A 111,450-nucleotide genomic window follows, 5' to 3' on the forward strand; every position below is an offset into this window, starting at 1 on the left:
GGTTCGTCGCGCGCACTGTTCATGTCGGTGGCGTTCGCCCTGGAGACGACCCGGCAGATGCCTGGCTTGCTGCCGTTGCTGATCGGCTGCGCCATGGCCTATCTCGTCTCAAGCCTGTTGATGCGCCAGACCATCATGACCGAAAAGATCGCGCGTCGCGGTGTGCGGGTCCCGGATGCCTACCATGCCGACTATTTCGCCCAGGCTCGCGTGGCCGACTATGCCTGTCTCAAGCCCGTCGCACTGACGGCTGCGCAAACCCTCGGGCAGGTCAGGGCCTGGTTGGACACGGAACATCCGGACAGCCGGCATCAGGGCTACCCAGTGGTCGATGCCCATGGCAGCGTGCAAGGCGTCCTGACCCGCAAGGACCTGTTTGCCCACGATGCCGACCCCGCTGGCGAGATCGGGCACCTCGTCCGGCGCCCGGCTGTCACCATCCATGCCGACGCCACGCTGGCCGAGGCCATGCAGAAAATGGCGGTCTGGGCGATAGGCCGTCTGCCGGTGCTGGACGACGCCCAGGGCGGGGCCGAACTCGTCGGCATGCTCACGCGCAGCGATTTGCTGAAGGCTTACCGTGAGCATCTGCTCGACAAGCTTGAACATGGGCGCTGAGCGGCGCCCGCCGGCTCATGCTTGCATGCGCCCTGCCGGCGCGGCTTGCGCCAGGCATGGCGCCTGCACCAGATGTCCGTGCCAAAGGCCATGCAGACTGCGCACGATGACCACCAGCCAGATGCCGGCAACAGCAGAGGTCAGCAATGTGGCGAGTCTTGTGAAGGCGGTCACGCCCGTATCCGTGCCCAGGGCATAAGTGGCGGCAACGAAGACCCCCACCGGGAAGGTGAAACCCCACCATCCGAGGTTGAACGGCAGTCCGCGGCGCCATTGCACCACGGTGAGGACCGCCGCAGTCACCAGCCACCACAATCCCAGGCCCCATAGCACCAAGGCCCCGGCGACGCCCAGCGGTTGCGCGACTGCACCCAGGGGCGCCAGTACGCTGTGCGCGAGTGCTCTGGGAGCGGCCGCTCCCAGAGTCTGCAAGGCCAGTGCGCCGGTGCCCAGTGGGCCCAGCGTCAGCCAGGTGGAGACGGCCATCTCCCTCGGCGGCAGCTTATGCACGGCCAGACGCAAGTACAGTAGTGTCAGCAGGCCGAGAGCCAGTGGCACCGACATGCCCCACAGGGCATAGCCTGTCACCACGAGCGTGCGGGCCTGGTCCGGGGGAAGATGAGGCGCCAGCAGGCCCGCGCTGGAGGCGGCTACCTCGGCCGGTACGATGGGCAGCAGCCACACGCCGGTCATACGCTCGAGGCTGTGCTCCTGGGTGACGAACATCACGCTGGGCACCAGCCAGCCGATCGCCAGACTCAACAACACGTCCAGCCACCATAGTTGCACGGCGGCCCCAATGGCCCAGGGCCATTGCGGAAACAGCGTTGCCAAGCCATTGGCCAGGGGGATCAGCGCCATAGGCAAGGCGCCCAGGAACATGGACTGCACCGGGTGGCGCAGCAACGGCAGCGCGTATTGCCGGAACAGGAGCCAACGGGTGATGAACAGCCCGGTGAACAGCAGGAAGAATGCGGCATCCGTCCAGTACAGGCCATACACCAAGGCCATGCGACCGGGGAAGTCGAGCGGAAATTGCGCCAGAAGGACGAACACGATGCCGGTACCCATATTCAACGTGAACCAGTTGGGCGTGAACTGGCGGATGAGCTCGCGGGGATGCGCCAGGGCGCGCAGAGGGAGGACTTTGTGCATGGCTAGCGAATGCGGTGAAGGGAAGATGTTGGCTATGCTAAGCACAAATAACAATAAAAAATAATTCAATTTTTCCTTTTTATCGATAAAAGAAATTGGTTTGGCGCTTCCCAATCCCGTGTGGCCTCGAGGCGGCCTGCCGATTTCGATCGATCAGGAGACAATTCCATGCTTGAGGGCCCGATAACCAGGCTTGGCCAGTACCGCAGGCCGAGGGCGCTCGCCGCGCACACTGAACAACGTCCGCCCGCCATGCTGTCGCGCAAGTACCGCTATCTCATCGCCCTCGCGCAGGAGCGCCACTTCGGACGCGCCGCCGCCAGCTGCCATGTCTCGCCGTCGACCCTGTCCGCAGCCATCCGCGATTTGGAGGACGAGTTGGGCGTGGCCATCGTCGAGCGGAGCCAGACTTTCGCCGGCTTCACGGCCGAGGGCCAGTCCGTGCTGGACTACGCCCGTCGCATGGCCTCGGTCGAGGCCGATTTCCGGCTGCACCTGAGCAGGCAGGCCGGGGATCTGACCGGGAGGTTGCGTCTTGGCGTGATCCCCACCGCGCTGACGGTGGTGGCGACGTTGTCGGCCGCGTTGGCCAGGAGCCATCCGCACATCGCCATCGAAATTCTCTCGCTGAACACCGACGCCATCCTGCGCCGGGTGCATGCGTTCGAACTCGATGGCGGCATTGTCTACACCGAGTCGTGCGGAGGCGATGACCTGGACTTCGAGCCGATCTGGCAGGAGCAGCATGTGCTCATCGCCGGCTCGAAAACCGGAGTTGGCGCGATGGATGCCATCACGTGGGCGCAGGCGGCGCAACTGCCGCTATGCCTGCTCACGCCCGACATGCAGAACCGCAAGACCATCGACCGCGTATTCGATGGCCTCGGCCTGCATCCGTGCCCGAGCATAGAAACCAATTCCATCATCAGCATGCTGGTTCACGTGGCGGTCGGGTCTTGGTGCTGCATCCTGCCTCGTAGCGTGTTCGATGTTGTGGGCGCGCCACAGAATGTGCATATTCTGAAACTGGTCGAACCGGCAGTGGCCTGGCAGACCGGCCTGGTCACCCTGACGCGAAACCCGCGACCGGTCGGTGTCGAGGCCTTGATTCTCGCGGCACGACAACTCTCTGCGGATTGAACGGCTTCTCGCCCGTGGGTTTCCTGCGGAAAAAGCGAAGACCTGTTCACGAATTGTCGATTGTCAATCGATTGCGGCAGCGCAAGGATGCCAGTAGTTTTCATTTGCTTCAGCTATAAAGTGCGAAGCCGCAGCCAATGTCGTTGCGGCCCTGTTGTTCAAGCTCAACTCAGACCCTAGGGGAGAAACGATGTCTGAAGTCTTGACTACTCCATTGCCGGCCGCAGGCCTGCTGGACCGCGAGCGCACCGTTGCCGGACCGCGCTTCAACCGTTGGCTGGTGCCGCCCGCGGCCCTGGCCATTCATCTGTGCATCGGCATGGCCTACGGCTTTTCCGTGTTCTGGCTGCCCATGAGCAAACTGCTGGGCAATACCGACGCGGCCCTGTGCACCGGCATGAGCTTCTGGGGCCAGCTCACCACCACCAGCTGCAACTGGTCGGTGCCCTCGGTGACCCATATTTTCGAAATTTTCATCGCCTTTCTCGGGATTTCCGCGGCGATCTGGGGCGGCTGGCTCGAGCATGCCGGCCCGCGCAAGGCCGGCTTCATCGCCGCGCTGTGCTGGGGCGGCGGCCTCATCCTGGGCGGCCTGGGCGTGTCGATGCACCAGCTCTGGCTGGTGATTCTGGGCTGCGGCGTGCTGGGAGGGGTAGGCCTGGGGCTGGGCTATATCTCGCCCGTGTCCACCCTCATCAAGTGGTTCCCCGACCGGCGCGGCATGGCCACTGGCTTCGCCATCATGGGCTTCGGCGGCGGCGCCATGATCGGCGCGCCGTTGGCCGTGGCGCTGATGAAGCACTTCAGCGCCACCAGCCCCCAGGGCGTGGCCTCCACCCTCATGCTCATGGGCGCGCTCTACCTCGTCATCATGTCGGCCGGCGCCTTCGGCTTTCGCGTGCCTCCGCGTGACTGGAAGCCCAGTGGCTGGACCCCCAAGGAGGGCGGCAAGGCCATGATCACCGATCACGAGGTGCACCTGAACAAGGCCTGGAAAACACCGCAGTTCTGGCTGGTGTGGGGCGTGCTGTGCCTGAACGTGACCGCCGGCATCGGCGTGCTGTCGATGGCCAGCCCCATGCTGCAGGACGTATTCGGCGCGCGCCTCATCGGCGTGGACGCGACGGCAACGCTCAGCACCGCGCAAAAGGCCGCCATCGTGGCTGCCGCCGGTGGACTGGTCGGGCTCATCAGCCTGTTCAACGCCGTCGGCCGACTGTTCTGGGCCGCGCTGTCGGACCACATCGGGCGCAAGGCCACCTACTACATCTTCTTCCTTCTGGGCATCGCGCTGTACGCCAGCCTACCCACGCTGGGCCACATCGGCGCGGCCGGCCTGTTCGTGGTCGTGGTGTGCGTCATCATGACCATGTATGGCGGCGGCTTCTCCACCGTGCCGGCCTATCTGGCCGATCTGTTCGGCACGCAGATGGTGGGCGCCATCCACGGCCGCCTGCTTACCGCCTGGTCGGTGGCCGGTGTAGCCGGGCCCTTCCTCATCGCCGCCATCCGCCAGACCCAGATCAACGCCGGGGTGGCGCACAACCTGGTGTACGACCGCACCCTGTACATCCTGGCCGGGCTGCTGTTCGTGGGGTTCATCCTCAACCTGCTGGTGCGCCCGGTCGATCCGAAGTACCGCATGACGGCCGAGGAACTGGCCCAGGAGCGCGCCCTCAAGCACGAGGATCGCGTCGCCGGTGACGCGCTGCATGCCGCGCGCGGCGCCTTCGGCATCGTCGGCGTGCTGGCCTGGGCGGCCGTGGGCATCCCTTTCCTCATCGGTGTCTTTATCGCCCTGCAGAAAGCCGCGGTCTTGTTCTGATCTAAGGTTGGGTAGGCGGTTGCAGGGGCCGCCGCCCGGATCGTGTCGACAAGGCCGGCTTGATGCCGGCCTTGTCGTTTCAACAACGCCATTCACTGCCATGTCCATGCCCGCACCCACGCACGTACCGACAGCCGTCGAGTCGCAGCAAAGCGCCGCACGTGCGCAACCCTTGCGTTTTCTGCGCAGCACGCCTCGCGGCGGGCTGGTCAGCCCCGAGGCGCGCGAAGCCCTGCGGGAGGCCTGCGGCGACCTCGCGGCGCGGCCGGACTTGCTGATGGAGCATCTGCATCGTCTCAACGACCGCGAAGGCGGCCTGCGGCCTTCGCGCCTGGCCGCGCTGGCCGAATGGCTGCGGGTGTCCACCAGCGAGGTGTACGAGGTGGCCAGCTTCTACCACCACTTTCGCCTGCTGGGCGAGGACGAGGCGGCGCCCGCCGCCACCGTGCGCGTGTGCGCCAATCTGAGTTGCGCGCTCGCCGGGGCCGATGCCTTGCGCGCGGAACTGCGGGCGCGATGCGGCGCCGACGTCGACGTGCAGGAGGCATCCTGCATGGGTTTGTGCACCCAGGCCCCCGGGGTACTGGTGGGCCGGCACGCGCTGGGCCACGCCACGCCCGAAGCCGTCATGATGGCACTGTCGCAGGCGCGCGCCGCACCCCAGCCGCCGGCGCAGGCGGAGGACTACGCCGCGTATCGCGCAAGCGGGGGATATTGGCTGTTGAGCGAAGCCCGTACCGGGCGTATCACGCCGGAGGCGGTGATGGCCCAGTTGGAAGCCGCCGAACTGCGCGGACTGGGTGGCGCCGGTTTTCCCTCCGTGCGCAAGTGGCGCACGGTGGCGCAGCAGGCTGGCCCGCGCCTGGTCGTGATCAACGTCGACGAAGGCGAGGTTGGCACCTGCAAGGACGGCCACATCTTGCGCACCGAGCCGCACCGCGCGCTCGAGGGCATGCTGCTGGCGGCCTGGGCGGTGGCCGCAGGGCGCATCTGGATCTACCTGCGCGACGAATATGCCGCCGAGCAGGCGCTTCTCCACCGCGAACTGCTGGCGCTGCATGAAGCCGGCTTGATCCGCTACGGTGGCGTGGACATCGGCGGCGCGCATGACGACGAACCCGGCGACGATGCCCAGGTGCGCGCACGCCTGCCGCGCGTGGCGCTGCGTCGCGGCGCCGGGGCCTATATCTGCGGCGAGGAGTCCGCGTTGATCGAGTCGCTCGAAGGCAAGCGCGGCATGCCGCGGCTCAAACCGCCCATCGTGGCCATCAGCGGTCTGTTCGACCGGCCCACGCTGGAGCACAACATCGAAACCGTCTGGTGGGTGCGCGACATCGTGCAGCGCGGCGGCGAGACCTGGGCCGCGCAGGGCCGGCGGGGCCGCAAGGGGGTGCGCCGCTTCACCGTCTCGGGTCGGGTTGCGCGCCCCGGGGTCTACCTGGCGCCGGCGGGTATCACCGCGCGCGAGCTGATCGACGAATACGCCGGCGGCATGGCGCCGGGCTGGCAGCTCTATGGCGTGCTGCCGGGCGGCGCGTCGGGCGGCATCCTGAACGCCGCACAGGCCGACCTGCCGCTGGATTTCGGCACCCTCGATGCGCAGGGCTGTTTCATCGGCTCGATGGCCGTCATCGTCCTCGGTCGCAGCGCAGGGCACACCGACACCGCGCGTGAGGCCGCCGCCAACCTGATGCACTTTTTCGCGCACGAGAGCTGCGGCCAGTGCACACCCTGCCGCGAAGGCACGCACCACATGCTGGCGGCCATGTCGCCACAGGACTGGGACGCCGCGCACATCCACGCCCTGAGCCAGCTCATGCGCGACGCTTCCATTTGCGGCCTGGGCCAGGCCGCGCCCAATCCCACCGACAGCGTGCTCAGGCATTTCGCGCAAGAAATCGGCCTCGAGGGCTGAGCGGCAGACGGCATCGAGACAAGGAGACGCGATCATGGACATGACCCCACCCCCGGCCGACATCGCCTTCACTCTCGACGGCAGGCTCGTTCAAGCGCATGCCGGCGAAACCATCTGGGCCGCCGCGCAGCGCCACGGCGTCGAGATCCCGCATCTGTGCCACCACGACCCCTTGCGCCCGGTGGGCAACTGCCGCGCCTGCATGGTGGAGGTCGACGGCGAGCGTGTGCTGGCCGCCTCGTGCTGCCGCACCGTGGCGCCGGACATGAAGGTGCAGACGCATAGCGCGCGCGCCGTCGCCGCCCAACGCGGCGTGCTCGAGCTGCTGGTCGCGCGCAAGCCGCAGCGCGTGGATCGCATCGACGACGAGCTCGACCACTGGTGCGAACAGCTCGGCGCCGACCGCCGCCGCTACGCCGGCGCTTTCCAGGGCGCGCAGGCCGAGGCCGCGCAGTGGCCCGCCCCCGCTGCAGGGCCGTCCCAAAGCGGCGGCGCCCCCCCAGGGGGGCTGCAAGGGCAAGACCCGAGCACGGGGGCTTACACCCCGCCGGCGGCCGACATGAGTCACCCCGCTATCAGCGTCAACCTCGACGCCTGCATCCTGTGCACCCGCTGCCTGCGCGCCTGCCGCGAGGAGCAGGGCAACGACGTCATCGGCCTCGCCGGGCGCGGCGCCGGCGCGCGCATCGTGTTCGACCAGGCCGCCGCGATGGGCGACAGCACCTGCGTGGCTTGCGGCGAATGCGTGCAGGCCTGTCCCACCGGCGCGCTGGCGCCGGCCAACGGCGCCTGGGCCAAGCCCTCGGCGCGCACGGTGGACTCGGTCTGCCCCTATTGCGGCGTGGGCTGCGCGCTCACCTACCACATCCAGCCCGACGCGCAGGGCCGCGAGCACATCGCCCGCGTCGACGGCCGCGACGGCGTGGCCAACCACGAACGTCTGTGCGTCAAAGGTCGTTTCGGCTTCGACTACGTCGCCAACCCCGCGCGCCTGACCGTGCCGCTCATTCGCCGCGAGGGCGTGGCCAAGGATCCCGAGCAGGTCAAGCTGGCCGACTGGCGCGCCGTGTTCCGCGAAGCTACCTGGGACGAAGCGCTGGAACGCGCCGCTGGCGGCCTGCGCAACATTCGCGAGCAGCACGGCGGGCGGGCGTTGGCCGGGTTCGGCAGCGCCAAGGGCAGCAACGAAGAGGCCTACCTGTTCCAGAAACTGGTGCGGGCGGGTTTGCGCACCCATAACGTGGACCATTGCACCCGGCTATGCCACGCATCGAGCGTGGCCGCGCTGCTCGAAGGCATCGGCTCGGGCGCGGTGAGCAACCCCGTGATGGACGTGCTGCAGGCCGATGTGGTGCTGCTCATCGGCGCCAACCCCACGGTGAATCACCCGGTGGCGGCGAGCTGGATGAAGAACGCCATGGCGCGCGGCACCCGTTTCATCCTCGCCGATCCGCGCCGCACGGAATTGGCGCGCAAGGCCTGGATGACCCTGCAGTTCCGCGCCGATACCGACCTGGCCCTGCTCAACGCCATGCTGCACGTGGTGTTCGACGAAGACCTGCTCGACGCCGAAAGCGTGCGCGACCGCTGTCATCCGGACGAGGTCGAAGCCGTCCGCAAGCACGTGGCGGGCCTGTCGCCCGAGGCCATGGAACCCGTCTGCGGCGTGCCGGCCGCCGACATCCGCGCCGCCGCGCGCGCTTTCGCCACCAGCAAGGGGTCCATGATTCTCTGGGGCATGGGCATTTCCCAGCATGTGCATGGCACCGACAACGTGCGCGCGCTCATCGCCCTGTGCCTGCTCACCGGGCAGATCGGACGTCCGGGCACCGGGCTGCACCCGCTGCGCGGCCAGAACAACGTGCAGGGCGCCAGCGATGCCGGCCTGATCCCCATGATGTTCCCCGACTACGTGCGCACGCAGGCCGATGGCGCGATGGACAAAGCCGAGCATTACTGGAAGCTGCCGCCAGGGCAGCTCAGCCGCGAGCCGGGCTTGACGGTGGTGGAGATCATCCACGCCGCGCTGGAGGGCAAGATCCGCGGCATGTACATCGAGGGCGAGAACCCGGCCATGAGCGACCCCGACGTGCATCACGCGCGCCAGGCGCTGGCCGGGCTCGAGCATCTGGTGGTGCAGGACATCTTCCTCACCGAGACGGCGGCGCTGGCCGACGTGGTGCTGCCGGCCACGGCCTGGCCGGAGAAGACCGGCACCGTCACCAACACCGACCGCCTCGTGCAACTCGGCCGCCAGGCGCTCAAGCCGCCGGGGCAGGCCAGGGCCGACTTGTGGATCATCCAGGAGATGGGGCGGCGCCTGGGCGTGGCGCCCGTCGCCGAGGTCGACATGCACGGCGGCGAGGCCGGTGTGGGCGCGGTGTTCGAGGACATGCGCGGCATGATGCCTTCCATCGCCGGCATCTCCTGGGACCGCCTGCAGCGCGAAGGCGCCGTCACCTACCCCTGCGCGGAGGAAGACCAGCCCGGCCAGCGCGTGGTGTTCATCGACCGCTTCCCCACCGCCGACGGCCGTGCCAAGCTGCTGCCCGCGCCGCTGAGTTTCGCCGACGAACGCCCCGACAACGCCTACCCGCATGTGCTCATCACCGGACGCGAACTCGAACACTGGCATACCGGCGCCATGACGCGCCACGCCAGCGTGCTCGACGCGCTGGAGCCGCAGGCCACCGTCAGCGCCCACCCCAGCCTGCTGGCCAAGCTGGGCGTCGCCCCCGGAGAGGTGCTGCGGGTCGAGTCGCGTCGCGGTGCCATCCAGCTCGCCACCCGCGCCGACCCCGGCATGCCCGAAGACGCCGTGTTCATCCCCTTCGCCTATGCCGAGGCGGCGGCCAATCTGCTCACCAACGCCGCGCTCGATCCCTGGGGCAAGATCGCCGAGGTGAAGTACTGCGCGGTACGCCTGAGCAAGGCCGAAGCCGAGGCGGTCGCGGCGGCCTGAGCCGCGCGGCGCGGTTGAACGCGGCAGGTCGATCGCCGCGAACGGGCCGGGCTCTCGCCCGGGTCGAAACCGCGGCTAGCCCGGGCCGATTGCCCTCGCGGGCGCGTGGCGTTATGATTTCCGGCACATATCGCAGCGGGCGCGTCATCACGTCGCGGCCGCTGCGCATCGGCAAGCGCGAGGAGTCGCCATGAACGTGCAAGGCGCATCAACACCACAACCCAAGGTCAGGCTGGAAATCAAGCAGGGCACCGCCATCGGTCCCGGCAAGGCCAAATTGCTCGAAGCCCTGGCGCGTACCGGCTCCATCTCCGCCGCCGCGCGCGACATGGACATGAGCTATCGCCGCGCCTGGCTCCTGGCCAGCAGCCTGAACCGCGCTTTCAAGGGTCCGTTGGTCGAGGCCAGCAAGGGCGGCAGCGGAGGCGGCGGCGCGCTGCTCACCCCCCTGGGCTACGAGGTGCTGCGCCGCTACCGGCGCCTGGAGCAAAAGGCCATGCGCGCCATCGAGGCCGATATGCGCGCGTTCAACGCCTTGCTGCGCGAAGCTGGCGAGATGCCCGACGAACCGCTGGGCGCCGCCGACCCGGCGCCCGACCCCGAGCGGATCGGCTGAGTCGATCCAGACCGTCTCGGCTTGACGCAACCCGTCGGCAGACCTGTTTCTCGGCGGCTACGGCGACCTGCGCGAGGGCAGATCGGCGGAGTGTTCGGCCAACGCCGGCGTGATTGGCCTAGAAGATGGCCTGGAAGACGTCTGCCGATGCATGGCGCCGAAGCAGGACGGCCGATGACCTGGCGCAGCGCAGATTCGGCATTCAAGCGGCGTTTACATGTTGTCATGGCTTGGATGCAAGGCATTCGTTATATTTCTGAAAATATTTCGATGGTCTCGCATCCATGTCGCGCTGCAGACCTCTTTCATGTTCTCGTTCGGGAGATTGAATCCATGCTCAGGCGTACCTTTCTAACCCTCCCCATGGCCGCCGTCGCGGCTTGTTTCACGCTGCTGGCGCCGGCGGCGCAGGCGGCCGAGCCGGTGCTCAAAGTGGCGTATGCCGGATCGATGGGCGCGCTGATGGACAAGGCCCTCGGCCCGGCCATTCAGCAGCAGGCGCATGTGCAATACCAGGGCCAGGGCGCGGGCGCCTATGGCCTAGCCCGCCTGCTCGCGGCGAAGCAGATCTCGGCCGACGTGTTCGTCTCCATCACGCCGGGTCCGATGCAGGTGCTGCAGAAGGCCGGCCTGGTGGGCGTGGCGGTGCCGGTCGCCAGCACGCAGATGGTCATCGCCTACAGTCCCCAAAGCCGCTACGCGAAGGACTTCGAAGCCGCCGCGGCCGGCCGCACGCCGTGGTACGAGGTGTTGCAAAAGCCGGGCGTGAAGTTCGGCCGCACCGACCCCAAGACCGACCCGCAGGGGCGCAACATCGTGTTCGCCATGCTGCTGGCGCAGACCTATTACAAGCAGCCCGGGCTGGCCAAGGCCATCCTCGGGCCGGTGGTGAACCCGTCGCAAATCTTCGCCGAGCCTTCGCTGCTGTCGCGCCTGGAGTCGGGACAGATCGACGCGTCGTCCGGCTATCTGAGCGCGGTGATCTCGCACAAGCTGCCCTACATCAGGTTGCCGAACGAGATCAATCTCAGCGATCCGAATCTCGCCGCGACCTGGTACGACAAGGCGCATTTCGACATCACCCAACCCGACGGCAAGACCGAAACCCTGTCCACCCAGCCGCTGGTGTTCTACGCCGCGGTGCTGAAGAACGCGCCCAACCCGAAGGCGGGCGAGGCGTTCATCAAGCTCATGCGCAGCCCGCAGGGGCAGGCGATGTTCAAGCGCTACGGCTATAGCGAACCCAAGGGCGGCGACCTGCGGTGAGCGTTGCGCCGCGCCAAGCGCGCGCCAGCGGCGACAATGTCGCGCATGCCCGTCACGCCGCTCGATAGCGCCACCACCGCAGACATCGCCAGTCACCCGCCCGCCGATGGCGCGGCGCGGCGCGCCTGGGTCGTGGCCGCGTTCGGCCTGGCCGGGCTCGCCTTTCTGGCGCTGCCCTTCCTCGGTCTGGTCATCAGCACGCCCTGGGGTCAGCTGCAGTTGCAGCAGGGAGACCTCGGCGCCCTGCGCGTCTCGGTGGGCTACACGGTACTGGCCGTAACCCTGGTCATGGGGTTCGGCACGCCCGTGGCCTGGTGGCTGGCGCGCAGCAGCTTTCGCGGCAAATGGGTGGTGGAACTGCTGGTGCTGCTGCCCCTGCTGACGCCGCCGCTGGCCATGGGCCTGCTGCTCACCATGAGCTACGGGCCCTACAGCTGGCTGGGCCAGCCGCTGGGGAAGCTGGGCCTGAGCCTGACCAACACCCCGGCGGCCTTCCTGCTGGCGCAGATCTACGGCAGCGCGCCGTATTACATCGTGGCCGCGCGCTCGGCCTTCGAGGGCGTGCCGCGCGACTTGGAGCAGATCTCCCTCACGCTGGGCTCGTCGCCCTGGCGCACGTTCTGGCGCATCACCTTGCCGCTGTCCAGCCTGGGTCTGGGCGCCGGCGTGGCGCTGGCCTGGGTGCGGGCGCTGGGTGAGTTCGGCATCGTGCTCATCATTGCCTACTACCCGCAGGGCCTGCCGGTGAAGCTGTGGGTGAATCTGCAGGACACCGGGCTGTCCGCTGTCTATCCGTTGCTGTGGCTGTTCTTTCTCATCGGCCTGCCGCTGCCCCTGCTCATGGGCGCGCTGTCACGCCGCCCGCACACGCGCGCCTGAGCCATGCACATTCGCGCCGATATCCAGCAACCCATCGTCCTGCAGGCCGAGTTCGAGGTGCATGGCTTTACCGTGCTGCTGGGTGCCAGCGGCGAAGGCAAGAGCACCCTGCTCAAGGCCATCGCCGGGCTCGTGCCGGCGCAGACCGAGCCTTTCGACGGCCTGCCGCCGCAGCGCCGCCCGGTCGGCTATCTGCCCCAGGGCCACGCCCTGTTTCCCCACCTGCGCGCCTGGGAGAACGTGGCCTACGCGCTGGGCGGCAGCCTGCGTGCGCAGCAGGCACCGGCGCGCGAACTGCTGGCGGCGGTGGGGCTGGTGCGCCAGGCCGATTTGCGCCCGGCGCAGCTTTCTGGCGGACAGCAGCAGCGCGTGGCCTTGGCGCGCGCTCTGGCGCGCAGGCCGCAAATCCTGCTGCTGGACGAGCCCACCTCCGCGCTCGACGCCAGCACGCGCGACGAGGTCATGGCCGAACTGGTGTCGCGCATGCACAAGCTCTCCATCCCCGCGCTGGCCGCCACGCACGACGCCCATCTCGCCGCCATGGCCGACTGGATGGTGCTGCTCGACGGCCGCCGCGTCGTGCAGCAAGGCCGCCCGCGCGATGTTTTTGCCGGCCCGGCCACCATTCAGGCCGCGGCCCTGCTCGGCTACCGCAACCGCTTCACCGCCACCGTGCTCAAGCACGAGCCGCAGTGCAACTGCACGGTGCTGCGCTGGGACGCCGCCGCGATCAGTCTGCGCGTGCCCATGCAGCCCCAACTCGCGCCCGGCGGCGTGATCGACTGGGTGGTTCCGGCCGACGATGTGCGCCTGCCGCCCATCAAGGAGCAGGAGCTGCGTCCCAGCGAGAACCCCGTGCTCGGCCGCGTCGAGCACCTCATGGTGCGCGGCGCCAACACCACCGCCGCTATGCGCTGCGGCGATGCGCTGCTGTGGATGCACGCCCCTTATCGCCTGGCCGACCACCATGGCCTCGCTCTCGGCCAGGAACTGACGGTCGACATCCGCGCCGGCCATGTGCAGTGCTGGGGGCGCGAAGGCTGAACGAACCCAAGGCTTGTTTGGCTTGGGCCGGCCAAGGGGGTGCATCCCGTTCCGGCCCGTTTTTTCGCGGGGGTCAACCGGCCAGTGCGGCGAGCGCCCGGATCAGCCGGTCCACATCGTCCAGGCTGTGCGCGGCCGACAAGCTCACGCGCAGGCGGGCGGTGCCCTCGGGCACGGTGGGGGGGCGGATGGCGGGCACCCACAGGCCTTGCTGCCAGAGCGCGGCCATGGCGGCCAGGGTGGTGGCGTTGTCGCCGATGACGATGGGCTGGATGGGGGTGGACGACGGCACCAGGCGCCAGCCCGCGGGCAGGGCTCGGGCGCAGCCCTCGCGCAGCCGGGCGACGAGGGCTTGCAGATGCTCGCGCCGCCATGACTCCTCGGCGATGACCTTCACGCTGGCGCGCAGGGCCTCGGCGATGAGGGCGGGCGCGGCGGTGGCGAAGATGTAGCTGCGCGCGCGCTGCATGATCCACTCCACGGTGGACGCTTCGCCGGCGACGAAGGCGCCGGCCACCCCGGCGGCCTTGCCCAGCGTGGCCATGTAGACCAGGTGCGGGCTGCGCAGGCCGAGCATAGCGGCGGTGCCGCGCCCCTCGGGGCCGAGCACGCCGAAGCCGTGGGCGTCGTCGATGAGCAGCAGGGCGTCGTGTTCCTCGCACAGCTCGAGCATCTCGCGCAGCGGTGCGATGGCGCCGTCCATGCTGAACACGGCATCGGTGATGACCAGCTTGCGCCGCGCCGGGCTGGCGGCCAGCAGGCGGCCGAGCGCGGCGACGTCGGCATGCGCGTACACGCCCAGTTCGGCGCGCGACAGTCGGGCGCCGTCGATGAGGCAGGCGTGGTTGAGCGCGTCGGAGAACACCGCGTCGCCGCGGCCCACCAGCGCGGGCACGATGCCCACGTTGGCCGGAAAGCCGGCGTAGAAATACAGCGCGCGCGGCATGCCGACGAAGGCCGCGAGTTCGCGCTCCAGCGCCTCGTGCGCCGCGCTGTGGCCGCACACCAGCGGCGAGGCGGTGGCGCCCAGGCCCCAGCGGGCGGCGCCGTCGCGCGCGGCCGCGACGATGGCGGGGTGCTGGGCCAGGCCGAGATAGTCGTTGCTGCAGAAAGCCAGCATGGCGCGGCCGTCCACGGTGAGGCGGGCGCCGTCATAGCGTTCCACGACGCGGCGCTTGCGCAGCAGGTGCGCGGCGTCCAGCGCGGCAAGGTCGGCGTCGAGATCCCAGGCTTGGGTGGTCATGCGGGAAGTTCCAGGTGTTGTGCCGCCAGGGCGGGGTCGGGGTTGGACATGTGGGGGATGATGCCCAGGCAGCTTGCGCGCATGCGCGCGCGCAGCGAGGCGATGTTGTCGTCCACGCGCAGCATGTCGGGGTCGACGCAACTGGCGATCCAGCCCGCCAGCGGCAAGCCGCGCGAGGCGATGGCTTCCTGCGTGAGCAGGGCGTGGTTCAGGCAGCCGAGCTTGAGCCCGACCACCAGCACCACCGGCAGGCGCAGACGGTGGGCGAGGTTGCCGCCGTCCTCGGTGTCGGACAGCGGCACGAGGAATCCGCCCACGCCTTCCACCACCACGGCGTCGGCCTGCTGGCGCAGGGCTTGCACGGCCTGGTCGATGGTCTGCAGGTCGATCTGGGTGCGGGCCGCGCGCGCGGCGAGGTGCGGGGACACGGGCTCGGGCAGGGCGTAGGGGTTGTCGAGCGCGGGTGCGACCTGCAGGGAGCTCGCGGCGCGCAGCCGGGCGACGTCGTCATTCGTGCCGTCGGGCGCGAGGCCGGCGGCCACGGGCTTGGCGCCGACCACGCGCGGATATTTCTCGCGCAGCTTGTGCAGCAGGGCGCAGGCGGCGAGGGTCTTGCCGATTTCGGTGTCGGTGCCGGTGACGAACCAGGCGGGCGCAGGCATGGTCATGGCGGAACTCAGGGCAGCGCGGGCTGCGTTGCGGGCGTGGATGAGGCGGCGGCGCCCAGCACGGCGTGCAGCGCGTCCAGCGCGGCGTCGCGCAGCCGGGCGGCGGCGGCCGTGTCGATGACGTAGGGCGGCATGAAGTACAGGGTGCTGCCGATCGGGCGCAGCAGCGCGCCGCGCGCCAGCGCCTCGGCAGCGAAACGACGGGAGAAATCGGCCGGGGCGTCGGCCACGTCCCAGGCCCAGATGGTGCCGAGGCGGCGGCCGTGGCGCAGCCGGGGATGCGCGTGCAGCGGCGCGAACAGCGCATCGAGCCGTGCGCCCAGTTCGCGGTTGGCGGCGAGTTGGGCGTCGTCGAGCAGGTCCAGCGTGGCGAGTGCCGCGCTGCAGGCCAGCGGGTTGCCGGTGTAGGAATGCGAATGCAGGAAGCCGCGCGCGACGTCGTCGTCGTAGAACGCCTGGTACACGGCGTCGGTGGTGAGCACGACGGACAGCGGCAGGTAGCCGCCGGTGAGCCCCTTGCTCAGGCAGAGGAAGTCGGGCTGCACGCCGGCGTGCTCGCAGGCCAGCAGGGTGCCGGTACGGCCCATGCCGACGGCGATCTCGTCGGCCACCAGATGCACGCCGTACCGCGTGCACAGCGCGCGCACCTGGGCCAGATAGGCGGGCGGGTGGAAGGCGAAGCCGCTGGCGCATTGCACCAGCGGCTCGACGATGAGGGCGGCGGTGTGGTCGGCATGGTCTTGCAGATGGCGTTCGAGTTCCGCCGCGCAGTGCGCCACCCAGGCGGCTTCGTCCATGCCGGCGGGCGCGAAGCGCGGGTCCGGCGCCGGCACCGTGGCCGATAGTCGTACCAGCGGGGCATAGCTGGCGCGGAACAGCGGGATGTCGGTGACGGAGAGCGCGCCCACGGTTTCGCCGTGGTAGCCGCCGGCCAGGCCGATGAAGCGGTTTTTTTGCGGCTGGCCGGCGTTGCGCCAGTAGTGGGCGCTCATTTTCAGCGCAATCTCGGTGGCACTCGAGCCATCGCTGGCATAGTGCGCATGGCCCAGGCCGGTGCGCGCGCGCAGCCGCTCCGACAACTCGACCACCGGCGCATGCGTCAACCCGGCCAGCATGACATGTTCGACGCGGTCCATCTGCGCCGCGATGGCCGCTTTGATGGCGGGCTGGTTGTGGCCGAACAGGTTCACCCACCAGGAGCTGATGGCGTCGAGAATGCGCCGGCCTTGCGCGTCGACCAGCCACACGCCTTCGCCGCGCACGATTTCCAGTGGCGGTGCGGTCTCGTGGCGTTTCATCTGGGTGCAAGGGTGCCAGACGGCTTGCACGCTGCGCGAGGCCAGGTCGTCCGCAGGGTGGGGCTTGGGCGGAGGTTGCATCGGGGATTCGTGTCTGGGCAAAGACGTCATCATAGAAAGCATGGCCGGCAGGATGCCGCGGTACCGCTTGGCAGACGGATCCCGGATTGGCGCGTCTTGGCGCTGCACCCTGATCCATGCGGACGATGGCGCGGCGAAACCCGGCCGACACGTCAGGCAGGGGTCCGCTATCAGGGATATGCCGGATGAAAGATCTGACCAACTGTTTCAAGATTCGACAGTCAGTAACTAAATATCCCGGAATTATTTCAACATACTCCGGTTTGTATTTTCTGCTGATGGCCTCAATCACCGTGATCAATAAACCCCGAGGAAAACTATGAAACAACGCCGAGATTTTCTCAAGGCGGCCGGTGCGGCGGGCGCTGGCCTGACGCTGCCAGCCTGGGCCCAGGCTGCCGGCCTGTTTGACATCCCGACACCGACGCTGCCAAGCGGCGACGTGGCCGAATCCGTTTTACACGCCCTGCCCGGCAAGAAACCCCTGATCAAGCGCACCTATCGGCCCACCAATTATGAGACTCCGGTGGAGTATTTCAACGAGGCCCTGACACCCAACGACGCCTTTTTCGTGCGCTGGCACCTGGCCGACATTCCTCAGGCGCCGGATGAAAAAAACTGGAAGCTCAAAATTGGCGGCGATGCTGCGGATACGCCGGCTGAGTTTTCCATGCAGGATTTGAAAACGCAGTTCGAACAGGTCGAGTTGGTTGCGCTCTGTCTCTGTTCGGGCAACCGGCGCGGTTTTTTCGAACCCCATGTGCCGGGCGTGGAATGGAGTTACGGCGCCATGGGCAATGCCCGCTGGAAGGGAGTGCGCCTGAAGGACGTCCTGGCCAAGGCCGGCGTGAAGAAGGAGGCCATCGAAGTGTCCTTGAACGGCGCGGACAAGGGGTCGCTGGACAAGACGCCGGACTTCATCAAGAGCCTGCCGGTCTGGAAGGCGTTGGACGACAACACCATCCTGGCCTGGGAGATGAACGGCCAGCCCCTGCCGGTGCACAACGGCTATCCCTTGCGCCTGGTGGTGCCGGGTTGGACCGCGACCTACTGGACCAAGATGATTGACGAAATCAACATCATCTCCAAGCCATGGAGCGGGTTCTGGATGAACCCGGCTTACCGCGTGCCGCTGGGCAAATTCCCCGCCATCGACCGTTTCGTCTCGCAGGAAGCCCCGGGCGGCACCAACACCCCGATCACCAGCATCGTGGTGAATTCCATGTTCACCAACATCCAGCCCGGGGCGAAGCTGGCCAGCGGGCGCACGCATGTGCTCAAGGGCATCGCATGGGACGACGGCCGCGGCATCGTGCTGGTGGAGGTGTCGGAAGACGGCGGTCGCAGCTGGCGCGATGCCAAGCTCGAAAAAGATTTGGGCAAGTACTCCTGGCGCCAGTTCAGTTATCCCTACACCCCGCGCAAGAGGGGAGCCGCCAGCGTGATGGCGCGCGCCACCAACGCGGCCGGCAACACCCAGACTTTCAGTCTGATCTGGAACCCAGCCGGCTACAACCACAACGTGGTGCAGAAGGTCGATCTGCACATTGCCTGAGGATGAAAGCGATGAAACTCCGACACATGATTGCCACCGCCGGCCTGACGCTGATTTTCCTTGGCGCGGCCGTGGCCGACGAATCGCGCGTGCAACTCGCCAACGGCGCCGGGAAGGATCTCGTGGCCGCCAATTGCGTGATGTGCCATAGCCTGGACTACATCCAGATGAACTCGCCATTCCTCGATGAAAAGGGATGGACGGCGGCAATGAACAAAATGGTCAAGGTCATGGGCGCTCCGATCAAGGAGGAAGACCAGAAAACCATCATCGCCTATCTGGTGGCGCAATACGGGAAGAAGTGATCCACTTCGCGTTATTCACGCGGCAAACCTGTTGCGCCGATGCAGCTGTGAGCGGGAGGGGTTTGCGGTGAGGCGGGCGCAGTGCTTCAATGAAAGGAGCCGGTCGAGTACCGGCCCTTTTTTTACGCGTCATGTGGAATCTCACCGGCCCCATCCAGCACATCAGCCATTACCACGCCGAGCTCACCCGCATCCGGCGTGACCTGCACACCCATCCCGAACTCGGTTTCGAGGAACGCCGCACGGCGCAATTCGTGGCGACCGAACTCAGCCGCTATGGCGTGGATGAGGTTCACACCGGCATCGGCCGCACCGGCGTGGTCGGCGTGATCCGGGGCCGCCTGGAGGCGAAACCCTGTCCGGATGTTCCTGCAGGGGCCGCCGCCGAGCCTTGCGTGCGCGCCGTGGGCCTGCGCGCCGACATGGACGCCCTGCCGATTCAGGAAGACAGCGAATATCCCTGGCGTTCCAGCCGTAACGGCGTGATGCACGCCTGCGGCCACGATGGCCACACCACGATGCTGCTGGGAGCGGCGCGCTATCTCGCGACGACGCGGCAGTTCGCTGGGACCGTGTATTGCATCTTCCAGCCCGGCGAGGAGGGCCTGGGCGGGGCCAAGGCCATGATGGACGATGGCCTGTTCGCGCGTTTCCCCGCGGACTGGATCTTCAGCATGCACAACTGGCCGCAGCTGCCGGCTGGCCGCATCGGGCTGGCGCCGGGGCCGATGATGGCCGCGGCGGACCGCATCACCATCAAGGTCACGGGCGAAGGGGGGCATGGCGCGCATCCCTACCTGACGGTCGATCCGGTGCTCGTCTCGGCGCACATCATCACCGCCGTGCAGAGCATCGTCGCGCGCAACGTCAATCCGCTGGACGAGGCGGTGGTGAGCATCTGCGCCCTGCAGGGCGGTGATCTGGCGGCGATGAGCGTCATTCCGCGCCATGTCACCCTGGTCGGCACGGTGCGCACTTTCCGCGCCGAGGTGCAGGCCCTGGTGGAAAAGCGCCTCAACCACATCGTGCAATCGGTGGCTCAGGCCTTCGGCGCAACCGCCGAACTGGAGTACGAGCGCATCTATCCGGCCACCATCAACACGCCGCAGGCGGCGCATTACGCGGCCGAGGTCGCCGCGGAACTGGTGGGCGATGGTTCCGTGGTCCGCAACCTGCCGCCCAGCATGGGCGCCGAGGATTTCGCCTTCATGCTGCAGGCCAAGCCAGGGGCCTATCTGCGCCTGGGGCAGGGCAGCGAGGGCGGCTGCTTCCTGCATACCCCGCGCTACGACTTCAACGACGCCGTGCTTCCGCTGGGGGCGGCGCTCTATGCCCGATTGGCCGAACGCGTGCTGAGCCAGCCGACCGGCGTGATGATGCTATGAGACTGCGAAGCCGTTACCCTTAGGGCTGCACCGGGCGATTTCTCCCGGTGCGGGCATTGAGCACAATCTGGAGGACCAAGCATGGCTTTGATCGGGTTTCTCATCATTGGCGCCATTGCCGGTTGGTTGGCCGGCGTCATCACCAAGGGCGGCGGTTTCGGCCTGCTGGGCGACATCATCGTCGGCGTCGTCGGGGCTTTCGTCGGCGGTTTCCTGTTTCGCATGCTCGGCTTGTTTCCGGGCGGCGGCATCGTGCCGAGTCTGATCGTCGCGACGATCGGCGCGGTCGTACTACTGTTCCTGATTCGCCTGGTCAAGCGCATGTAGCCGTTTCAGGCGCGGAACGCCTCCCGGTTTGCGCAGCAGGCCATGGTCGTCCGGAAGCCGACAACTTTCGTCTCCCGGCTGCCAAAAATTGCCTTCAGCAGCCGAGAATTGTCAGGCATGGTGCATGTTTTCGCGCCGAAAACGTGAACGGGTTCACGAAAACGGGGCTGTGACGACCCATCAGGCGCGCAGCGTGAAAGCGGCCATGCGCAGAGGAATGAGCCACGCGGGCCGCGGCTTTTATGCGAGGGTCACGCGCGCAAACTTGCGCTTGCCCACCTGCAGCACCACGGCTCCCGCTTGAAGCCTGAGCGTGCGGTCTTCCACCACGGCGCCATCCACGCGTACGCCGCGTTGCTCGATCATGCGCAGCGCTTCGGCCGTGGAGGGCACGAGGCCCGCCTGCTTGAGGGCGGCGGGCAACGCCAGCCCGCCTTGCGGCAGGTCGAGCGCGACCTCCGGGATGTCGTCAGGTACGCCGCCGCGCGCACGCAGTTCGAAATCGCTCTGCGCCGCGTCGGCGTCCGCGGCGCAATGGAAGCGGGTGACGATCTCGCGCGCCAGCAGAACCTTGGCATCCTTGGGGTTGCGCCCGGCTTCCACCTCGGTCCTGAGCGCGGCGATTTCGGCCAGCGGGCGGAACGACAACAGCTCGAAATAGCGCCACATCAGGGTATCGCTGATCGACAGCAGCTTGGCGTACATGCTGGCGGGCGCCTCCTGAATGCCGATGTAGTTGCCCTTGGACTTGGACATCTTCTCCACGCCGTCCAGGCCTTCGAGCAAGGGCATGGTCAGGATGCACTGCGGTTCCTGCCCATACTCCTTCTGCAGTTCGCGTCCGACCAGCAGGTTGAACTTCTGGTCGGTTCCGCCGAGTTCCAGGTCGCTGTGCAGCGCCACGGAGTCGTAGCCCTGCATCAGCGGGTACAGCAGTTCGTGCATGGCGATGGGAACCCCGGACTTGAAACGCTGGGTGAAGTCATCGCGTTCCAGCAGCCGCGCCAGGGTGTACTTGGCGGCCAGGCGGATCATGCCGTCGGCGCCCAGCGGCTCGCTCCACTCGGAGTTGTAGCGAATCTCGGTGCGCTCGGGGTCGAGCACGAGGCTGGCCTGGGCGTAGTAAGTCTCGGCGTTGGCCCTGATCTGCTCGAGGGTCAGCGGCGGGCGGGTGGCGTTGCGCCCGGAGGGATCGCCGATGCGGGACGTGAAATCGCCGATCAGGAAAATGACGGTATGGCCCAGATCTTGCAACTGCCGAAGCTTATTCAGCACCACGGTGTGGCCCAGGTGAATGTCGGGCGCCGTGGGGTCGAGTCCGAGCTTGATGCGCAGCGGTTTGCCCGTCGTAGCGCTGCGCACGAGTTTGGAGACCCAGTCGGCCTCCACCAGCAGTTCGGAGCAGCCGCGCTTGGTGATGGCCAGTGCGTGCTGCACGGCATGAATGGTCTCGGGGTTCAGGGCTGCTGCGTTGGCTGAAGGCATGGACATGTTTGCAAGCAGGACGTCAGGATTGTGAACAGTGGAATCAACCATGAGTTTTTGGGTTTTTTCGCGCAAAGGGGCTGTTAAACTCGGCGCCGCTCTGCAGCCAAAATCCGGTTGCGGCCTGCAGCCCGGCCTTCGTGACCGTCCGCATCACCGCGCAGGCCTTGCAGTGTATTGGAGCCGCCCAGGGTCGCCATCCCCGCAGCGTGTCGCGGGGATGGGTGGCCACCGACAGATGCCGGACATGCTCGGCATCGTGTCGACGTGGCGGGCTCCTCAAATTTCGCCCTGGCTGGCAAGTTCCGGCCGGTTGTTCCGCCACTCGACTAGTCAGGAGTGCGCATGAATTTTTTTGTGAAAACCTCGACCCGGCTGCATGCCAGCACCGTCACGCTGCGCGCGTCTGTCGAACGCCATCCGGGTCGCGTCGCGGCATCTGTCGGTGCCGTTCTGCTCCTCACAAGTGCCACGGCTTTCGGCCTCGCCGAGTACGGCCCGCAACCCCAGCTTCCGGCCACCACCACGCTCGACATTCCGGTGTCGATGGACCTCGCGCCGCAGGCTCGGGCACTGGACGACCAGCCCCAGCTGGTCTACACCACGGCGCATGTGCGGGCCGCAGATTCCGTGGATACCTTGCTGCGGCGGCTTCAGATCACGGATCCCCAGCAACTGCGCCTGTTGTCCAAGGACGCCGATCTTCATGGCCTGCTTCGCAGCCCTGGCCATGTGGTCACAGCCCGAGTCAACAGCCTGGGCGAACTGGTGGAATTGCAAGCGCGTCTGCCGCAAACGGGGATGGCGTCCGCTTCCCATGGCAAGGATGCGGGACTGAGCCAGACCGAATCGGCCAAGGGACGGCCCGACGCGAAGCCGCAAGCGGCGGTCGAATGGCGCTTGCTGACGCTTCGTGCCCAGCCTGGCGGTGGCTTCGCCAGGACCATTTCCCGCGAAACCGCGCAGGCGCAGCTGCGCATGGTGAGCGGGGTCGTGCACTCCACCCTGTTCGCTGCGGCGGATGCCGCAGGCATGCCCGACACCGTGACCACGCAGTTGGTCAACCTGTTCGCTGGCGTGGTCAATTTCCGCCGCGATCTTCGCCCCGGGGATCGCTTTGCCGTGGTCTACCGTGTTTATGAGGCCAATGGGCAAGTCTTGCGCGTGGGGCGCATACTCTCGGCGCAGTTCACCAACCGCGGCACCACGCATTCGGCCGTTTGGTTCGACCCGCGCGGTCATGCCCAGGCGGCCGGCTACTACAGTCCGAGTGGGAGCAGCCTGGCCCGAGCCTTTCTGCTCTCGCCCTTGCCCTATGACCGGCTGACCTCGGGCTATGGCTGGCGCATCAGCCCCATTTTTCACAAGCCCGAGTTCCATAAGGGGGTCGATTGGGCGATCCCGGTCGGCACGCCGGTGCGCACGATTGCCGACGGCCGCGTGGTCTATGCCGGCTGGGGAACGGGCTATGGCAAGTACGTGAAGGTCGTGCATCCCGGTGGTTTCGCCACGATCTATTCGCATCTGAGCAAGTTCGAGGTCCATGTCGGCGAGCAGGTGAAGCAGGGCGAAGTCGTGGCGCTGTCGGGCAACACCGGCTGGTCCACCGGGCCGCACCTGTACTTCCAGTTCTTTGTCAACGGCACGCCGGTCAACCCGCTGGATCTCGCGCATTACTCGCCCAAGGGCACCTCGGTTCCGGCCGCATTGCGCAGCGAATTCATCGCACAGACGGCGACGTCCGCGCAGTTGCTGGCCCTGGTTCCTGGCGCCGAGATGGCCAGTGCTAGCCAAGAGCCTCGCTCGACAATGCCCAGCAGGGGCTGAGCCATGCCGAGCCGCTCCAGTTTTTTCGCGACCCAGCGGTTGCGCTGGGCCGCCGCACGGCGCGAGTTGCTGACTGCTGGCGATGCCGCGCGCCAAGTGCTGCGTGCGCATCCGAAGCGCGTGGCCGTGGCGGTGGGCTTTGCGCTGATGAGCAGCGGCATTGCCGCCTACGCCATCGCACCCGGAACGCCCGACCCGGCGTTGAGTCCGCGGGTCACGCTGAGCATCGCGCTGCAGACGGATGCGGCCGCGCAGGCGCAGGCCCTGGATGATCAGCCCGTTGTGCTGTACCGCACGACGCAGACCAGCCGCGGCGACACGGTGCAATCAATGCTCAAGCGCCTCGGCGTGACCGATCCAGTCACTCTGCGGCAACTGAGCCGCGATGGGCAGATACGCAGCCTGGTGGGTGCGGATGCGGGAACCGACATCTCGGCCGAGGTCGACAGTACGGGCCATCTGCGCAAGCTTCAGGGCCATGTGGCCGTGCGCGCTGCGGCGCTGCAGGGCGGCGGCGCGGGTGGCGAGCCGGAATGGAAGCAACTGACCTTGACGTCTTCGGGGGTGGGGTGGTCCAAATCGTTCACCCCGCTGGCTTTGCGCACGCAAACCCGTATCGCCGCGGGCGAGGTCCGGGGAACCCTGGGCAGTGCGGCCCGGAGCGCAGGCATGCCCGGATCCGTGACGAACCAGCTGGCACGCATTTTTGCGGACCGCATCAATATTCAACGCGACCTGCGGCGCGGCGACCGCTTCGCCGTGGTCTACGAAATGATCACGGTGGACGGGCGCCCGGTGCGTGCCGGGCGCGTGCTGGCGGCCGAGATCGTCAACCGCGGCAACCCGCTGCAGGCATTGTGGTTCGCGCCGCGCGGCGATGCGAAGCTCGGCGCCTATTACACCCCCCAAGGCAATAGCCTGAACCGTGTTTTTCTAGCCTCGCCCCTGCCTTACGGCAAGGTCACCTCGCCTTTCGGCATGCGTTTCGACCCCGTGGTCAAGCGTACCCAACTGCATGAAGGCGTGGATTTCCAGGCGGCCATCGGCACGCCGGTGCGCAGCGTGGCCGACGGCCGCGTGATCAAGGCGGGACAGGAGACGGGCTATGGCAACGTGGTGAAGATCGGCCATCCCGGCGGCTTCGAGACGGTGTACGCGCATCTCAGCTCAATCGAGGTGCGTCCTGGCCAGCAGGTGACTGCGGGCCAACGCATCGCCAAATCCGGCAATACGGGCTGGTCCACCGGACCGCACCTGCACTTCGAATTCCATGTGCGCGGCAAGGTGGTGAATCCCTTGAAGATGGCGCAGTACGTCCCGCCCAGTCACGCCTTGCCGGCAGGCGAGCGTGCCAGTTTCATGGCCGCTACGGCGGTGCTGAGCACCCAACTCGCCCAGGCCTCGGGTTCTCCTGCGCGCCTGGCGAGTGCGGCGCCGACCACGCAGGCGGACTGAGGCAGGCGTCAAAGCCGCGTGCATGGCCGAGTCCGGTTTGTATATCGGCCTGATGTCGGGGACTTCGCTCGACGGCGTGGACGGGGTACTGCTGCGCCTCGCCGACGAAGCCGCTGCCGTGGGCATTCGTGTGCTGCAGCATGCGCATCGCCCATTCCCGGCTGAACTCAGGGACGAGTTGGCCGCGCTTAACCAGGCCGGCGCCGACGAGATCCACCGTGCCCAGATGGCTGCCATCGGCCTTGCCGCGGTGTACGCCGATGTGGTGTCCGACCTGTTGCAAGGCGCCGGAGTGTCCGCGGCCCAGGTACGCGCCATTGGCGCCCATGGCCAGACTGTGCGCCACCGGCCAGACTGCGGCTATACCGTGCAGATTCAGGCTCCGGCCTTGCTCGTCGAGCGTTGCGGCATGACCGTGGTTGCGGATTTTCGCAGCCGCGATATCGCCGCGGGCGGCCAGGGGGCGCCGCTGGTCCCCGCCTTCCACCGCGCCGTGTTCGGCCAAGCGGGCGAGGCGCTTGCCGTGCTCAACCTCGGGGGAATCGCCAATCTCAGCTTGATGGACGCCGATGGCGCGACGCTGGGCTTCGATTGCGGTCCCGCCAACGTCCTGCTCGATGTCTGGGCACAGCGGCATCTGGGCGCCGCATTCGACGCCGCCGGGGCCTGGGCCAGCGGCGGGACGGTGCAGCCGGCTCTGCTGCGGACTTTGCTGGCCGACCCGTATTTCGCCAGCCCGCCCCCCAAAAGCACCGGACGGGACTATTTCCATCTTCCCTGGCTGCAAGGTTTCTTGGCCGCGCATCCCGGCTTGGCGCCCCGCGATGTCCAGGCCACGCTCGCGGAGCTGACCGCGCAGAGCGTGGCGCGAGATCTGCGCCGTCATCTTCCCGCGGCGCAAAGTCTGGTGGTGTGCGGCGGCGGCGCCAGCAATGCCGATGTGATGCGCCGTCTGCGCCAAGCGCTGCCCGGTGTCGAGGTGGTTGATTCCAGTGCCCGCGGACTCCCGCCGCAGCAGGTCGAGGCGGCGGCTTTCGCCTGGTTGGCCGCACGAGCCTTGGCCGGATTGCCGGGCAATCTGCCCACCGTCACGGGCGCGGCGGGGCCCAGAGTGCTGGGAGCGATTTATCCGGCCTGAGGCGGCGCGATCGGCCCAGAAAGCGAAAAAGCCGCCCATCGGGCGGCCCATGCATGCCGGTGCTGCGGGCGATCAGGTCGAAAAGGAAGAACCGCAGCCGCAGGTGGTCGTGGCATTGGGGTTCTTGATGACGAACTGGGCGCCTTCGAGGCCTTCCTTGTAGTCGATTTCGGCGCCGGCCAGGTACTGCAGGCTCATCGCGTCGATCAGCAAGGTGACGCCGTTCTTCACCATTTGCATGTCATCCTCGTTCACGGCCTCGTCGAAGGTGAAGCCATACTGGAAGCCGGAGCAGCCGCCGCCCTGCACGAAGACGCGCAGTTTGAGTTCGGCGTTGCCCTCTTCGTCGATCAATTCCTTGACCTTGGCCGCGGCGCTGTCGGTGAACAGCAGCGGGCCGGGCATTTCGGCCGTGGAAGCGGTGGTGTCTTGCATGGCTGCGCTCATGGCATTCTCCTAAAGATAGGCTGAATTCTAGGCCGCAAGGGAAACAGCCCTAGTGGGTGTGGGAAAGACAGGCGGGCTTTAGGGCAGCAGCGCCGGCAGGTCGAGTCCCGCCGTCTCCGGCAGGCCGAACATGATGTTCATGTTTTGCACGGCCTGCCCGGACGCGCCCTTGGTCAGGTTGTCCTGCACCACCAGAATCATGGCGGTGTCGGGCGTGGGCTTATGCACGGCCAGCCGCAGCACGTTCGCGCCGCGCACGCTGCGGGTTTCCGGCGCGCTGCCGGCGGGGAGTACATCGACGAAGGGCTCTCCCGCATAGGCGCTCGCGTACATGGCCTGCAGATCGGCCTCTTGACCTTCGGCCGTGAGGCGCGCATACAGCGTGCTGTGCATGCCGCGGATCATGGGAACCAGATGCGGAACGAACAGGCAGCTCAGCGCCGCATCGTCGTCGCTCAGGCCGGCGATGCGGCGCAACTCCTGGTTGATTTCCGGGCCGTGGCGATGGCCCTTGACGCCATAGGCCTTGAAGTTGTCCGCCGCCTCGGCGAACAGATAGCCCAACTCGGCCTTGCGCCCGGCGCCCGACACACCCGACGCGCAGTTGGCGATGAGGTGGCTGCGGTCCACCAGTCCCGCCGTGCGCAGCAGTGGCGCGAATCCGATCTGAACCGTGGTGGGATAGCAGCCGGGGTTGCCGACGATGCGCGCCTTGCGGATGGCCTGGCGATTGAACTCCGGCAGGCCATACACCGCCTCGGCGAGCAGGTCGGGGCAGGCATGGGGCATGCCGTACCAGCGCTCGAACGTCGCCGTGTCGCGCAGGCGGAAATCCGCCGCCAGATCAATGATGCGCACCCCGGCCGCCAGCAGCGTGCGGGCCTGGTTCATGGCCACGCCGTGCGGCGTGGCGAAGAACACCACATCGCAGTCGGCCAGTGGAGCCTCGTCGGGCGTGGAAAAGCGAAGATCGGTGTGGCCGCGCAGGCTGGGGAACATCTCGGCGACCTGCATGCCGGCTTCTTTGCGCGAGGTGATGGCGCGCAGGTCGGCATGCGGGTGGCGCACGAGCAGGCGCAAAAGCTCCACACCCGTGTATCCCGTGCCGCCGACGATTCCAATCCGCACCGCGCTCATTGCACCACCTTCGCAAGTTCGAGGATGGGGATGGTAATGCGCATTCGAGGTTGTTGTGACGTGGCGCGCCTACGCGGCCAGCGCGGACATGAAAAAGGCCCGTCTTGTGGACGGGCCTTTTTTGCCGCAGGGCCGATTGGGCCGAGCGCGGTAAACACGGGGGTGACGCTTAACGTTTGGAGAACTGCTTGCGACGGCGTGCACCGTGCAGGCCGACCTTCTTGCGCTCGACTTCGCGGGCGTCGCGGGTGACGAAACCGGCGTTCGACAAGGCGGACTTGAGTCCCGCGTCATAGTCGATCAGGGCACGGGTGATGCCGTGGCGCACGGCGCCGGCCTGGCCGGACTCGCCGCCGCCGCGCACATTGACCTTGATGTCGAACAGCGCTTCGTTCTGCGTCAGCACCAGGGGTTGCTTGACCACCATGATGGAGGTCTGACGCCCGAAATACTCGTTCAGGGCCAAGCCGTTGACGGTGATGTTGCCGCTACCCTTTTTCATGAACACGCGGGCCACAGAACTCTTGCGGCGGCCGGTGCCGTAATTCCAATCTCCGATCATGGCAACTCCTTAAAGGTCCAGGCTCTTGGGCTGCTGCGCGCTGTGCGGATGCTCCGCGCCGGCGTAGACCTTGAGTTTTTTGATCATGGCATAGCCCAGTGGGCCCTTGGGCAGCATGCCCTTGACCGCGAGTTGCAGGGCGCGGCCGGGATGCTTGGCCTGCATGTCCTTGAAACGCGTGGCGTAAATGCCGCCGGGGTAGCCGGTATGCCGGTAGTAAATCTTGTCTTCGGCCTTGTTGCCAGTGACGCGCAACTTGGCGGAATTGACCACGATGATGAAGTCGCCGGTATCGACGTGAGGCGTGTAAATGGGTTTGTGCTTGCCGCGAAGGCGTCGTGCCACTTCGCTGGCGACACGGCCGAGGACTTTGTCCGTCGCGTCAATCACAAACCATTCATGCGTCACTTCGGCCGGTTTGGCGCTGAAGGTTTTCATGGATGCTGGTTCACAAGATGAGTTGTGGCCTTTCCTGCTCTGGTGCTGCGGCAGGCTCTCCCCGGGCAGTTTCGCGGCATTGCATGCACCACACGCAGCAGCCCCGGGGAGGGCGGGGCGACGCGTGGTCATGAAACGAGAGGCCATGAATAGGGCCGTGCGGCAACAATCGCGGACTGCTTTTCCGGCGGCCGAAAAAACCGGAACTCTGAATTCTAGCCTGGAACCCAGGCCTAGGGAATAGAGCCGTAGAGGCGTCCCGGCGGGGCTGGATAACCCCAGGGCTTGCAATCGGGCGAATTCAGCCTATATTTGTTGCGACGCAACAATTTTCTCGGCGTCATTCCTCAGGGATCAAATTCCATGACTTCGCAAGACGCATTCTTGCCCAAGGCCGCGCAGTCCTCGGATGACGAGGCGCAAGTGCTGCCTTACTTCAATCAGCCCGGCCCGCCGCTGGTTCCGATTCGCGCGATCGGCGCCGAGCATACTCCCGAGTTGCTGGCGCATTTTCTGGCTTTGGGCGACGAGGACCGCTACCTGCGGTTCGGCTATGCGGCGAGCGACGTGCAGATCGAAGCCTACGTCACCCGCATCGATTTCCTGCGCGACGAAGTCTTCGGCGTTTTCAACCGCAAGCTCGAACTCATCGCCGCCGCGCATATCGCGCTGTCATGCCAGCCCGAGCAGGCTTGCCAGGCCGAGTTCGGAGTGTCCGTGCTGGAGAGCGGCAGGGGCAAGGGCATCGGCACGCGCTTGTTCCGGCGGGCAGCGATGTTCGCGCGCAACCGCGGCATCGAGATGCTCACCATGCAGTGCCTGACGCAAAACGCCGCCATGATGCGGATCGCGCGCCGTGCCGGCATGGAGGTGCATGTCGCGGGGAGCGAGACCGAGGCCTGCCTCAAGGTGCCGCAACGCGGCGTCTTCAGCCACCTGGACGAATGGGTGGAAAACGCCACCGGGCAACTCGACTTTGCCATCAAGCTCGGTCTGCACCGTCCCCAAATGGCCTGAGTTGTCCGTCATACGGCAATCCCGGTGTAGGGTTTGATCTGGGCCAGCACAAAGCTGGATTTCACATCCTCCACGCTTTCGTGCTTGAGCAGGGTTTCCAGCACGAAATGGGCGTAGTGGTCCATGTCTTGCACGTGCACGCGCAGCATGTAGTCCATCTCGCCCGTTAGTGCCAGGCATTCGACGACCTCGGGCCAGGTCTGCACGGCGGCCCGAAACGACTCCAGCGGTGAGCGCTGGCTGCCGGCACGGTGCTTTTCCAGACGCACGCTCAGCAAGGTGCTCAGCTCAAGGCCCAGCGCGCGCGGGTTCAAGACCGCGCGGTAGCCTTGGATGATGCCCATCTGCTCCAGCCTTCGCACTCTGCGCTGCACGGCGGAGGCCGACAGACCCACCTGTTCGGCGAGCTGTTCCTGGGTCAGCCGCGCGTCCTGCTGCAGCAAGGCGAGCAGGCGGCGGTCGATTCGATCCGGGGTGGGGGCGGCCTGGTCTTGCATGATTTCCGCTTTGAAGTTGATTTTTACGCGTTAATTATGCGCATTGCCGGCTTGATTGCGCCAATAAAAACGAAAAAATGCGCAAATTCCGGCCTAGAGTGAGCGGCATATCAGACCAGGACGGAGATTCGCATGCGCACTGCGACTGCAGGCAACCCGATGGGGACCGACGGCTTCGAGTTCGTCGAGTACGCAGCCCCCGAGCCGGAGAAGCTGGGTGCCTTGTTCGCACAACTGGGTTTTCGCGCCGTGGCCAGGCATCGCCACAAGGATGTCACGCTGTGGCGCCAAGGCGGGATCAACTTTCTTGTCAATGCCGAGCCCGATTCGTTCGCGCAGCGCTTCGCCCGCCTGCACGGACCCAGCATCTGCGCCATCGCCTTTCGCGTGGACGACGCGGCGGCGGCGTACAAGCGCGCCCTCGATCTCGGCGCCTGGGGCTTCGACGCGCGCAGCGGTCCGATGGAACTGAATATCCCGGCCATCAAGGGCATCGGGGACAGCCTCATCTACTTCGTCGATCGCTGGCGCGGCAAGAACGGCCGGCGCGGCAGCATCGGTGATATCTCCATCTACGACGTCGATTTCGAACCTTTGGACGGGACGGACGCCGAGCATGCCGGCGCGGGCTTGACCGAGATCGACCATCTCACCCACAACGTGCACCGCGGACGCATGGGCGAGTGGGCGGAGTTCTACACCCGGCTGTTCAATTTTCGCGAGATCCGTTATTTCGACATCGAGGGCCAGGTCACCGGCGTGAAATCCAAGGCCATGACCAGTCCCTGCGGCAAGATCCGCATCCCCATCAACGAGGAGGGGCAGGAGAAGGCTGGCCAGATCCAGGAATATCTCGACCTCTACCACGGCGAGGGCATTCAGCACATCGCGCTGGCCACGGACGACATCCATGCCACGGTCGAGCGTCTGCGCCGCGCCGGCGTGGGTTTCCTCGACACGCCGGATACTTATTACGAACTTCTCGACCAGCGCCTTCCTGGTCACGGCGAAGATCTGGTCCGGCTGCGGCAAAACCGCATCCTGCTGGACGGCGCGACGGACGCGGCCGGCGGCAAGCGCCTGCTGCTGCAGATCTTCACCCAGACCGTGATCGGACCGATCTTTTTCGAAATCATCCAGCGCAAGGGCGACCAGGGCTTCGGCGAAGGTAACTTCAAGGCTCTATTCGAAAGCATCGAACTCGACCAGATGCGCCGTGGTGTCCTGGCGCACAGCGCGGCCTGAGCCCGGAGGAGACAGCGATGGCCTCGGCCGCAGTTTCCGCGTCAGCGCCGCCCGCCGTGCCGGTCACTTACGGGGAGGCCGGCATCGTCCCGCGCGGGGACTACGCCGCGGCGCAGGCCGACTACACCTGCACGCAGAATTGGCAGGCCTACACGCGCGACGAACATGCCCTGTTCGCGCGCCTGTATGCGCGGCAAATGGCGCTGCTCCCCGGCCGGGCATGTGACGAGTTCACCCATGCGCTGACCCATCTCCGGGCGCAGCGGGGCATCCCGCGCTTCGAGGACATCAACACCAGCTTGCGGCGGGCCACGGGCTGGGAGATTGCCGCGGTTCCGGGATTGATCCCCGAGAACGCGTTTTTCCGCCTGCTGGCGGCGCGGCGCTTTCCGGTGACGGTGTGGCTGCGCAAACCGCAGGAGTTCGACTACATCGTCGAACCGGACCTGTTCCACGACCTGTTCGGCCATGTTCCCTTGCTGTTCGAGCCGTCATTCGCCGACGCCATGCAGGCCTTCGGCATCAGCGGACTGAAGGCCGAAGGCCTGCATGCCACGCAGTACCTGGCCAGGTTCTATTGGTACACGGTGGAGTTCGGCCTGATGCGCACCGCGCGGGGTTTGCGCATCTACGGCGCCGGCATCCTGTCATCCGGAGGCGAGATCGGGCACAGCCTGCACAGCTCGCGGGCCCGCCGCGTACCGTTCGACCCGCTGCGCGTCATGCGCAGCCGCTATCGCATCGACGACTATCAGCCCATCTACAGCGTGATCGACAGCTTCGCGCAGTTGTTCGCGGCCACGGCGACCGATTTCGCGCCGCTGTATGCCGCCGCCGCCGCGATGCCCGACATCGCTCCGGGCGCCGTGCTGCCTGGCGAGACGATTCTCGCGCCGATGGCCGATTCAGGCGACCACGCCATCGGCACGGCCTGAGCAAGCGTCCGCGTGGTCGAGAAACCGCTGCAGGCATTGCCGCGTGACGGGGTGGAAGGCCAGGGCGATATGTCCGGCGCCGCGCACATGCACGCGCTCGGCGCCTGCGAGCCAGGCCGCATCCTCGGGGTAGACAAGCTGGTCGCAGTCGCTGGCGACACACCCGCGCGGCGGCTGCGCGAAACCGGCCTCCCTGGCCTGCAGCGCAAGCAGCCAGGGGCTGCCAGGGCGCATCTGCGAGGCGTTGATCGAGGTGGCGAACCGTGCGAGCCAGGCGCCTGCGTGCGGTGTGCCGATGGTGATCAGCCCGGCCACGCGCCCGGCGTTTTCCGGCGCGGCCGCCAGCCAGGCGCGTGCCGCCAGCCCTCCCATGCTGTGCGCCAGCAGGACCGGCGCGCAGCCCGTGCCAGCGCGCAGACGCTCGACGGCCGAATCGATGATGGCGCCATAGGCGGAGATGTCGCCGGGTAGCGGCTCCAGATTCACCGCGGCAAAGGGCGTGCCTTGTGCGTCAAGGCTGCGCATCAGCGGCGTCCAGAACGCCCGGTTGCAGAAATGGCCATGGACCAGGACGACGCCCGTCCGGTTGCGCGCACCTTGTCCTTGTCTCACGAACGGTTGGTCGGGGCAGGCTTGTTCGCGCCAGGGCTGTTGCCAGGCAAAGGCGCGCAGCGACAGCCACCACTCCGAGAGCCAGGCGCGCCAGCGCGGCCAGCCGCGACAGGCCGGCCCGCCATGGCGGGCAGACCAAGCGGCCTGCAGCGCCATGTGCAGGCCGGTGAACAGGCCATGGCCCAGCGGCAGGCCGAGCACCGCCAGCAGCAGGCCGGCCCCGGGATGTCCGGACCAGGCCAGCGCGCCGCCGAGCAGCACCAGCAAGGAGACCTGCGCAAGAAGCAGCAGACGCAGCCAGCGCGCCGTCATGCCCGGCGCTTCATCAGCGCCATCAGGCGCGAGAAGGTCTTGCCATAGGGCGGGCGTACCAGGGCCGTGCCGGCCAGGCGCGGCTGGTACAGCACGGGCTTGAGTTTGCTGAAGGTGTCGAACCCCCAGCGTCCGTGGTAATGCCCCATGCCGGAAGGGCCGATGCCGCCGAACGGGAGGTCGTCCTGGGCCACGTGCATCAGGATGTCGTTGACCGTCACGCCGCCGGCATGCGTGGCGCGCAGTGCGTGCGCCATGCGTTTGCGATCGTTGTCGAACCAGTACAACGCCAGTGGCCGTGGCCCGGCGTTGACGTGGGCGATGGCCTGGTCGAGATTATCGTAAGGCACCAGCGGCAGCCAGGGACCGAAGATTTCTTCCCGCATCAGCGCAAGGTCGTGTGGCGGGTCGAGGCACAGGGCGGGCGCCAGGCGGTGCTGCAGGTCCTGGCTTTGCGGCCCCGTGAACAGCGGACGCACGCGCACGCCCGCCGCGCGCGCCTGCGCCAGCAGAGTGGCGAGGCGGCCGTAGTGGCGCAGATCGATGATGCTGCAGTAGTCCGGGCTTTGCAGGCCGTGCGGGTAGAGCTGCCGCGCGGCCTGCTCGCAGGCGTCGGCGAAGGACTCCATCTCGGCGCGGGGCAGCAGCACGTAGTCCGGCGCGACGCAGGTCTGTCCGGCGTTCACCAGCTTGCCGGTGACGATGCGCATGGCGGCGCGCCGCAAGTCCTGCCCGGGGGCGAGCACCACGGGGGATTTGCCGCCGAGCTCCAGCGTGACCGGCACAAGGTTGGCGCTCGCCGCGGCCATCACCCGCTTGCCCACCGCAGTGGAACCGGTGAACAGCAGGTGGTCGAAGGGCAGCGCTCCGAACGCCGCGGCCTCGTCGGCTCCGCCGGTGAACACCGCGAGCTCGTCCGGGTCGAATCTGCCGCTGACCAGGCTGGCGAACAAGGCCCCGAAGGCCGGACTGAATTCGGAGAGTTTGACCATCGCCCGATTGCCAGCGGCGAACGCCGAGGCCAGTGGGCCGGCCGCCAGATACAGGGGATAGTTCCACGGCACGATGATGCCCACCAGGCCGAGCGGTTGGGGCAGCACGCGGGCGCGCGCAGGCCGGAACCAGAGGGAGGTGGAGGCGCGGCGCGGCCGCATCCAGGCGCGGCCGTGCCGCAGCGCATGGCGCAGGGCTTCGAGCGAGGGCACGATGTCGAGCATCTGGGTTTCGGCCGCGGCGCGGTGGCCGAAATCGCTGGAGATGGCCTCGCACAGCGCCGTCTCGTTGTCGTGGATGAGGGCGGACAGGCGCCGCAGGCGATCGCGGCGCACGGCCCAGGCCGCATAAGGTTGCGCGCGGCTGGCCGCGTGCAGGCGCTCATACGTGGCGCGCATATCCGAGGAAAACAAGGGAGGTCTGTCCATGCCGGTACCTCGCGGGTCGCTTTGGCTTATGCTAATTCGCTTCGGCTGGATGGGCCCAAATCTGTGCCCGCAACGCGGCCTTCGTCCATGCGCCCAACCTGAGCAAGGCCATGTTCCCGTCATCGCTTCCTTCGTCGATCCGCGTGCTCGAGCGCGGCTGGCTCTCGGCCAACAACATCGTGTTCCTCGACGACGCGCGTACCGCCAGCGTGGTGGATACCGGCTATGTGCGGCACGCCGCGCAAACCGTGGAGCTGGTGCGGCACGCGGCGGGCGGGCGGCATCTGGCGCGCATCGTCAACACCCATTTGCACTCCGATCATTGTGGCGGCAACGCCGCGTTGCAGGCTGCCTACGGGGGGACCGAGCGCTGCGCCATCATCGTCCCGGCCGGAGAAATGCAGGCGGTCAACAATTGGGACGAGGATGCCCTGAGCTTTCGCTCCAGCGGCCAGCAGGCCGCCAGCTTTTCGGCCGCCGCCGAACTGTCCGCGGGCGATGTGCTGGAGCTCGGCGGCATGCCCTGGCAGGCGCATGCCGCCGCCGGCCACGATCCGCACGCGCTGATGCTGTTTCAGCCCGACGAACGCCTGCTCATCAGCGGCGATGCTTTGTGGGAACTGGGTTTCGGCGTGATTTTCCCGGAGATGGTGGGCGAGCCCGGATTCGCGCTGACCCGCGCCACGCTGCGGACGATCGAGGCGCTCGCCCCCGCCTTGGTGATTCCCGGTCACGGCGCGCCGTTCACCGATGCCGCGGCTGCGCTGGCGCGCGCGCATGCGCGTCTGGATGCCTTCGAAGCCGCGCCCGAACGGCATGCCCGGCACGGCCTGCGCGTGCTGCTCAAGTTCCATCTCCTGCAGCAAAGTTCGGGCATCGCGCTGGGCGCGCTGTTCACGTGGTTCGCCGGGACCGATTTCGTCGCGCGCACCTTGTGCTGCTTCTGGCCGCACGTCGAACCGCGCACGGTGTTCAACGAGATGCTGGATTCCTTGTTGCAGACGGGGCTGGCACGCAGCAGCGATGGCCTGGTGTTCGACGCCGATGCGCCATGAGCTCAGATTCGCCCGGTTGCGCAGCCGGGTTGGCAAAGATATGTGCCGAGTATCGGAATCCGCCAGCAAACTGCTCCGGCCTTGACCGGCCTGCGCCAGATCGATCATCTGCTGGCGAAACTCCGCGGGGTAAGGGAGCCTTGGATACGGATAAATCGGACTTCCTTGTTGATGAGCGCTAAGGTGAACGCGAACAGGTGGCAACCTTAGTTCGCCGCTTTAGTTTTTACGCAGTGCGTGGCAACGACAGGCCCCTCCCACACTGGCCTGTTCCAAGTTGCGCAGGATGCCGCAGTCGCTCGCGGTCTGATTGACACGACAGGTTTCGCGCAGCGCGTGCAACTGCTGCTCCAGCAAGCGCAGCGATTCGACCTGATGATGAATGCGCGCGATCTGCTGGTCGATGAGATGGTTGATGTCGTCGCACGCCGATTCAGGATGCTCCTGAAAGCTGCGCAACACGCGCACGTCCGGCAATCCCATGCCCAGCGAGCGGCAGTGGCGAATGAAGTTGAGCTGCACCAGGTGGGCGCTGGTGTAGTTGCGATAGCCGTTGCCCTCGCGCGCGGGCGCGTCCAGCAAGCCCTCGCGCTCGTAAAAGCGCACCGTCTCCACATCGCAGTGGCCGCGCCGCGCCAATTCCCCGATTCGCATGATGCATTCCCCTCTCGTGCAAGGCACTTGACCCTGTAGCAGGTACAGGCTGTTCAATGATCGCACTGTTCACCGAGATCCGCCATCATGAGCCAGCACGACCCCACCAGCACAGCGTTACGCCTGCCCGTCCAGGCGCAAGACCATGGACCCGCCTGCGACCGCGATCATGGCCAACGCGGCGACCCTGATTCGCATGTCCATGCGGCGGCCGATGCCTGCTGCGCCCCGGCGACACAGACCGATTGCCTCACGGGGGCGTGCAACACCAATCCGGCGCCCGAAGGGACCCGCCGGGTTCGCTACCGCATCGACAAGATGGACTGCCCGACCGAGGAGCGCCTGATCCGCAACAAGCTGGAGGGGATGCCCGGGGTTGTCCAACTCGACTTCAACCTCCTGCAACGGGAACTCACGGTGTATCACCGCTTGGAGCAGCCCCAGGAGATTGCCGTGGCGCTGGACAAGCTGGGCATGGCACCCAATTTGCTGGAAGCCAATGCGCCGGTGTCCGTGCTTCCCCAGGCCTTGAGCCCGCGGCAAAAAGGTCTGCTCGCCGTGGCGGGTGCCGCCGCCGTCGCGGCCGAGGTCATCGCCTGGTCGAGCGGGCGTGAGACCTCGTGGATGGTGATGGCGCTTGCTGCCGTGTCCATCCTCAGCGCCGGCCTGCCCACCCTCAAGAAGGGCTGGATCGCGCTCAGGAATCTGACCCTCAACATCCATTTCCTGATGTCCATCGCCGTGGCCGGCGCCGTGGCGCTCGGCAAGTGGCCCGAAGCGGCGATGGTGGTGTTCCTGTTCGCCGTGGCCGAAGCGATCGAGGCGCTGTCGCTGGAGCGTGCCCGCAACGCGATCAAGGCGCTCACGGCCATCGCGCCGGAAACCGCCGAGGTCAAGGCCGGCGAGGCCTGGCAGACCAAGCCGGTGGCCGAGGTGGCGGTCGGCAGCCGCATCCGGGTGCGCACTGGCGCGCGAGTGCCGCTGGACGCACGCGTCGCGTCCGGTCGCGCGGCGCTGAACCAGGCGCCGATCACCGGCGAAAGCTTGCCCGTGGACAAGCAGGCGGGCGACCTGCTCTATGCCGGCAGCATCGTGGCCGATGGCGTGGTGGAAGCCACCGTCACGGCCTCGGCCGGTGACAGCACCTTGGCCCGCATCGCCCTGGCCATCCAGAGCGCGCAGTCACAGCGCGCGCCGACCCAGCGTTTCGTCGATCAATTCGCGCGCTACTACACCCCCGCGGTTGTGGTCTTCGCCATCGCCGTGGCCATCCTCGGCCCGCTGCTGAGCGGTGGCGGCTGGAGTTCCTGGCTGTACGAGGCCTTGGTCATGCTGGTCATCGCCTGCCCCTGCGCCTTGGTGGTGTCGACCCCAGTCACGGTGGTCAGCGGTCTTGCGGCGGCGGCCCGGAGGGGCATCCTCATCAAGGGCGGGGTGCATCTCGAAGGCGGCCGGCTGCTCAAAGCCGTGGCGCTCGACAAGACCGGCACCCTGACCCGCGGCAAGCCTGCGCTGACCGACGCCATCCCGCTTGGCGACATGCCCATCGCGCAAGCCCTGCGGATCGCCGCCAGCCTCGATGACCCCAGCACGCACCCGGTCGCCCAGGCGCTGGTTGCCGGTTGGCGCGCGCAGCAGCCGGGCGCCGCAGTCATGCCCGTCGAGGATTTCGGCGTGCTCCAGGGGCGTGGCGTCAAGGGCAGCATCGCCGGTCAGGTTTGGCATCTTGGCAATCACCGCCTGGTCGAAGAGATCGCGGTCTGTTCCGCAACGCTGGAGGCGCAGCTTGCCGTGCTGGAGCGTGCCGGCAAGACCGCCATCGTACTGTGCGACGCGGCCGGTCCGGTGGCCGTGTTTGGCGTCGCCGACACCTTGAGGCCGCAAAGCGCGCAGGCCATTGCGGCCTTGAAGACGCTGGGTGTCGAACCGGTCATGCTGACCGGCGACAACCCGGCCACGGCACGGGCGATTGCCGTCGAGATCGGCATCAAGGATGCGCGCGGCAATCTGCTGCCGCAGGACAAGCAGGCCGCCGTTGCCGAACTGCATGCGCGCTACGGCTTCGTCGGCATGGTCGGCGACGGCGTGAACGATGCGCCGGCGCTGGCCCGTGCGAATATCGGCTTCGCCATGGGCGCGGCCGGCACCGCCACCGCGCTGGAAACCGCCGATGTCGCCATCATGGACGACGACCCGCGCAAGATCGCCGATTTCATCCGCTTGAGCCGGCGCACCGCCGCGATCCTCAAGCAGAACATCACCCTCGCGCTGGGCATCAAGGCGGTGTTCTTCGCCTTGGCCCTGAGCGGCGTGGCGACCCTGTGGATGGCGGTGTTCGCCGACATGGGGGCCAGCCTGCTGGTGGTGTTCAACGGCATGCGGCTGCTGTCGCTGCGCCGCGCAACGGCTTGATGTTCTGGGTCGACAAGATCATCGAGCGCAGCCAGCGACAGGAGGCGGCCAACGCACCACAGCAAGCGGGCCGTCCATCACCATAGCCTGAAAGTGATGGCCAAAACGACGGCCACCACAACGGTGTTAAACACCATGGGCGCCATGGCCCGATGCAGGGCCGGCAATCGTTCTGGAAAGAAATTTTCGACTGAGACTGCAAGGCGTTTGAGCACGGGGCACGTTGGCCGCGAGGCCACGCGCCCCGTCCAACAATCGGCGCATGCCCGGCGCCGGGAATGATGGTGAACACCCGGCCAGCTTCGTTTTTTTCATATCGACCACCCCACACCGTAACTGGGCCGCGTGAGCGATTTGCCCTGATGAACGCGTTCTTGAACGTGCTGGCCTATGCCACCATCCCTGCTGCTGTCGTTGTGATCGGCGGTATCGTCGGCGCTGTTCGCACGCACGGGGCTGCAGCCCGCAGCGCCGTGCAGCATTTCGCAGCCGGTGTGGTGTTGCTGCGTTGGCCACGGAGCTCTTGCCAGACGTGATGCACCGGGCGTTGACGCTCGTCACGATCATCGGCTTTTCCCTTGGTGTAGCGGTCATGCTGGGGCTGAAAATGCTGACACAAGCGCCAGACCAAAACGCGCTTGAAGGCCAGGAACCGAAGCGCCAGCCACGCAGCCTGATTCTCACCCTGGCTGTCGACTTCACCCGCGATGGCCTTCCCATCGGCGTCGGTTTCGCCGCAGGTGCGAAACAAGGCGTGCTGTTCACCATCGCTCTGGCGCTCGAAGCCTTTTTCCTCGGCTTTCTCGTCTTGCTCGTGTTCGAGATGCTTGTTTAACCAAACTATGGCGCCCTGGGCCGTCTTGCGGCAGGACTACAGGCCATGCCAGTTCAGGCGGTAGCGAGTCAAGCGTTCAGCACGCTGCTTCCTGTCACTTCACGCTGAGGTAGCAGGAAGTCTTGACCAGCTGGTCTGCTGCAGAACGCTTCACTGGGGCTGGACTGGGTTTGCCGCCGGCATCACCGCTGCGCTGGATGACGCATCGAACAGCAGCCCGGCCTGCAGCTTGAGCAGCGCTGCCGACTCGGCGGCGTCGAAGCGCGATTGCAGCGCCTGCCGCACCGCGTCGAGCGCGCTGCGGCGGGCCAGCAGCCAGTCAGAGATGCCCGCTTCGCCCAACTGGTAGGCGCGCAACATGCGGACACTGGCCTGGATCTGCACCTGCGCGGCCTGATCCATCGCTTTCGCGCCCGCGGCCTGCGATTGGGCGGTGGCCCAGAGCCGCTGGAATTCGGCCAGCGTCAGCGCCTGGGCGTCGCGCAAGCGCCATTGCGCGGCGTCCACTTCAGCCAGTGCGGCGCGCTCGGTCGACACGCGCGCCGGGCCGCCGAAGGGCATGGCAAACTGCAGGCCGATGATGCGCTCGCGACCGCCGCGATCGGCGCCAACGTAGGCTCCCACCGTTGGCTGCGGGGTGCGCGCTGCCGTGGCCTGTCCAGCCTTTGCCTGCGCCTGTTGCAGCGCGGCGCGGTCGCGCGCGAGGGTGGCGCTGTTTTGTTCCACGAGGGCGCGCAGGGCATCGGCCGGCTGATCGGGAAGGACGAGCTGCGCCGTGCTCCCCGCCTGCCCGCTCAGGGTGGTGTCGCCCGCGAGCGCGGGATAGCGCGCCTCCAGCGCGGCGCGGCTGCTCGACGCCAGCCCTTGCGCGAGCAACAGTGCGGACTGCGCGCGCGCTTCCTCGGCCTGCATCTGCTCCAGTTCGAGCACGCTGGCGTCGCCTAGCGCCTTGCGGCGCTGCAAGGCATGCACCTGCCCCTGCATCAAGCCGAGGTTCTGCTGCGCCAGCGCCGCCTCGGCCTGGGCGCGCTGCGCGGCGAACCAGGCGGCGAGCACATCGGTCAACAGTTGTTGCCGTGCACCGATCAAGCCGGCGTTGGCCGATGTGGTCAAGGCGTCCGCCATGCGGTTGTCGGCCTGCGCTTGAGACGGCAGGCGGATTTGACGGTTGATCAGCACCTGCCATTCGGCGTAGTTGCCGTTGTCCGGCGGGGCGTCGATGCGGCGCTGCTGCACCTGCGCCTGGCCGGTGAACTCTTGCGTGCCGGAGCGCAGCGCCTGGCCGTTTTGCAGGGCGGCCTGCCGCATGGCCTGCGCCTCGTGCAGCAGGGGCGTGTCGGCCAGCAGCCGGTCGAGCTGGGCGAATGACGGCAGCGTGGGACGCGGCAGGGCGCTCAACTGCGGCAGCATGTCCTGCGCGATGGTCGACTCGGGTGCTTGCGCCGACGGCTTGGCCGGCGCGGAGCCAGGCTGTGGCGCACCACCGGCCAGTGCCGGTAGGGACGTGGTGAACAGCAGCGCCAGTGCGGCAACCAAGGCGCGCAGGGCAAAGGGTCGAGAGGTGAAATCCATCAGACGTTCTCCGTCGGGTTGGCCGCTGCTTCGGCTTCGCGCTCCTTGCGCGGCAGGCCGAAGCGGGCGAACAGCAGGGGCAGCAACACCAGGGTCAGGGCGGTGGAACTCAGCAGCCCGCCGACCACGACGATGGCCAGGGGCTTTTGGATTTCCGAGCCCGGCCCGGTGGCCGACAACAAGGGGATGAGACTGAGCGCGGTGATGGTGGCGGTCATCATCACCGGGCGCAGGCGGCGCATGGAACCATCGCGCACCGCCTGCGGCAGCGGCAGGCCGCGCTGCAGCAGTTCGTTGAAATGGCTGACCAGCACCACGCCGTTGAGCACGGCGATGCCCAGCAGGGCGATGAAGCCGACCGAGGCGGGCACCGACATGTATTGCCCGCTGGCCCACAGCGCGAGCACACCGCCCACCAGCGCGAACGGAATGTTGGCGAACACCAGCACCGACTGCCGCGCCGAGCCGAAGGTGGTCATCAGCAGCGCGAAGATGAGCGCCAGCGCCACCGGCACCACCAGCCCAAGGCGGGCGGCGGCGCGTTGCTGGTTCTCGAACTGACCGCCCCACTGCAGGCGCACACCCTCGGGCAGCTTCACCTTGGCGGCCACGGCTTGTTTGGCCTCGGCGACATAGCTCACCAAGTCGCGTCCGCTCACATTGGTCTGTACCGCGGCGAAGCGGCTGCCGTCCTCGTGCGCCACCAGCACCGGGCCCTGGGTCGGCTTGAGCCGTGCGAGTTGCGACAGCGGGTAGGCGGTGCCGTCGGGCGCGGTGAGCATCACATGCGAGAAGGCTTGCGGATTGCTGCGCAAATCGGCTCCGCCGCGCAGCAGCAGGGGCGTGCGGCGCACGCCTTCGAGCACGATGCCTTGCGGCTGGCCTTCGACCAGGGCGCGCAAGTCTTGCTGCAGGCTGTCCACATCGAAGCCGGCGCGGCCTGCGGCGAGGCGATCGACCTGCACCGTGAGATATTGCACGCCCTCGGGACGCGCCGCCAGCACTTCCTGCGCGCCGGGAACGGCCTTGAGCACCTGCGCGACTTGCTGCGACAAGGCACCGAGCTGGGCGATGTCGGGGCCGAAGATCTTCAGCACCAGATCGCCGCGGCTGCCGGTGAGCATTTCCGACACGCGCATCTCGATGGGCTGGGTGAAGCCGAAGTCCACGCCGGGAAAACGCTCCAGCACCTCGCGCATCGCTGCGATCACCTGGTCCTTGCTGCCGCGCCATTCCGATGCGGGCTTCAGGACCAGGAACGTATCCGTCTCGTTCAACCCCATCGGGTCGAGACCGAGGTCGTCCGAGCCGCTGCGGGCGACGATGGACTCGATCTCGGGAACTTGTTTCAGCAGCGCCTGCTGCACCCGCAGGTCGAGCGCGGCGGTCGCGCCCAGGCTGACCGAGGGCAGTTTTTGCAACTGCACGATCATGTTGCCCTCGTCGAGCGTCGGCATGAAGGTTTTGCCCACGCGGGTGTAAGCCCATCCCGCGGCGACCAGCGAGAGCAGCGACACCGCGACCACGATGCGGCTGTGGGCGAAGCTCCAGTTCAGCACCCGTTGATAGCCCGCCGAGAGTTTGCGCACCAGCCAGGGGTCGCTGTGCGGAACCGTTTTCAGCAGGAACGACGCCATCACCGGCACGATGGTCAGCGCGATGAGCAGCGACGCGCCCAGCGCGAACACGATAGTCAGCGCCACCGGGCGGAACAGCTTGCCCTCCAGCCCTTCGAGGCTGAGCAGGGGCAGGAACACGATGGCGATGATGGCCACGCCCGCCAGCACCGGGCCCGACACTTCCGCCACCCCGCGCATGATGCGTCCCAGGCGGTCGGTGGTCGCTGCGCCGGGGCTGCGGTCAGGCGCATTTTCCGGGTCGTGCGCCATATGGTTGACCAGGTTCTCCACCACCACCACGGCGGCGTCGACCAGCATGCCCAGGGCGATCGCCAGACCGCCCAGGCTCATCAGGTTGGCGCTCAAACCGGCCCAGCGCATGAGGATGAAGGTGGCCAGCGCCGACAGCGGCAGCGTGATCGCCACCACCAGCGCCGCGCGCCAGTTGCCGAGGAACAGCAGCAGCATCACCAGCACCAGCGCCACGGCTTCGCCTAAAGCGCGGGTCACGGTGCCCACAGCGCGCTCGACCAACTGGCTGCGGTTGTAGAACACGCGCAGGGTCATGCCTTGCGGCAGGCGCGGTTCCAACTCGGCGAGGCGTTCCTTCACGCCGCGAATCACCTGCTGCGCATTGGCGCCGCGCAGGCCGAGCACGATGCCTTCCACCGCTTCGCCCTGGCCATCGGCGGTGACGATGCCGTAGCGCGTGCTGCTGTCCACGCTCACCTGCGCCACGTCGCCCACCCGTACGGGCGTGTCGCGCACTTTGGCGACGACGCTGTTGCGAATGTCGTCGGCATTGGCGAAGGCGCCTTGCACCCGCACGATGCGCGTTTCTTCGCCCTCGTCCAGGCGGCCCGCGCCGTCGTTGCTGTTGTTGGTTTGCAGGGCCGTGCGCAACTGGTCGAGCGACAAGCCCCAGGCCGAGAGCCTGGCCGGGTCCGGGCGCACCTCGAACACGCGCACGTCGCCGCCGAGCATATTGACGTCGGCCACGCCCGGCACGGTGCGCAGCACGGGACGGATCAGCCATTGCAGCGCGCTGCGCCTGGCCTCAAGACTGGCGTCGCCGCCGACGGTGAACATGAACAGGTCCGACAAGGGCGTGGTGATCGGCGCCAGCCCGCCTTGCGCCGATGCGGGCAACTCGCCGCGCACATTGGCCAGCGCCTCGCCCACCTGTTGCCGCGCCCAGTACACGTCGGTGCCTTCGGCGAAGTCCACCGTGATGTCGGCAATGCCGTACTTCGAGACCGAGCGCACGATGCTCTTGTGGGCGATGCCCAGCACCTCCTGCTCGATGGGCAGGACGATGCGCGTCTCCACTTCCTCCGGGGTCATGCCCGGCGCCTTCATGATGATCTTCACCTGCGGCGACGAGACATCGGGAAAGGCGTCGATGGGCAGCGCGCGCCAGGCCACGATGCCGCCCGCGACCAGCGCCAGCATGGCGCCGAGGGTCAGCAGGCGCTGACGCAGCGCGCCATGCGTGAGGAACATGAGGTTCATGGGGTCACCTCGCCTGCCGCGGCCTTGATCGCCACCACGCTGGCGGCAGCAACCTTGTCACCCGCCTTGAGCGCACCGCTGACCATCACGGCGTCATTCAAGCGTCCGGCAACGGTGACGGGCACGATGCGGAACCCATCTTTGACCATCACGAGCACCGCGTCACGCCCCTCGATCTGCGTCACCGCCGCGGGCGGCACGCGCCATACCCCGGCTTGCGCCGGCAGGCTCAGGCGCGCCAGCACCACGGCGCCGGCCTGCAAGCCGCCGGGCTGGGTGACGCGCACCCGCAGCAGCACGCTCTGCCCCGCATTCAACGCCGTGGATATGGCTTGCACCACGCCGCGCGCCTGCGACTCCGGCACGGTCACCGCTGCGCCAACGTGCAGCGCTGCGGCCTGCTGCGGGCTGGCGTCGATCTCCAGCCAGAGCTGGCCTTGCTGCGCGATGCGGAACAGCGGCGCGGCCATGTCCACCCGCTGCCCCGGCAGGGCGGTGGTTTCGGTGATGACCCCGGCGATGGGCGCGCGCAGCACGGCCAAGCCATTCAGCCCGGGGCCTGCCGCGGCCAGCTTGAGCGCCAGATCGCGCTCGGCCAGCAGGGTCTGCGCTTCGCGGTGCTGGGCGCGGGCGGTATCCAGCCGGGCGCTGGGCACGATGCCTTCGTTCACCAATGTGGTGTCGCGCTGCAACTGGCGCCGCGCCAGATCGAGCCGGCTTTGCGCCTCGCTGCGCTCGCGCTGCAACTGGGCGATTTGCGGGCTGCTGAGTTCGGCCAGCGGCTGGCCGCTTGTCACCGCGTCGCCGGGGTTGACCAGCAAGCGGGTGATCAACCCGGCGGCGGGCGCGGCCACCACCGCCTGCTGCGACAGCGGCACGGTCACGCGGGCGGGCAGATCGATCTGCGCGGCGGTGGCGGCCTGCACCACCGCCAGACGCACGCCCAGCGCGGTTTGCTGGTCGGTCGAGATGGCGATGACGCCGGGTGTCGCGGCAGTGGCGGTGGCGGGCAAGGCGGCGAGGACCGCGATCGCGAGGCCCAAGTGGGCGGCGAACAGGGTGCCGGCAAATGGCGCGCGTGAAAAGATGGTTCGAGGCATCTGTCATCCCGGATGGCCGGGCTCCTTCAAGGGCGGGCAGGGTGCGTGCAACGCGAACGTTCAGGCACAGGGTTCGCCTGTGCCGTCGGCACGGATGCGGCAGGGCCACGCGGCGGCGGAAGCCGCGTGCAGGCTTCAGGCCAGGAGCAGGGGCGGGGCGTGGCCCGGAGGCGGCAGACCGGCCGCGCCGCGCGAGGCCGGCGAGGGCTGCGGCTCGGCACGCCCGACACGTTCGGCGGCCATGTGCCGAGCCCAGGCCAGGGCATGCGCCGGGTCGGCGTGCAACCAGGGTTCAGGCGCGGGGGCTGGTGCGTGCGCCGAGGCGATGCGCAAGACGCGCAGCGTACTCGGGCCCACCGACACCTCGACGGCGGCCGATTCGTGCGCAAGCAGGAGGGAGAGATTCTTGCCCGAACCCTGCGCGCCGGCGTAGGCCGGCGAAGCACTGCCGCCGCGACCGACTTCCAGCGGCCCGGCATGGAGGTGCCAGCCCTGCTGCACCGGTTGACCCAGATGTCCATGCACGAACGGCGCCAGCGCCAACAGCAGCGCCAGCATGGTCACGGTGACCAGGCAGATGCTGTGGCGGACGGAGCGGGCGTGCATGGTTGGAGCGGGTCGAAGTGCAACCAAATTTAACAAAAAGCTTGCAATCGTGCCGGCAGGGGGATTTGCCGCCGGGATGGAGTGCAGGCTCGCGGCGGCCCATGTTTGATCCCGTGCGGCGCGAACCGCGGGCCCTCCATCACAAGACAGCCCCTTCCTACAATGCGCCGATGCCTCCCCGCCCGCGCAGCCCGGCAGCTTCCCCACCCAAGCCCACCTCGCCCGGCGAGCGCCTGGGCCTGCGCAGCGACTGGGACTACGCCCTGCATCTGCCGCTGCACTACATCGACGAAACCCGCATCACGCCCATCGCCGACTTGCGCGAGGCGCGCTCCGCGCTGGTGCAGGCCCGCGTGACGCAGTCCGAGGTGGCGGGTTCCTCGCGCCGGCAACTGCGCGTGCAGGTGGCCGATGCCAGCGGCACCCTGGAGCTGCGTTTTTTCCACTTCTACCCCAATTGGTCGCGCCAGTACGCGCCGGGCAAGCTGCTGCGCATCCTTGGCGAGCCGCGCGCCGGGCTGTTCGGCATGGAGATGGTGCACCCCGCCTGCCGCGTGGCGGCGCCCGACGCGCCGTTGCCCGAGCGCCTGACCCCGGTCTACCCGGCCGGCGCGGGGATCGGCCAGGCATGGCTGCGCAAGGCCATCGCCGCCGCGCGCGCCAGGCTGGACATGCGCGAGTGGCTTCCCGCCGAACTCCTTCGCCGCCTGCACCTGCCCGACATGGCCGGCACGCTGGACCTGCTGCACGCGCCGCCGCCCGGCACGCCGCTGGCGTCGCTGGAGGACCGCAGCCATCCCGCCTGGCAGCGTGTGAAGTTCGACGAGCTGCTGGCCCAGCAACTCGCACAGCAGCAGGCGCGCGCCAAGCGGACGGGTCTGCGGGCATGGCCGCTTGTCCGGCGCGCCGGGCCCGACCGCCTGGAAACGCGCCTGCTCGCCGCGCTGCCCTTCGCGCTCACGCCCGACCAGCAGGCCTGCGCCGCCGAAATCGCCGCCGATCTCGCGCAGGACCGGCCCATGCACCGGTTGCTGCAGGGCGACGTCGGCAGCGGCAAGACCGTGGTGGCGGCGCTGGCCGCTGCCCAGGCCGTCGACGCCGGTTTCCAGTGCGCGCTCATGGCGCCCACCGACATCCTGGCGACCCAGCACCTGCGCAAGCTGGCCGACTGGCTGCAGCCGCTGGGCGTGAGGGTGGCGTGGCTGTCGGGCGCGCAGACCAAACGTGAGCGCGACGCCGCGCTGAAGCTCGCCGCCAGCGGCGAGGCTCAGCTGGTGGTGGGCACCCACGCGGTCATCCAGGACAAGGTGCGCTTCACCCGGCTGGGCCTGGCCATCGTCGACGAGCAGCACCGCTTCGGCGTGGCCCAGCGCTTGTCGCTGCGCGCCAAGGGTATGGACCGCGGCGGGGACGAGGTGCGCGAACCGCACTTGCTGATGATGAGCGCCACGCCCATACCGCGCACCCTGGCCATGGCGGTGTTCGGTGACCTGGATGTTTCCACCATTGCCCACCTGCCACCCGGGCGCAGTCCCGTGCGCACCCGCGTGTTCGCCGCCGACAAGCGCGACGCCGTCGTGCAGCGCGTGCGCGAGCTCGTCGCCGCCGGGCGCCAGGTTTACTGGGTCTGTCCGCTCGTGGAAGACGTTGCGCCGACCGTCGCGGCGATGCCGGCGCAACGCGAAAGCGGAGCGCCAGCGCGCGGCCGAACCCCGCGCCGAAACGAGATGCTGGAACTGCGCGCCGCCGAGGCCACGTTCGCCGAACTGCAGGCGGTGCTGGGCGAGGACGCGGCGCAGGTGGGCCTGCTGCACGGGCGGCTCGCGGCCGCGCGCAAGGCGCAGGTCATGGCCGATTTCGCCGCCGGGCGGCTGCGCCTGCTCGTGGCCACCACGGTGATCGAGGTCGGCGTGGATGTGCCGGCGGCCACCCTCATGGTCATCGAGCATGCCGAACGCTTCGGCCTGTCGCAGCTGCACCAGTTGCGTGGGCGGGTGGGGCGAGGGACCGACGCCGCCGAATGCCTGCTGCTGTTCACGCCCCCGCTTTCGGCCATGGCGCGCGAACGGCTGCAGGCTTTGCGCGACAGTGCCGACGGTTTCGTGCTCGCGCAAAAAGACCTGGAGCTGCGCGGCCCCGGCGAGTTGCTGGGCCAGCGCCAGTCCGGCCTGCAGGCCTTGCGCCATGCCGACTTGCAGACCGATGCCGCCTTGCTGGAATCCGCGCGGGAAGCCGCCTTGTGGCTGCTGCGCCATGACCCGGAGGCGGCGCGGCAACACCTGCACCGCTGGCTCGGGGGGCGGCTGGACTGGCTGGCGGCCTGAGCGGTCGCCGTCGGCGTGTCCGCACGCGTCGTTCACGAGTCATTGAAGAAGCGCAGGTCTTTTTCATAGGACCAGGCAATTCATGCCGTAGTCTGGTTTAATTTCATCTATGACATTGACCGAACTCCGCTATATCGTTGCCGTGGCCCGTGAGCGCCATTTCGGGCGCGCCGCCGAAGCCTGTTTCGTCAGCCAACCCACGTTGTCGGTGGCCATCAAGAAGCTGGAAGAGGAGCTGGACGTGAAGCTTTTCGAGCGCGGCGGCACCGAGGTCAGCATCACCCCCATCGGCAACGAAATCATCGAGCAGGCCCAGCGCGTGCTCGAACAGGCGGCCGGCATCAAGGAAATCGCCAAGCGCGGCAAGGATCCCCTGGCGGGCCCCCTGCGCCTGGGCGTGATCTACACCGTGGCGCCTTATCTGCTGCCGCCGCTGGTCAAGCAGGTGATCCGGTCCACGCCGCAGATGCCCTTGTTGCTGCAGGAACAGCTCACCGTCAAGCTGCTGGACATGCTGCGCAACGGCGAGCTGGACGTAGCCATCCTGGCCGAGCCCTTTCCCGACCATGGCCTGGCCATCGCGCCGTTGTACGACGAACCCTTCCTGGTGGCCGTGCCGCACGGCCACCGCCTGGCGCATGGCGCGCCGGTGAGCAGCGAGGCGATCCGGGACGAAACCATGTTGCTGCTGGGAACCGGGCACTGCTTCCGCGACCACGTGCTGGAAGTCTGCCCGGAGTTCGCAAGGTTCTCGCCGGACGCCGGCGGCATCCGCAAGAGTTTCGAGGGTTCGTCGCTGGAAACCATCAAGCACATGGTCGCCTCGGGCATGGGCATCACCATCCTGCCCAAGCTGTCGGTGCCGTTCGAGCCCGGCAAGGCGCCGCCGGAGGGGCCGGGGCAGATCTGCTACGTGCCGTTTCGAGAGCCCGTGCCGTCGCGCCGCGTCGTGCTGGCATGGCGCAAGAGCTTCACCCGCCTGGAAGCCATCGAGGCCTTGCGTCGCGCGGTGCTGGCGTGTGATCTGCCTGGCGTGAGCAAGCTCGCGCCGGCTCCCGCGCCGGAACACAAGACAAAACCCAAAGCTGAACCCAGGCAGGCCAGGGCGGCGTGAACCGACCCGGCGCGCAGGGATTCATTCCACCTGCAAGGCCTGCGAGTTCTTCACTTCTTCCATCACCGCGTAGGTGTGGGTTTCGCGCACGCCCGGCAGGCTCAGCAGCACGCTGCCGAGAAAATCGCGGTAGGCCGGCATGTCGGCCACGCGGGTCTTGAGCAGGTAGTCGAAGCCGCCTGCCACCATGTGGCATTCCATGATCTCGGGCCGATTGCTCACCGCGGCCTTGAACTGGTCGAACACGTCGGGCGAGGTGCGGTCGAGCACCACCTCGATGAACACCAGCAACGCGGCGCCGAGCTTTTGCGGATTGAGCTTGGCTTCGTAGCCAAGGATGAATTTCTCGCGCACCAACCGCCGCACGCGTTCGAGCACGGCGGTGGGCGACAGATGCACGGCCTGGGCCAGTGCCAGGTTGGACATGCGTCCATCGCTCTGCAGCAGGGCAAGGATGCGCCGGTCGACGCGATCGAGGGTGTTGGCGGGGTCTTTCATGGTTGAGCCTCCGAAGTTTCTATGAATTGTGAACGGATTAAACGTATTAATTGTCGCTTGAAACCCCCATATCCTTACACAAACCAGCTCGCCACATGCCGTTTGTCCTGCCGGCGTTGAACGCTATTTGCCAAGGTAGTCGTGCACGACCTTGCCGAGGCCCAGCGTGAGGTCCGACACGAGGTGCACGGCGGACAACACTTCCAGCACCGGCAAGCTGGCAACGGGAGCCAGCGCATGCGCGTGCAATTCCAGCGCGGCCGGCCCACTCCAGGCGCCCTTGACCGTCACGTCTTCCAGGAAATAGGTGACGAGTTCGCAGATGCGCGGCGAGCAATCCACGTCCGGGATGATCTTGAGCAGGTAGTTGGGCGCCAGCAGGCTTTTGCGCACGGCTTCCAGATCGAGCGCCTCGTGCTTGTAGCCCATGGTGCCGGTGGCGATGCGCACCGATCCGTAGTCCAGCGTGCCCAGCAGCGTGTCCGACTCCACGCGCAGGCGGGGCTTGGCGAGCTTTTTCGGAAAACCCCAGATTTCGCGCCCGCCGGCCAGCGGCGCCTCGTCGTCCAGAAACATGGCGATCTGGTAGGTGCCGGGCTTGCCCTTGTAGGTGACGGGAACGACCTGGCCCGACTCGGTGTAGTCGCCGAAACCGGTGGAATCGGGCATGCGGATGAACTCGAACTTGGCGGTGTCGCCGGCCGGATTCAGCGGCTCCGGCACCAGTTCACGCAGGGCCCGCGGGTCGGTGCGGTAGGTGATGATGAGAAATTCGCGATCCACGAAGCGGTAGGGGCCACGCGGATAGGCCGGGCTGGACAAGGGCATGGAAAAGGCGGATTTCGCGACGTTCTTGGCTTGCATGGCAACACTCCATTGATGGGTAGGGTATTCAGTCTGTGCCATGCAGCGATGGAAGGTTCACGGAAATCTTGGCATTTCAGTTTCGCTTCATCGGTCGGCCGCGCGCCGATGGTTTGAGCCAGATGTCGTCCTGCGGCAGCAAGGGATGAATGTTTCCAGGAGTGTGTGGCGAATCGCCGGCTAAAAGACATATCCTGACGGAATAAGTGTCTGCCTGCGGGTGGCAAATGCAACACTCATTTTGGGGGGGCAGAGTATCGCTCGCATGGCGCTGCCCGTCGAAGCATTGTGCGCGCTGCTTCGCCGCCCTGTGCCTGTTCTTGCGCCCGAAGTGCGAGGAGTCGCGGCGCGGGTGGGTGTTCGCCGAATCGGCGCCGCGCATCCAGAGCCGGGCGCGGTCGCCGATCAGGGCTGCAATTGGCCCCGCTGGCGACGACGCCAACCGCAATATGATCGGCGCCACCGCTGGCGTGCAGTGCCTTTGTCGTCAACGCTGCTCCGCTGCTGCAAGGAGGTTTGAAGCGTGCCCCTTCGCATTCAATCTGCAACGCGGATTATCAATACTGGCGCCACGCAACCGGTTTGTTCATCACGCTGCCGCCAAACAAAATCGGGCTGATCGGGTTTTGGGGATTCGGCGCTTGGCTATTGCCAGGGTAGACGACAGTCCCATTCTGCGTGACTGAAACCGACGGCGTATATGGAATTCCAGATCCCAGCGAAACAATGCCGTTAGTGATCGCATTGTTTTTGTAAGTGATGGGGATTTTCGGTAAGCCGCCAGACAATAAATCGAATAGATCGTAATATCCAACCCCTACTAAGGAGCAGCTCGATGTGGGCGGTACGTATACCGGCACAATCAACACTCCGTTGACCAAGGTAGGCGGCGCAGAGATCTGCCCCCCGCTTTGCAACGGCATAACAGAGGTGCTGGATTGCAGACTGCCGCTACTGCCATTAGGTAAATACCCGCTGGGGCTCGTGCCGCCACTGCTCGCCCAAAGGATTTGGGAGGTGCCTCCTGACAATGAGAATGCCGTGATTTCGTTCTGGGTTGCCGCCCAGATATAGGGCAGTCCGTTAATCTCCGTGTATCCAACAAAGTTGATCGGCGCCTTGGGGCTGGTGGTGGCCACTTGCACCGCGTTCCCCGCATCCGATGAGGCGGTGCCGGAGACGTTCAAACTCCACACACCGCCGTTGTTGTCACCGATCCATACGGAACCCGTGGATGATACGTATGTGATTAAACTATTTGCGACGAAGGGGAGCGCGGCTGAAATGGCGGTCCCACTCGCCGGGAGTCCGGTTGCTACATTCTGCTCATACAACGTGCTGGTGGTGACGGCGCTACTACCAGTTCCGGTAGTTGTATTGACGATGTATAAAGCATATTGCGTGTTATTGACGGTCACGATCACCGGCGCTTGTTCTTGGGGCGATGTCGCATGCGGTACCGTAACCATAGTCCCCCACGTTTGGCTGGTGGGCAATGGCGGGGAGGTCGAGCTGCCGCTGGTATTGCTGCTGAGTTTGAGCGCATAGTGATAAGCGCCGCCTTGTGCAGTTCCCACGACATAAGTCGCCCAGTCGCTCGCGGCCGGGTTGGTACTCGTGTCGACGGCATCGGTCGTGGTGAAGCCACCGTCGAAGTAACCATAGGACTGAAAGTTTTTGTAGTCCCACAATGATGCAACGAACGGTCGCGGCATCCAGCCCCAGACCAGATCTCCAGTCGTGGCGTCCACCGCGTAGAGAAAACCATCATTGCTGGTGAATAGCAAGAGTTTCTCTCGGTTGTTATTGTTCTGCGCGAAGGGTACATAGCCACCCAGGCTCAAGAAATTGGCGTTTCCAGGCGGGCCCAGATATTGAGCATGGTCGTTCTGGCTAAGGCCTCCGAGCATCCAGTTCAATTGCCGGCCGGCCAGATAAGAACAACCGCTCGGCCCGGCCGGGTAGGCGGGACTGGTCGTGTCGCCTGCGGTGTTGTAGGACGGGTCGAAGGTGAAGTCGAGAATGGTGCCGATGTTCGGCACGCAGGTGCTAATGTGCGACGAAGTCAAGGCGAACGCTGCCGAATCGAGCGATGTCAGCAAGGTCACAACGCCAGCGCCCGCAGGCGATCCCGTGGAGGGTGTTGGGCCGGTGGAGTACAGATCGCTCGTTCGTGCGCTGACTGGCATGTATTGAGGGTCTCCAGCATCCCACTTGTAGGCTCCGCTAGCTGTACCGACAGGGGCACTGGCGGCCGACGTGGGCGCGGCAACAGTCTGGAACGCCTGGACGTGGCCTGCAACCGGGTCGGGGTTGCTGCTCAACTCATAGATCAGACTACCTGCCGAGAGGGAAAGCGGTGCGATCGGAGAACTGGTCGCGCGTGTTGAAGGGCTTGCCTCAAAACAGGTGATTTCATGAACATTGTCGCTGCCCCCAGTGGACCCACCAAAGCCAAAGAGGAAGCTGGGTGGCATGGGGCCGTTTGAAGATGAAATGTCCTGTTTGGTAATAACAGGCGTAAATCCTGTATTATTGTAATTGTAGGAGAAGCTTAATAATCCATTGGATGTAATTATGAGTTTGTATGTAATTGGTGTTGCCTGTGTTCTTGTTGTCGCGGACTCATTCGCAATTGGTTGATTGGAGGGTAATACTTTGTAGGCGCCAGGTATGGCTGCATAATCTGGAAGGCTGTGGTCTTCATAGCTGCCACCGTTTTTGCAGACTGCTTGGACCGTGGATGCTGTTGCTGATGGGTCAATGGCCTGCAAGGAAGCTAGGTTTATATTTCCATACCCACGAAGCCCGATTCGTCCTGGTTGGTAACCGTAGCCGGTTGCTGTGTTGTCACTCTGGTTCAAAAAATTTCCGTACTCGTCAATTCCCAAGCCAAGGTATGCACCAGCCATGCCGTTATATGGTGAGTTTGTATTCGAGCAACTATAGCCAAGGCTCCCGCCCCAGGCACCTATATTAGGCGCCTGCGTTCCATTGAGAAGATAGAACCCGATGCCATCGGCGCCATGGCCCCCTGAGTTGTCCCCGCCATAGGTGTAAGTTGTAAAGGTAACTTGAATACCTTGGTTGCTAGGAAATGGGGTCGTTGAGATGATGGCCCCATTTTGATGGTAATAACACGTTCCGTTGGCGCAGCCATTTGTAAATCGCAGTGCGCCAGAGCCTGGCGTGTCTTGATTATTCGTTAATCCGGTTTGGGTTTCGTTGCCGTAGTAAGCAAGTCCCTTGCATGCCGGGATTGAGCCAGTGCCATTTCCTGCTGTCAGGCAGGCGCCATTAAAGGCCTTCCAAGGTAAATTCGCAGAGGTGCCCGTGAAATCATCGACGACAGTGGTTCCTGCTTGCGCAGTGGCTATGCCAAGACCAATGATTATTGGTAGTGTGCGGGCGATTTTCAAAAGAATATTTTTATACATAATGAAACCTCTTGCGCAGAGTGACGGAGGTGATTTTTTGCTTGTTCGTGGCGAATAAAGAGATGATGGGGTCGTTCATTAGGCAAACGTACTGGCGATGTATAATGTTTGCGCAGGAGTGGCTTGACAAGCCTCGTATTCGATATTTACGCTATAGGGATTGAATATCCGAGTGAATCTATCGGCATCAGTGCTCATGATGTTGGCGTGCAGAGTTTGAACACCGTTTCGGTGTTCGCAGCAGTGGCGCCGTTGGCTTCGGTCGTATGCAGGAAAATGTCGTAGTAGTTCGCCGTGTATCCGGTTGTGCCGCAGCTGTAGGCGTCAACGGGTTGGTTGGTGGGCACCACGGTCACCAAGGCGGTGTAGCCAGCGGGCAGGCTTGGCGGAGGGGGGGTGACGCTCGAGGCGGCGTTCGCCACGGTGTCGCAGGTGCTTGCGGCCTGGCATGTTTGCCAATAGGTCGCTGCGGTGCCGGTGCCGGGTACTGGCCAGGGCGAGCCCGTGTTCGGGGGTATATAGAACCAAGCTTTGCCGTTGGCGGCAATCTCCAATGGCACGCTGCCGGCGCTTTGCGCGGTCTGAATGATGGTTTGCTGCATGAGCCGCAGGGCCAGGTCGCTGGCCTGGACATCCTTCTGTCTTTGCATGGTGTTGCCAGTCATCGCGGTTTGCAGCAGGGTGCCGCGCATCGTGAACAACACGCCAAAGAGCAGGACCAGCAGGGTAATGAGCGTGAGCAGCATGACATAGCCCCGTTCGGGCCTGCGCGCCACAGGGCGGTTCAGTGCGGCCATATCTGGTTCCTGATGGCGATTTCGGATTCGAGGACGGAGAACCGGTCGGTCAGATAGGCCGCAGGCACCGTGTAGTTCACGAAACTGTCATTGCCTGGGCCGCCGGGGTTCGGGATGGCGACCACACCACCACTTGGCCCTGAATACTTCGGGTCCCCGTGCAGGGTCTTGGTGACGATGGCGAACAGCACGCTGCGCACGGCGCTGGTGTAGTTGCCGGCGACCACGTCGGGCCAGGTCAGGTAGTTCGTGACGGCGCCGGAATTGGTTTCATCGACGCCAAAAAGGGCTTGCAAGCTCACGACGCCGGCCGCCACGGGATTGGGTGTGCCCACAAGGGTGTCGTTCTCGGCGTTGATCACGGCGCGCATCAACATGGGATAGGTGCCGCCGTTGCCGTTGCCGAAGTTGCCGATGTAATAGACCACGGATTGTTCGGTGCTGGTGCTTTGCGGTCCGAGGTCCGTGAGGCGAGACTGGATGAAGTTGGCGTTGGTTAGCTGGCCACCGGCGGGCAGGATGCCCGCGGCTTGAAGCTGCGGGTCGAATGCGGCATAACCCGTCGACGGAAACAGGTTGGTGCTTTTGCTGTTGACATAGGTCGACGAAGTGGAGGTGCTTGGGCCGACGTTGGAGATGGGCACGCGGAAGCACACCAGCTTGCCGTTCAAGGGCATGCGCAGCAAGGCGGCGTCGTTCGGGTTGATACCCGTGGTCGAGCCCAGGGGCAATGTGCTGCTGTTCAAGGCGCCTTGGCCAGTTGCGGCCTGGGTCGTCGAGTTTTGCACCACGTAAGTGGCGGGGTTGCCGTTGCTCGGCACCCGCAGCGCGCTGTTCGTGCCACTGAAGACCATCATGTCAGTGAATTGGCTGGCAGTGCCATACTGGCTAGGATCGGGCGTGCCGTTGAGGCTGGAGGTGGTTGGCAACGCCAGTGGCTGCGACGCGGCGGACACCGGGTACTGGAAGAAAGCGTTGCCGATGGGGGCCGTGCTGTTGTAGGCGAGCGTGACGCTGCAGCGTGATTGCACGCCGCCGAGCATGAACCCTGCATTGCTGAGGTCGCGGGTCAGCAAGTCCAGTGCGGCGCGGGATTGGTTGTCGCGCTGCGTGACATCGGACATTTGAATGTTTTGACGTGTGAGCGCCGATTGCACGATGAGTACGGAAAGCGAAAAGATGAGCCCTGCGACCAGGGCGACCATCAACTCGATGAGGGTCAGCCCATGCTGACGCGGCTTGGCTCGAAGCAAGGTGCGGGCTGGGGCCATGTCAGAACCCCACTTGGTAGTTGTAGGTTTGGCTGCGCACTCCATTGCCTGGGTTCCACTGAATGTTCAATGTGACGCCGCACAGGGTGGTGGTGGGGCTGGGCGCCGTGCAGGGGTTGCCCTCGGCGCCCTGGCCAGGCGTGATGGTGACCTGGGCGTTGGGAAGCCTGGTTTGCGGATTGTTGAACACATTGGCCAGCCAGAACTGGAGGCTGGCCGGTGCGGTTGCAGCCGTGGCGCTGGTGTATGACACCGCGGCGCTGGTGCCGATTTGCCCAACCAGCCCCGGATCGGCCTGCAACAAGCCCCAGAACTGATTGCCGAGTGCCGCAGAGTCGATTGCGACCTCGTTGCTGGTCTGCGCTGGCACCGCGAGCGAATACACCGAGGCAATGCTGAGCATGCCCAGAGCGAAGATGACGATGGCAACCAGAACGCTGATCAGCGACATGCCTGCCTGACGTGGTGGATGCATTCTCATGATGCGGTATCGCTATTGAGGATCACGCTGCCCGATGCGAGCATTTGGAGGGTCCAGGTCTGGCCTGTCCCGGCTTTGACGGTGATGGTGGGCGAGGCACTGATGAAGCCTTGCGTGTCAAACGTCAGCGTTTGCGATGTGCCTGTACTGATGACGCAAGTCACGTTGGGGTATTGCGCGGCCACTTGCGCCGCGCTCATCGAGTGCTCTGTGCTGGTATTTCCGCCCACAGTGGTGCTCCACGTACAGTTTTGTGGGCCGAGGGTCATGGCTACGGGTTGCTGGCTGGTCACGGCCTGATTGCGTGCCCATGCGACGTCTTGGGGAAATTGGTTGACGAGCACGGATGTCTTTCCCGCATCCACCATGTCGACCAGGTTCGGCACGACCAGCAGGCCGAGGATGGCGGCCACTGCGATGGTGATCAAAAGCTCAATGAGTGTGAACCCCGCCGAGTGTTTCATCTCAGCAGTCTCCGGACTGGTTGCGCACCCAGCATTGGCCGCTCGGGGCCGTCCAGCCTGATGGCACGGTGGGCGTGGTTTTGGTGCCGTTCTCGTCGATCGTGTAGCTCAGGCCGGAAAGGTCGGCCGATGTTCCGGTTGCGGTGATGGTGAATGTTGTCTGGGTGACGTTGCTGCATGCGAATGTGAAATCCTTTGCCGTGGCGACGGGCACAGGGCAAGTGGTTGCGCCGCCGCCTGTTGCCAGGTAGCTACGGTTGTCCTGGTTGTACTGCTGCATGGCAACGCTCATGCCCGACAAGCCGGAGAACGCTTCGGGCAATTTGCTGCGCGTGACGTAGCCGTTGTAGGCCGGCAGGGCGATGGCCGAGAGGATGGCGACTATCGCCACGACGATCATCAACTCGATGAGGGTGAATCCACGAGATGTTTTCATGCGCTCGACTCCTTGCAGGTGATTGTGTTTGGATCACGCGATGTATGCGGAAAAATCTGGATGAACGGTAGTATTTTCCCGACAAAAATCGGAGATGATTTGTTTTGCAACATAAATAACAAAATGAAATAAGTTGGACCATTCTTTCCTCTCTTTCTTTGGGCTTGGTGTTTTCGGACTTTGCGATTTCACCCTTGTCGGCCGATCTGGCAACGAAAGGGGGTTTGCGGCGTGTATCCGTTGATAATCACCCCATGAACTCCTCAACACTCGCTTTCATCGGCGGCGGCAATATGGCCGGCGCGCTCATCGGCGGGCTGATCCAGGCCGGATCGGCAGCCTCGTCCATCTTGGTCATCGAGCCGCAGGCGGCGCAGCGCGAGAGCCTGCGGCAGCGCTTCGGTGTCCGCGTGTACGAGGGGGCCGTGGCGGAACTGGGCGAGGCCGAGGCGGTGGTCTGGGCCGTCAAGCCGCAGAGCTTCGCCGAGGCGGCCGTGGCCTGTGCGCCGCATTTCGGCGCTGCGCTGCATATCAGCGTGATGGCCGGGGTGCGTTGCGCCGCGATTGCGCGGCGGGCGGGGGCGCGGCGCATCGTGCGCGCGATGCCCAATACGCCGGCACTGATCGGGCAGGGGATCGCGGGGTTGTATGCCAGCCCGCAGGCGACGGCCGACGACCGCGCCCGTGCCGAGCGCCTGCTCAATCCGACCGGCCAATGGCTGTGGGTGGAACAAGAGGCCCAGCTCGACGCGGTGACGGCCCTTTCGGGTTCGGGGCCCGCCTATGTGTTCTACCTGCTCGAAGCCATGATCGATGCGGGAACCCGCATGGGGCTTCCCGCCGAATCCGCAAAACGCTTGGCGCTCGGCACGTTTTCCGGCGCTGCCGCCTTGGCCGCGCAGTCGCCGCTGTCGCCGGCGCAGCTGCGCGAGCAAGTCACGAGCAAGGGCGGCACGACGGCGGCCGCATTGGACGTGCTGGCCGAACACGGCGTCGCTCAGACTTTTGGCGCCGCGCTCCAGGCCGCGGCCAACCGCGCGGCCGAATTGGGCGAGCAGTTGAACTGAATCCGGCGCCTGCCGGCAAGGATTTCCGGCCTTTGCACGGCCACGGCCAGTCGGAACCGAGCCTCTGCGCCCATGCGCGAGGAGTCGGCCCACGCTCCGCGCCGGCCGGGCGGCCTGCTACCATTATGGGTTCCCGGAGAGATGGATGAGCGGTTTAAGTCGCACGCCTGGAAAGCGTGTAAGGGTTAACAGCCCTTCGGGGGTTCGAATCCCCCTCTCTCCGCCAGAATTGATCCAAAGCAGTCCCTCAAAGCCCCACGCAGTCTCTGCGGTGGGGCTTTTTCATTGGGGAGTGCGTCCATAATCGTCCCTTTGCATCCGAGGCGATACCACGCCAGCCAGCCGCCAATCGTGGTATTTTTCATGGTATCCAGAAGGGCGATACCATGAGTCTCACCGTAAAGGCTGTCGACGCAGCCAAGCCGCAGGAGCGGCCCTACAAACTCACCGACGGCGGCGGCCTGTACCTCTTTGTGGCGCCCACCGGGTTGAAAAGCTGGCGTGCCAACTACGAGCTGAACGGCAAACAGCGCACGCGGACCTACGGCCGCTACCCGGCCATGACTTTGGCGCAGGCCCGAGAAGCGCATACGCAGGCCAAAAGCACACCGGCCGAGGCGGCGACAGTCACGCCGATCGCGAAGGTCGCACCGACGTTCAAGGCCATCACGGAGCAGTGGCTGAAGATCAAACTTCCCTCCCTGTCCAACGGAAAGCACCAGGGGCAGGTAGCCGGGACGCTGGAGCGCTTCGCGTACCCAGCGATTGGTAAGCTGCCGATCGATCAGATCCCACGCACAAAACTCGTGGAAGTCGTGCAGGCCGTGCAGAAGGGCGGCCGTGTGGAAACTGCTCATCGGGTGGCTGGGCGCATCGCGGCGGTATTCGACTACGCGCAGGACGTGGGCTACATCGAGAGCCACGGTGCCGCTGGTCTGGTGCGAGTGCTGCAGCCGCGCAAGGTGAAAAAACCGATGGCCAGCATCCCGCCCGGCGAAGCTGGCGCTTTGCTCGCGGCGATCGACGGCTATGAGGAGCCGGTCACCCGCCTGGGGCTGCAGTTACTGGCCTTGACTTTCGTGCGCGTCGGCGAGATGCGCGGTATGCGGTGGTCAGAGTTGCGCGAGGACGGCACGGTCTGGGTAGTTCCCGCAGACCGCATGAAGGCAGGATTGCCGCACGTAGTACCGTTGTCCCAACAGGCGCGGGCGGTGCTTGAACAACTTCGGGTGCTCACAGGTGACCGCAATCTGGTGCTGGATTCACCGCTGCGCCCGGGGCATGCGCTGTCGGAGAACACCTTCCTGTTCGCGCTTTACCGACTGGGCTATCGCGGTCGGATGACGGCGCATGGATTTCGGGCTCTGGCGTCCACCGTGCTCAATGAGCAATCGGGCTTTGCGCACGATGTCATCGAGCGCCAGCTCGCGCACCGCGAGACGGATACGGTTCGCGCGGCGTACAACCGGGCGCAATATCTGGACCAGCGCCGGGGGTTGATGCAGTGGTGGGCGGACTGGTTGGATCGACAGCGCGAATCAGATCGGCCACCCGTCAGCGCGTGAGGCTGCCGATCCGCACGGGCTGCGGCAGTATGCCGGCGCTGACGGCGCGCCAGAACGTGGAGCGGCCCATCGATAGCATGTGAGCGCCTTCGATGGCAGTCACGAGAAGCTTGTCAGCCAGGGATTACCTCATGCCAGTTCGACAGCGCATGGCGCCGTGACGGTCCGAGTCTGACTTCGACAATTGTTGCGACCATGCCTTAAGTGTCACCGGACTGCCGGACGACCAATGCATAGCCCAGGACCAAGATGGTTGAGCCCATGTGACAGGCCCCGCCTGCCGGCCTTAACTATGCGAGAATGCTGAACAATTCCTACTGAGGACGAAACTTGGCGGCAAATTTTTATGGCACAACGCCCCGGAAATAACCCCAAACGCCGTATCGTCCGGCCAGAGCGCCTGACTGAGGAGGAGAAGGCGCAATTGATGCGGGACGTGCGCTATGTCGGTAGCGGTCACCATAAACGAAATCCAGCTGATTACGAGCTGCCGCGAGCAAACCCCCGGCCCACAAAGTCGTTGTGTGATCTGGAGCGCACCATTAATCTGAGTGAGGCACAGCACCTTGTGGCGACCGGCATCCAATGCGGTTTGTTCAGTGAGCCGCGGGAAGACGGCTTCCCGAAGTTCATTTGGAGCGTATCGGAACGTGGCGAGGTGTTTGAAGCCAAAACAGATACTCATGGCACCGGTGAATATCATGGGTACCCGCTGGAAGATGAGGATGTCATGCACGAGTATGTGAAGTCCGTCTGGATAGAAAGATGCCAGAGCGCTGGTCAATAACGCCCGAGTGGGCGCAGTTGGAAACTGGGTCGCCAGAAGAGCGAGCGGGTTTTGCCGCGCTCGGCATTTATGCCTATGATGCCTGCTTGACGGAGGGACATGATCGTCTTTTGCAAAGCATCCGGCGAGATCCGTATCTGTCGGCATACCATTTTGCCGAATGGCTAGCCTGGAATTGGTGGCGCCTGCGTTGGGAGCCACACAAGAAGTCACCCGAGTGGGAACTCTCACATGCCATGGCGAGCATCGGCGGGGGCTACATCTGGCCGAACATCCACATCGTTTCCGATGGGCAAGCCGTCACGCTCGTGTCTAAACCCACGCCCGAGCGTGCACGTACCCCTTACCGCTATATCACTGACAGCGTGAGTGTCATCACCGCTGCCGACTTTGAAAGCGAAGTGGACTTGTTCATCGAAGCGGTTTTGCAACGATTGCAAACTCGCCAAGTTGCCGACAGCAATCTGAGCGATATTTGGCAGCACGTGCTCCAGGAGCGACAAGATCCAACTCTGTCCATGCACCGCAAGCTCGAAGCATTGTTGAGCGAAGACCCTGGCGAAGTGGATGAAGCTCTGCTGAATCGCTTTCTGAGCAATGGCGAGGCTACAGGCCAAACCGCTCTTGAGGAAATCGCCGCCAATCGCATACCGGGTAAAGCTGTGCCCGACGTCACGCGCCTGCTCGAGCTGGGTCATGAGCGAGGTGCCGTCACAAATCCTCAAGACTGTGTAACCCTGCGCACTCCCATTCCAGGTGACTTAGACGCCGCCTGGAAGGTTGGTACCCGTACAGCACAACTGTTGCGTGCTCAGGAAAACATGGACCAGGGTGTAGCTATCACGAACGATCGGCTTGCGGATATGTATGGTGCCCCACGAAATATTTTTAATTCCGCAGAACCACTAGAACCGCAATTCGATCTGTCCTTTGTCTTATCAGAGTCCAAGCAGCGTAATCGGGTCGTACTACGCTCCAAGTGGGATACCGGTCGTCGTTTCGAGATAGCCCGTCTGCTGGGTGATACCTTGATCCGTGTAACTAACGATCCCATGCGCCCTGCCACGCGTTCGGATACCTACAGGCAGAAGGTGCAGCGCGCGTTCGCAGCCGAACTCCTTAGCCCCTTTCAAGCTGTGGAAACCATGCTGAATGGGGACTACTCGATGGAGAACCAGCAGGATGTCGCCCACTACTTCCAAGTCTCGAGCCTGACCATACGCACGCTACTGGTCAACCACAAGCGGATCGACCGCAGTGAGCTCGATGGGGGGTGATTGGGCGCATGCTTGCATAGATTACCTGAATTGCCGTTGCCAAAAGCCAACCGTTCTCAGTTGGCTTTTTCGCCCTTTCCCTGCCAGTTTGTGCGGATTCCGGGATCTCGCGTCTACAGTGCTCAATGAACAATCGGGTTTTGCCCACGATGTCATCGTGCGCCAGCTTGCGCACCGGGAGACTGATGCGGTTCGCGCGGCGTACAACCGGGCGCAATATCTCGACCAGCGTCGGGGGCTGATGCAGTGGTGGGCAGACTGGCTGGATCAACAGTGGCAATCCGATAAGCCAACCGAAAGCGTGATCACCAACCGCCAGCGTTTGTCATGACTCGGTCCATGTGGAATCCGGGCGGATCGTTGCCCATCCGGCGATTCTTGAGCCGGTGAACCGTGTGATCGGAGACGGTTTCTGATGCTGCCAGAAAAAGCGCTGTTCTTCGGCCTAACCTGCCTCGGCTTCGGCTTCATTCCAGGGCCCGCGCTGCTACAGACCGTATCGTTGACGCTTCAGCACGGGCGGCGTGTCGGCTTCCTGTCCGCGCTCGGCATCCACCTCGGCGCCTTTTTCCAGATCTGCATCGTCGCGCTCGGTGCGGTCGCGGTGCTGAAGACATCGCCGATGCTGTATCACGTGCTCAAGGTGGTCGGTGGAGGCTATCTGATCTGGCTCGGCATCCAGCGCATCCGTGCACCCGTAAGGCATGACGAGGAGATCGACGTGCCGAACAACGTTGTGTCGTCGAGCGCGTTCATCGAGGCGTCGAATCCGAAATCAGCACTGTTCTATTTTTCGTTTTTGCTGCAATTCACCGATCCGGACGTGTCGCTCGGGCTCGGCTGGCAACTGTTCTTGCTCGGCGCTTGCGCCAATCTGCTGTTTTCTGCCGCCGACGTGTTCTGCATCCTGCTTGCCCATCCGTTGCGTACCCGCGTGTCACCGGGCGGCCAGGCACTGCGGGTCGGCCAGTTGCTCGCCGGCTCGCTGTTCGTCGTGCTGGGCGTGATGGCGATCATCAGCAATTAGCGCGGGTATGACCCCACGAGGAACGACAGGTGTATCGACGGGGTGAGGCCAGGCTGCTCAATTGCAAGTCGCCCTCTCGATGCCGATTCCCTCCTTCGTGCCAACGCATCCCGCGAAGGACAAAAAGACCTGTTGAATACGCTCCGCCTAATTGTGAACATGATTGTGTTGCGGAACACGCGGTACATGGAAGGCGTGCTGATGCGGTTGCGCAGCGAGGGCTACCGGGTGTGGCCCAAGGAGGGGGGCGGCAGACGCCGTCGACGCAAGAACATCAAAATACTCGGGCGCTACTCGCGCGCCGTGTCGGCGTCCGACGCGCGTGGAGAGCTACGCCTGTTGTCCACAGGGATTGATTTATGAAATTTTGCAGATGCGTTCATGGGGTTTAACTGACTTCTCTTTCCCATTGCGTTCCAGACCCCCTATTCATTCGATTGCCGATCGCGTCGAGGACCGCGGGGACAATGACTCGATGCATTGGTTTTACCGGCAGCATATAGATGCGCCCAAGCGAGTTGTGCACATGAACCACTGTGGTGACGGTGATCAGTACCTTGGGTTCTCCAGGAAGCAAGGCGCGATGAACCGACAGAATGACGTTCAGGTGTTTGTCTTTGTCTCCGAGCAGCGCTTCGTCGAAGGTGTTCTCGAAGAGCGTGAAGATTCCGACGCGGTCGCCTAGGCGGTACTCTGAGGGCGACTTGCCGGGAATGAGAGCAGACAGGTGGCCAAGGTCCTTGAGCCCCAGCAGGGACGCCGTTCGGTTGCGCAAGGCCATGCACGCATTGACCCACTTGGGAGTATGTCCAATGGCAGCGATGAAGTGGTCAAGCGCTGGGAGTTCGACTGCGTTGGATTCAACTGACCAAGAGTCGTGGAAGTCGGAGCCGACGAGCAGACCTGCGACCAGGCTGCTTGGCGGTGCAGTAGTTTCGCGCGGACCTTCATTCATGCGGTTTGACGTGTGAACTGAGGGGTGAGCGCCGGGTTGGAGCCTCCCTTCGTGCTGGCTCGCTCTGGTGGAGGAACTTGGTGTATAGATCGCGAGGCGGTGGGAGGGAGATGGACTTGAGGACTTGACCAACATTACCCCGGTGGTAGCCACCGTGTGCGATGACGTGGAGCAGGATTTCTTCTCGGGACATGCGCCCGCTGTCCCCGTCGGTAAATTCGAAGTCGATGACTTCGGCGAGATTGGTTGCGCTCAGGCTTGCAGCGTATTGCTCGTACCAAGCATCGGTGGCCGCCACATCGGACCACAATTGAGCAAGGGTGGGCGTGCTCTTGGTGTTCGTGGCGTCGAAGGGCCTTGGCTCGGCGCTCAGGTGGGCCTTGAAGATGCGATCAACGACGTAGATGTGGTTCAGCGTTCGGATGCATGTGTGGAGATGTTCTGCATGCTCGGCAGGTAGCCCGGCAAGGGCGGAGAATAACTCCTGATTGGCCCAGGACTTGTACCCGAACAGCGACCGAAGTGTGGTGGGTGACATGCGCGCTATTACTCCCTGAGATGCCTAACGCAATGTACGTCGGCGCAGCGAACCATGATTATGCCGAGCCAAGTCATTGACGGCGAGGTTTTTGCAATTTCTTACTCCGCATGTGGTCCGGACAAATAGGAAGGCCTTGGAATTGAAGATTTGAGAGCCGTGGCCCTGGCGACCGTAGCCGCCAGCGTGCCATGGCACTGCTGACTTCGTACATCGGCCGTATTGACTGCCCGTGTATGGCGCTCAGCCGCGGTCGTCGCCTTGCGCGGACTGCTCGATCTGCGTTGCGCGACAACCCACTGGACAAAACGGCCCATCGCAGACGCCATGGTCACAAAAGCGACAGATATGGCGCGCATCGGCTCGGTTCTCTACCGCTCCGGCGAGCAGTTTGTTGAGCAGGTTCGTGAACTCCGCTTGTTCTGACTTGGCCAGCGTGCTTAGCATTGCGCTTAGGGTCGAAAGGCGCTGGGTTTGCAAGCGCATGGCTTCAATGCGGCCTGCTGCAAGGATTTCTACCAAAGTCTCGCGGGATCCGCTATGGGATTTCCGGACAAACCCAGAAGCAGCCAGGCGGTCAATTGCACGCGAGCACGCGGGTTGGGAAAGGCTCAGCACCTTGCCGAGTTCGCTCACGCTCATAGGTGGCCAATAGGAGAGCCAAAGCAGGATAGCCGCGCTGGATGGCGAATAGTCTTCCAACGCCCCGCTAATGGCTCGGTCAAGCACGGCCCACATGGCGCCCAGCTTATTGGCCTGCAGCGCCTGATTTCTCTCACGCCTGTTCATAGAGCCTGTCAGTTGCATGCATGCGCCGCAGCGCGGCTGCATAGCGCGGCATGACCGCGGCCATCATGGATTCCCCCTGCGGGGGGCGTTCCGTGTTGAACACGTAACGCGGGAAGTCGAGCGGCTTCTGAACGGTCCAGATCCTCTCATGATCCACAGGAGGCAAAATTTGGGCAGGTGTCCCGACAGCGACCCAGCCAATGGGGACGGTCGCGTGAGCGGCAAGCTCCGTGCGGATATGCACCACGGCGTGGATTCGCACCTCACTGCCGCGCCGGAGGATGGCGCCATTGAAAACGGCCGCACCGGTTGCTATGAACACCTCATCTTCCACTGAGCATCCGACGAGATAGGCGTGTGGCCCCACGAGAACGCAGCTTCCAAGCTGCATTACGTGCCCCGGTACGCCGCGAATAACCGCAGTGTCCATGATTACGCAGTTGTCGCCGATGCGAATCGGTCCGCCTTCAGCGATGAGTACAGCGCCGTGGCCAATGGAGCAATTCGCTCCGATGTGTACGTCGCCTGAGATGACAGCGGTAGATGCGACCCTGGCGCTTGGGTCAACGAATGGATGATCTTGATCGTTTTGAATCCACATATGAGTCTCCATATTGCATGCAGCATGCATGAATGATAGATAGGCAAGAGCATCATTGCCAAGCGTTCGAGGCACCGAACGTCGGGGCGCGACGCCCGCAGACTATCGGTAATGGGCGCGTTGGATGGAATGCAGCCGATGCCTGCTCGCCGACGTAACGTATAGCAGTCAGCGCACAGAAGATGGCCGACGGCCGTATCGGTCCAGCCACTGTCAATCACGAACTCCGTCAACTGTTCCACTCCGGCACTGACCGCCGGGCCTTTGCTATGCAACTTGCAATCGTCGCTAGCTGCCGCCGAGTAGAGAGCGCGCTAGCAGCCACGCGTTTGTCGGGTTCTCGCCAATACGGCGCAGCGCGCGTAGGGCCACCAGTCGCTGCCGAACGGGGCGTAAAGGCTACTGCATTGGAGTTCTGACTGAGGATTGCAGGACAAACGCGTCGAGGACGAGCTGCGACCTCGGGGCTCCTTGAGCGGTGCCGATCAACGCTCAGACATGCCTGCGGTCCAGGAGAGGGCTGGACTGGACCAGGTTCATCGTGTTCTGCCCGAGGGGCCGGGCCATTCTGGTGAGAGCAGGTAAACCCTCAAGGCCTCGCCAATGTGGCGGATCGACTCCGCGACCTCACCGGAATTCACCATGGCGTCCTCAGTCACACAAGCGCCAAGCAGGGCTATGTCGCGCGATGCGCCCTCGACGATCACGGCTGACATCGTCAGCAGCGTCTCACGCAGGGCATCGTAAGCATGATGAGCCCTGGGGGAGGTGTTGACGAGGGCCACGGGTTTGCCCACAAACCCTTCGTCACTGACCAGCCAATCCAAGGCGTTTTTCATGGCGCCCGATACACCATGAGCGTATTCGGGGCTGGCGATCAACAGAGCATCTGCCTGTCGAACCGACTGCCGCAGGTGTCGAACCGAGGGTGGCGGATCGATCTCTCGATCCGGGTTGAACAGGGGGAGGTCGCCCAAGCCCGGATAGACCGATATCGACAGATCGGCAGGTGCCAGGCGAGCTGCTGCGCGGCAGAACGCGGCATTGATCGAAGCCGCGCGCAGGCTTCCGGCCATGGCCAGGACGCGCATGAGATCAGGGGGCATGCCGGGACTCTACGGTGGTGTTCATCACGTGGGGCGGTACGGCCTATCGGAGCGATGGCGCATTCGGTGCGACCAACTGACGCTGCAGGAGCCCGTTATAACTTGAATGGTCAAGAGCAAGCAATGTTGCGAACGACAAATTCGGTGGATTTTCCCTACTGCTTCGGTCGAAGACCAAAGGCGCTCTATTTTGCAGACGCGGACGCCTCCGCGGAACGAGTCGTAGACAAGCCTTGAACCACGCCACGCACCGCGATGAGTACGAGCAGCGTCGACGCAATGCCCACGACCGCCAAGGCCATGCCGTCGTTGACATTCCCCTGATCGAACTGCGCATAGACATAGGTCGAGATCACCTGAGTGCCAGGGGGCTGCAACAGAATCGATGCGGCAAGTTCGCGCATGCAGAACGCAAACAGAACCGCGCCGCCTGCGAGAACATGCGGCCAGGCCAGCGGCAGATGGATCTGAGTCAACACCCGGGGCGGTCGGGCGCCGTGCACGCTTGCCGCCTGGCTCAGACCGACCGGAACCTGCTGCAAACCACTCGCGGCATAGCGCAGGGCATAGGGGAGCGTGAGCGCCAGATAGGCCAGGCCGATGATGGGCACATGACCATAGATCGGCAGCGGGTTGCCCGGGGCGTTCCAGAACAGGATCAAACCTGTCGCCATCACCACGCCGGGAATCGCCTGTGGCGCATAGCCCAGCACCTCCAGGAATCTTCGGGTGCGCTCAGGAAACCGCTGAAGGATGAACAGGCCGGTCACCGCCAGCGCCATACCTGCCACGCTCGTGCCGACGGACAGACCGATGCTGGTTTGCAAGGCCGCGAGCCCGCCATCGCCCGGTGTGAGCACCTGCGCAAAATGCTTCCAGGTCCAATTGCCTGAAGCCAAACCGTTGGTGACGGCCTTCTGCAGGGCCGTTACGCCGATGGCCCCCAGCGGCAGGCCTGTGGCGATGACGGCGAACAGCAGCGGCGGCAAGGCGCACCAGCGCCGCGTCTTCACCGCTCGCCTTTGTGCCGACGTCGCGGTCATCCGGGTCAGGGGCAAGGCGAGTAGCCAGATCAGCAGGGCCAGTGTGCCCAGGAGCAAACCGATGCCCGCAGCCCGAGGCAGGTTGACCGGCCAGACGTCGAGCGCCTGCTCCACCGCCACACTGAGCACCTGAACGCCCGCCATATCACCGAGCACCTTGGGCACGCCAAATTCTTCAGTGCTGGCGAGGAACACCAGCAAGGTCGCGGCCAACAACGCAGGAGCTACTCCTGGTCGATAGGCCATTCAGCGCGCACGCAGTGGCGATGCGCCATGAACCTGGGCCGTCTCGATGAGGCGATGATCGACGCCACGAAGCGCCGCGCTGGCCATGACATAGACCAGCGGCGTCAAGTGCAGGGCCATGACGATCGCCATGCCAGGCAGGGCGTACAGCAGCTTGGCAAGCGCCAGTCCACCATGACCGAGAACCTGGTTCCACAGGCCCACCGGCCCTGCGATCAGCGACCACGCCACCGCGGTGAGGTAGGGCGGCATGAGGAAGGAGCCGAGGAGCAGCGGCTCGAGCCCTTGTTGCCAGCGGACCGGCGTCGCCTCCACGAGGCCTGCGAGCAGGGCACCGGCGATCAGTGACAGCGCGGCCGTGAGCGCGGCCAGTTCGAGGGTGGCAAGCAGGTTGGCGAAGAGGTCGTGACCCAGCAGGGTACGCCAGCTCTGTCCGTGGGTAAGCGGAGTTGCCGCCTCGAAGAGCAGAGCCGCAACGGGAGCCAGGATCAGCAGGGCAAACGTGCCGAGCAGCAAGATCTCCGCAGTTCGGCGAAATGATCGTCCGCTCTGCATTCACCGCCCAAGGATCTGATGACTGAACCGGGCCAGAACGGTCTTGCGCTGCTGCGTCAATGCGGCCCAGTCCACCGGCAGCACATGGGAGAGGGCCGAATCGGGCCAGACCGGCGCGGGAGGCACACTGGAAACCGCTGGAAGCAGCAGCGATTTCGCCACATCGGCCTGGCCCGCTGGGGACATCGCGAAGTCGACAAAGCGCTCAGCCGCCGCCGCTTGGTGGCTGCTCTTCATGACGATGATCGGACGGGGAATGAGCAGCACCCCGCTGCTGGGAATGATGAGATCAAGGCTGTTGCCGGCAAGCTTGGCCTTGAGGGCGGTATGGCCGACTCCTGCCACCATGACGCTGCGTTCACCCATTTCCACCGGGCGCAAGGCGCTGGCATTGGGGCCGGGCCAGATGCAACCATTGGCTTTGAGGGCATCGAGCCAGGCCCAGCCTTTTTGGCCCTCATGCGCGGCGTAGGCGATGACAAAGTCAGAGGCGGTGCCCGAGAGCGTGGGGTCAGGCATGGTGAGCTGGCCCCTCCATTTCGCGTTGGTGAGATCGGCCCAATCCTGCGGCGCCTGTTTGTCACCGACCAAGTGGGTATTGACGACCAGACCGACCACGTCGGCGCCCACGGGCAGGAAGGGGCCGGGCGCATTGACCTGGGGACGTAGGGTCTTGAGGATCGCGTCTGGCCGGTACGGCAGCACCAGACCTTGATTGGCCAGGGCGAGTCCCGCCGTCCAGTCCGCGAGAATGACCACATCCGCGTGAGGCTGGGCAGCTTCAGCAGCCAATCGCGCCATGATCTTCCCGGTACTGGCGGTGTAAAGATCCACATGCTGACCACTTTGTTTGGCATATCCAGCAGCCAGCGCTTTGGCCAGCGAGGCGGGAGCGCTGCTGTAGACCACGAGATCGGCGGCGTTCGCCATACGGGCAAAGAACGCAGTGAGGACGAGTGCGAAGGCAAAAAGGAGTTTGTGTTTCATGGCAGACGAATGAGAAAGGACGAAAGGCTCAGGCGGGATGGTTGTCGGCGGGGAGGAGCCAGCAGTGCTCCGAAACGAGGTCGATGGACACCGCATCCTGGGACAGATCGTGCGGGCTGGTGCCCTGGATGCGATCGCCGTTAGGGTGTTCGACTTCAACGTGGAAGAGCCCAGCTTCAAAGCGGCGCTTGTGCACCCGCCAGGCGCCTTCTCGGGCGTGGATGCGAACCGACTCGGGACGAAGCAGCAGACGTGCGGGCCCGCTACGCAGCGAGTGATGGGACGGGGCGTGCCAGGCCCTGCCGTCGAAGGCGAAGCGAGCGAGATCGTTCTCCTCAATGAGATCGACGTTGACCGGCACACTCCGAAAACTGCCGGTCAGTCCGGCCACGATCTCACTGGACGGCTCGCGGTACACCGTCGCTGGCGTGCTCCACTGCACGATGCGCCCCTGCTCGAGAACGGCCACATGCCGCCCGAGGGCAAACGCCTCGGAGGGATCGTGCGTGACATGGAGCGCGGTCGTGCGCGTCTCGCCAAACAGGGTCTGCAGATAGCTTCGAAGTTCCTCGCGAGTCGGGCCGTCGACGGCGGACAGCGGTTCGTCGAGCAGCACCAAGCGGGGCCGGGCCGCCAGCGCCCGGCAAATGGCCACGCGTTGCCGTTGACCGCCGGACAAGGTGGCGGGCTTGCGTCGGCCATGCCCGGCCAGACCCACGCGATCCAGCAACTCCTCGGCCCATCGGTGATCGACCGGCAGTTTGCGTGCGCGCAAGGGGAACAGGATGTTGTCGATCACGTCGAGATGCGGCCAGAGATTAGCCTCCTGAAACACCATGCCCAGACCGCGCTGATGCGGCGGACGCTCGATCGACTGGGTTGGATCGCAGACCGTTTCGCCATCGATCGAGATCTGCCCCGCATGGGGGTGGACAAACCCTGCAATCGCCGCGAGCAGGGTGCTCTTGCCAGATCCGGATCGTCCCAGGAGACAGGCATAGTCGCCCGGCTCCAGATCGAACTGAATGTCACGCAGAACGGGCTGACCTCCGTAGTCCGCCTGCAGCCCACGGATGCGCAATGCTGTCATGCCTGCTGCTCTCAGAATCGGTATTGCAGCATCAGGCGGTTGTAGACCAGCGAGCGATAGGCCGAAGAAGACGCCCCATTGCTGATCGCCAGGCGCTCACGAATGGACAGCCCCTTGAGCTTGCCACTCAAGGCATAGGTGGCATCGAAATAGACGGCATGTGGATTGCCGCTGTAGGTTGTGTGGAACTTCAGTGCGGCCACTTTCAGCTTGAGCTGATGGTCGAGGAAACTTCGGCTGTAGGCCAGCTCGGTGGCATCTCCCGGCCCATAGGCCAGCAGGTCGATGTTCATCACTGCCGCGTACATCGCGGTGTCATCGCCGTAGGGCGAAACGATGGAGCCGCCGCCAAAGGCGTTGGCGTGATCTTCCAGCTTGTTGTAGGCCAAGGAGACATTGTTGCCCGAGAACTTGACGCCGCCGCGCAAGCCCCAGAGCGTGGAATCGACCGCTCCGCCTTTGCCAAACAGCGTTGCCTTGTACTTCTGAAACATCGAGCCGCCCGTCTGATGCATGAACTGCGCATCGACGTAGGGGGCGAAAGCGTCGTGGGCTTTGCCGAAAGCGTAGCCGCCATTCAGATAGGTGCTGCGCGCAAAGTCGGTGTAGTCATAGAACCAGGCCTCCCCATGAATGGGGCCAGAGTGATAGCGTGCGCCGATCACGCTGGTGCCGCTGGCTTCGGGAAGTACGGTTTTCTTAGGAAACACCGTGGTTGTGCCGTACAGCTCATCGTCTTCGTAGCCGTTGGGGTAGTAGAGGTTGTCGTGCGTGAAACCATCGGAGGTCCGGCTCTTGAAGGCGTTGATGCGCGTGGCCATCAACTGCAAACCTTTCATGGGCGCGATCGAGGCCCATACCCCCTGGAAGGTCTGGGGGATCATCCGGGAGTCCCGCGCCCCCATCCAGGGTGTGTTGATGATCTGACGCCCGGCGCGAATCAGTGCGCCGTCACGCGCGTATTGGACATAGGCCTGTCCGACCGTGGTCAGTGAGGACTTGGCGCCCATCAGTGTGGTCTCGTGCGCCTTGTCTCCAGCCGGGAAGGTTTCGATGGCATTGGCGTTGTAGACGCTCAGCCCGAGTCCGAAACCCCCGAGAAAGGGATCTGTGGTGATGTTGAGGCCTTCGCCTAGGGCCGAGGATCGCTGATCCGGCTTGGTCGGTGCGCCGTAGTTCTTGTTGAAACCATAGAGGCGCACAAATCCCGAAACATGAAAGAAGCTCGCTGGTGATGCGGCCTGGGACGGCGTTGGCAGGCTGAGTACCGAAGCGGCACTGAGGGCCAGAGCCAACAAGGGCTTGCGAAAGGTGAAGGGATGGGTCGTCATTTCAGGGATGTTGGTGTTATGAACCCGGCCGAGCATTCGTGGCTGACCGTAAAGGGTTTCATGCTACTGAACAGAAATGACGAAACGATGAAATTAATTTTTTGTCACTAAACGTTTCGCTCGGTTGCAGTTATGCCCGTTATTTTCACTCGTATAGTCCTCCAGCAGTTTCGGTGGAAGCGGGGTCACTTCAGCGGTGGCTCGATAGCACCGCTGATCGTTGGCGCCATGCGGTGGGTCGGCATCAGGGTGTCGTGGGCGTGGCGCTGAAGGCCGCCAGGAACAGCGGCAGCTATAGGATCAAGGGCCGTTGGGGGCGGAACCCAAGTCCAAGGCCTGATAGTGTCTGTCCTGCGTGACGCCGCCGTAACCATAGGCGGTCGCACGACAGTCGATGACATGGATATTCGAATGCGGGTGCACATTGCCGATCCAGGTCGAGAGCGCTTGGAATGCCTCGCGCTGAAAGATGGCCTTCTCGTCCCGCGTATTGGTTTCGTCCGTGACGGTCACTTCCAGGCGGAAGGCATTGCGCCCCAACTCTTGCAGCGACTGATCTGCGATGAACCAATCGGCATGGGGGACGTAGCGCACGAGGACAGAGGTACGCCTCAGATCCTTGCGCAACAGTTTGCAGGCGAGTGCGCCAATCCTCTTGCTCAGATCGCGGCTCAGTTCAGGGTCAGGGCTTCCAGAAAGATGCAGGGTGATGAAGGGCATGGGGCAGTTCCGAATCGTGAAGGGATGCCCGCAGGTTAGAAGGAATCCATTCACATCAAAAGCGGGAACTTATGATGGCATCCATCGGATAAGCCGATGGATGCCATGCACTATTTCGACATTACTCTCCTCCAGGCACTCATTGCCGTTGCCGACGCGGGCAGTCTTACTGCGGCGGCCCCGCGACTGTGCCGCTCACAATCGGCCGTCAGCGAACAAATCCGTAAGTTGGAGGAGCACTGCGGCGCGCTCTTGTTTCATCGGGGCAAGAAGGGAATCTCCCTGACGCCCGCAGGACAACGTCTACTCGGGCATGCCCGTCAGCTGGTGGCCCAGCACGAATGTGTTTATCAGGAGATGCGGGGTATGCAGCTGGCAGGCGACCTGCGTCTAGCGATCACCGACTACTTCCGCCCCACAGTCATTGCACAGCTGCTGCGCCAGGTTCGCATGCGATACCCGCACCTCCGCTTGCATGTTTCGATCCGAAAGAGCGAAATCATCGAAAGCGGACAGGCGGACACAGACTTCGACATTGGCCTATCCATGCGCATACTGGACAGCCACGCGGCGCGCAGGTCGCAAACGTCGAAGGCGAAACGTCTGCACGTGCTGCGTGAACCCTTGGCATGGATTGCCGAACCTTCTTGGGTACACGAAGGTGGCAAACCTTTGCCCCTGGTCGTTCTCCCCGAGACCTGTGCCCTTCAGCAGTTCATTGTGCGCACGCTGCACGCCAATCGCATGCCATACTTTATCGCCCATAGTGCCTCCGGCGTTCTTGGCTTGCAGCTCGCTCTGGCGGCAGGGCTTGGCATCTCCTGTCTGAATGCATCGGCCATTCCAGCCGGAATGCGCCGGATGGACCCATCTGCGGATTGCCCCTTGCCGGATTTGCCCGATGTCGAGTTCAGCTTGTGCGTGCCCCATGAAAAGGCCGATGCGCTGGTGGAGGGCACGTTGTCCGTCTTGCGGGCCGCGTTTTCGGGGGACGCCTCCAGCGCGACGGCACAGACCAGTCCGAACTGGACCTGATGCAGCCAAAGGCTGCCCGTCCCAGCTCATCACACCAGCGGCACGTAGATATCGGTTTGCCAGTCTTCCATGGGCGTTTCCGGATAGACGCTCAGGTAGTGGAAGAACAGCGGATGATCGCGCAACTCCTCGCCGCTGCCCGGAAGCCAGTCGCGGTAGATCGGATAAATGCTCTCGCCGATATGGTCAGGTGACCCGACATGGCGGATGACCGCACATCGTCCGCCGGGAATGATGTCCTCGCAGACGCCCACACTGTTGGGCGCGACAGGCTCCTGCATTTCCCCGCAGATCGCAAAGCGAAACGAGTCCGGCGGCGTGGTCTCGGGATTGCTGTAGGGAATGCCGAAGGTGCGACTGGACGCCACGGGCGATTGCCCGGACTGCATGCGCCACTCAATGAACTGACGCACGCTTGCGTTGAGCAGGCCGGGCGCACCGTGGTGTTCCAGCTTGGCAATGCGCGTCTCGGTGAAATCGATGATCTGAACTTGCATAGACAGCTTCCTTGAAAGGTGAGGGATGACGAAAGACGCACTCCAGACCTGCCAACTGGGACGACGACGGAACTGACTGGGTGTCAGCCCGAATGCCCGCTTGAACGCCCGGCTGAAGGCCTCGGGGCTGTCAAACCCGGCATCGAGCGCGGCGTCGAGGACGGTGCAGCGCTTTTGCGAGGCCAGGCGTCGCGCGGCGCCGCGCAAACGCATCATCTGCACATAGCGCGCGACCGGCACCCCCACATAGCCCGTGAATTGGCGGTGAAAGTGATAGGCCGAGAAGCTGGCAACCCGACTCAACACCGCCACGGACAGATCGCCGTCCAGATGGGCATCGATGTGGGCGAGCACAGCGTCAAAGCGCTTCGCGTAGGCGGTGTGGGCGGGCATAGTCTGGCTGGAGTGGTGAGCGATATGGGGTCGCAGGCACCCAAGGCTCTGCGCCTAGCCAGCCTTGCGGAATTCGAATTCTTTATGCGGCACGAACTGCAGACATGATGGCATAACGATTTGCGAGCGCTGTGGCTCACAGGGGCAGTTGCCATGAAGGCTCTGCCATAGAGCCCACGTGCCCAAGCGGTTGGCACGATTAGACGTGCCGTCATGAGCGTTTAGACGGGTTCACCGTGCTATCTGTTGTCTTTACTGGCGATGCGCATGGGCAGGATGGGGTGGCCCCTGATGATTCGTTTACCGATTGATGCAGGTCTATTGGGAAGTGCGACGCCGAATCCAGTTCTGAGCCCGTTGATTCGAAGTGCCGAGTCTGAGCGTTGTCAGCGAAGCGTCCCCCGTTGGACGGCAATTTTTGTTCATGGAGCGCGCGATGTCGCGCCCGCTCAGCAAGAGCATTGCGCAGCTGTCCGCCCATTCCAAATCCGGGCCAGATCATGTGTCGCCCCTGACCGGATTGGGAGAGGTGGACGCACACCTCCTCACGGATTTTCGCCACCACGGCAACGCCAATTTGCCGGGGCGAGTGGGGTCCTGGCCGCGCTGAGTTCCTGACGCGAACTTCCTTGGCCGCAGCTCTCGAGCGATGATTTTGATGTCCATTCAAGATGTCCTGGGAGGATGGTGAAGAGTCTCTGGTGATGATCAAGACAAGCACCAGCCTGGGTGAGCTGCAGGCACAATTTATGGAACCATCCCAGCGTTCTCAAATGAACAAATCTCTTGCCGGATGAAATGAAATCACCCACCTTTCGGGGCGCATCCGGGCTCCTGATACCTCTACCATTGAGGTCCAAACGGGCCCGGCGAATTTGCGCCGCTTCTACAGCAGCGAGCGACAGGATGCAGTGAACCGGATCCAAGCGCTTCCTTCGTTTCCTGAATGTCAGCGTGTTCTCAAAAATTCCCTTGACGGCGTTGCGGGCCTTCGAATCCGCGGCGAGATTGGGCAGCTTCAAGACGGCGGCCAGCGAACTTGCCGTCACGCCGACGGCGATCTCGCATCAGATCAAAACCCTCGAGACCTGGCTGGGTTTGCTGCTGTTTGAACGCAAGCCGTCAGGCGTAAGCCTGACGCTGAGCGGCCAACAACTCTATGCCGCCAGTCATGAGGCATTTCGGCGGCTCGGCGATGCGCTCGAAGCCATCCAACCAGTAGCGCCGGGAGAGACTCTGGTGCTGACCACGACGCCGTCATTCGCCGCCGCGTGGCTGATCCCGCGGTTGGAACGATTCCACGAGCGGTTCCCGCATCTTCATATCGCGGTGGAAACGAGCGACACCGTGGTCGATCTGGAGCGCGAAGCGAGGGTGGATCTGGCCATTCGCTGCAGTTCCGAGCGCTATCCGGCACTCGTCAATCAGGAGCTTTTTGACGAGTACTTCGGGGCGTTCGCGTCCCCCGATTTCGATGAAGACCGCCCTAGCGGACGGCTTGAACTGATCGCCGTGCGCTGGGACACCTCGACTCCAAACACTGAATCCGTGACATGGCAAGCCTGGTGCGAGCGGGCAGGAAAACAGGACTGGTTGCGGCGGTCGGTTTTACGCCACTTTGACGACGAACACTACGCCTTGCAAGCCGTCTTGCATGGGCGGGGTGCCGTACTTGCGAGCTCCGTGCTTGTGAATGACCAAGTCATGGCGGGAGCGCTTCGACCTGTTCTGCCGTCGGTCCGCCTCCCTGGAGATCGCTACGTGGCTTTGTGCAGGCCAGGGCGGGAGCGCGTAACGCCCATCCGCGAGTTTCTGGACTGGCTTGAAGAAGAAGCCAGCGCGACGCGCGTCGGGCTTCTCAATAGGGGGAGTTGAAGGGTGGGTCGGGTGAACAGGGTCCGACTGACACAGTCATGATGCGGCTTCGATCAGCATCTCGCTGCTCGGTGTGAACCCGATGGAATGCGGCATGGTGGATTCGCCATTAGTTTCCGGCGCGATCCGCGGCGCACGGACAGAACTGCAACGCGCGGTACTGGCGCTACAGCCCGGATAGGCGCGGGTTTGCCGCGGGCAGCGCGGCTCGATCCCGCGCAAACCCTGCGAAGCACCGTGCAGCGGCGCTCAGGCGGCGCTACTCGCGCCCGCATCGACGCGCAGGGCTTCGACCAGTCGCGTCAGCGCCGGGGTGTGCAAGGCGCGCGGCGTCACCAGCAGGGTTTGCAGCCGCGCCACGCGCTTGGGCACCGCGGCCACGGCCAGCGCCTCGCGCTGCGGGTAGATCGCCAGCACCGAGCGCGGGATCAGGCACACGCCGACACCGCTCGCCGCGGCCGCGAGCAAGGCGTGATACGAAGCGAATTCGAGCATGCGCGCCGGCACCACGCGCAACGTCTGCAGCCACTGCTCGAAACGACGGCGGTAGGCACAGCCCTGGCCATAAAACACCAGCACGGTCTTGCCGTCGAGAAGTTTGGGACTGGCCAGGGAGGGGTTGTCGCGCGCGCCGACCAGCACCAGTTCCTCGCGATACAGCGGCACGCTCGCGTAGCGTGCAGCGTCCACGGCCTCGCCGACGATGACCGCATCCAGCGCGCCGGCTTGCACGCGGGCGATCAATTCGCGCGAGGGCGCGGTCTGCAGTTCGACCATGACCTCGGGATGACGGCGATGGAACTCCGCCAGCGGCAACGGCAAGCGGCTCGCGGCCACGCTTTCCATTGCGCCCAGCCGCAGTCGTCCGCCGATGCCGTCCTGGCGCACCGCGGCACGGGCGGCCTCGGCGAGGTCGAGCAGGCGCCCGGCATAGCCCAGCAGCGCATCGCCGGCCGCAGTCAGACGCAGTACGCGCCCCTCGCGTTCGAACAGCGCCACGCCCAGCGAGGTTTCCAACTGGCGGATGCGCGCGGTGATGCTCGATTGCGCGCGGTGCAGGCGCAACGCCGCGCGGCCGATTCCGCCGGCGTCGACCACGGCTTGAAAGGCTTCCAGTTCACGCAAATCCATGATCGCTTCTTCCGATGTGTTTGTTCTGAATTATTCGCTTTTATAGCTGAATTCCGGCACCTAGCATGGTGTCAACCCTGCAAGACATCGGGTCGAAGAAAGGAAGCAGCCATGCCAACATCGCAGATGCTGTCGCGAACCTACGGCCGCGGCGCAGCCGACCGTCGAATCGAGGCGCGTGAGCCATCCCTTGAGGGCGCGCGTGCCGCGCTCGAATGTTTCTACTTCGCCTTCAACCAGCGCTCGCTGGACGCATTGGAGGCCGTATGGGCGCCAGGTACGCTGATCTCGCTGGACAATCCGCTGGGCGGGATCATGCGCGGGCTCGACGACATCCGCGCGCTGTACCGGCGCATCTTCAGCGGCCCCGCGCAGGTGTGGGTGGAGCTCCACGATGTCGTCGAATATGTGGGCGATGACACCGTCGTGTTCGCGGGTCGCGAGCGAGGCGAATTCACGCGTGACGGTCGCACGGTACCCCTGGCGATACGAACCAGTCGCGTGTTCCAGTATTTCGGTGGCCCACTCGGCTGGCGGCAGGTACACCATCATGGATCGATCGATGACCCCGAGGCGTTGGCGCGGTACCAGCAGGCTGTCCGGGGGGCATGATCGACGCGCGTGCACCTTGACTCCGCCCTGGCAATGAGCGGACCAACCAACGGGTTGCGGCGACGGTCCGCTGCGCGGCACGCCGCTGAACCAGAGCATTCTGCAATTCCCCTGTGGACACCTCCATGAACACCCCTCTGCGCAATGCCCTGACCGGCATGACCGTGCTCGCCATCGGCATCGGCATCGGCCGGTTTCTGCTCACGCCGCTGCTGCCGATCATGCAGGCCGATGCCGGGCTGAGTCTGGTCGGGGGCGGCTGGCTGGCCTCGGTGAACAATATCGGCTATCTGGCCGGGGCCTTGCTGTGCACCGTGGTGGCCTTGCCGCAGCGGCAGGTGCTGCGCTGGGGACTGGTGGCGATTGCGCTGTCCACCGCGGGCATGGGACTTGCCCATGGCATGGTGCCGTGGCTGGCCTGGCGCCTGCTGGCAGGCGTCGCGGCGGCGGTGCTGATGGTGCACGGCATCGCCTGGAGCATGCGTCGCGTATCCGCACCGGTGGCGCATCCTCTGCTCGAAGCACTGGTGTTCACCGGCCCCGGCGTCGGCATCGTGGCGAGCGGCGTGGTGGTGGCTGGATTGCAGCCCCTCAGGGTGGGTTCGGCGGCGAGCTGGATCGGCTTCGGTCTGGCCTGCGCCGGGGTGATGGCGCTGCTCTGGCGCACGCTGGGCCATGCGCCCGAAGCAACCTCGGCACAGGCCGACGCGGCAAGCCCGGCGCAGCCCATGGGGCCGGCCTGGGCACTGATCGCCGCCTATGGCCTGTTCGGTTTTGGCTATGTCATCCCCGCCACCTTTCTGCCGGTCATCGCCGGCGAGCATCTGCACCTGCCCGCGCTGCGCGAGTGGTTCTGGCCGCTGTACGGTGCGGCGACCGTCGTTCTGACCCTGCTGTTACCGCGCCTTCTGCGGCACATCGACAACCGCTCCGTTCTGGCGGGTGCTTTTGTTGCGATGATTGCGGGCACCACGCTGATTCTGGTCTGGCCGAGCATTCTCGGCCTTGCGCTGGCGACCGTGTTGACCGGCAGCATGCTCATGCCCATCCCCATGGTGGTGATGCGCGAGGCGCGGCTGCTGATGCCGCATGACCACACCCGCCTAGTCGCCGCGCTGACCGCCGCGTTCGGCGTCGGGCAGATCGTCGGGCCGCTGACGGCGGCATGGCTGGCTGCGCGGCAGCACAGCTTCGATGCGCCGCTGTTGCTGGCGGCGCTGGCGCTCCTCGTCGCGGCCACTCTTGCCCTGGTGCGGACGCGCGGTGCCAGGATTCCCACGGCCCGCAGTGTGGGCGAGTAACAGACTCCTGCTGCCGTCGATGCGTGAGCGCCGGCGGCGGTCAGCGCGGTGACTCGGGTCGGGCGCCCGCTCGATGCGTCGACACGGATTCGGCGTCGCCTGGCCAGGTGATTCCAAGCCAGTCGCGCAACCCGCGCCCGCCTGTTTCCGTCACGCTCACCGCGCGGCTGTCGAGGTGATGCCGCACCCAGCCGAGTTCCAGGCATCGGCGATAGATCGCCACGCCAACGGGGCCGCTCAAATGATGGCGGCGCTCGCTCCAGTCGATGCAGGTCTTGCTCACCGGCTGGTGGCGCAGGGCGCGCGTGTCGAGGCCGAAGTCTTCCAGCAAGTGGATGCCACTGGGGCTGAAGCGGGCGAGGTCGTCTTCGATGTGCAGGCCGTCACGCGCGATCAGCGCATCGCAGATCGAAACCCCCAGCCGCCCGGCGAGGTGGCTGTAGCAGGTGCGCCCGGCCTGCAGCAGCGGATCGACGCGCGAGCTTGCCGCGCGCGCCGGGTTCTGCGCCGCCACCAGCATCAACGATTCCAGCAGCGCCGCCACCTGCGCCGAGGCCAGCCGGTAGTAGCGGTGGCGGCCCTGCTGCTTCGCCTCCAGCAGACCCGCCTCGCGCAGCGCGCCGAGATGCCCGCTGGTGGTGGCCGCGCTCACCCCGGCACAGGCCGCCAATTCGCCCGCAGGCAGCGCCCGGCCATCGCCCAACGCCAGCAGCATGCTGGCGCGCGCGGGTTCGCCCACCAGCGCGGCGATGCGGGCGATGTCGATGTCGTGGGTCATGGTGTGTCTCCGGCGGCATGCGGTTGGCGATGCCGTGATTGTGGCCGCAACACGCGCGGCACACTTCGGTGCGCGCCGAAGCATGGCGCATGCGTATCGCCGATGATGGCGGCATCGCCACTCGATTCCGATGCCATGACCAACGCCCATGCTGCACCCACCGATCGCCGCGTCATCCTGCTCATTCTCTGCCTGGCCGTGCTCATCGCCCAGGTGGACACCTCGGTGGTCAACCTCGCGGTGCATGCCATCGGCGTCGGCCTGCACGCGCCGCTGCCCGCGCTGCAATGGGTGGTGGACGGCTACAACCTGAGCTATGCCGCGCTGTTGATGACCGGCGGCACCCTGGCCGATCTGCTCGGGCGGCGGCGCGTGCTGATGGCGGGCGCGGCGGTGTTCGTGCTGGGTTCCTTGCTCGCTGGGCTGGCGCCGAATATCACCGCGCTGATTGCCGGGCGCGTGCTGGCGGGCATCGGCGCAGCCATGCTGCTGCCCGCCAGCCTGGCGCTGATCCGCGTGATCTGGGCCGACCCGCACGAGCGCGCCCATGCCATCGGCGTGTGGGCCGGGACCAATGGCGCGGCGCTGGCCATCGGCCCGACGCTGGGCGGCTGGCTGATCCAGACGGTGGGCTGGCGCAGCGTGTTTCTGCTGATCGTGCCCATCGGCCTGGCGGTGCTGCTGTGGGCGCCGCGCGCCATCCCCGAGTCGCGCGATGCGCAGGGGCGGCGCGTCGATCTGCCGGGGCAGTGGTTCGGCGGCGTGCTGCTGGCTGCGCTGGCGGTGGCCGCCATCGTGCACCGTCTGCTGCTGCCCGCCGTGGCGGTGTCACTGCTGGCCGCGCTGCTGTTCGTGCGTGCTGAACGGCGTGCGGGAGCGGGCGCGATGATTCCGCTGCCGCTGCTGCGCAACACACGGCTGGCCGCGGTGAACGGCGTGGCCGCGGCGATGACCTTCGGCATGTACGGCGTGCTGTTCCTGCTGCCGCTGAACTGGCTGCGCGGGGGCGTGCTCGACGCCACCGGCGCCGGCCTGGCGCTGCTGCCGATGTCGCTGGCCTTCGTCGCGCTGTCGCACCGCTCCGGGCCGTGGAGCAAGCGCTACGGCACGCACCGACTGATCGCGGGCGGCATGGCGCTGATCGGCGCGGGCATCGCCGTACTGGCGTGTTCACATGCGGGACAAAACCTGTGGCTGGCCGAAGCCGGCCTGTTGCTCACCGGCGTGGGCATGGCGCTGAACACCGGCCCGGTGCTGGCCAGCGCCGTGGCGGCGGTGGAGCCCGCCCGCGCCGGCACCGCTTCGGCCATGATCAACACCGCGCGCATGATCGGCGCCACGCTGGGCGTGGGCGTGCTGGGCAGCGTGTTCGCGGCAGGCGCGACGATGACGACGGGCTTCACCGTGGCGATGGCGCTCGGCGCGGTGGTGGTGTTCGCGGGCGCGCTGCTGGCCATGTCGATGCGCGCGGGATAGAGACACTGGCTCGCATGTGGCCAGTGCCGCCCTGAATCAGACAGCGCCGACACGCGCCGCATCGAGCAACCTGCTTGGCGCATCGGGCCGCTCAGGCACAACGGCCGGTGGATTGCTTTCGAGCGCGATGTGCGCATCTCCCCACGCCTTCAGCGCCGCCATCACCGGTTGCAGGCTGCGGCCGCGCGCGGTGAGGCTGTATTCGACCTTGGGCGGCACCTGCGCATACACCTTGCGCGCGATCAGGCCGTCGGTCTCCAGCTCGCGCAACTGGTTGGTCAGCATGCGCTGGGTGACGTTGGGCAGACGGCGGCGCAGTTCATTGAAGCGCAGCGTGCCGTCCAGCAAGTGGTACAGCACCACGCCCTTCCACTTGCCGTCGATCAGGCTAAGCGTGGCTTCCACCACGCAGCCAGGGCTGCAATCCAGGCGGCGATGGCGCATGCGCGGCATACAGTATTCTTTTTAACACTATGTGCACAGTGTGTGTGTACTTGTTCAACAGCATGGTAAGCACTACGGTTCTCCTGCGCAATCCGCCGCATTCAAACCAGGAGAACCTCATGCGTGCCATCGGCTATCAAACCCCGCTGCCCATCGACGCTGCCACGTCGCTCGTCGACATCGAACTGCCCGACCCCCAGCCGAGCGGCCACGATGTGCTGGTGGCCGTCGAAGCCATTTCAGTGAACCCCGTCGACGTGAAAGTGCGCGCCAGCAGCGCACCACCCGCGGGCGAGTGGAAGGTGCTGGGCTGGGACGCCGCGGGCACCGTGCTGGCCACCGGCCCCGAGGCCACGCGCTTGCGCCCCGGCGACCGCGTGTACTACGCCGGCGACATCACCCGGCCGGGCAGTGACTCCGCGCTGCATTGCGTGGACGAACGCCTCGTCGGCCACATGCCCGCCAGCCTCGACTTTGCCGAAGCCGCGGCGCTGCCGCTCACCGCGATCACCGCCTGGGAGGTGCTGTTCGACCGGCTGGACGTGCGCAAGCCCGTGCCCGGCGCCGCGTCCGCGCTGCTCATCATCGGCGGCGCGGGCGGGGTGGGCTCCATCGCCACGCAACTTGCGCGGCAACTGGCCGGACTCACCGTCATCGCCACCGCCTCGCGCCCCGAAACGCGCGACTGGGTGCAGCGCATGGGCGCCCATCACATCCTCGATCACAGCCAGCCGCTGGCACCGCAGCTGCAGGCCCTCGGCCTGGGCGCACCCGCCTTCGTGTTCAGCACCACGCAGACGCAGCGGCATCTAGCCGACATCGCCGAACTCATCGCGCCGCAAGGCCGCTTCGCGCTGATCGACGACCCCAAGCAGCTCGACATCATGGCGTTCAAGCGCAAGAGCGTGTCCGTCCACTGGGAGTTCATGTTCACCCGCTCGATGTTCGCCACCGCGGACTTGGCTGAGCAGGGTCGCCTGCTCGACGAGGTGGCACGGCTCGTGGATGCAGGCCAGCTCAAAACCACGCTCAACACCCGCCTCGGCCCGATCGACGCCGCCACGCTCAAGCGCGCGCACGCGCTGGTGGAGACGGGCCGCAGCATCGGCAAGGTGGTGGTGGAGGGCTGGGAGTCGATCAGAACGAAGTGATGGAATCAAACGACCGGGCGTACTCCACCACCAAACCTAGCCCCGCAAACAGGGCACCGCACAGCACCACGGCCAGCCAGCCGCCCACGTCCCAGGCCAGACTGGCGATCAACGAACCGATGGCGCCACCACCAAAGTACGCGCTCATGTACACCGCATTGATGCGGCTGCGGGCTTCACCAGGTAAGGCGTGAATCGTGGCGAGATTGGCAATGTGCGCGCCTTGGCAGCCTGCATCGATGGCGAGGCAGCCGATGATCAGCCCCCAGACACCCTGCATGGCGAACGCTGCCGCCCCCCATGAAAGCAGCATCGTCACCAGTGCCGCCAGCCGCACCCGGCGCGCACCGCCCGGGCGATCGGACCAGCGCCCCGCGAATGCGGCGGAGGATGCCCCGGCGATGCCCAGCAAACCGAACGCGCCGACTACCGCCGGGCCATAGCCATAGGCCGGGCCTTGCAATACAGGGGTCAGCCCGACCCAGAACACGCTGAAACTGCCGAAGAACAGCGCGCCCGTCAACGCCGCGAAACGCAGTTCGCGATGCCGGACGAACTGACCCAGCGTCGAGGTCATCAGCGCGACATATCCCTGCGTTTCTTCCACCTGCGCGGGCAGCCGTGGCAGCACGCGCCACAGCATCATCCACGTCGCGGCGCTTGAGGCGGCACCGAAGGCGAACGCCCACCGCCAGTTCGCCCACTGTGCAATACCGCCTGCAATCACCCGTCCACCGAGAATGCCGATCATCAGTCCGCTCATCACAATGCCAATCGCTTTGCCGCGCGAAGGAGTCGGCGTGACATGCGCCACCAACGGAATGATCTGCTGAATGATCGAGGACAACAGCCCGACGGCCAACATCGCGAAGGCCAGCCAGAGCACGGAAGGTGCGGCAGCGGCGGCCAGCAAGGCCAAAGGCAGCAGCGCGCCCAGACCCAAAATGAGACGATGCCGGGCATGCCGGTCGCCCAAGGGACCCAGGAACAGCAAACCACCGGCGTATCCGATCTGCACCGCCGACGGCACCACGCCGACCTCCGCGATGCTTGCATGAAACGTCGCCGCGAACTGCTGCAACAAGGGCTGCGCGTAGTAAAGATTGGCGACCGTGACCGCGCAGGCCAGGGCCATGAACAGGGCGAAGTGCTTTGACAGCCCACGATGGGTGTCCGGGGCTGGAGCTGAGTGCGCTGTGATCACGACATCCTCAAGTGACGGTAAGAAAGAGAAATAGCGCCCCGATCTGTGATCAGCCAGAAGGCGCTGCTCAGGGGGCCAGTCCAATCTGAACGCGCTCGGCCAGAACCTCCTTCAACGCCATGATGCCGTTGAGCGCGGCGGGAAATCCGGCATAGACGGCCATCTGAATCAGCACCTCGACCACCTCCTCGCGGCTGCAGCCGACGTTGAGCGCCCCATGCAGATGCACCTTGAGTTGCGGCTGCGCGGTGCCGAGCGCGGTGAGCGCGGCGACGGTGGCGATCTCGCGCTCCTTCAAGCTGAGAACGCCCCTTGCATACACATCACCGAAGCCGAACTCGATGACGTAGCGCGCCAGATCGGGCGCGACCTCCTGCAGGGAGGCGATGACGCGCTCGCCGGCTTCGCCGTCGATGGTCTTGAGCAGATTCCAGCCACGCGCGTAGCGTTCAGAGGTTTCAGGCATGTCGTGCACTCCATTGCGGGATGACGGCCATTGTGGTGCCGCGCGCTATGCTCGTGAAGACAAAACGATGCAAGGTGGTTTTGCAATGATGGAAAACCTGAACTGGGACGATGTGCGCCTGTTGCTGCTGGTGGCGCGCACGCGCAGCCTGTCGGCGGCGGCGGTGCAACTCGGCGTGAGTCCCTCCACGGTGGGGCGGCGCATCGCGCTGCTGGAACGTGCGCTGGGCGTGACGCTGTTCATGCGCCACGCCAGCGGCTACAGACTGACGGAGGACGGCGCCTCACTGCTGGAAGACGCCAGACGCGTCGAAGATGCCATGGTGCAACTGCAAGGCCGGGCGGCGGATGCAGGCAGCACTCCCCGAGGGCATGTGCGCCTGGCGACCAACGAGGCGCTGGCGAATCTGCTGATCCTGCCGCGCTGGGCGGCGCTTGCGCCCCGTTATCCGGATCTCGTGTTGGAACTGGTGACCGGGGCTGCGATCCAGGATCTGTATCGGCGCGACGCCGATCTGGCGCTGAGGCTGGTTCGGCCCGAGGCCGGCGGTCTCACCGTGCGCAAGCTGGGAGTGCAGGCGTATGCGGTGTACGCCGCGAAGGGGTTGCTGCCACAGAGCCGCAAGCCCGGCAAGGCCGGGCTCGCCAAACTGCCCTGGATCGGCTGGGATGCCTCCCTTCAGCATCTGGTGCAGGCGCGGTGGCAGCGCGAGCACTTTCTCGAAGCACGCATCGCACTCACGGCGAACAGCCTGTTCACCCAGTTGCACGCGGCGGAGCAGGGTCTGGGGCTGGCGGTGCTGCCGTGCTACATCACCGACCCCCATCCGCAGCTCACGCGCTGCCTTTCACCGGGGCAATGCGTGTCGCAGGACATCTGGCTGGTGATCCAGCAAGGCCTGCGCGACGCGCCGCGGGTGCGCGTCATCGCGGACATGGTTGCCGCCGTGGTCAGCGACAACCGGAAAGCCCTCGAAGGCCTTCCGCCCTGACCGGCCGGACATTCAACGATGCCGTTCGCAAGCCGTCGTTCAGTCGTGAGATTCAGGCACTCCATTCGCCCTCAGTTCAACCCCCAATAACTCCGCCAGCCGCTCGATCGCATGCCATGGCGTAGGCATCACAGCAAACTGCAAGCCAACATCAGATTGACGGGCAGGCCGAAGTCCTCGACGAGACCCCCATCGGTCTTGTCGCGTATCAGCACCGGGTAGATCCTGCGATCCCTATTGAAGACGTCGTTGGAGCCATGGCAGACCTTGTAGCCGCGGGCAAGGTACGTCATCTCGGACTGTGCGAGGTATCGACTGCCACCCTCCGCGCCGCCCATGCTGTTCATCCGATCTCGGCCGTTCAGAGCGAGTACTCCCTCTGGAGCCGGGAGCCCGAGCGCGGTGTCCTTGGGGTCTGCCGGCAGCTCGGAATCGGCTTCGTCCCGTACAGCCCGCTCGGACGAGGTTTCCTCACGGGCAAGCTGACGTCCGCTGATCAGTTGGCCGCGTCGGATTTCCGCAAGTCTCTCCCGCGGTTCCAGGCGGAGGCGCTCGCTCGGAATCTGCGTGTCTTCGAACTGTTCGGCGAGGTGGCCAGGACTAAGGGGTGCACTCCCGCACAACTCGCGTTGGCGTGGCTCTTGGCTCAAGGCGACTTCATCGTGCCGATACCGGGCGCCAGAACGCTCGAGCACATAGAAGACAACGCGGGAGCCGCCGCTCTGCAACTGTCCGCCTCCGAGATCCGCGCGGTCGAGTCCGCACTGGATCCGCAGGCGATCAGCGGTGCTCGCTACAACGAAGGAGACCTCGCGCTGGTCGAGGGCTGAGCCCCCCCCCACGAACGTCCGATTCGATTTGATCCAACTTCAGGAGAGGTCGTGAGCAAAGAATCATCGAGCAAGAACAGAATGCCGATTGCCATCTGGGCCCTCGCGGCCGGCGCATTCGGCATCGGGACGACAGAGTTCGTCGTCATGGGGCTCCTCCAAGAGGTCGCGCGAGACTTTGGGATTTCCATCAGCACGGCAGGCTACATCGTCACCGCCTACGCGCTGGGAGTCGTGATCGGGGCGCCGTTCACGATATCGCACCGAGTGAATGCTCGGCCTATGGCGATCACCCATCGGATCTGCCGATGCTCAGAGCCGTTGGCATGGGCTACTTGGTCCAAGGCGACAGCAACACGTTGACGCCTGTCTCCTCTGATCTTTGGCAAGAAGAGTTCATCTGAACCTGACGAACTGGAACCTCAACGAAGGGAGTTTGAAATGAAGTACCGCTATCTTGGTCAAACTGGCCTCTCCGTTTCGGAGATCTGCTTCGGGGTGATGACCTTCGGCAGCAACGGTGCCTTTCTTGGCGCCCCCGATCGCAACTGGGCAGAATTTGGGGTGGTGTCAGACGACGACTCGTGCCGCATGATTCATCAAGCGCTCGATGCAGGCGTCAACTTCTTCGACACCGCTGACGTCTACAAGAATGGGCAAGGCGAGGAACTGCTGGGCCGTGCTCTGAAAGGGCGGAGGTCCTCGGTGATCGTCGGCACGAAGGGCCGGTGGGCGACCGGCGAGGGGCCGAATGAGAGCGGTTCGACGCGGCACCATTTGCTGCATGCCGTCGAGGCCAGTCTGAAGCGCATGGAGACCGACTACATCGATATCTACCACCTGCACGGCTTCGACCCCCGAACGGCGATCGAGGAGACGCTGCGCGTTCTGGATGACCTCGTTCGAAGCGGCAAGGTCCGTTATATCGGGATCTCGAACTTCGCCGCGTGGCAGGTTGCCGTGGCGCTCGGGGTGTCGGAAAGCAAGAACCTGGAGCGCTTTTCAGTCTATCAGGCCTATTACAACATCGCCGCCCGAGAGTTGGAGCATGAGATCGTGCCCCTCTGCGTGGACCAGAAGGTCGGGATCACGGTCTGGAGTCCCCTGGCGGGCGGCTTTCTCACTGGCAAATATCGTCGCGGCGAGGCGCCAGCGGCGGGCAGTAGGCTTTCCAACGCGACACCATTCGAATCGGCGCCCGTGGCCGACCGGACGCAGGCCTTCGATGTCCTTGATGCGATGCACGCGATCGCGACCGAGCACGGAGCGACGGTGGCGCAAGTGGCGCTCAACTGGCTCCGCCGGCGCCCAGGCGTTTCCTCGTTGGTCGTTGGCGCAACGCGCCACGAGCAGTTGAAGGAAAACCTGCAGTCTATCGAATGGGACCTGAGCGACGCGGAGTACGAACGCTTGACTGCCCTGAGCGAGCGCCCGAAGCCCTACCCGTATTGGCATATGGTGAACGTGGCCGGTGACCGCCGGCTTCCCCACGTGCGTATTCCGGACCAACGTGACCGCTGATTCCGGTCATCGTGACCGGGCGATTCCGGGAACGTGACCGGCGAATCCGGTCATCGTGACCGGGCCGTTGGACTACGACACCGGAATGGTGTTGCGCATGAATCAACCTGGCGGACCAAGTAGCTTCACTGCATTTGCAGGAGCCCCATGGCCGCCCCAAGGATCAACATGCGCAAACTCAAAGACGCCTTGCGTCTCAAACTCGAAGGTGGGCAATCCCACCAGCAAATAGCCACCGCTCTGGGCATCTCCAAAGGTGTGGTCACCAAGTACGTCGGCTTGGCCGTGGCCGCCGGCCTGGACTGGCCCACCGTGGCAGCGATGGACGAAGCAGCCCTGGAGCGGCAGCTTCTTTCCGCACCGCGGCCCAGCGATATCTACGCCCAGGCCGACTACGGCCGCATTCACCAGGAGCTGCGCCGCAAAGGCATGACGCTGGCACTGCTGTGGGAGGAATACTGCGCCCAGACCGGCGACGAACACGACCCCGAGCATCCCGTCAAACCCTGGCGCTACTCGCAGTTCTGCGAGAACTACCGCCAGTTTGCCAATCGTCTGAAGCGCTCAATGCGCCAAGTCCACCGCGCCGGCGAGAAGCTGTTCATCGACTACGCCGGACCCACGGTGGCTTTGACCAATGGCCAGCGCGCCAACATCTTTGTCGCCGCCATGGGCGCCTCGGGCTACTGCTTCGCGCTGGCCACGCCGGCGCAAACGGCCTGCGACTGGCTCGGCGCCACGGCGCGCGCGCTGACCTTCTTTGGCGGCGTGCCGCAACTCATCGTCCCAGACAACCCACGCGCCTTGGTCAAAAGCGCCAACCGCTACGAGCCACAGTTGAACGACACCGTGCTCGACTTTGCCCGCCACTACGGCTGCTCGGTGCTGCCCGCGCGGGCTTATCACCCACAGGACAAAGCCAAGGTCGAGCTCAGCGTGCAACTGGTGGAGCGCTGGATCTTGGCGCGCCTGCGCAAGATCCAGTTCGCCACCATCGACGACGTCAACGACGCCATGGCCCCGCTGCTGGAATACCTCAACCAGCGCGCCTTCCAGAAGCTGCCCGGCTGCCGGGCCAGCGTGTTCAAGGAAATCGATGCCCCGGCGCTGATGGCGCTGCCGCTGCAAGCCTGGGAATGGGCGGTCTTCAAAACCGTGCGCGTGCATATCGACAGCCACATCGAGTTCGAAGCCCACCGCTACAGCGTGCCCCACGCCCTGGTGGGCATGGCGCTGGAGCTGCGCATCACGGCCAGTGCCGTGGAGGTGGTGCACCGCGGGCAACGCGTGGCCAGCCACAGGCGCTGTGCGCACCCGGGGGGCTTCACCACCGTGGCTGAACACCTGCCCGATCGGCACCAAGCCCAGGCCCAGTGGACGCCCGAGCGGCTCATCCATTGGGGCGAGCGTGTCGGCGTGGCCTGCGCCCTCACGGTGCGCCGGATGCTGGAGCGGCAGCGGCATCCCGAGCACGCGTACCGAGCGTGCCTGGGGTTGTTGTCCTTGAGCAAACGCTACGGCGACGCACGCCTGGAGGCGGCCTGCGTGTTGGCGTGCGCGTTGGGCACCTCCAAGTACACGCACATCCGCGACATCTTGGTGAACCGGCGCGACCTGCTGCAAGCCAGCACCACGCCCGAGTGGACGAGCCCGTCGCACGCGCATGTGCGCGGCGCGGATTACTACCAATGAACATCCCACACGAGAACGAGACGACCATGATGATGAACACGACCCTGAATCAGCTGCGCGGCTTGCGGCTGGAGACCATGGCCCAGGCCCTGGAGCAGCAACTGCGCACCGGCGGCATGGCCGCCATGAGCTTTGAGGAGCGGCTCGCCCTGCTGGTGGACCGCGAAGTGCATGGCCGGCAGGACCGGCGCTGCGCGCGCCTGCTCAAGTTGGCCAAGCTCAAATACCCACAGGCCGCCATTGAGGACTTGGACAGCCGCAGCACGCGCGGCATTGAGCGCAGCGCGGTGATGAGCCTGGCCCTGGGCGATTGGGTGCAGGCCGGGCATGCGGTGCTGATTACCGGCCCCACCGGGGCGGGCAAATCGTGGTTGGGGTGCGCCTTGGCGCAGCACGCTTGCAGGCGTGGCCACAGCGCCATCTACCAACGCGTGCCCCGCCTGGGCGAGGAGCTGCGCATACGGCACGCCAATGGCACCTTCACGCGTTGGTTGGACACGCTCAAGAACACGGACGTGTTGCTGCTCGATGACTGGGGGATGACGGCCATGGATGCGCAAACGCGGGCCGATTTGCTGGAGATCATTGATGACCGGGCGGCCAGCCGCGCCACGATCATCACCAGCCAGTTGCCCATTGAGCATTGGCACGAATGGATTGGTGACGCCACGATGGCCGACGCGATGCTGGATCGGCTGATGCAAAGCCATCACCGACTCACGCTCACCGGAGAGTCGTTGCGCAAGAAGGTGCCGGCCAAAGGCAAGGCGGGCTCGCAGGCGCCCGCAAGCAAAGATACCGATTGATTCTCTGATGCCTGTCGAGCGGGATCATGCATACATGCCCGATCGGGGGGTGCCTCCGGCGGCCTGGCGGGGGCCTGACGAAACCGTTTCAACAACAATTTGAGAAAGGAAAGCCAACCCTCAAAGCAAGCCAAACCTAAAATCAAGCCGCGCAACACCACCATCGGTCACGATGACCGGAATCAGCGGTCACGTTCGCCGGAATACGCACCACGACATCTATCCCTGAACTTTCGAGTAGAAGATCGGGCTGATCGCCAGCCGCTCGGCCACCACAGGAGGAACCATGAATCGTCGAGTGCTGGTAGTTGGCGCGGGGCCGGTTGGTCTGACGTTGGCCTTGCAGCTGAAAAGGTTTGGCGTACCTGTGGACTTGATCGAACGGGGCAGTAGTGCCGGGTCCTATTCCAAGGCCCTGAGCCTCAATGCGGCATCCCTGAAGGCATTTCATGGCTTGAGCTTGCAAGAAGAGATCGCCCAGGCCGGCAAGGCGATCTCGGACATCTATCTCTATTCGGGCGGCAGGCGCTTCTCGCACATCGACAAACACAGACTGGGTGGTCTGTACGACTACTACCTGAGTTTGCCCCAACCGCGCACCGAAGAGGTCTTGAGAGAGAAGCTCTGCTCGCTCGGGGGCGTGGTCCACGATGGGCATGAACTCGTCCATTTGCGGCAAATTCCAGGCGGCGTTGAAGCCACCATCCGCGTTCATCAAGACAATCGGACCGACTCTTCCCGATACGACTTCATCGTAGGGTGCGACGGGGCGCACAGCACGGTTCGCGAATTGTCTGGAATCGCCTTCTCGGGCAGTGATTACGGGCTCCATTTCGTGATGGGAGACGTAGCCTTCGAAGGTGGTCGTCACCAAGTCTGGACGACATATCACCTCTGGGATGACGGGTTTCTTATCTTCTTGCCGATGGACAACGGACTGACCCGCTTGGTCGTCGGTCGACGCCAGCCACTCCCCGCAGGCCGACCCAAGCCGACAGTCTCGTAGCTGCAGGCCTGTTTGGACCGTTACCACGTTCAGGGCTTTCGAATTGCGTCCTTGGCCTGGTCTTCCAGCGCCCCCATCTTCACGCGCCTTGCCAGCGGTGCGCAGGAAGGAAGAGTTTTCCTCGCCGGGGACGCCCTGCACCTGTTCAGCCCGATTGGCGGGCAAGGGATGAACACCGGCATTCAAGATGCCGTCAATCTCGGCTGGAAGCTCGCTTACTACATGCGAGGCCTAGCCGGAAGGCGGCTCTTGAACAGCTACGCCGAGGAACGCCTACTCGCGGTCGAGCGAGTAGAGCACTGCACCTCAGAGCACACCCGGGCGATCTTCGGATTGGAAAAGCACGGACCTGTCCACGACCTCTATCGCCCGGGCTTCGCCAATAGGCGCAGCCTGAGAGACATCGTCGCGCAGCAGTTCTCTGGACTGGCTTTCGACCATTCGGTCTACGGCAGCATGGTGGGCCGACACGTACCGTTTTTCCCCGTCAATTCGCCGACTATGGAGGTCGCGAATTCCTATGATCTGCCCAGAACAGGCCGACATGCGATCCTCGTGCCGGAGGGAACAGATGTGTCCAAATTGGCCAAGATGCGAGCGCGATGGGGGCACGTCTCGCAGAGCTACACGCTCGATAGCGATGGGTACCAGGTTGTGACGGCGGCCCGTCCGGGAGAGGTCTGTCTGGTTCGCCCTGATGGCTTCATTGGGTTCAGTGGAAACTTGGAGGAGTGCGAGCGGTATCTCGAACGCGTTCACTCGATTTTGGATGGGGAGGGCGGTCGGAGTGCGTTGGGGATCCACCACCCGCTTCGGCCCGCTATGACGACAGAAAGCCACGCCCGACCGGCGGACATTCGCGATGCCGTTCGCATGCCAACTGTCAGGCGTGAGATTCAAGCACTCCATTCGCCCTCAGTTCAACCCCCAATAACTCCGCCAGACGATCGATCGCATGCCATGGCGTTGGCATCACGGCAAAACTGCAAGCCAACATCAGATTGACGGGTAGGCCAAAATCCTCCACCAGACCACCATCGGTCTTGTCGCGCACCCGGCCATCGGCGTCACGCCAGACCTTGCGCAGCACCGCACGCCGCTGAGTCGTGCTCCAGGCATCCCCGATCCACCCCGCCACCGGCTTGCCCGTGGCCAGGGCGAAAGCGGCCTCGAACACAGAGCCGCTGTCGGGCTCCACGCCGCGGAACGGGCTGAGATTCACCAACACCGCATCGCAGGTGCGCAACTGGTGAAGGTTATGCTGGTAAATCTGCTCGGCCAACGGCAGCGGCCCTTCCGTATGGACTTCGAGACCATCGGTCGGCGTCACCGCTTCCAGGCCCGCGTGTGCGCAGGCAGCCCGCAGGCGCGCGTAGCGAGCATCCCGATCTTCAAAGAACAAGTCTGGCCCGGCCAGATAGACCCGTGGTGTTGTCATTGCCGTTTCCCTCCAAGCCACATTGTTGCCAGCCCTATCCCAGCGATCACCACAACCGCCTGCCCCGCCGTCTGCATGACCGCCAGATGTCGCTCGGCCATGAACATCACGTTGTAGATCAGCCCATGCACCAGAGAGTGGAAGAGAGCTGGCGACCATGGATCCGATGTCCATCGCCTCGCACCTACTCAGCCGCCTCACCGAGCGCCATCACCGAGCCCAAGCTCAAAACCGCCGAAATGCAGGCATCCCGATGCGGCAGATGGCCCCAGCGCAAAGAGACCAGCGCCGCACGGGCTGGGTGCAGCGCGACCGCGCTTTGGCCGTTGTTGCGCATGGCATCCTGCGCCTTGTCGAGGCAGCGGATCGCCGCCTCGATGTCAGCAGGACTAGGGTGCAGGCCGATGCGCGCGAACGCAATAAGCCGTTGCGGGCATTCAAGCCATTCCTTGAGCATGGTGTGGCCTCCTGTTCAATCCGCGACGCGCTGGTTGCGCGCGGCCCTGCGACGACGCTTGATTTCCCAGGCCAGCCGCTTGTAAACGGCCCACAAGAGCTTGGCCGTCGCCCACAGCAGAGGAGACAGAAAAAGCAGCTTGATTCCGAGCGGTGCGCGCATGAACAGGTCCGCGAACCACACGAGGGCCAAGAGGGCGACGATGAATGTCATGCCGACGTATTGCATATCGAATACTCCTTCATCAGGCATCGCCCTGGCTGGCCTTGCACCAAGCATTTTCTGCACCGTTCCACTTCGGATGGGCAAGCAACCAGGCTTCACCCTGGCTCCTGGCAGGGCCGGGTCCCGCAGCAGTTGAAGGGCCGGTGGACGAGGACTCATTGCAGTAGCGCGTCACTGCCGTACCTCCGCGACCGAACGCCTCGCCACTGGCAACGGCAGAGCGCCCTGAGCAATCCGCTCCGCACGAGTGAGCAGGCCCTGCGCGTAACCGCGCCGGTAAGCCTCGCGCGGCCAGAGCGCCGGATTCGGGTCGCGCCCGGCGAACCCATCGCGATCACCGACCAAGGCATCGTTCACGGGGGCGCGTTTGAACATCATGACGCGCTCCCCGACGGATCGCCCAGCACAGGCCATTCCAGCCCGCCTGTCGCAGTCGCAGCAGCAGCGGCTGCATCAGCAGGCTTGTCCTTCTCCCGCCGGGTCAACAACAGCAGCTCATCGGCCACGACCTCGGTTGTATACCGCTCCGTCCCATCTTTGTCGGCCCATTTGCGGGTGCGCAACTGGCCCTCGATATAAGCCTGGGTGCCCTTGGACAAAAAGTCCGCCGCAATCTCGGCCAGTCGCCCGAACAGCACGACGCGCGACCATTCGGTGTCTTCACGTCGCTCACCGCCTTTGTCTTTCCAGGCGCGTGAGGTCGCAAGCGCGAGCGTGGCGACGGCCACGCCGTCTGCGGTGTAACGCACCTCGGGGTCGCGGCCGAGGTGACCGATCAGTTGCACCTTGTTGAGAGAGGGCATGCTTCACTCCATCGAGGGGATGGAACGAATAGTACGTAATGCCTAACATCTAGTAAATAGGTATTCCCTATTTTTTTATGCAGATTGACCCAGGGCGTTCATGGGCCGCCGACGATCAGATGGGCTTGCCGAGCCATGCCCAGATCACGCGGCCGTGAACGTGCAGGCTGGACGTTTCTTCAGAAGAGATCTCCCATCCCTTGTAGAGGCCATTGTCCGAGTTGACGGACAGGGACTTCGGCATGCGCTGGATGCGTTTGATAAAGGTTTCGTCGCCGAAGGTGAAGAGGTAGACGCCGTCACGATCGATGGTCTCCACCGATCGATCAATGACGACGATGTCGCCGTCATTGATCGTGGGCTCCATCGAGTCGCCTGCGACCGTGACCAGCGCAAGCGAAGTCAGCGCCACGCCTGAGTTGCGCAGGATGCGGGCCACGATGTCTTGACAGACCTGCACAGCGCCGACGCGCAGCTGGGCCTCCAGGTAGCGTCCCGGCCCTGCGGCCGCCTTCAGGTCGTACTGAGGCAGGGTGACCATCCCATCGACGATGCGCAGGGAGGGGTTGTATCCCCACTCTTCGCGCACCCCCCAGTGTTCCGGTCCGACGACGTCTGAGAAATATTGAAACAGGGCGCCGAGGCGAGACTTGGCCACGCGACCATGGTGGATCCAGTCCTGTACAGACGGTGGCTTGATCTCCATGGCGCGCGCCAGGGTGACCTTCGACACGCCTTTTTTCAGTCGCGCCGCCTCTATCGCGGCGCCAAGTTCTTTGCCTGTAAGCATTGCCTTATTTGAACGCAAAGCAAAAAATAAGGCAATGCACTTTTATAAAATAATGCAATACCTTATACTGGCCTGATGAGAGCCAACACTCGTCTATCCGAAGCGACCTCAGCCCATGGCGGTCTGTCCGCTTGTGCACGCATGATCGGCGTGAGGCCCCCCACCCTGCATCAATGGATCAAGGGGCTGCGTCCGGTACCTCCGCGACGATGCCATGCAATCGAGTACGCGCTGGCGGTTCGCCGTTGGGATCTCCGACCCAATGACTGGCATCTGATCTGGCCGGAACTGGTGCGCGCACCGGGTGCTCCTGCCGTGACCGAATCCGCGCCCGGCGCCGGGCCACCGCAAGAGGACAGCCGTGAATGAACCCCTGAGACTACTCGTGACTGCGGAGGAAGCGGCCCGCATGCTTTCGATGGGCCGATCGACCTTCTGGCGTAACGTCAGCGCGGGGGTCTTGCCGCAGCCCGTGCGCATCGGCGGCCTCACCCGCTGGCGGATCGCCGATCTGGTGCGGGTGGTGGATCTGGGGGCGCAAACGATGGCGGAGCAGGGGAGGGCGGCATGACGCAGGTCTCTCCCAGCCGTGACATCAGCCCCGCTCCTCTCACCCCACCCACCTGCGACCTGCGCGCCATGCCTCACATGCCGCTGGACGTGACGCGCCTGCTCAACTCCGACTTCATCGCCCAGACCGACTGCCCCGCCTTCAAGGCCGGCATGACGCTGATGCTGACAAGCTGGCAGCAGGTGCCAGCCGCCAGCCTGCCGTCGGACGACAGGTCCCTGGCCTGGCTGGCCCACGTCACCCCGCAGCGCTGGCGCAAGATCAAAGACCAGGCCCTGCGCGGCTGGATGTTGTGCAGCGACGGCCGTTTGTATCACCCCGTCATCGCCGAGTTCGCGCTGGACGCCTTCGACAAAGTGCGAGAGCGCCTCGACGACAGCGCCCCGGCCCGGCGCATCAGCAGCAGCGCCGAGCGCATGCGCCGCCTGCGCGCCCGGCAGAAAGCCGAGCGTGACGCCGCGTCACAAGCGTCACATGTGACGCCGGGAGTGACGCTCGGTGACGTCACCAGTGACGTCACATGTGACGGCTGTGACGCGTCACCCGTGACGCCCCCTCCCCACACCCCACCCTCCAAAGAAGAAGAGAAAGAGAAAGGGAGTGACGCGCGTGACGCGTCACCTGTGACGCCCGGTGTGACGCAAGAAGTGACGCCCGTCACTGCGTCACAGCCCCAGCGTCACCTGCCCATCCTGCAGGCAATGCCCGCGTCTGCAGGCGCTCACGCGCCTTCGCCGCCCCCCATCTCTCAGACACAAGACACGAGCCCCAACCCGGCGCCGATGGACGGCAAAGCCAAAGGCAAACACCCGTCACTCACGCCTGCAGAAAAACAACTCGCCGAGCAACTCTGGCAGCACTACAGCGAGGCCTTCCAGTCCCGCTACGACGCGCCACCGCTGCGCGACGGAAAGGTGAACTACCAGCTCGCCAGCCTCACCCGCAGCCTGGGCCAGCAAGCTCCGGCCGTCGCCGTTCACTACCTCCAGAGCAACCACGACTGGTACGTCCGCAAGGGACACGATCTTGGCACCCTGCTGGCCGATGCCAGCAAGGTGAGAGCCGACTGGATGGCCGCCAGCAAACGCGCTGCCCAGCTCGATGCCGTGCGCGCCCGCAACCACCAGCCCCCGCAAACCTCCACCCCGCCCAAGGAGTCCCCACCCGCCCCGGAAACCATCCGAGCCCAGCTCGCCGCCCTGCAAGAGAAATTCACCCGCCGCGCCGCCAGCGCCTGATCCTCTCAACTCCTCCCCACCATGCAAGCGACCGCCATGACCTCCACCACAGCCCTTCCCCTGGACTTCGGCACCCCCGGCGCCGACCCGCAGCAACTGCGCGCCGTTCCACTCGATGCCGTGCAGACCGAGAGCGACTTCCCCGTGCGTCGCCTCGATGCCGACACCCTCGACGACCTGGCCCGGAGTCTTCAAATCGTCGGCCAGCTTCAACCCATCGGCGTGCGCGCCGCAGGGAAGAACTGGTCACTGATCTATGGCGAACGGCGCGTGCGCGCTGCCCGACTGCTGGGCTGGCGCACCCTGCTGGCGCGGGTGTTCTCACCCATCGGTGCCGCCCCCGTGGTGCTGCGCGCCACCGAGAACATGCACCGGCAGGAATTCAGTCTGGAAGATGCCGCCGACACGGTGCTGCGGCTCGTCGGCGCAGGCATGACGCCGCCGAGCATCGCCAAGGCCCTCGCCAGGCGCGAGGCCTGGGTGAGCAGCATGCTGTCCTTCGCCCGCAATCCTCTGGCTCGCGAGCTGGCCAGCCTGGGGCGTTTGCAGTCGGTCTCCGCCTGGGAGTCCTTCGCTGCGCTCGACCAAGCCGAGCAGGGCACCGTGCTGGAGTCCAGCGACACCATCACCGTGGCCCGCTGCGACGAAGCCCGTCAGGCGTCCCGACAGAAGGAGGCGCGCCGACAACGGCATCTGGCGCCTGCCGCCCCAGAAGCTCCACCCTCTGCGGCGCACGCGGAGGGTGAAGCGGCACAAGCCTGCGTATCTGCCTCCGCGCAGGCCTGCGCATCCGCCGAACAGGACATCGGCTGGCGAAAAGAAAACCCGCCGCCGGACAACGCTATCACCATCACCCTGCGGCAGGGTCAAAAGCAAGCCCTGCAGCGCATCATGGTCGACGAGAACCGTGATCTGGACGACATCCTGCAGGAAGCGGTCGCAGTCTATCTGGCCCATCGGCAGGGAGCAGGCCATGAATGAGGCGCAGATGACGACAACACAGGCCGCCCAGGCGCTGTTCACGAGCCTGCTCGATGAACAGGTCCATCTGTTTGCAGGAGTCAGCACCCTGAGCATGGACGATGTGCGCCAGAGCCTGTACCTCTTCTGTCTTGAGCACGCCGCAGGCCTGGACGCCTTCAATCCCCTGCTGGGCACCCCCAAGAACTACATCATGGGCCGCATGTGGGGTCTGGTCGAGCGCTGGCGGCCGATGTCCTCGCTCGATGACATCCTGACCAATGACCACGACCAACCCATCCGCCAGAGGCTGCCCGATGTCCTGCAGGCACCGGGGGTGGAGGCCGCGCTCATCGCCAGCGCGCAGCGCCAGGCTGAAGACCAGATCCGTGACGACCTCGAACTCGCCAGCCGCAAATCCCTGCACGGTCTGCCGACCACAGTCGCCCTGGTCACCCACTGCGACCGGCCTCTCAGCGAAGTGGCCCGGCTGTGCGGTAAGAACAGATGGCGGCTGCGCCAAGCCGTGCGTCAGCAGAGCAGCGGCTTGGCGCAGGGCGGAGGTCTCGCAGGATAATGCCGAATATGAAAACCGTCGGCCACCGGAAGCCCCACACGATCACCCTGCACGCCAGAGCCGGAGCGCTGGAGGAGTTCGGGCGTTTCAACGACGCCTTTCACAGCCTCGCCCGCACACGCATCCTTCTTCCCAAGGGGGTGTTCAGGCTGTCCCATGAGGAAGCCGACAGGCAGATGACCGAGGGCATCGCCCGCGGCATGGCTTTGTTGGCAGCGGAGCACAATCAAGGTGCACCTGACGCCACCCGACAAGGCAAGAAGTGATGCAGAGGATGTTGCAGACCTTGCGCTCAGAGATCGACAGGATCGACGGACAGATCATTGAGCTTCTCGCCAGACGCTTCGCGGTCACCCGGCAGGTCGGGCAACTCAAGGCGCATCATGCGCTGCCAGCGGTAGACGCAGAGCGCGAATCTGCCCAGCAGTTGCGCTATGAGCAACTCGCGCGGGCAAATGGCCTCGACCCGGCTTTAGTCACGGGTCTGTTTCGTGACATCATCGCAGCAGTGGTGCGTCAGCACGGTGAAGCCATCACCCCAGAACGCCCCGGATCAAGCCAGCCGCCGCGCAGCCGGAAAGATCACGGCAACGAGCGGTGAGTCACCACTTCGCAGCCAGCCCATCACCCTTGGGCACCAGCGGGCTCGCCTGCGGCGTCCAGGTGACGACAGGCCGCACCGGCGGCAGCGCGGCGCCGACAGTGGCCCATGATGCGATCTGTCCGCCCGGAATGGCTGGCACGACCACGCCCGCTTTCCCGAAAACCTTCTCCCCATAAGCCATGCCCACCGGGCTGCGGAGCCTGCCCGTGTTGTACGCCGACAACGTGGCACGCAGATTGCCCGAGCGTGCCCACCCCTCCATCAGGACACTCTGCGCAGCGCGCAGGTTCGTACAGAGATTGAGAACCTGATCGACGCCCAGCCCCAGCCGGGGCAGGTTTCCGCTGTTGATCTGCGCCAGGCCGATGTCCACCGAGTGCCCCTGGGCGATCAACTCCCTCGCCAGCCGTGCGGCCTCGGCAACTGTCGTCGGCGCATAGCTCTTGCCACTGGTGTTGTCATGCAGAGCCAGCGCATTGCCCCCGCTTTCCTGCTGCACCACCGCGGCCAGGGTCACCGGGGCGATCTGAGGTGCACATTGCTGCATCAAGGCGATAGCGTTCATGGGGAATGTGATTGATCGGCGCGTGCGCGCCCTTGCCCAGATTCTGTGGGCGTGGGACAACTGCCTCATGACCCCACCGCGCAGAGTCTCCAGAGAACCATCCCCCCTTCCTGGAGACACAGCATGCGCCTCATCATCGCCGAAAAACCCTCCGTCGCCCAAGCCATCGCCGGTGTCATCGGCGGCGCCAGACGCAACGACGGCTACATCGAATGCCCGCAGGCCAAGACCCGCGTGACCTGGTGCTTCGGGCACCTGCTCGAACAAGCAAGACCCGAGGATTACGTTGCCGGCGGCAAGGTGCTGGCCTCGCATCTGCCCGTCGTCCCCATAGCCTGGAAACTCTCGCCGCGCGACGGCGGCGCGGGCAAGCAGGTCAAGGTGATCCGCGATCTGCTCAAAGATACATCGGAAGTCGTCAATGCCGGCGACGCCGACCGCGAGGGCCAGTTGCTGGTCGATGAGGTCTTGCTGTTCCTGAACTGGAAGGGCAAGACCTCCCGCCTGTGGCTGTCGAGCCTGGACGACGAAAGCGTGCGGCGCGCGCTGGTGAGTCTCAAGAACAACGACGCCATGCGTCCCCTCTATGAATCCGCCCTGGCGCGCCAGCGTGCCGACTGGCTCATGGGCATGAACGCCTCCATCGCCCTGAGCCGCAACCTGCAGGCCTGCGGCGTGCAGGGCGCCTGGAGCGTGGGCCGCGTGCAGACCCCGACCCTGGCGCTGCTCGTAGATCGGCAGCGCGACATCCAGAACTTCAAGCCGCGCGATCATTACCAGGTGCAGGCCGCCCTCGACGGCGACATCCGCGCCCTCTGGCAGATTCCCGAAGACCTGCAAACCGAGGATGGCCTGCTTCTGGACAAGTCTGCCGCCGAGGCCTGCGCCCAGGCGGTGCAGGGCCGGCGCGCGACCGTCTCCGCTTTCACCCGCAAGGCGGGCGAGCGTCAGGCGCCGATGCCTTATGCCCTCAGCACTCTGCAGAAGACGGCCAGCAGCCGTCTGGGACTGTCCGCCAAGGACACGCTGGCCGCGGCGCAGAATCTGTACGAAGCCAAGCTCGCCAGCTACCCGCGCTCCGACTGTCCCTGGCTCCCCGCCGAAATGCACGTCGCCGCCGCGCAGATCATTCGCGCCCTGGGCGCAGCGGACATCGCTGGCATCGACCCTGAACGCCGTCATCCCGCCTGGAACACCGCCAAGGTCGAAGCCCACCACGGCATCATCCCCACGGGCCGCAGCCTCGCCGAGGCATCGGGCCTGTCCGGGAACGCCAAGGCGGTGTACGGCCTGCTGCGCGAGTCCTACCTGCGCCTGTTCATGCCGCCGGAAACCTTCGAGACCCGCGAAGCCCTGTTCACATTCCCGGGCGGCGAGCGCTTCAAGGCGAGCGCCCGCATCGTGCAGGAACCCGGCTGGACGCAGCTCGGGCAAGGTGACAGCAGCGCGGAAGACGGCGAGCCCGAACAGCCCGCCAGACTGCCCATCCTCACCGAGGGCCAGCAATTGACCTGTGAATCCGCGCAAGTGCAGGCCAAGCGCACCAGCCCGCCCAAACCTTACACCGACGGCACGCTCATCGCCGCCATGACCGGCGTGCACAAGCTGGTCACCGACTCCAAGCTCAAAGCCCGTCTGAAGGAGACCTCCGGGCTGGGCACCGAGGCGACGCGGGCCTCGATGATCGAAGTCCTGATCGCCCGCGAATACGCTGAGCGCAAAAAGAAAGAGATTCACCCGACCGAGCACGGCGTGCAACTCATTGACATGCTGCGCAAGGTCGCCCCTGACCTGGCCGACCCCGGCACGACTGCGCTACAGGAAGACGCGCTTGCGGCCATCGCCAGTGCCCGCAGCACCTTCGACGAATTCATGACGGCCCAGATCGACGCCGTGCGCGAGTCCACCCAAAAGCTGTTGGGCGGCCAACTCGGTGCAACGCCCGCCATTCTCCATGCCTGTCCCGCCTGCGGCGGCGGCCGCTGCGCCCAGCGCACCAGTAAGGCCGGGGCGACCTATCACCGCTGCCTGGATTGCGACGCCGCATTTGGTGACGACGGCGGCAAACCCGGCAAGCGCTTCGAGGACAAGCACCAGAGCGAGGGCGCAGCGGCCAAAGCGCCCGCATCTGGCCCGAAGTGCCTGAGCTGCAAGAAGCCCACTTTCAAGAATGAGACCAAGACCGGCAAGCCCTACTACCGCTGCGGCGGGTGCAAGGGGGCCTGGTGGCCGGATCGAAAGGATGAAGGCAAGCTCGGGACGAAGTGGGAAGAGAGGGCGGGAGCCCGAGCGTAAAACCTAGAATCGACCTATGTCCCAATCACTAGCCGCGCTGCTAAAGCTCATAGACACCCGCAAGGCGCAGCTCGACGCCCTGCGGCCGCTGCCGCCAGCAACGGTCGCCAGTCTGCATGACAAACTGGCGCTGGAGTGGACCTACAACTCCAACGCCATCGAGGGCAACACCCTGACGCTGCGTGAGACGCAGGTCGTGCTCGAAGGCATTACCGTGGGCGGCAAATCGCTGAGGGAACACCTCGAAGCGATCAATCATCAGGAAGCCATCGGGGCCGTGGAATCGCTGATCCAGTCGGGCAAGCAGATGACCGAATGGGACGTGCGCGGCATCCACCAGATCGTACTCAAAGGCATAGCCCCGGAGCATGCCGGGCGCTACCGCACAGAAAACGTCGCCATCGTAGGGGCGAGTCATACGCCGCCCGCCGCAGTGCAAGTGCCCGAGCGCATGACCGAACTGATACGGTGGCTCGACAGCCCGCCATCGCATGGTCTGCACCCCGTGGCTCGCGCTGCGGAATTTCATACCCGCTTCGTCGAAATCCACCCGTTCGTTGACGGCAATGGCCGCACCGGAAGACTGCTGATGAATGCCGTGCTCATGCAGGAAGGGTATCCCCCAGCGGTGATTCGCGCAGAGAACCGGCCCGCCTACTACGAAGCGCTCGATCGCGCCTGCGTGACCAAAGACTATGGTGACATCACGCGCTTGGTGGCGCAGGAAACCCTGCGCTCACTGGACAGCTATCTCGAAGTAATTGAAGGCAGGCAGCCTGGACGAGAACCAGAGCAGGCGCAGCGGCGCATGAAACGACCGGGGCGGACGGGTGTCGAGCGATGATGGAACAAACGCCACGACAAATTAACGTCCGCCAGCGCGAGTATGCGCTAGCGAGCGCCAAATCAGGCGCGGTCCGCTTGGTAACACGAAATATCTTTACATGTACAGCTTGGTTCGGAATCGACCGGCACAACGGCATCGCGTTTCTTTGCCACTTCGATGCGCCGTGGAGTCCAGCAGCGGTTCCCCAAATCGTTAAAGAACTGATGAATATTGCTCCGCCCGATGCTCGATTTGAATCACACGTTGTGAATGGCACATTCTTCGCTTACCTATGGGCAAACCGTACAAGAAGGCGCTTGAAAAGCGAACTCGGGAAGTTGCCCGAGTTCAAGTGCACGTTGAAAGAACATAGTTTTCTGTTCCATCGTGCCCTAAGTTTGGTCGTCGTTTCCGTGGCCAGCAGAAATTGGCGACGCATAGATTACTGTTGGGAGGATAAGTACAAGGAAGCCAAGCCCATAACAAAGGGGATGAGCAAGGCGCCCGGTTCACTTTAGTGCGGCTCACCGATTCACCGCCCCCACCACCCCCACCCCCATCAACCGCGCCCACGCCCGCGTGCTCGCCGCCTGAATCCCCGGCGCTGCGCTCCCCGGCGCCGCCCACCACGCATTGGACTGCGCCACAATCACCGTAGGCCGCTGCCACAGCGCCTCAAGCCACGTCCACGGCTGCACCTGCTCCACGCAAATCGCGGCCCACACGCGCTGCCCGTCCAGATCGAACACCCGTTGCCACCAGGCAGGACGCAGGGTGCGCGGATTCCAAGGCTGCCAGTCACCGCCCAGCAGCAGGCCCGCAGCCTCTGCGACCGGCACCGGATCGGCGTACCCATGCCGGACCTGCACGACCGCATCGCGCGCATCCATCTGCACGCCGAGCAGCCAGACCTGCCCCGGCGGCACCGCTGCAGCGAACTGCGCTCGGGTGCCGTCGTACCAGTCTGGCAGGATGGCTTCAGGAAACACCAGCACCCGCGCCGCAGCCCCCTGGGAGAGACCTGCGGCGATCACCGCTTGATTGTTGGCGATGCCGGCCAGGACATTGCCGTCGTCCGGCTTGATCTGCGTGTGTATGCCAACCCAGCCTTCTGGCAAAGCCGGAGCAAGCCCGATTCCATGCTTGACCACTGCAGCGGCATTCGCCAAGACCGCGCCCACCAGCAGTGAAACCAGCACTCGGCGCGAACCCTCCCCGTCGCGCAAAGCCAGCGGAAGGATGACCGCGAGAGCCAGCATGAGCAGCAAACCGATCCATCCCATCGCCGGGAACAGCACGCCTGCGGCATTCATCGGGGAGAGCCAGCCGATCACGCCCAGCGGGGGCAGGGCGGTCAGCAGCAGCGCGCCCAGCAAGCCGCCGCGCCGGGGCGGCAGCGCCCACGGCAAGGACAACGCCAGCGACGCCCCTGCCCATGCCGCGCAGGCCATCAAGGCGTGATGCTTCCCCCAATAGCCCAACACCGCCGAAACGATCGGCCAGCAGCCCACCGCGTAATAGGCCAGCGCCACCCCGAACCGTCGCCGCGCCGTGCCGCTCCCCGCCACCAACAAGGGAAGGCACAGCGACGCAGTCGGCCCAAGCAGGCTGGAACCGCCCCACAGCCAGGCGCTGCCGGCGGCAGCCGCGGCGAGGATCGGCCATTCACTTGCCAAAGCGCGGCGCATGGTCAGGAGCCGTCAGCTTCTGAATCATCTGCTGCTGCAACTGCACCGTCTGCTCCAACTGGAGCTTGCCTGCCAAGAAACCAACAAACAACGAGAAAGCGATGACCACGCCCAGGATCGCCATCGAGGTCAGCGAAAACAGCTCCCGCAAACCGCTGGTCACCCCTTCTCGCACCGCCGACCTGACCACCCCCTCATCCACCTTCGCGTTCACCGGCCGCGCCGCCGCCTCCTGCAGGCCGCGCAAGCCGACGATCACCGGCGTCAAATCCATCGGCGCCGCATCCGCCTTGCCCGACTCCAGCACCGCCGCCTTCACTGCGGCGAGCACATCCGCCCTCGGCGTGCTGCGCGCCCAGCCCCAGGCAACCAGCGTGACCTGAGGGATGTTGCTTGGGTCATCGACCTCAAACTGGGCGCGCTGCATGATGCCCAGCAGAGAACGAATCTCTTTCCATTCGTCCTCGGCGGGCAGCCGCCCGAGCACATCCATGAACACCTGTTCCGAATTGCTGTAGGCCATCACACCACCTCCACATCCACAGACTCGATCGGCTCCAGCGCCGCCCCGGCCCGTTTGAGCCAGGACTGCAGGGCCAGCCGGTAGCCATACGGCAGCGGCCGACCGTCGATGCCCGAAGCCAGTACCTCATGGAACGGGCGACGCCCGATCATCACCGCGAGCTGGTCGTTCATCTCCGGCAGTTCGGTCTCGACCCAGGCGCCTTCCTCCACCAGACGCTGCCGCAGCGGGTCGGTCTGCCAGAGCACGAACTTGTCCGCCGAGCCGAAGAACAGGTTCTTCACCACGATGCCCGCCTCATAGCGCGCGGGCATATTGCGCAGGCGGTAATCCAGCGCCCGGATGCTCTCCTGAGTGCGGCTGAGCAGCCACACCGGCACCGCATTGGCCTCGCGCAGCACCTCGCCGACGATGTGGATCGACCCGTCGAATGCCCGCGTGCCGATCTGCGCCGGCATATTGATGATGATGCGGTACTCCGCCGTCTGGGCGGCAGCGCCGAGCATGGCCAGCTTCGTGCCCAGATCGATCCAGCCGCTCTCGGTGGAAAGATCGAGCAGCGCCGTGCTGGCGATGCCGCCGCCAGGCCGCAGCCCTCCTTCGCCGCACACGTCCGGGTTGGAGAGATCGGCGTCATAGACCACCAGACGGGGACGCTGCTCCTCTTCTCTGGACAGGAAGTGATGAACCAGCGCTCGGGCGGCCAGGCTCTTGCCGACGCCGCCTTTGTCGCCATCGATGATGAATGTCTTGAGCATGATGAAAAACCTTTCAGTCAGGATGAAAAAATGACCGGGCAGCGCCCCGGCGGCGTCCGGCGGCAGCCGGGAAATCAGGCGTTGTGCTCGCCGATGAACTTGCGCCGCGCCTCGGGCGGCCCCTCCAGGTTCTTGCGCAGGATGTAGTCCGCCTCCGATTCCTCCGGCAGGCGGTCAGAGCCGTCCGCCCAGGGCGGCAGCTCCAGACCTTCCAGTCCGCGTGCAGTCGGCGGGGCGCTTGCGGCGGTTGGCGTCTTTGCGGCGGGGCGCTTGACCATGGGTGAGGCCGATGGGGGGCGGGCCGGTGCCGGTCTGGCTTTGGGCGTCGCGGGCACGGGCGACGGTGCACGCAGGTCAAACCGTCCCCGTCGTTTCCGAATCGCGTCCAGAGCATGTCGCAAGTCGTCCGCCGGAATGCTTGGCATGCACTTCTTCAGGTAAGCCAGAATCTCGGCGGGCTTCTCGTCGCTATCGAACAGGGCGAACAGTTCGTCCTCGATCGCCATCAGACTGTTGAGCGCGAACTGCCGTGGATTGCTGGCTTCTTCGGCACGGGCGCGCGCCTGTGCGGTTTCTCGCTTGCGCCGTGCGATTTCCCGCAACTCGGCTTGCGTCTGCTTCAGTTGCTGGAGGGCCGCGTCGCGGTCGAATGCGCCCGTGTCGTCTGGCGCTTCCGGCTTGTCCTCGTTTTGCGTCATCGTGATTCCTCATGTGTGCGCCTTTCATCAGCGCCCTACCCGGACTCTGCGAGGTGGGGCCAGCGTGCGACAAGGGAACCGCGGAGAACCGGCAATGGCATCCGCACATCGGCGAAGCGCGTCCGCTGCGCGACAGATCGTGTCCAAAAGGGTGTCGGGCGGAGCCTGACCAAGCGTTTCGTGTGACATGGCGCCGCCAGGCGTCGGACAGCCGCGTCCAGCGGTGTCCGAAATGTCCCACGAAACATTACCTTGCAAGGTTTTTACGCATCGAAGGTTTGGACAGCTCCGACACACGCCCGGATCAAACCGCCTCACGACTGACCAGCAGCGACACACGACGCAGACAGACCGTGCCGTCCCCGTCTCGCAGAGTCACGGCATGGACCCACAAGATCGCAAACCCCACACCGTGCGCGTGCGCCTCACCACCGCCCAGCTCGCCGACCTGCGCCACCAGGCACAGGCCGCCCGCAAGAGTGTGTCGGAACTCATCCGGCTGCGCGCCACCCTTCAACCCGTGATCAGCCGCGCCGACGACACCGCCGCGCAGCGCATCGACCAGCTCGGACGCCTGCTCAAACACCTCTATCCCAAAGACAAAGGTTGGGCTACCGGAGACGATCGCCGCCGCTGGTGGCAACTGGTCGAAGAACTCCAGCGCACCGCCGCCATCCTGAGAAGGACACCCTGATGCTCGCAAAAGTCATCACCCTCAAACCCGGCGCACCCAGCAAGGGATTCGCCCACGTCATGCGCTACGTCATGCGCGCCCACGACGAACTGCCGCCCGGACAGACCCTGGACGGCGGCCACTTCAATATCGACGACGATCAGCTCTACTGGACGCTCGACGAACATCGCCTCGCCTACGCAGAAGACCTCGCCGGCGTCTGTGATGGCACAGCCCGAGACTGCGAGCGCAAGGGCCGGTTCAAGGGCAACCCCGTCTATCACGTCGCCATCACCTGGCAGGAGGGCGAACATCCCACGGTGCAGCAGGCCGAACACGCCTGCAAGCACGTCATGGACGCGCTGGGATTTGGTGAGCATCAGGCCGCCTGGGCCACCCACCGCGACACCGACAACGATCATGTGCACCTGGTCATCAACCGCGTGCACCCGGAAAAACTCATCGCTGTGCAGCCGCCGTTCAAGAAAGACTATTTCATCCTCGACCGCTGCATGCGCGAACTCGAACTCGAATTCGGCTATGCCCGCGCCAACGGCCCCTACATCACCCTGGACACCGACCAGGGGCCGACCATCGTGCGCATGAGCCGGGCGGAACGCCGGGAGCGTGGGCTGCTGAAAGAAGACGGCGCGCTGCGACTGACCCGTGGCGCAGCCGCAGCGGAATACCGGCTCGGCGCCGACTCCTTCCAGTCCTGGGTCGCCGTCCATCCCGCCCGAGACCTGCGCGCCGCACTGCAAGCCCCCAGCTCGACCTGGGCCGATGCCCATCAGGCTCTGGCGCAGCACGGCGTCACCCTTCAGGCCAAGGGCTCCGGGCTGGTGGTCACCACCCAGCTTGATAATGGCCGCATCCTGGCCGCCAAAGCCTCTCAACTGGGGCGCTGGGCCAGCAAGGCCGAACTGGAAAAACGACTCGGCCCCTTCGTCCCTGCACTGCAAACCCAGGCAGGGACACCGAAGGCCTACGCGCAGTACGTCAAGACCAGCCGCCGCCAAACCGACAAACCGGAACGCGCGCCCCAAAAAATCTCAGCCCGCGACCCCGACCTCCGCGCGCTGCGCCGACAACTGCGCGCAGATGCCCGCGCGGCCCTCGCCGCCCGCTTCGAAGCCGAACAAGCCGCAGCGCGCGCGCAGCGGCCCCAGCAGCGCGCCGAACTGCGCAGCCGCCACCAGCGCGAACGGCAGGAACTGGCCGCGCAAACCCGCCAGGAGCGCAAGACCCTGACCACCCAAGCCCGGCAGCAGGGCCAGCCGCTCGCCGTGGTGCAATCCCTGTGGGCGCTCAAGGCGGCGCAGCAGCGCGAAGCCTTGCAGAAGCGTCAGGCGGCAGAGCGCAAGGCGCTCTCGGTCAAATTGCCCAAGCAGGAAGTCTGGCGCAAGTGGGTGGAGCGCGAAGCAAGCCAAGGCGATGAAGCGGCGCAGGCCGCGTTGCGCGGCATTCGTTACCGCGAGCAGCGCAAGAAGAACCAACAGCAGGACGGCATCGAGGGCGAGGAACTCGACCCGCTGCGCAAGCTCACGCTGGCCGGACTGGAGGCGCAGATCGACCGCAAACGCCAGCTCGTGCTGTACCGCGACGCGCAGGGGCGGGACAGATTCACCGACACCGGCCCGCGTATCGTCCTGCACGACAAGGGCGCGGACAGTCTGGAAGCCGCGCTACGCATGGCCGCGCAGAAGTATGGCGGCAAGGTGGACATCACCGGCAGCAGCGAATTCCGGGAACGCGCGGCACGGCAGGCCGTGCGGCTGGGCATCGAGGTCATGGATGCCGACTTGCAGGCCGTGGTGCAGGATGAGCAGCGGCGCTTGCAGCGCCCGCCACAGTTGTCCCCAAAGACTGTGGAGAAGTCGGCCCCGACCGCCGCCAAGCCCTTGAATCCGCAGGCCGACGCTGGCCCGCCCGAAATGCGGGCAGTCGATGCGGCGCTGGCCGCATGGCAGCAGGCCCAGACCGACGCGGCGAGAACCCGTGCCGTGCAGGACTGGATGCGCGGCATGGAGCGCATCGAGCAGCAGGGCGGGGATGTGGCCGCGGCGAGCGCGCACAGCCGCAAGGCGCTGGGCGGGCGTTATGCCGGGTTCATGCGGGAGGTTAAAGAACTGGTGAACGAACGGCTGCGCTGAGTATGTCAATCCAGCCGAGGTCCACGTCAACAGCATGAAATCTGGGTGGGCTGTGATTCCAAAGTTACCCCAGTAACCTTGAGCGTTCCATCTGGAACCACATAGTCAGTTCCATCCCTGCGTCAGAAAGCTCAGCTGTATAGCTCGAGATGGGTCCATAGTGGCTGCCGTCGGCATCGAAACCTAGGGGCCGACCAAGCGCTTTCTGTCATCTAGGTGTCGTCCGTGACAAGTACCAGCGAGCGTCCGCTGGGCTAATCGTTGTGAGGCATCGTGCTACTGCTTCGGTGCTCTTTCAAACTTTGGCAATTGTGGATTCATAAAATCCCAGGTGGGCGCACTTGATGTGTAGAAATCTAGTTTCGGATGGAATGCTGAAGGATCATCGAGTGTTCCCGCCCGTAAACCGATCATGCCTGGAAGCATTTCAAGCTTGCTAAACAATTGCGATCCGCAACTTGGGCAAAATAAACGCCAAATCTTGTTTCCACTATCCGCAGTAGTTTCATATGACTTTGGATTTCCCTCAATTTTCACAGCTATTTCCGGGTAAAACATAGCTGGTGTGAACGCGCTTCCAGAAGTTCGTTGGCAGTCTCTGCAGTGGCAATTGCCAGAGAAAACTGGCTCACCTTGGCATTTATATCGAATGGCTCCACAGAGACATCCACCTGTAAGCACTTGATCCATGAGTTATTCCTTTATGTGTTTTTATGTGTCGAGCCGGAAATTGATACTTGGTGTCGCAGATCGGGGGGGCGAGAAGTGGTGCGTTCCACAAGAACCTTATTAAGTCAGCTAGAGATTTGCAAGCCGCGTGGCAGCCATAAAAGGTAAGAACTCAATAATTTCAT

At 65.0% G+C, this 111,450-nt stretch carries 110 protein-coding genes, 1 tRNA gene and 2 pseudogenes (2 of these 113 only partly in view); 58 read left to right on the forward strand and 55 right to left on the reverse strand.

Features of this window, described 5'->3' with window-relative positions:
- On the forward strand, positions 1-618 hold the 3' portion of the coding sequence (locus tag THIARS_RS04870; protein WP_094159714.1) for a chloride channel protein. It extends 1,194 nt beyond the left edge of the window; the window shows 618 of its 1,812 coding nt (coding positions 1,195-1,812); its start codon lies off the left edge, out of view; the stop codon is at positions 616-618.
- A gap of 15 nt (positions 619-633) precedes the next feature.
- On the opposite strand, the gene THIARS_RS04875 is transcribed toward THIARS_RS04870, so the two are convergent.
- Entirely contained in the window at positions 634-1,773 is a 1,140-nt protein-coding gene (locus THIARS_RS04875; protein ID WP_094159715.1) for a TDT family transporter, read from the reverse strand.
- A gap of 168 nt (positions 1,774-1,941) precedes the next feature.
- On the opposite strand from THIARS_RS04875, the gene THIARS_RS04880 reads away from it, so the two are divergent.
- The 8 genes from THIARS_RS04880 to THIARS_RS04915 all read left to right on the forward strand — a co-directional run bounded on the left by THIARS_RS04880 (position 1,942) and on the right by THIARS_RS04915 (position 13,420).
- Positions 1,942-2,913 (forward strand): LysR family transcriptional regulator, encoded by a 972-nt coding sequence (locus THIARS_RS04880; RefSeq protein ID WP_222423029.1) that lies wholly within the window; start codon positions 1,942-1,944, stop codon positions 2,911-2,913.
- 190 nt (positions 2,914-3,103) lie between these two features.
- The gene (locus THIARS_RS04885; protein WP_094159717.1) at positions 3,104-4,738 is read left to right on the forward strand and encodes an OFA family MFS transporter; all 1,635 of its coding nucleotides are present in this window, start codon (positions 3,104-3,106) and stop codon (positions 4,736-4,738) included.
- Between the two features lie 100 nt (positions 4,739-4,838).
- Positions 4,839-6,653, forward strand: a complete 1,815-nt coding sequence (locus THIARS_RS04890; protein WP_245845537.1) for an NADH-ubiquinone oxidoreductase-F iron-sulfur binding region domain-containing protein — start codon at positions 4,839-4,841, stop codon at positions 6,651-6,653.
- A gap of 34 nt (positions 6,654-6,687) precedes the next feature.
- The gene (locus THIARS_RS04895) at positions 6,688-9,615 is read left to right on the forward strand and encodes a molybdopterin-dependent oxidoreductase (RefSeq protein ID WP_245845540.1); all 2,928 of its coding nucleotides are present in this window, start codon (positions 6,688-6,690) and stop codon (positions 9,613-9,615) included.
- Between the two features lie 190 nt (positions 9,616-9,805).
- On the forward strand, positions 9,806-10,231 hold the full coding sequence (locus THIARS_RS04900; RefSeq protein ID WP_094159718.1) for a winged helix-turn-helix domain-containing protein: 426 nt from the start codon (positions 9,806-9,808) through the stop codon (positions 10,229-10,231).
- Between the two features lie 333 nt (positions 10,232-10,564).
- Positions 10,565-11,497 (forward strand): extracellular solute-binding protein, encoded by a 933-nt coding sequence (locus THIARS_RS04905; protein ID WP_094159719.1) that lies wholly within the window; start codon positions 10,565-10,567, stop codon positions 11,495-11,497.
- 45 nt (positions 11,498-11,542) lie between these two features.
- Positions 11,543-12,376 carry an ABC transporter permease subunit gene (locus tag THIARS_RS04910; RefSeq protein WP_094160643.1) on the forward strand — a complete coding sequence of 278 codons (834 nt, stop codon included), beginning with the start codon at positions 11,543-11,545 and terminating at the stop codon, positions 12,374-12,376.
- A gap of 3 nt (positions 12,377-12,379) precedes the next feature.
- A complete protein-coding gene (locus tag THIARS_RS04915; RefSeq protein ID WP_094159720.1) occupies positions 12,380-13,420 on the forward strand; it encodes an ABC transporter ATP-binding protein in 1,041 nt (346 codons plus the stop codon).
- 73 nt (positions 13,421-13,493) lie between these two features.
- Here THIARS_RS04915 and bioF read toward each other — a convergent pair whose 3' ends face one another.
- From bioF to bioA, 3 genes are read right to left on the reverse strand one after another with little or no spacing between them, the layout of a single operon-like run.
- Entirely contained in the window at positions 13,494-14,663 is a 1,170-nt protein-coding gene (gene bioF, locus THIARS_RS04920) for an 8-amino-7-oxononanoate synthase (RefSeq protein WP_094159721.1), read from the reverse strand.
- The gene (gene bioD, locus THIARS_RS04925; protein ID WP_094159722.1) at positions 14,660-15,331 is read right to left on the reverse strand and encodes a dethiobiotin synthase; all 672 of its coding nucleotides are present in this window, start codon (positions 15,329-15,331) and stop codon (positions 14,660-14,662) included. Before bioD ends, bioF begins: the two co-directional genes overlap by 4 nt.
- An 8-nt stretch (positions 15,332-15,339) precedes the next feature.
- Complete coding sequence (gene bioA, locus THIARS_RS04930) at positions 15,340-16,710, reverse strand: adenosylmethionine--8-amino-7-oxononanoate transaminase (protein ID WP_094159723.1); 1,371 nt, start codon at positions 16,708-16,710, stop codon at positions 15,340-15,342.
- 319 nt (positions 16,711-17,029) lie between these two features.
- Between bioA and THIARS_RS04935 the strand changes: the two genes are divergently transcribed.
- The 4 genes from THIARS_RS04935 to THIARS_RS04950 all read left to right on the forward strand — a co-directional run bounded on the left by THIARS_RS04935 (position 17,030) and on the right by THIARS_RS04950 (position 20,282).
- Positions 17,030-18,265, forward strand: a complete 1,236-nt coding sequence (locus THIARS_RS04935; protein WP_094159724.1) for a molybdopterin-dependent oxidoreductase — start codon at positions 17,030-17,032, stop codon at positions 18,263-18,265.
- 11 nt (positions 18,266-18,276) lie between these two features.
- The gene (locus THIARS_RS04940) at positions 18,277-18,570 is read left to right on the forward strand and encodes a cytochrome c (protein ID WP_245845541.1); all 294 of its coding nucleotides are present in this window, start codon (positions 18,277-18,279) and stop codon (positions 18,568-18,570) included.
- A 131-nt stretch (positions 18,571-18,701) separates the two neighbouring features.
- Entirely contained in the window at positions 18,702-19,955 is a 1,254-nt protein-coding gene (locus THIARS_RS04945; RefSeq protein ID WP_094159726.1) for a M20 aminoacylase family protein, read from the forward strand.
- Positions 19,956-20,036: 81 nt separating this feature from the next.
- Complete coding sequence (locus THIARS_RS04950; RefSeq protein WP_094159727.1) at positions 20,037-20,282, forward strand: GlsB/YeaQ/YmgE family stress response membrane protein; 246 nt, start codon at positions 20,037-20,039, stop codon at positions 20,280-20,282.
- Positions 20,283-20,522: 240 nt separating this feature from the next.
- Here the strand turns inward: THIARS_RS04950 and tyrS are convergent, their stop codons facing one another.
- Positions 20,523-21,767 carry a tyrosine--tRNA ligase gene (gene tyrS / locus THIARS_RS04955; protein WP_425444225.1) on the reverse strand — a complete coding sequence of 415 codons (1,245 nt, stop codon included), beginning with the start codon at positions 21,765-21,767 and terminating at the stop codon, positions 20,523-20,525.
- A 345-nt stretch (positions 21,768-22,112) separates the two neighbouring features.
- Between tyrS and THIARS_RS04960 the strand changes: the two genes are divergently transcribed.
- The 3 genes from THIARS_RS04960 to THIARS_RS04970 are packed head-to-tail and all read left to right on the forward strand — an operon-like array spanning position 22,113 to position 26,187.
- Entirely contained in the window at positions 22,113-23,594 is a 1,482-nt protein-coding gene (locus THIARS_RS04960) for a M23 family metallopeptidase (RefSeq protein ID WP_094159729.1), read from the forward strand.
- Positions 23,595-23,597: 3 nt separating this feature from the next.
- Positions 23,598-25,049 carry a M23 family metallopeptidase gene (locus tag THIARS_RS04965; protein WP_094159730.1) on the forward strand — a complete coding sequence of 484 codons (1,452 nt, stop codon included), beginning with the start codon at positions 23,598-23,600 and terminating at the stop codon, positions 25,047-25,049.
- Between the two features lie 22 nt (positions 25,050-25,071).
- Positions 25,072-26,187 (forward strand): anhydro-N-acetylmuramic acid kinase, encoded by a 1,116-nt coding sequence (locus tag THIARS_RS04970; protein ID WP_094159731.1) that lies wholly within the window; start codon positions 25,072-25,074, stop codon positions 26,185-26,187.
- Between the two features lie 72 nt (positions 26,188-26,259).
- Here the strand turns inward: THIARS_RS04970 and erpA are convergent, their stop codons facing one another.
- The 4 genes from erpA to rplM form a co-directional block, all read right to left on the reverse strand.
- Positions 26,260-26,634, reverse strand: coding sequence for an iron-sulfur cluster insertion protein ErpA (erpA, locus tag THIARS_RS04975; RefSeq protein WP_094159732.1), 375 nt, complete (start codon positions 26,632-26,634; stop codon positions 26,260-26,262).
- A 78-nt stretch (positions 26,635-26,712) separates the two neighbouring features.
- Positions 26,713-27,771 (reverse strand): N-acetyl-gamma-glutamyl-phosphate reductase, encoded by a 1,059-nt coding sequence (gene argC, locus THIARS_RS04980; protein ID WP_094159733.1) that lies wholly within the window; start codon positions 27,769-27,771, stop codon positions 26,713-26,715.
- Positions 27,772-27,940: 169 nt separating this feature from the next.
- Positions 27,941-28,333, reverse strand: coding sequence for a 30S ribosomal protein S9 (gene rpsI, locus THIARS_RS04985; protein WP_094159734.1), 393 nt, complete (start codon positions 28,331-28,333; stop codon positions 27,941-27,943).
- Positions 28,334-28,342: 9 nt separating this feature from the next.
- Complete coding sequence (rplM, locus tag THIARS_RS04990; RefSeq protein WP_094159735.1) at positions 28,343-28,771, reverse strand: 50S ribosomal protein L13; 429 nt, start codon at positions 28,769-28,771, stop codon at positions 28,343-28,345.
- Positions 28,772-29,134: 363 nt separating this feature from the next.
- On the opposite strand from rplM, the gene THIARS_RS04995 reads away from it, so the two are divergent.
- A complete protein-coding gene (locus THIARS_RS04995) occupies positions 29,135-29,788 on the forward strand; it encodes a GNAT family N-acetyltransferase (RefSeq protein ID WP_094159736.1) in 654 nt (217 codons plus the stop codon).
- A gap of 8 nt (positions 29,789-29,796) precedes the next feature.
- On the opposite strand, the gene THIARS_RS05000 is transcribed toward THIARS_RS04995, so the two are convergent.
- Entirely contained in the window at positions 29,797-30,285 is a 489-nt protein-coding gene (locus THIARS_RS05000; RefSeq protein ID WP_094159737.1) for an Lrp/AsnC family transcriptional regulator, read from the reverse strand.
- A 132-nt stretch (positions 30,286-30,417) separates the two neighbouring features.
- Here THIARS_RS05000 and hppD point away from each other — a divergent pair, with 132 nt between their 5' ends.
- Both hppD and phhA read left to right on the forward strand, forming a co-directional pair.
- Complete coding sequence (gene hppD / locus THIARS_RS05005; protein WP_094159738.1) at positions 30,418-31,530, forward strand: 4-hydroxyphenylpyruvate dioxygenase; 1,113 nt, start codon at positions 30,418-30,420, stop codon at positions 31,528-31,530.
- 17 nt (positions 31,531-31,547) lie between these two features.
- Positions 31,548-32,465 (forward strand): phenylalanine 4-monooxygenase, encoded by a 918-nt coding sequence (phhA, locus tag THIARS_RS05010; protein WP_094159739.1) that lies wholly within the window; start codon positions 31,548-31,550, stop codon positions 32,463-32,465.
- Here the strand turns inward: phhA and THIARS_RS05015 are convergent.
- Both THIARS_RS05015 and THIARS_RS05020 read right to left on the reverse strand, forming a co-directional pair.
- Positions 32,436-33,389, reverse strand: a complete 954-nt coding sequence (locus tag THIARS_RS05015) for an esterase/lipase family protein (protein ID WP_094159740.1) — start codon at positions 33,387-33,389, stop codon at positions 32,436-32,438. The genes phhA and THIARS_RS05015 overlap by 30 nt on opposite strands.
- Positions 33,386-34,810, reverse strand: coding sequence for a coniferyl aldehyde dehydrogenase (locus THIARS_RS05020; RefSeq protein WP_094159741.1), 1,425 nt, complete (start codon positions 34,808-34,810; stop codon positions 33,386-33,388). Before THIARS_RS05020 ends, THIARS_RS05015 begins: the two co-directional genes overlap by 4 nt.
- 110 nt (positions 34,811-34,920) lie before the next feature.
- Here THIARS_RS05020 and THIARS_RS05025 point away from each other — a divergent pair, with 110 nt between their 5' ends.
- On the forward strand, positions 34,921-35,865 hold the full coding sequence (locus tag THIARS_RS05025; protein ID WP_094159742.1) for an MBL fold metallo-hydrolase: 945 nt from the start codon (positions 34,921-34,923) through the stop codon (positions 35,863-35,865).
- A gap of 219 nt (positions 35,866-36,084) precedes the next feature.
- Here THIARS_RS05025 and THIARS_RS05030 read toward each other — a convergent pair whose 3' ends face one another.
- Positions 36,085-36,519: a Cd(II)/Pb(II)-responsive transcriptional regulator gene (locus THIARS_RS05030; protein ID WP_094159743.1), complete on the reverse strand. Its 435-nt coding sequence runs from the start codon at positions 36,517-36,519 to the stop codon at positions 36,085-36,087.
- A gap of 87 nt (positions 36,520-36,606) precedes the next feature.
- Here THIARS_RS05030 and THIARS_RS05035 point away from each other — a divergent pair, with 87 nt between their 5' ends.
- The 3 genes from THIARS_RS05035 to THIARS_RS05040 all read left to right on the forward strand — a co-directional run bounded on the left by THIARS_RS05035 (position 36,607) and on the right by THIARS_RS05040 (position 39,766).
- On the forward strand, positions 36,607-38,931 hold the full coding sequence (locus THIARS_RS05035) for a heavy metal translocating P-type ATPase (RefSeq protein ID WP_094159744.1): 2,325 nt from the start codon (positions 36,607-36,609) through the stop codon (positions 38,929-38,931).
- A gap of 362 nt (positions 38,932-39,293) precedes the next feature.
- On the forward strand, positions 39,294-39,467 hold the full coding sequence (locus tag THIARS_RS18550; protein WP_186436572.1) for a hypothetical protein: 174 nt from the start codon (positions 39,294-39,296) through the stop codon (positions 39,465-39,467).
- An 11-nt stretch (positions 39,468-39,478) separates the two neighbouring features.
- Positions 39,479-39,766, forward strand: a complete 288-nt coding sequence (locus tag THIARS_RS05040; RefSeq protein ID WP_141202336.1) for a ZIP family metal transporter — start codon at positions 39,479-39,481, stop codon at positions 39,764-39,766.
- Positions 39,767-39,916: 150 nt separating this feature from the next.
- Here the strand turns inward: THIARS_RS05040 and THIARS_RS05045 are convergent, their stop codons facing one another.
- From THIARS_RS05045 to THIARS_RS05060, 4 genes are all read right to left on the reverse strand, one after another.
- Positions 39,917-41,338, reverse strand: a complete 1,422-nt coding sequence (locus THIARS_RS05045) for a TolC family protein (RefSeq protein WP_094159746.1) — start codon at positions 41,336-41,338, stop codon at positions 39,917-39,919.
- Complete coding sequence (locus THIARS_RS05050) at positions 41,338-44,469, reverse strand: efflux RND transporter permease subunit (protein ID WP_094159747.1); 3,132 nt, start codon at positions 44,467-44,469, stop codon at positions 41,338-41,340. The genes THIARS_RS05045 and THIARS_RS05050 overlap by 1 nt, the downstream gene beginning before the upstream one ends.
- Positions 44,466-45,569: an efflux RND transporter periplasmic adaptor subunit gene (locus THIARS_RS05055; protein WP_094159748.1), complete on the reverse strand. Its 1,104-nt coding sequence runs from the start codon at positions 45,567-45,569 to the stop codon at positions 44,466-44,468. Before THIARS_RS05055 ends, THIARS_RS05050 begins: the two co-directional genes overlap by 4 nt.
- 135 nt (positions 45,570-45,704) lie before the next feature.
- A complete protein-coding gene (locus THIARS_RS05060) occupies positions 45,705-46,175 on the reverse strand; it encodes a hypothetical protein (RefSeq protein WP_094159749.1) in 471 nt (156 codons plus the stop codon).
- 170 nt (positions 46,176-46,345) lie between these two features.
- Between THIARS_RS05060 and recG the strand changes: the two genes are divergently transcribed.
- Together recG and THIARS_RS05070 are read left to right on the forward strand one after the other, a co-directional pair.
- Positions 46,346-48,499, forward strand: coding sequence for an ATP-dependent DNA helicase RecG (recG, locus tag THIARS_RS05065; protein WP_094160644.1), 2,154 nt, complete (start codon positions 46,346-46,348; stop codon positions 48,497-48,499).
- Between the two features lie 109 nt (positions 48,500-48,608).
- On the forward strand, positions 48,609-49,613 hold the full coding sequence (locus tag THIARS_RS05070; RefSeq protein WP_094159750.1) for a hydrogen peroxide-inducible genes activator: 1,005 nt from the start codon (positions 48,609-48,611) through the stop codon (positions 49,611-49,613).
- Positions 49,614-49,634: 21 nt separating this feature from the next.
- Here THIARS_RS05070 and THIARS_RS05075 read toward each other — a convergent pair whose 3' ends face one another.
- From THIARS_RS05075 to THIARS_RS05110, 8 genes are all read right to left on the reverse strand, one after another.
- Positions 49,635-50,111: an Lrp/AsnC ligand binding domain-containing protein gene (locus tag THIARS_RS05075; RefSeq protein WP_094159751.1), complete on the reverse strand. Its 477-nt coding sequence runs from the start codon at positions 50,109-50,111 to the stop codon at positions 49,635-49,637.
- 123 nt (positions 50,112-50,234) lie between these two features.
- Positions 50,235-50,975, reverse strand: a complete 741-nt coding sequence (locus THIARS_RS05080) for an acetoacetate decarboxylase (protein WP_094159752.1) — start codon at positions 50,973-50,975, stop codon at positions 50,235-50,237.
- A gap of 557 nt (positions 50,976-51,532) precedes the next feature.
- Positions 51,533-54,412, reverse strand: a complete 2,880-nt coding sequence (locus tag THIARS_RS18175) for a lectin-like domain-containing protein (protein ID WP_141202337.1) — start codon at positions 54,410-54,412, stop codon at positions 51,533-51,535.
- A gap of 194 nt (positions 54,413-54,606) precedes the next feature.
- The gene (locus tag THIARS_RS05090; protein ID WP_094159754.1) at positions 54,607-55,209 is read right to left on the reverse strand and encodes a hypothetical protein; all 603 of its coding nucleotides are present in this window, start codon (positions 55,207-55,209) and stop codon (positions 54,607-54,609) included.
- Entirely contained in the window at positions 55,197-56,480 is a 1,284-nt protein-coding gene (locus tag THIARS_RS05095; RefSeq protein ID WP_186436630.1) for a PilW family protein, read from the reverse strand. The genes THIARS_RS05090 and THIARS_RS05095 overlap by 13 nt, the downstream gene beginning before the upstream one ends.
- A 1-nt stretch (position 56,481) precedes the next feature.
- Positions 56,482-56,955: a type IV pilus modification PilV family protein gene (locus THIARS_RS05100; RefSeq protein WP_245845543.1), complete on the reverse strand. Its 474-nt coding sequence runs from the start codon at positions 56,953-56,955 to the stop codon at positions 56,482-56,484.
- A 2-nt stretch (positions 56,956-56,957) separates the two neighbouring features.
- Positions 56,958-57,425 (reverse strand): GspH/FimT family pseudopilin, encoded by a 468-nt coding sequence (locus THIARS_RS05105; protein ID WP_094159757.1) that lies wholly within the window; start codon positions 57,423-57,425, stop codon positions 56,958-56,960.
- A 1-nt stretch (position 57,426) separates the two neighbouring features.
- On the reverse strand, positions 57,427-57,861 hold the full coding sequence (locus THIARS_RS05110) for a type IV pilin protein (RefSeq protein ID WP_094159758.1): 435 nt from the start codon (positions 57,859-57,861) through the stop codon (positions 57,427-57,429).
- Between the two features lie 254 nt (positions 57,862-58,115).
- On the opposite strand from THIARS_RS05110, the gene proC reads away from it, so the two are divergent.
- From proC to THIARS_RS19245, 8 genes are all read left to right on the forward strand, one after another.
- On the forward strand, positions 58,116-58,928 hold the full coding sequence (proC, locus tag THIARS_RS05115) for a pyrroline-5-carboxylate reductase (RefSeq protein ID WP_094159759.1): 813 nt from the start codon (positions 58,116-58,118) through the stop codon (positions 58,926-58,928).
- Between the two features lie 135 nt (positions 58,929-59,063).
- A tRNA-Ser gene (locus THIARS_RS05120) sits at positions 59,064-59,154 on the forward strand.
- Positions 59,155-59,314: 160 nt separating this feature from the next.
- Complete coding sequence (locus THIARS_RS05125) at positions 59,315-60,493, forward strand: tyrosine-type recombinase/integrase (protein ID WP_013123640.1); 1,179 nt, start codon at positions 59,315-59,317, stop codon at positions 60,491-60,493.
- A gap of 346 nt (positions 60,494-60,839) precedes the next feature.
- Positions 60,840-61,280, forward strand: coding sequence for a hypothetical protein (locus THIARS_RS05130; RefSeq protein ID WP_013123639.1), 441 nt, complete (start codon positions 60,840-60,842; stop codon positions 61,278-61,280).
- Entirely contained in the window at positions 61,259-62,557 is a 1,299-nt protein-coding gene (locus tag THIARS_RS05135; RefSeq protein WP_013123638.1) for a hypothetical protein, read from the forward strand. The genes THIARS_RS05130 and THIARS_RS05135 overlap by 22 nt, the downstream gene beginning before the upstream one ends.
- A gap of 118 nt (positions 62,558-62,675) precedes the next feature.
- Positions 62,676-62,888 carry a hypothetical protein gene (locus THIARS_RS05140; RefSeq protein WP_041608442.1) on the forward strand — a complete coding sequence of 71 codons (213 nt, stop codon included), beginning with the start codon at positions 62,676-62,678 and terminating at the stop codon, positions 62,886-62,888.
- Between the two features lie 84 nt (positions 62,889-62,972).
- On the forward strand, positions 62,973-63,584 hold the full coding sequence (locus THIARS_RS05145; protein ID WP_013123637.1) for a LysE family translocator: 612 nt from the start codon (positions 62,973-62,975) through the stop codon (positions 63,582-63,584).
- Between the two features lie 42 nt (positions 63,585-63,626).
- Complete coding sequence (locus tag THIARS_RS19245; protein ID WP_425444226.1) at positions 63,627-63,947, forward strand: Tn3 family transposase; 321 nt, start codon at positions 63,627-63,629, stop codon at positions 63,945-63,947.
- A 25-nt stretch (positions 63,948-63,972) separates the two neighbouring features.
- On the opposite strand, the gene THIARS_RS05155 is transcribed toward THIARS_RS19245, so the two are convergent.
- The 11 genes from THIARS_RS05155 to THIARS_RS05205 all read right to left on the reverse strand — a co-directional run bounded on the left by THIARS_RS05155 (position 63,973) and on the right by THIARS_RS05205 (position 73,545).
- The gene (locus tag THIARS_RS05155) at positions 63,973-64,539 is read right to left on the reverse strand and encodes a DUF2867 domain-containing protein (protein ID WP_013123636.1); all 567 of its coding nucleotides are present in this window, start codon (positions 64,537-64,539) and stop codon (positions 63,973-63,975) included.
- On the reverse strand, positions 64,532-65,077 hold the full coding sequence (locus THIARS_RS05160; RefSeq protein WP_013123635.1) for a DinB family protein: 546 nt from the start codon (positions 65,075-65,077) through the stop codon (positions 64,532-64,534). Before THIARS_RS05160 ends, THIARS_RS05155 begins: the two co-directional genes overlap by 8 nt.
- 243 nt (positions 65,078-65,320) lie before the next feature.
- Positions 65,321-65,884 carry a MarR family winged helix-turn-helix transcriptional regulator gene (locus THIARS_RS05165; RefSeq protein WP_186436573.1) on the reverse strand — a complete coding sequence of 188 codons (564 nt, stop codon included), beginning with the start codon at positions 65,882-65,884 and terminating at the stop codon, positions 65,321-65,323.
- Positions 65,853-66,467, reverse strand: a complete 615-nt coding sequence (locus THIARS_RS05170) for a gamma carbonic anhydrase family protein (protein ID WP_013123633.1) — start codon at positions 66,465-66,467, stop codon at positions 65,853-65,855. Before THIARS_RS05170 ends, THIARS_RS05165 begins: the two co-directional genes overlap by 32 nt.
- 536 nt (positions 66,468-67,003) lie before the next feature.
- Positions 67,004-67,573, reverse strand: coding sequence for an NADPH-dependent FMN reductase (locus tag THIARS_RS05175; RefSeq protein WP_013123632.1), 570 nt, complete (start codon positions 67,571-67,573; stop codon positions 67,004-67,006).
- Positions 67,574-67,758: 185 nt separating this feature from the next.
- Complete coding sequence (locus tag THIARS_RS05180; protein WP_222423031.1) at positions 67,759-68,829, reverse strand: ABC transporter permease; 1,071 nt, start codon at positions 68,827-68,829, stop codon at positions 67,759-67,761.
- Positions 68,830-68,862: 33 nt separating this feature from the next.
- Positions 68,863-69,378, reverse strand: a complete 516-nt coding sequence (locus THIARS_RS05185) for an ABC transporter permease family protein (protein WP_094159762.1) — start codon at positions 69,376-69,378, stop codon at positions 68,863-68,865.
- A 39-nt stretch (positions 69,379-69,417) separates the two neighbouring features.
- Positions 69,418-70,500: an ABC transporter substrate-binding protein gene (locus tag THIARS_RS05190; protein ID WP_094159763.1), complete on the reverse strand. Its 1,083-nt coding sequence runs from the start codon at positions 70,498-70,500 to the stop codon at positions 69,418-69,420.
- The gene (locus tag THIARS_RS05195) at positions 70,433-71,494 is read right to left on the reverse strand and encodes an ABC transporter ATP-binding protein (protein WP_094159764.1); all 1,062 of its coding nucleotides are present in this window, start codon (positions 71,492-71,494) and stop codon (positions 70,433-70,435) included. The genes THIARS_RS05190 and THIARS_RS05195 overlap by 68 nt, the downstream gene beginning before the upstream one ends.
- 11 nt (positions 71,495-71,505) lie before the next feature.
- Positions 71,506-72,825, reverse strand: a complete 1,320-nt coding sequence (locus tag THIARS_RS05200; protein ID WP_186436576.1) for an OprD family outer membrane porin — start codon at positions 72,823-72,825, stop codon at positions 71,506-71,508.
- Positions 72,826-73,125: 300 nt separating this feature from the next.
- Positions 73,126-73,545 carry a tautomerase family protein gene (locus THIARS_RS05205; protein ID WP_013123627.1) on the reverse strand — a complete coding sequence of 140 codons (420 nt, stop codon included), beginning with the start codon at positions 73,543-73,545 and terminating at the stop codon, positions 73,126-73,128.
- A 96-nt stretch (positions 73,546-73,641) separates the two neighbouring features.
- On the opposite strand from THIARS_RS05205, the gene THIARS_RS05210 reads away from it, so the two are divergent.
- Positions 73,642-74,580: a LysR family transcriptional regulator gene (locus THIARS_RS05210; RefSeq protein ID WP_094159766.1), complete on the forward strand. Its 939-nt coding sequence runs from the start codon at positions 73,642-73,644 to the stop codon at positions 74,578-74,580.
- 29 nt (positions 74,581-74,609) lie between these two features.
- On the opposite strand, the gene THIARS_RS05215 is transcribed toward THIARS_RS05210, so the two are convergent.
- A complete protein-coding gene (locus THIARS_RS05215; protein WP_094159767.1) occupies positions 74,610-75,470 on the reverse strand; it encodes an AraC family transcriptional regulator in 861 nt (286 codons plus the stop codon).
- Between the two features lie 954 nt (positions 75,471-76,424).
- Here THIARS_RS05215 and THIARS_RS05225 point away from each other — a divergent pair.
- Positions 76,425-77,345, forward strand: coding sequence for a LysR substrate-binding domain-containing protein (locus THIARS_RS05225; protein WP_013123623.1), 921 nt, complete (start codon positions 76,425-76,427; stop codon positions 77,343-77,345).
- A 249-nt stretch (positions 77,346-77,594) separates the two neighbouring features.
- On the opposite strand, the gene THIARS_RS05230 is transcribed toward THIARS_RS05225, so the two are convergent.
- The gene (locus THIARS_RS05230; protein ID WP_013123622.1) at positions 77,595-78,476 is read right to left on the reverse strand and encodes a LysR substrate-binding domain-containing protein; all 882 of its coding nucleotides are present in this window, start codon (positions 78,474-78,476) and stop codon (positions 77,595-77,597) included.
- A 111-nt stretch (positions 78,477-78,587) separates the two neighbouring features.
- Between THIARS_RS05230 and THIARS_RS05235 the strand changes: the two genes are divergently transcribed.
- Both THIARS_RS05235 and THIARS_RS05240 read left to right on the forward strand, forming a co-directional pair.
- Positions 78,588-79,088 carry a YybH family protein gene (locus THIARS_RS05235; RefSeq protein WP_013123621.1) on the forward strand — a complete coding sequence of 167 codons (501 nt, stop codon included), beginning with the start codon at positions 78,588-78,590 and terminating at the stop codon, positions 79,086-79,088.
- A gap of 125 nt (positions 79,089-79,213) precedes the next feature.
- A complete protein-coding gene (locus THIARS_RS05240; protein ID WP_013123620.1) occupies positions 79,214-80,389 on the forward strand; it encodes a YbfB/YjiJ family MFS transporter in 1,176 nt (391 codons plus the stop codon).
- 40 nt (positions 80,390-80,429) lie between these two features.
- On the opposite strand, the gene THIARS_RS05245 is transcribed toward THIARS_RS05240, so the two are convergent.
- Complete coding sequence (locus THIARS_RS05245) at positions 80,430-81,167, reverse strand: ArsR/SmtB family transcription factor (RefSeq protein ID WP_094159768.1); 738 nt, start codon at positions 81,165-81,167, stop codon at positions 80,430-80,432.
- A gap of 135 nt (positions 81,168-81,302) precedes the next feature.
- Between THIARS_RS05245 and THIARS_RS05250 the strand changes: the two genes are divergently transcribed.
- Positions 81,303-82,643: an MFS transporter gene (locus THIARS_RS05250; RefSeq protein WP_013123618.1), complete on the forward strand. Its 1,341-nt coding sequence runs from the start codon at positions 81,303-81,305 to the stop codon at positions 82,641-82,643.
- 36 nt (positions 82,644-82,679) lie between these two features.
- Here THIARS_RS05250 and THIARS_RS05255 read toward each other — a convergent pair whose 3' ends face one another.
- Entirely contained in the window at positions 82,680-83,087 is a 408-nt protein-coding gene (locus THIARS_RS05255) for a winged helix-turn-helix transcriptional regulator (RefSeq protein WP_013123617.1), read from the reverse strand.
- Between the two features lie 119 nt (positions 83,088-83,206).
- Between THIARS_RS05255 and THIARS_RS05260 the strand changes: the two genes are divergently transcribed.
- Entirely contained in the window at positions 83,207-84,238 is a 1,032-nt protein-coding gene (locus tag THIARS_RS05260) for a zinc-binding alcohol dehydrogenase family protein (protein ID WP_094159769.1), read from the forward strand.
- On the opposite strand, the gene THIARS_RS05265 is transcribed toward THIARS_RS05260, so the two are convergent.
- Complete coding sequence (locus THIARS_RS05265; protein ID WP_094159770.1) at positions 84,225-85,373, reverse strand: MFS transporter; 1,149 nt, start codon at positions 85,371-85,373, stop codon at positions 84,225-84,227. The genes THIARS_RS05260 and THIARS_RS05265 overlap by 14 nt on opposite strands.
- A 136-nt stretch (positions 85,374-85,509) precedes the next feature.
- On the reverse strand, positions 85,510-85,908 hold the full coding sequence (locus tag THIARS_RS05270) for a carboxymuconolactone decarboxylase family protein (RefSeq protein WP_094159771.1): 399 nt from the start codon (positions 85,906-85,908) through the stop codon (positions 85,510-85,512).
- A gap of 67 nt (positions 85,909-85,975) precedes the next feature.
- On the opposite strand from THIARS_RS05270, the gene THIARS_RS05275 reads away from it, so the two are divergent.
- The 7 genes and pseudogenes from THIARS_RS05275 to THIARS_RS05305 all read left to right on the forward strand — a co-directional run.
- Positions 85,976-86,899: a LysR family transcriptional regulator gene (locus THIARS_RS05275; protein WP_186436577.1), complete on the forward strand. Its 924-nt coding sequence runs from the start codon at positions 85,976-85,978 to the stop codon at positions 86,897-86,899.
- 191 nt (positions 86,900-87,090) lie between these two features.
- Positions 87,091-87,729, forward strand: a complete 639-nt coding sequence (locus THIARS_RS05280; protein WP_245845754.1) for an aldo/keto reductase — start codon at positions 87,091-87,093, stop codon at positions 87,727-87,729.
- 81 nt (positions 87,730-87,810) lie between these two features.
- Positions 87,811-87,978, forward strand: a pseudogene (locus THIARS_RS18185) (MFS transporter); the annotation flags it as partial.
- 192 nt (positions 87,979-88,170) lie between these two features.
- Positions 88,171-89,250, forward strand: a complete 1,080-nt coding sequence (locus THIARS_RS05290; protein WP_094159774.1) for an aldo/keto reductase — start codon at positions 88,171-88,173, stop codon at positions 89,248-89,250.
- A gap of 147 nt (positions 89,251-89,397) precedes the next feature.
- A complete protein-coding gene (gene istA / locus THIARS_RS05295) occupies positions 89,398-90,942 on the forward strand; it encodes an IS21 family transposase (protein WP_094158946.1) in 1,545 nt (514 codons plus the stop codon).
- Positions 90,943-90,968: 26 nt separating this feature from the next.
- Positions 90,969-91,748, forward strand: coding sequence for an IS21-like element helper ATPase IstB (istB, locus tag THIARS_RS05300; protein WP_094158947.1), 780 nt, complete (start codon positions 90,969-90,971; stop codon positions 91,746-91,748).
- A gap of 286 nt (positions 91,749-92,034) precedes the next feature.
- Positions 92,035-92,991, forward strand: a pseudogene (locus THIARS_RS05305) (FAD-dependent oxidoreductase); the annotation flags it as partial.
- Between the two features lie 646 nt (positions 92,992-93,637).
- Here THIARS_RS05305 and THIARS_RS18880 read toward each other — a convergent pair.
- From THIARS_RS18880 to THIARS_RS05340, 6 genes are all read right to left on the reverse strand, one after another.
- Entirely contained in the window at positions 93,638-94,192 is a 555-nt protein-coding gene (locus tag THIARS_RS18880) for a nucleoside 2-deoxyribosyltransferase (RefSeq protein WP_094159777.1), read from the reverse strand.
- A 184-nt stretch (positions 94,193-94,376) separates the two neighbouring features.
- Positions 94,377-94,649: a hypothetical protein gene (locus tag THIARS_RS05320; protein WP_094159778.1), complete on the reverse strand. Its 273-nt coding sequence runs from the start codon at positions 94,647-94,649 to the stop codon at positions 94,377-94,379.
- Between the two features lie 15 nt (positions 94,650-94,664).
- Positions 94,665-94,877 carry a hypothetical protein gene (locus tag THIARS_RS05325; protein ID WP_094159779.1) on the reverse strand — a complete coding sequence of 71 codons (213 nt, stop codon included), beginning with the start codon at positions 94,875-94,877 and terminating at the stop codon, positions 94,665-94,667.
- Between the two features lie 168 nt (positions 94,878-95,045).
- Positions 95,046-95,252: a hypothetical protein gene (locus tag THIARS_RS05330; RefSeq protein ID WP_013123606.1), complete on the reverse strand. Its 207-nt coding sequence runs from the start codon at positions 95,250-95,252 to the stop codon at positions 95,046-95,048.
- On the reverse strand, positions 95,249-95,677 hold the full coding sequence (locus THIARS_RS05335) for a single-stranded DNA-binding protein (protein WP_013123605.1): 429 nt from the start codon (positions 95,675-95,677) through the stop codon (positions 95,249-95,251). Before THIARS_RS05335 ends, THIARS_RS05330 begins: the two co-directional genes overlap by 4 nt.
- 115 nt (positions 95,678-95,792) lie before the next feature.
- Positions 95,793-96,467, reverse strand: coding sequence for a S24 family peptidase (locus THIARS_RS05340; RefSeq protein ID WP_013123604.1), 675 nt, complete (start codon positions 96,465-96,467; stop codon positions 95,793-95,795).
- Between the two features lie 75 nt (positions 96,468-96,542).
- Between THIARS_RS05340 and THIARS_RS05345 the strand changes: the two genes are divergently transcribed.
- Genes THIARS_RS05345 through THIARS_RS05375 form a run of 7 tightly spaced genes read left to right on the forward strand, consistent with a single transcriptional unit; the run spans position 96,543 to position 100,414 of the window.
- Complete coding sequence (locus THIARS_RS05345) at positions 96,543-96,836, forward strand: transcriptional regulator (RefSeq protein WP_013123603.1); 294 nt, start codon at positions 96,543-96,545, stop codon at positions 96,834-96,836.
- Positions 96,829-97,038, forward strand: coding sequence for a helix-turn-helix transcriptional regulator (locus tag THIARS_RS05350; protein WP_013123602.1), 210 nt, complete (start codon positions 96,829-96,831; stop codon positions 97,036-97,038). The genes THIARS_RS05345 and THIARS_RS05350 overlap by 8 nt, the downstream gene beginning before the upstream one ends.
- Positions 97,035-98,276, forward strand: coding sequence for a DUF1376 domain-containing protein (locus THIARS_RS05355; RefSeq protein WP_094159780.1), 1,242 nt, complete (start codon positions 97,035-97,037; stop codon positions 98,274-98,276). The genes THIARS_RS05350 and THIARS_RS05355 overlap by 4 nt, the downstream gene beginning before the upstream one ends.
- Positions 98,277-98,297: 21 nt before the next feature.
- Positions 98,298-99,257, forward strand: a complete 960-nt coding sequence (locus THIARS_RS05360) for a ParB/RepB/Spo0J family partition protein (protein WP_094159781.1) — start codon at positions 98,298-98,300, stop codon at positions 99,255-99,257.
- Positions 99,250-99,813 (forward strand): hypothetical protein, encoded by a 564-nt coding sequence (locus tag THIARS_RS05365; RefSeq protein ID WP_094159782.1) that lies wholly within the window; start codon positions 99,250-99,252, stop codon positions 99,811-99,813. The genes THIARS_RS05360 and THIARS_RS05365 overlap by 8 nt, the downstream gene beginning before the upstream one ends.
- An 8-nt stretch (positions 99,814-99,821) precedes the next feature.
- The gene (locus tag THIARS_RS05370; RefSeq protein WP_141202338.1) at positions 99,822-100,079 is read left to right on the forward strand and encodes a hypothetical protein; all 258 of its coding nucleotides are present in this window, start codon (positions 99,822-99,824) and stop codon (positions 100,077-100,079) included.
- A gap of 8 nt (positions 100,080-100,087) precedes the next feature.
- Entirely contained in the window at positions 100,088-100,414 is a 327-nt protein-coding gene (locus THIARS_RS05375; RefSeq protein WP_245845546.1) for a chorismate mutase, read from the forward strand.
- Between the two features lies 1 nt (position 100,415).
- On the opposite strand, the gene THIARS_RS05380 is transcribed toward THIARS_RS05375, so the two are convergent.
- Positions 100,416-100,982, reverse strand: a complete 567-nt coding sequence (locus THIARS_RS05380) for a lytic transglycosylase domain-containing protein (RefSeq protein ID WP_013123596.1) — start codon at positions 100,980-100,982, stop codon at positions 100,416-100,418.
- Positions 100,983-101,105: 123 nt separating this feature from the next.
- On the opposite strand from THIARS_RS05380, the gene THIARS_RS05385 reads away from it, so the two are divergent.
- From THIARS_RS05385 to THIARS_RS18190, 3 genes are read left to right on the forward strand one after another with little or no spacing between them, the layout of a single operon-like run.
- A complete protein-coding gene (locus THIARS_RS05385) occupies positions 101,106-103,277 on the forward strand; it encodes a DNA topoisomerase 3 (RefSeq protein WP_094159784.1) in 2,172 nt (723 codons plus the stop codon).
- 16 nt (positions 103,278-103,293) lie between these two features.
- Complete coding sequence (locus tag THIARS_RS05390) at positions 103,294-104,121, forward strand: Fic family protein (RefSeq protein ID WP_094159785.1); 828 nt, start codon at positions 103,294-103,296, stop codon at positions 104,119-104,121.
- Positions 104,121-104,621 carry a hypothetical protein gene (locus THIARS_RS18190; RefSeq protein ID WP_141202339.1) on the forward strand — a complete coding sequence of 167 codons (501 nt, stop codon included), beginning with the start codon at positions 104,121-104,123 and terminating at the stop codon, positions 104,619-104,621. Before THIARS_RS05390 ends, THIARS_RS18190 begins: the two co-directional genes overlap by 1 nt.
- Positions 104,622-104,627: 6 nt before the next feature.
- Here THIARS_RS18190 and THIARS_RS05395 read toward each other — a convergent pair whose 3' ends face one another.
- The 4 genes from THIARS_RS05395 to THIARS_RS05410 all read right to left on the reverse strand — a co-directional run bounded on the left by THIARS_RS05395 (position 104,628) and on the right by THIARS_RS05410 (position 107,770).
- Positions 104,628-105,791, reverse strand: a complete 1,164-nt coding sequence (locus THIARS_RS05395) for a carbon-nitrogen hydrolase family protein (RefSeq protein ID WP_094159786.1) — start codon at positions 105,789-105,791, stop codon at positions 104,628-104,630.
- Complete coding sequence (locus THIARS_RS05400; protein WP_094159787.1) at positions 105,769-106,314, reverse strand: hypothetical protein; 546 nt, start codon at positions 106,312-106,314, stop codon at positions 105,769-105,771. Before THIARS_RS05400 ends, THIARS_RS05395 begins: the two co-directional genes overlap by 23 nt.
- On the reverse strand, positions 106,314-107,072 hold the full coding sequence (locus THIARS_RS05405; protein WP_094159788.1) for a hypothetical protein: 759 nt from the start codon (positions 107,070-107,072) through the stop codon (positions 106,314-106,316). The genes THIARS_RS05400 and THIARS_RS05405 overlap by 1 nt, the downstream gene beginning before the upstream one ends.
- A 74-nt stretch (positions 107,073-107,146) precedes the next feature.
- Positions 107,147-107,770, reverse strand: a complete 624-nt coding sequence (locus THIARS_RS05410; protein ID WP_094159789.1) for a hypothetical protein — start codon at positions 107,768-107,770, stop codon at positions 107,147-107,149.
- Positions 107,771-108,152: 382 nt separating this feature from the next.
- Here THIARS_RS05410 and THIARS_RS05415 point away from each other — a divergent pair, with 382 nt between their 5' ends.
- Positions 108,153-108,464, forward strand: coding sequence for a plasmid mobilization protein (locus THIARS_RS05415; RefSeq protein ID WP_094159790.1), 312 nt, complete (start codon positions 108,153-108,155; stop codon positions 108,462-108,464).
- A complete protein-coding gene (traI, locus tag THIARS_RS05420) occupies positions 108,464-110,596 on the forward strand; it encodes a TraI/MobA(P) family conjugative relaxase (RefSeq protein ID WP_094159791.1) in 2,133 nt (710 codons plus the stop codon). Before THIARS_RS05415 ends, traI begins: the two co-directional genes overlap by 1 nt.
- Before the next feature lie 276 nt (positions 110,597-110,872).
- Here the strand turns inward: traI and THIARS_RS05425 are convergent, their stop codons facing one another.
- Positions 110,873-111,286, reverse strand: coding sequence for a GFA family protein (locus THIARS_RS05425; RefSeq protein WP_013123587.1), 414 nt, complete (start codon positions 111,284-111,286; stop codon positions 110,873-110,875).
- Between the two features lie 108 nt (positions 111,287-111,394).
- A protein-coding gene (locus THIARS_RS05430) for a YciI family protein (RefSeq protein ID WP_013123586.1) crosses the window boundary here: on the reverse strand, positions 111,395-111,450 show its 3' portion. Its footprint extends 226 nt past the window's final position; the window shows 56 of its 282 coding nt (coding positions 227-282); its start codon lies beyond the right edge, outside the window; its stop codon occupies positions 111,395-111,397.

Origin of the sequence: Thiomonas delicata (assembly GCF_900088825.1) — a bacterium.
Lineage (GTDB): Bacteria > Pseudomonadota > Gammaproteobacteria > Burkholderiales > Burkholderiaceae_C > Thiomonas_A > Thiomonas_A delicata.

Coding starts and splice junctions, on each gene's coding strand:
- THIARS_RS04960 (WP_094159729.1), top strand. CDS start 22,113: ATGAATTTTTTTGTGAAAACCTCGACCCGGCTGCATGCCAGCACCGTC.
- hppD (WP_094159738.1), top strand. CDS start 30,418: ATGCGCACTGCGACTGCAGGCAACCCGATGGGGACCGACGGCTTCGAG.
- THIARS_RS04880 (WP_222423029.1), top strand. CDS start 1,942: ATGCTTGAGGGCCCGATAACCAGGCTTGGCCAGTACCGCAGGCCGAGG.
- istA (WP_094158946.1), top strand. CDS start 89,398: ATGGCCGCCCCAAGGATCAACATGCGCAAACTCAAAGACGCCTTGCGT.
- THIARS_RS05160 (WP_013123635.1), bottom strand. CDS start 65,077: ATGTCACCCACCACACTTCGGTCGCTGTTCGGGTACAAGTCCTGGGCC.
- THIARS_RS04890 (WP_245845537.1), top strand. CDS start 4,839: ATGTCCATGCCCGCACCCACGCACGTACCGACAGCCGTCGAGTCGCAG.
- THIARS_RS05415 (WP_094159790.1), top strand. CDS start 108,153: ATGGACCCACAAGATCGCAAACCCCACACCGTGCGCGTGCGCCTCACC.
- THIARS_RS18175 (WP_141202337.1), bottom strand. CDS start 54,412: ATGTATAAAAATATTCTTTTGAAAATCGCCCGCACACTACCAATAATC.
- THIARS_RS04875 (WP_094159715.1), bottom strand. CDS start 1,773: ATGCACAAAGTCCTCCCTCTGCGCGCCCTGGCGCATCCCCGCGAGCTC.
- THIARS_RS05250 (WP_013123618.1), top strand. CDS start 81,303: ATGACCAACGCCCATGCTGCACCCACCGATCGCCGCGTCATCCTGCTC.
- THIARS_RS05425 (WP_013123587.1), bottom strand. CDS start 111,286: ATGGATCAAGTGCTTACAGGTGGATGTCTCTGTGGAGCCATTCGATAT.
- THIARS_RS05370 (WP_141202338.1), top strand. CDS start 99,822: ATGAAAACCGTCGGCCACCGGAAGCCCCACACGATCACCCTGCACGCC.
- THIARS_RS05175 (WP_013123632.1), bottom strand. CDS start 67,573: ATGCCCCCTGATCTCATGCGCGTCCTGGCCATGGCCGGAAGCCTGCGC.
- THIARS_RS05290 (WP_094159774.1), top strand. CDS start 88,171: ATGAAGTACCGCTATCTTGGTCAAACTGGCCTCTCCGTTTCGGAGATC.
- THIARS_RS05070 (WP_094159750.1), top strand. CDS start 48,609: ATGACATTGACCGAACTCCGCTATATCGTTGCCGTGGCCCGTGAGCGC.
- THIARS_RS05100 (WP_245845543.1), bottom strand. CDS start 56,955: ATGCATCCACCACGTCAGGCAGGCATGTCGCTGATCAGCGTTCTGGTT.
- THIARS_RS05195 (WP_094159764.1), bottom strand. CDS start 71,494: ATGACAGCATTGCGCATCCGTGGGCTGCAGGCGGACTACGGAGGTCAG.
- THIARS_RS05110 (WP_094159758.1), bottom strand. CDS start 57,861: ATGAAAACATCTCGTGGATTCACCCTCATCGAGTTGATGATCGTCGTG.
- THIARS_RS05000 (WP_094159737.1), bottom strand. CDS start 30,285: ATGCAAGACCAGGCCGCCCCCACCCCGGATCGAATCGACCGCCGCCTG.
- THIARS_RS05265 (WP_094159770.1), bottom strand. CDS start 85,373: ATGGCCCTGGCCTGCGCGGTCACGGTCGCCAATCTTTACTACGCGCAG.
- THIARS_RS05240 (WP_013123620.1), top strand. CDS start 79,214: ATGAACACCCCTCTGCGCAATGCCCTGACCGGCATGACCGTGCTCGCC.
- recG (WP_094160644.1), top strand. CDS start 46,346: ATGCCTCCCCGCCCGCGCAGCCCGGCAGCTTCCCCACCCAAGCCCACC.
- THIARS_RS05090 (WP_094159754.1), bottom strand. CDS start 55,209: ATGGCCGCACTGAACCGCCCTGTGGCGCGCAGGCCCGAACGGGGCTAT.
- bioF (WP_094159721.1), bottom strand. CDS start 14,663: ATGACCACCCAAGCCTGGGATCTCGACGCCGACCTTGCCGCGCTGGAC.
- THIARS_RS04905 (WP_094159719.1), top strand. CDS start 10,565: ATGCTCAGGCGTACCTTTCTAACCCTCCCCATGGCCGCCGTCGCGGCT.
- THIARS_RS04970 (WP_094159731.1), top strand. CDS start 25,072: ATGGCCGAGTCCGGTTTGTATATCGGCCTGATGTCGGGGACTTCGCTC.
- phhA (WP_094159739.1), top strand. CDS start 31,548: ATGGCCTCGGCCGCAGTTTCCGCGTCAGCGCCGCCCGCCGTGCCGGTC.
- THIARS_RS05400 (WP_094159787.1), bottom strand. CDS start 106,314: ATGGCCTACAGCAATTCGGAACAGGTGTTCATGGATGTGCTCGGGCGG.
- THIARS_RS05380 (WP_013123596.1), bottom strand. CDS start 100,982: ATGAACGCTATCGCCTTGATGCAGCAATGTGCACCTCAGATCGCCCCG.
- THIARS_RS05030 (WP_094159743.1), bottom strand. CDS start 36,519: ATGCGAATCGGGGAATTGGCGCGGCGCGGCCACTGCGATGTGGAGACG.
- THIARS_RS05045 (WP_094159746.1), bottom strand. CDS start 41,338: ATGGATTTCACCTCTCGACCCTTTGCCCTGCGCGCCTTGGTTGCCGCA.
- THIARS_RS04945 (WP_094159726.1), top strand. CDS start 18,702: ATGTGGAATCTCACCGGCCCCATCCAGCACATCAGCCATTACCACGCC.
- THIARS_RS05345 (WP_013123603.1), top strand. CDS start 96,543: ATGAGAGCCAACACTCGTCTATCCGAAGCGACCTCAGCCCATGGCGGT.
- THIARS_RS05130 (WP_013123639.1), top strand. CDS start 60,840: ATGGCACAACGCCCCGGAAATAACCCCAAACGCCGTATCGTCCGGCCA.
- THIARS_RS05390 (WP_094159785.1), top strand. CDS start 103,294: ATGTCCCAATCACTAGCCGCGCTGCTAAAGCTCATAGACACCCGCAAG.
- THIARS_RS05275 (WP_186436577.1), top strand. CDS start 85,976: ATGCAAGGTGGTTTTGCAATGATGGAAAACCTGAACTGGGACGATGTG.
- THIARS_RS05235 (WP_013123621.1), top strand. CDS start 78,588: ATGCCAACATCGCAGATGCTGTCGCGAACCTACGGCCGCGGCGCAGCC.
- THIARS_RS05165 (WP_186436573.1), bottom strand. CDS start 65,884: ATGCAACTGACAGGCTCTATGAACAGGCGTGAGAGAAATCAGGCGCTG.
- rpsI (WP_094159734.1), bottom strand. CDS start 28,333: ATGATCGGAGATTGGAATTACGGCACCGGCCGCCGCAAGAGTTCTGTG.
- THIARS_RS04910 (WP_094160643.1), top strand. CDS start 11,543: ATGCCCGTCACGCCGCTCGATAGCGCCACCACCGCAGACATCGCCAGT.
- THIARS_RS04940 (WP_245845541.1), top strand. CDS start 18,277: ATGAAACTCCGACACATGATTGCCACCGCCGGCCTGACGCTGATTTTC.
- THIARS_RS05190 (WP_094159763.1), bottom strand. CDS start 70,500: ATGCGGTGTCCATCGACCTCGTTTCGGAGCACTGCTGGCTCCTCCCCG.
- THIARS_RS04965 (WP_094159730.1), top strand. CDS start 23,598: ATGCCGAGCCGCTCCAGTTTTTTCGCGACCCAGCGGTTGCGCTGGGCC.
- THIARS_RS05355 (WP_094159780.1), top strand. CDS start 97,035: ATGACGCAGGTCTCTCCCAGCCGTGACATCAGCCCCGCTCCTCTCACC.
- THIARS_RS05325 (WP_094159779.1), bottom strand. CDS start 94,877: ATGCAATACGTCGGCATGACATTCATCGTCGCCCTCTTGGCCCTCGTG.
- THIARS_RS05020 (WP_094159741.1), bottom strand. CDS start 34,810: ATGGACAGACCTCCCTTGTTTTCCTCGGATATGCGCGCCACGTATGAG.
- THIARS_RS05210 (WP_094159766.1), top strand. CDS start 73,642: ATGGATGCCATGCACTATTTCGACATTACTCTCCTCCAGGCACTCATT.
- bioD (WP_094159722.1), bottom strand. CDS start 15,331: ATGACCATGCCTGCGCCCGCCTGGTTCGTCACCGGCACCGACACCGAA.
- THIARS_RS18190 (WP_141202339.1), top strand. CDS start 104,121: ATGGAACAAACGCCACGACAAATTAACGTCCGCCAGCGCGAGTATGCG.
- THIARS_RS05125 (WP_013123640.1), top strand. CDS start 59,315: ATGAGTCTCACCGTAAAGGCTGTCGACGCAGCCAAGCCGCAGGAGCGG.
- rplM (WP_094159735.1), bottom strand. CDS start 28,771: ATGAAAACCTTCAGCGCCAAACCGGCCGAAGTGACGCATGAATGGTTT.
- THIARS_RS05095 (WP_186436630.1), bottom strand. CDS start 56,480: ATGGCCCCAGCCCGCACCTTGCTTCGAGCCAAGCCGCGTCAGCATGGG.
- THIARS_RS05230 (WP_013123622.1), bottom strand. CDS start 78,476: ATGGATTTGCGTGAACTGGAAGCCTTTCAAGCCGTGGTCGACGCCGGC.
- THIARS_RS05080 (WP_094159752.1), bottom strand. CDS start 50,975: ATGCAAGCCAAGAACGTCGCGAAATCCGCCTTTTCCATGCCCTTGTCC.
- THIARS_RS05320 (WP_094159778.1), bottom strand. CDS start 94,649: ATGCTCAAGGAATGGCTTGAATGCCCGCAACGGCTTATTGCGTTCGCG.
- THIARS_RS05170 (WP_013123633.1), bottom strand. CDS start 66,467: ATGTGGATTCAAAACGATCAAGATCATCCATTCGTTGACCCAAGCGCC.
- THIARS_RS05155 (WP_013123636.1), bottom strand. CDS start 64,539: ATGAATGAAGGTCCGCGCGAAACTACTGCACCGCCAAGCAGCCTGGTC.
- THIARS_RS04900 (WP_094159718.1), top strand. CDS start 9,806: ATGAACGTGCAAGGCGCATCAACACCACAACCCAAGGTCAGGCTGGAA.
- THIARS_RS05060 (WP_094159749.1), bottom strand. CDS start 46,175: ATGCACGCCCGCTCCGTCCGCCACAGCATCTGCCTGGTCACCGTGACC.
- THIARS_RS18550 (WP_186436572.1), top strand. CDS start 39,294: ATGAACGCGTTCTTGAACGTGCTGGCCTATGCCACCATCCCTGCTGCT.
- THIARS_RS05330 (WP_013123606.1), bottom strand. CDS start 95,252: ATGATGTTCAAACGCGCCCCCGTGAACGATGCCTTGGTCGGTGATCGC.
- THIARS_RS05025 (WP_094159742.1), top strand. CDS start 34,921: ATGTTCCCGTCATCGCTTCCTTCGTCGATCCGCGTGCTCGAGCGCGGC.
- THIARS_RS05395 (WP_094159786.1), bottom strand. CDS start 105,791: ATGCGCCGCGCTTTGGCAAGTGAATGGCCGATCCTCGCCGCGGCTGCC.
- THIARS_RS05055 (WP_094159748.1), bottom strand. CDS start 45,569: ATGCCTCGAACCATCTTTTCACGCGCGCCATTTGCCGGCACCCTGTTC.
- tyrS (WP_425444225.1), bottom strand. CDS start 21,767: ATGCCTTCAGCCAACGCAGCAGCCCTGAACCCCGAGACCATTCATGCC.
- THIARS_RS05270 (WP_094159771.1), bottom strand. CDS start 85,908: ATGCCTGAAACCTCTGAACGCTACGCGCGTGGCTGGAATCTGCTCAAG.
- THIARS_RS18880 (WP_094159777.1), bottom strand. CDS start 94,192: ATGACAACACCACGGGTCTATCTGGCCGGGCCAGACTTGTTCTTTGAA.
- THIARS_RS05105 (WP_094159757.1), bottom strand. CDS start 57,425: ATGAAACACTCGGCGGGGTTCACACTCATTGAGCTTTTGATCACCATC.
- erpA (WP_094159732.1), bottom strand. CDS start 26,634: ATGAGCGCAGCCATGCAAGACACCACCGCTTCCACGGCCGAAATGCCC.
- THIARS_RS04885 (WP_094159717.1), top strand. CDS start 3,104: ATGTCTGAAGTCTTGACTACTCCATTGCCGGCCGCAGGCCTGCTGGAC.
- THIARS_RS04950 (WP_094159727.1), top strand. CDS start 20,037: ATGGCTTTGATCGGGTTTCTCATCATTGGCGCCATTGCCGGTTGGTTG.
- traI (WP_094159791.1), top strand. CDS start 108,464: ATGCTCGCAAAAGTCATCACCCTCAAACCCGGCGCACCCAGCAAGGGA.
- THIARS_RS04895 (WP_245845540.1), top strand. CDS start 6,688: ATGGACATGACCCCACCCCCGGCCGACATCGCCTTCACTCTCGACGGC.
- THIARS_RS05050 (WP_094159747.1), bottom strand. CDS start 44,469: ATGAACCTCATGTTCCTCACGCATGGCGCGCTGCGTCAGCGCCTGCTG.
- bioA (WP_094159723.1), bottom strand. CDS start 16,710: ATGCAACCTCCGCCCAAGCCCCACCCTGCGGACGACCTGGCCTCGCGC.
- THIARS_RS05260 (WP_094159769.1), top strand. CDS start 83,207: ATGCGTGCCATCGGCTATCAAACCCCGCTGCCCATCGACGCTGCCACG.
- THIARS_RS05385 (WP_094159784.1), top strand. CDS start 101,106: ATGCGCCTCATCATCGCCGAAAAACCCTCCGTCGCCCAAGCCATCGCC.
- THIARS_RS05245 (WP_094159768.1), bottom strand. CDS start 81,167: ATGACCCACGACATCGACATCGCCCGCATCGCCGCGCTGGTGGGCGAA.
- THIARS_RS04995 (WP_094159736.1), top strand. CDS start 29,135: ATGACTTCGCAAGACGCATTCTTGCCCAAGGCCGCGCAGTCCTCGGAT.
- THIARS_RS05405 (WP_094159788.1), bottom strand. CDS start 107,072: ATGCTCAAGACATTCATCATCGATGGCGACAAAGGCGGCGTCGGCAAG.
- THIARS_RS05410 (WP_094159789.1), bottom strand. CDS start 107,770: ATGACGCAAAACGAGGACAAGCCGGAAGCGCCAGACGACACGGGCGCA.
- THIARS_RS05205 (WP_013123627.1), bottom strand. CDS start 73,545: ATGCCCTTCATCACCCTGCATCTTTCTGGAAGCCCTGACCCTGAACTG.
- THIARS_RS05145 (WP_013123637.1), top strand. CDS start 62,973: ATGCTGCCAGAAAAAGCGCTGTTCTTCGGCCTAACCTGCCTCGGCTTC.
- THIARS_RS05255 (WP_013123617.1), bottom strand. CDS start 83,087: ATGCGCCATCGCCGCCTGGATTGCAGCCCTGGCTGCGTGGTGGAAGCC.
- THIARS_RS04935 (WP_094159724.1), top strand. CDS start 17,030: ATGAAACAACGCCGAGATTTTCTCAAGGCGGCCGGTGCGGCGGGCGCT.
- THIARS_RS05335 (WP_013123605.1), bottom strand. CDS start 95,677: ATGCCCTCTCTCAACAAGGTGCAACTGATCGGTCACCTCGGCCGCGAC.
- istB (WP_094158947.1), top strand. CDS start 90,969: ATGATGATGAACACGACCCTGAATCAGCTGCGCGGCTTGCGGCTGGAG.
- THIARS_RS05200 (WP_186436576.1), bottom strand. CDS start 72,825: ATGACGACCCATCCCTTCACCTTTCGCAAGCCCTTGTTGGCTCTGGCC.
- proC (WP_094159759.1), top strand. CDS start 58,116: ATGAACTCCTCAACACTCGCTTTCATCGGCGGCGGCAATATGGCCGGC.
- THIARS_RS05375 (WP_245845546.1), top strand. CDS start 100,088: ATGTTGCAGACCTTGCGCTCAGAGATCGACAGGATCGACGGACAGATC.
- THIARS_RS05035 (WP_094159744.1), top strand. CDS start 36,607: ATGAGCCAGCACGACCCCACCAGCACAGCGTTACGCCTGCCCGTCCAG.
- THIARS_RS04915 (WP_094159720.1), top strand. CDS start 12,380: ATGCACATTCGCGCCGATATCCAGCAACCCATCGTCCTGCAGGCCGAG.
- THIARS_RS05215 (WP_094159767.1), bottom strand. CDS start 75,470: ATGCCCGCCCACACCGCCTACGCGAAGCGCTTTGACGCTGTGCTCGCC.
- argC (WP_094159733.1), bottom strand. CDS start 27,771: ATGAGCGCGGTGCGGATTGGAATCGTCGGCGGCACGGGATACACGGGT.
- THIARS_RS05340 (WP_013123604.1), bottom strand. CDS start 96,467: ATGCTTACAGGCAAAGAACTTGGCGCCGCGATAGAGGCGGCGCGACTG.
- THIARS_RS05135 (WP_013123638.1), top strand. CDS start 61,259: ATGCCAGAGCGCTGGTCAATAACGCCCGAGTGGGCGCAGTTGGAAACT.
- THIARS_RS05075 (WP_094159751.1), bottom strand. CDS start 50,111: ATGAAAGACCCCGCCAACACCCTCGATCGCGTCGACCGGCGCATCCTT.
- THIARS_RS05015 (WP_094159740.1), bottom strand. CDS start 33,389: ATGACGGCGCGCTGGCTGCGTCTGCTGCTTCTTGCGCAGGTCTCCTTG.
- THIARS_RS05365 (WP_094159782.1), top strand. CDS start 99,250: ATGAATGAGGCGCAGATGACGACAACACAGGCCGCCCAGGCGCTGTTC.
- THIARS_RS05360 (WP_094159781.1), top strand. CDS start 98,298: ATGCAAGCGACCGCCATGACCTCCACCACAGCCCTTCCCCTGGACTTC.